General features: G+C 67.2%; 84 protein-coding genes, 1 other RNA gene and 2 riboswitches. Of the genes, 21 read left to right on the plus strand and 64 right to left on the minus strand.

Going from position 1 to position 88,403, the window contains the following annotated elements; all coding sequences use genetic code 11:
- The 7 genes from ABB25_RS13320 to ABB25_RS13350 form a co-directional block, all read right to left on the minus strand.
- On the minus strand, nt 1-803 hold an 803-nt coding region (locus ABB25_RS13320; protein WP_425477334.1), incomplete at its 3' end, for a TPM domain-containing protein.
- A gap of 5 nt (nt 804-808) precedes the next feature.
- The gene (locus ABB25_RS13325; RefSeq protein WP_057667606.1) at nt 809-1,417 is read right to left on the minus strand and encodes a LemA family protein; all 609 of its coding nucleotides are present in this window, start codon (nt 1,415-1,417) and stop codon (nt 809-811) included.
- A gap of 133 nt (nt 1,418-1,550) precedes the next feature.
- Entirely contained in the window at nt 1,551-1,931 is a 381-nt protein-coding gene (locus ABB25_RS13330; protein ID WP_057667732.1) for a diacylglycerol kinase, read from the minus strand.
- A 63-nt stretch (nt 1,932-1,994) separates the two neighbouring features.
- On the minus strand, nt 1,995-3,302 hold the full coding sequence (locus ABB25_RS13335) for a sensor histidine kinase (protein ID WP_057667734.1): 1,308 nt from the start codon (nt 3,300-3,302) through the stop codon (nt 1,995-1,997).
- 138 nt (nt 3,303-3,440) lie between these two features.
- Entirely contained in the window at nt 3,441-4,154 is a 714-nt protein-coding gene (locus tag ABB25_RS13340) for a response regulator transcription factor (protein ID WP_057667608.1), read from the minus strand.
- 325 nt (nt 4,155-4,479) lie between these two features.
- On the minus strand, nt 4,480-4,683 hold the full coding sequence (locus ABB25_RS13345; protein ID WP_083488354.1) for a hemin uptake protein HemP: 204 nt from the start codon (nt 4,681-4,683) through the stop codon (nt 4,480-4,482).
- Between the two features lie 67 nt (nt 4,684-4,750).
- The gene (locus ABB25_RS13350) at nt 4,751-5,719 is read right to left on the minus strand and encodes an aldo/keto reductase (protein WP_057667611.1); all 969 of its coding nucleotides are present in this window, start codon (nt 5,717-5,719) and stop codon (nt 4,751-4,753) included.
- A 182-nt stretch (nt 5,720-5,901) separates the two neighbouring features.
- Here ABB25_RS13350 and ABB25_RS13355 point away from each other — a divergent pair, with 182 nt between their 5' ends.
- Together ABB25_RS13355 and ABB25_RS13360 are read left to right on the plus strand one after the other, a co-directional pair.
- Nucleotides 5,902-7,200 (plus strand): NupC/NupG family nucleoside CNT transporter, encoded by a 1,299-nt coding sequence (locus ABB25_RS13355; protein ID WP_057667613.1) that lies wholly within the window; start codon nt 5,902-5,904, stop codon nt 7,198-7,200.
- Between the two features lie 21 nt (nt 7,201-7,221).
- Nucleotides 7,222-8,181 carry a ribokinase gene (locus ABB25_RS13360; RefSeq protein WP_057667615.1) on the plus strand — a complete coding sequence of 320 codons (960 nt, stop codon included), beginning with the start codon at nt 7,222-7,224 and terminating at the stop codon, nt 8,179-8,181.
- An 89-nt stretch (nt 8,182-8,270) separates the two neighbouring features.
- Here ABB25_RS13360 and ABB25_RS14790 read toward each other — a convergent pair whose 3' ends face one another.
- Nucleotides 8,271-8,432, minus strand: a complete 162-nt coding sequence (locus tag ABB25_RS14790; RefSeq protein ID WP_160319445.1) for a hypothetical protein — start codon at nt 8,430-8,432, stop codon at nt 8,271-8,273.
- 239 nt (nt 8,433-8,671) lie between these two features.
- Here ABB25_RS14790 and dusB point away from each other — a divergent pair, with 239 nt between their 5' ends.
- Together dusB and ABB25_RS13375 are read left to right on the plus strand one after the other, a co-directional pair.
- Nucleotides 8,672-9,661 carry a tRNA dihydrouridine synthase DusB gene (gene dusB, locus ABB25_RS13370; RefSeq protein ID WP_057667619.1) on the plus strand — a complete coding sequence of 330 codons (990 nt, stop codon included), beginning with the start codon at nt 8,672-8,674 and terminating at the stop codon, nt 9,659-9,661.
- 184 nt (nt 9,662-9,845) lie between these two features.
- On the plus strand, nt 9,846-10,667 hold the full coding sequence (locus ABB25_RS13375) for a class I SAM-dependent methyltransferase (protein WP_057667620.1): 822 nt from the start codon (nt 9,846-9,848) through the stop codon (nt 10,665-10,667).
- Here ABB25_RS13375 and ABB25_RS13380 read toward each other — a convergent pair.
- Nucleotides 10,661-11,701, minus strand: coding sequence for a metal-dependent hydrolase (locus tag ABB25_RS13380; RefSeq protein ID WP_057667622.1), 1,041 nt, complete (start codon nt 11,699-11,701; stop codon nt 10,661-10,663). The genes ABB25_RS13375 and ABB25_RS13380 overlap by 7 nt on opposite strands.
- Nucleotides 11,702-11,853: 152 nt before the next feature.
- Here ABB25_RS13380 and metK point away from each other — a divergent pair, with 152 nt between their 5' ends.
- The gene (metK, locus tag ABB25_RS13385; protein WP_057667624.1) at nt 11,854-13,089 is read left to right on the plus strand and encodes a methionine adenosyltransferase; all 1,236 of its coding nucleotides are present in this window, start codon (nt 11,854-11,856) and stop codon (nt 13,087-13,089) included.
- Nucleotides 13,090-13,220: 131 nt separating this feature from the next.
- On the plus strand, nt 13,221-13,712 hold the full coding sequence (locus tag ABB25_RS13390) for an acyl-CoA thioesterase (protein WP_057667626.1): 492 nt from the start codon (nt 13,221-13,223) through the stop codon (nt 13,710-13,712).
- Between the two features lie 15 nt (nt 13,713-13,727).
- Here the strand turns inward: ABB25_RS13390 and ppc are convergent, their stop codons facing one another.
- Together ppc and ABB25_RS13400 are read right to left on the minus strand one after the other, a co-directional pair.
- Nucleotides 13,728-16,433, minus strand: a complete 2,706-nt coding sequence (ppc, locus tag ABB25_RS13395) for a phosphoenolpyruvate carboxylase (protein WP_057667737.1) — start codon at nt 16,431-16,433, stop codon at nt 13,728-13,730.
- A 136-nt stretch (nt 16,434-16,569) separates the two neighbouring features.
- Nucleotides 16,570-19,056: an alpha/beta hydrolase family protein gene (locus tag ABB25_RS13400; protein ID WP_152981232.1), complete on the minus strand. Its 2,487-nt coding sequence runs from the start codon at nt 19,054-19,056 to the stop codon at nt 16,570-16,572.
- 116 nt (nt 19,057-19,172) lie between these two features.
- Nucleotides 19,173-19,254, plus strand: a riboswitch (S-adenosyl-L-homocysteine riboswitch).
- A gap of 33 nt (nt 19,255-19,287) precedes the next feature.
- Between ABB25_RS13400 and ahcY the strand changes: the two genes are divergently transcribed.
- From ahcY to ABB25_RS14665, 3 genes are all read left to right on the plus strand, one after another.
- The gene (gene ahcY / locus ABB25_RS13405) at nt 19,288-20,730 is read left to right on the plus strand and encodes an adenosylhomocysteinase (protein ID WP_057667629.1); all 1,443 of its coding nucleotides are present in this window, start codon (nt 19,288-19,290) and stop codon (nt 20,728-20,730) included.
- Nucleotides 20,731-21,171: 441 nt separating this feature from the next.
- On the plus strand, nt 21,172-21,789 hold the full coding sequence (locus ABB25_RS14660; RefSeq protein ID WP_152981233.1) for a hypothetical protein: 618 nt from the start codon (nt 21,172-21,174) through the stop codon (nt 21,787-21,789).
- Nucleotides 21,790-21,803: 14 nt separating this feature from the next.
- Nucleotides 21,804-22,904 (plus strand): XVIPCD domain-containing protein, encoded by a 1,101-nt coding sequence (locus ABB25_RS14665; RefSeq protein ID WP_152981234.1) that lies wholly within the window; start codon nt 21,804-21,806, stop codon nt 22,902-22,904.
- Nucleotides 22,905-22,978: 74 nt separating this feature from the next.
- Here the strand turns inward: ABB25_RS14665 and ABB25_RS13415 are convergent, their stop codons facing one another.
- The gene (locus ABB25_RS13415) at nt 22,979-23,176 is read right to left on the minus strand and encodes a heavy-metal-associated domain-containing protein (protein WP_057667632.1); all 198 of its coding nucleotides are present in this window, start codon (nt 23,174-23,176) and stop codon (nt 22,979-22,981) included.
- A 99-nt stretch (nt 23,177-23,275) separates the two neighbouring features.
- Between ABB25_RS13415 and ABB25_RS13420 the strand changes: the two genes are divergently transcribed.
- Together ABB25_RS13420 and ybaK are read left to right on the plus strand one after the other, a co-directional pair.
- A complete protein-coding gene (locus ABB25_RS13420; protein ID WP_057667633.1) occupies nt 23,276-25,750 on the plus strand; it encodes a heavy metal translocating P-type ATPase in 2,475 nt (824 codons plus the stop codon).
- Nucleotides 25,747-26,220: a Cys-tRNA(Pro) deacylase gene (gene ybaK / locus ABB25_RS13425; RefSeq protein WP_057667635.1), complete on the plus strand. Its 474-nt coding sequence runs from the start codon at nt 25,747-25,749 to the stop codon at nt 26,218-26,220. Before ABB25_RS13420 ends, ybaK begins: the two co-directional genes overlap by 4 nt.
- A gap of 7 nt (nt 26,221-26,227) precedes the next feature.
- Here ybaK and ABB25_RS13430 read toward each other — a convergent pair whose 3' ends face one another.
- The 7 genes from ABB25_RS13430 to ABB25_RS13460 all read right to left on the minus strand — a co-directional run bounded on the left by ABB25_RS13430 (nt 26,228) and on the right by ABB25_RS13460 (nt 31,616).
- Nucleotides 26,228-26,782: a DUF3228 family protein gene (locus ABB25_RS13430; protein WP_057667638.1), complete on the minus strand. Its 555-nt coding sequence runs from the start codon at nt 26,780-26,782 to the stop codon at nt 26,228-26,230.
- A 44-nt stretch (nt 26,783-26,826) separates the two neighbouring features.
- On the minus strand, nt 26,827-27,582 hold the full coding sequence (locus ABB25_RS13435; RefSeq protein ID WP_057667640.1) for a LytR/AlgR family response regulator transcription factor: 756 nt from the start codon (nt 27,580-27,582) through the stop codon (nt 26,827-26,829).
- Complete coding sequence (locus ABB25_RS13440; protein ID WP_057667642.1) at nt 27,579-28,622, minus strand: sensor histidine kinase; 1,044 nt, start codon at nt 28,620-28,622, stop codon at nt 27,579-27,581. Before ABB25_RS13440 ends, ABB25_RS13435 begins: the two co-directional genes overlap by 4 nt.
- Before the next feature lie 18 nt (nt 28,623-28,640).
- The gene (locus tag ABB25_RS13445; protein ID WP_057667644.1) at nt 28,641-29,537 is read right to left on the minus strand and encodes an alpha/beta fold hydrolase; all 897 of its coding nucleotides are present in this window, start codon (nt 29,535-29,537) and stop codon (nt 28,641-28,643) included.
- 120 nt (nt 29,538-29,657) lie between these two features.
- The gene (locus ABB25_RS13450; protein WP_152981235.1) at nt 29,658-30,572 is read right to left on the minus strand and encodes an alpha/beta fold hydrolase; all 915 of its coding nucleotides are present in this window, start codon (nt 30,570-30,572) and stop codon (nt 29,658-29,660) included.
- Nucleotides 30,573-30,687: 115 nt separating this feature from the next.
- Complete coding sequence (locus ABB25_RS13455; protein WP_152981236.1) at nt 30,688-31,167, minus strand: hypothetical protein; 480 nt, start codon at nt 31,165-31,167, stop codon at nt 30,688-30,690.
- A gap of 50 nt (nt 31,168-31,217) precedes the next feature.
- On the minus strand, nt 31,218-31,616 hold the full coding sequence (locus ABB25_RS13460) for a hypothetical protein (protein WP_057667648.1): 399 nt from the start codon (nt 31,614-31,616) through the stop codon (nt 31,218-31,220).
- Between the two features lie 270 nt (nt 31,617-31,886).
- Between ABB25_RS13460 and metF the strand changes: the two genes are divergently transcribed.
- Both metF and ABB25_RS13470 read left to right on the plus strand, forming a co-directional pair.
- Nucleotides 31,887-32,723: a methylenetetrahydrofolate reductase [NAD(P)H] gene (gene metF, locus ABB25_RS13465; RefSeq protein WP_057667650.1), complete on the plus strand. Its 837-nt coding sequence runs from the start codon at nt 31,887-31,889 to the stop codon at nt 32,721-32,723.
- Between the two features lie 38 nt (nt 32,724-32,761).
- Nucleotides 32,762-33,403: a DUF4124 domain-containing protein gene (locus ABB25_RS13470; protein ID WP_057667652.1), complete on the plus strand. Its 642-nt coding sequence runs from the start codon at nt 32,762-32,764 to the stop codon at nt 33,401-33,403.
- A 21-nt stretch (nt 33,404-33,424) separates the two neighbouring features.
- Here the strand turns inward: ABB25_RS13470 and ABB25_RS13475 are convergent, their stop codons facing one another.
- The 3 genes from ABB25_RS13475 to ABB25_RS13485 all read right to left on the minus strand — a co-directional run bounded on the left by ABB25_RS13475 (nt 33,425) and on the right by ABB25_RS13485 (nt 38,294).
- On the minus strand, nt 33,425-34,387 hold the full coding sequence (locus ABB25_RS13475) for a Nudix family hydrolase (protein WP_057667653.1): 963 nt from the start codon (nt 34,385-34,387) through the stop codon (nt 33,425-33,427).
- Nucleotides 34,388-34,480: 93 nt separating this feature from the next.
- The gene (gene secA / locus ABB25_RS13480; RefSeq protein ID WP_057667654.1) at nt 34,481-37,204 is read right to left on the minus strand and encodes a preprotein translocase subunit SecA; all 2,724 of its coding nucleotides are present in this window, start codon (nt 37,202-37,204) and stop codon (nt 34,481-34,483) included.
- Nucleotides 37,205-37,349: 145 nt separating this feature from the next.
- Nucleotides 37,350-38,294 (minus strand): M23 family metallopeptidase, encoded by a 945-nt coding sequence (locus ABB25_RS13485; RefSeq protein ID WP_057667655.1) that lies wholly within the window; start codon nt 38,292-38,294, stop codon nt 37,350-37,352.
- Between the two features lie 12 nt (nt 38,295-38,306).
- On the opposite strand from ABB25_RS13485, the gene ABB25_RS13490 reads away from it, so the two are divergent.
- On the plus strand, nt 38,307-38,756 hold the full coding sequence (locus tag ABB25_RS13490) for a DciA family protein (protein ID WP_057667656.1): 450 nt from the start codon (nt 38,307-38,309) through the stop codon (nt 38,754-38,756).
- Nucleotides 38,757-38,946: 190 nt separating this feature from the next.
- Here ABB25_RS13490 and lpxC read toward each other — a convergent pair whose 3' ends face one another.
- The 14 genes from lpxC to mraZ all read right to left on the minus strand — a co-directional run bounded on the left by lpxC (nt 38,947) and on the right by mraZ (nt 54,871).
- On the minus strand, nt 38,947-39,861 hold the full coding sequence (gene lpxC, locus ABB25_RS13495; protein ID WP_057667658.1) for a UDP-3-O-acyl-N-acetylglucosamine deacetylase: 915 nt from the start codon (nt 39,859-39,861) through the stop codon (nt 38,947-38,949).
- Nucleotides 39,862-40,057: 196 nt separating this feature from the next.
- Nucleotides 40,058-41,278, minus strand: a complete 1,221-nt coding sequence (gene ftsZ / locus ABB25_RS13500; RefSeq protein ID WP_057667660.1) for a cell division protein FtsZ — start codon at nt 41,276-41,278, stop codon at nt 40,058-40,060.
- A 178-nt stretch (nt 41,279-41,456) separates the two neighbouring features.
- Nucleotides 41,457-42,689 (minus strand): cell division protein FtsA, encoded by a 1,233-nt coding sequence (gene ftsA, locus ABB25_RS13505; RefSeq protein WP_057667662.1) that lies wholly within the window; start codon nt 42,687-42,689, stop codon nt 41,457-41,459.
- Nucleotides 42,686-43,411, minus strand: coding sequence for a cell division protein FtsQ/DivIB (locus ABB25_RS13510; protein ID WP_057667743.1), 726 nt, complete (start codon nt 43,409-43,411; stop codon nt 42,686-42,688). Before ABB25_RS13510 ends, ftsA begins: the two co-directional genes overlap by 4 nt.
- Before the next feature lie 85 nt (nt 43,412-43,496).
- Nucleotides 43,497-44,933, minus strand: coding sequence for a UDP-N-acetylmuramate--L-alanine ligase (gene murC, locus ABB25_RS13515; protein ID WP_057667664.1), 1,437 nt, complete (start codon nt 44,931-44,933; stop codon nt 43,497-43,499).
- Nucleotides 44,930-46,072, minus strand: a complete 1,143-nt coding sequence (gene murG, locus ABB25_RS13520; RefSeq protein WP_057667665.1) for an undecaprenyldiphospho-muramoylpentapeptide beta-N-acetylglucosaminyltransferase — start codon at nt 46,070-46,072, stop codon at nt 44,930-44,932. The genes murC and murG overlap by 4 nt, the downstream gene beginning before the upstream one ends.
- Nucleotides 46,069-47,397, minus strand: a complete 1,329-nt coding sequence (ftsW, locus tag ABB25_RS13525) for a putative lipid II flippase FtsW (RefSeq protein WP_057667666.1) — start codon at nt 47,395-47,397, stop codon at nt 46,069-46,071. Before ftsW ends, murG begins: the two co-directional genes overlap by 4 nt.
- Entirely contained in the window at nt 47,397-48,479 is a 1,083-nt protein-coding gene (gene mraY, locus ABB25_RS13530) for a phospho-N-acetylmuramoyl-pentapeptide-transferase (protein WP_057667667.1), read from the minus strand. Before mraY ends, ftsW begins: the two co-directional genes overlap by 1 nt.
- Nucleotides 48,469-49,863, minus strand: coding sequence for a UDP-N-acetylmuramoyl-tripeptide--D-alanyl-D-alanine ligase (locus ABB25_RS13535; RefSeq protein ID WP_057667668.1), 1,395 nt, complete (start codon nt 49,861-49,863; stop codon nt 48,469-48,471). Before ABB25_RS13535 ends, mraY begins: the two co-directional genes overlap by 11 nt.
- Nucleotides 49,860-51,353 (minus strand): UDP-N-acetylmuramoyl-L-alanyl-D-glutamate--2,6-diaminopimelate ligase, encoded by a 1,494-nt coding sequence (locus ABB25_RS13540; protein ID WP_057667671.1) that lies wholly within the window; start codon nt 51,351-51,353, stop codon nt 49,860-49,862. The genes ABB25_RS13535 and ABB25_RS13540 overlap by 4 nt, the downstream gene beginning before the upstream one ends.
- Nucleotides 51,350-53,188 (minus strand): peptidoglycan D,D-transpeptidase FtsI family protein, encoded by a 1,839-nt coding sequence (locus ABB25_RS13545; RefSeq protein ID WP_057667673.1) that lies wholly within the window; start codon nt 53,186-53,188, stop codon nt 51,350-51,352. Before ABB25_RS13545 ends, ABB25_RS13540 begins: the two co-directional genes overlap by 4 nt.
- The gene (ftsL, locus tag ABB25_RS13550) at nt 53,185-53,448 is read right to left on the minus strand and encodes a cell division protein FtsL (protein ID WP_057667674.1); all 264 of its coding nucleotides are present in this window, start codon (nt 53,446-53,448) and stop codon (nt 53,185-53,187) included. Before ftsL ends, ABB25_RS13545 begins: the two co-directional genes overlap by 4 nt.
- On the minus strand, nt 53,448-54,410 hold the full coding sequence (rsmH, locus tag ABB25_RS13555) for a 16S rRNA (cytosine(1402)-N(4))-methyltransferase RsmH (protein WP_057667676.1): 963 nt from the start codon (nt 54,408-54,410) through the stop codon (nt 53,448-53,450). Before rsmH ends, ftsL begins: the two co-directional genes overlap by 1 nt.
- Nucleotides 54,411-54,424: 14 nt before the next feature.
- On the minus strand, nt 54,425-54,871 hold the full coding sequence (gene mraZ / locus ABB25_RS13560; RefSeq protein WP_057667678.1) for a division/cell wall cluster transcriptional repressor MraZ: 447 nt from the start codon (nt 54,869-54,871) through the stop codon (nt 54,425-54,427).
- 326 nt (nt 54,872-55,197) lie between these two features.
- On the opposite strand from mraZ, the gene ABB25_RS13565 reads away from it, so the two are divergent.
- On the plus strand, nt 55,198-55,986 hold the full coding sequence (locus ABB25_RS13565) for an NRDE family protein (RefSeq protein ID WP_057667680.1): 789 nt from the start codon (nt 55,198-55,200) through the stop codon (nt 55,984-55,986).
- Nucleotides 55,987-56,026: 40 nt separating this feature from the next.
- Here the strand turns inward: ABB25_RS13565 and rnpB are convergent.
- From rnpB to rsmI, 4 genes are all read right to left on the minus strand, one after another.
- Nucleotides 56,027-56,377: RNase P RNA component class A (gene rnpB / locus ABB25_RS13735), an RNA gene on the minus strand.
- 49 nt (nt 56,378-56,426) lie between these two features.
- Nucleotides 56,427-57,158: a PDZ domain-containing protein gene (locus ABB25_RS13570; RefSeq protein ID WP_152981237.1), complete on the minus strand. Its 732-nt coding sequence runs from the start codon at nt 57,156-57,158 to the stop codon at nt 56,427-56,429.
- Nucleotides 57,159-57,232: 74 nt separating this feature from the next.
- The gene (locus tag ABB25_RS13575) at nt 57,233-57,970 is read right to left on the minus strand and encodes a hypothetical protein (RefSeq protein WP_057667684.1); all 738 of its coding nucleotides are present in this window, start codon (nt 57,968-57,970) and stop codon (nt 57,233-57,235) included.
- The gene (gene rsmI / locus ABB25_RS13580) at nt 57,948-58,778 is read right to left on the minus strand and encodes a 16S rRNA (cytidine(1402)-2'-O)-methyltransferase (RefSeq protein WP_057667686.1); all 831 of its coding nucleotides are present in this window, start codon (nt 58,776-58,778) and stop codon (nt 57,948-57,950) included. The genes ABB25_RS13575 and rsmI overlap by 23 nt, the downstream gene beginning before the upstream one ends.
- 90 nt (nt 58,779-58,868) lie before the next feature.
- Here rsmI and ABB25_RS13585 point away from each other — a divergent pair, with 90 nt between their 5' ends.
- Genes ABB25_RS13585 through ABB25_RS13595 form a run of 3 tightly spaced genes read left to right on the plus strand, consistent with a single transcriptional unit; the run spans nt 58,869 to nt 62,329 of the window.
- Nucleotides 58,869-60,584, plus strand: coding sequence for a penicillin-binding protein activator (locus ABB25_RS13585; RefSeq protein ID WP_057667688.1), 1,716 nt, complete (start codon nt 58,869-58,871; stop codon nt 60,582-60,584).
- Nucleotides 60,574-60,942: a YraN family protein gene (locus ABB25_RS13590; RefSeq protein ID WP_057667690.1), complete on the plus strand. Its 369-nt coding sequence runs from the start codon at nt 60,574-60,576 to the stop codon at nt 60,940-60,942. The genes ABB25_RS13585 and ABB25_RS13590 overlap by 11 nt, the downstream gene beginning before the upstream one ends.
- 7 nt (nt 60,943-60,949) lie before the next feature.
- Nucleotides 60,950-62,329 carry an FAD-binding oxidoreductase gene (locus tag ABB25_RS13595; protein ID WP_057667744.1) on the plus strand — a complete coding sequence of 460 codons (1,380 nt, stop codon included), beginning with the start codon at nt 60,950-60,952 and terminating at the stop codon, nt 62,327-62,329.
- A gap of 33 nt (nt 62,330-62,362) precedes the next feature.
- Here the strand turns inward: ABB25_RS13595 and thiL are convergent, their stop codons facing one another.
- From thiL to ABB25_RS13620, 5 genes are all read right to left on the minus strand, one after another.
- Nucleotides 62,363-63,343: a thiamine-phosphate kinase gene (gene thiL, locus ABB25_RS13600; RefSeq protein WP_057667746.1), complete on the minus strand. Its 981-nt coding sequence runs from the start codon at nt 63,341-63,343 to the stop codon at nt 62,363-62,365.
- A 109-nt stretch (nt 63,344-63,452) separates the two neighbouring features.
- Entirely contained in the window at nt 63,453-63,935 is a 483-nt protein-coding gene (nusB, locus tag ABB25_RS13605; protein WP_057667692.1) for a transcription antitermination factor NusB, read from the minus strand.
- Nucleotides 63,935-64,399, minus strand: a complete 465-nt coding sequence (ribH, locus tag ABB25_RS13610; RefSeq protein WP_057667693.1) for a 6,7-dimethyl-8-ribityllumazine synthase — start codon at nt 64,397-64,399, stop codon at nt 63,935-63,937. The genes nusB and ribH overlap by 1 nt, the downstream gene beginning before the upstream one ends.
- Nucleotides 64,400-64,457: 58 nt before the next feature.
- Complete coding sequence (gene ribB / locus ABB25_RS13615) at nt 64,458-65,561, minus strand: 3,4-dihydroxy-2-butanone-4-phosphate synthase (protein ID WP_057667694.1); 1,104 nt, start codon at nt 65,559-65,561, stop codon at nt 64,458-64,460.
- A complete protein-coding gene (locus ABB25_RS13620; RefSeq protein ID WP_057667700.1) occupies nt 65,558-66,160 on the minus strand; it encodes a riboflavin synthase in 603 nt (200 codons plus the stop codon). The genes ribB and ABB25_RS13620 overlap by 4 nt, the downstream gene beginning before the upstream one ends.
- Before the next feature lie 75 nt (nt 66,161-66,235).
- Nucleotides 66,236-66,399: riboswitch (FMN riboswitch) on the minus strand.
- 158 nt (nt 66,400-66,557) lie between these two features.
- On the opposite strand from ABB25_RS13620, the gene ABB25_RS13625 reads away from it, so the two are divergent.
- Nucleotides 66,558-67,199: an outer membrane beta-barrel protein gene (locus ABB25_RS13625; RefSeq protein WP_057667748.1), complete on the plus strand. Its 642-nt coding sequence runs from the start codon at nt 66,558-66,560 to the stop codon at nt 67,197-67,199.
- A gap of 67 nt (nt 67,200-67,266) precedes the next feature.
- Here ABB25_RS13625 and ribD read toward each other — a convergent pair whose 3' ends face one another.
- The 5 genes from ribD to ABB25_RS13650 form a co-directional block, all read right to left on the minus strand.
- Entirely contained in the window at nt 67,267-68,379 is a 1,113-nt protein-coding gene (gene ribD / locus ABB25_RS13630; protein WP_057667702.1) for a bifunctional diaminohydroxyphosphoribosylaminopyrimidine deaminase/5-amino-6-(5-phosphoribosylamino)uracil reductase RibD, read from the minus strand.
- Nucleotides 68,376-68,852, minus strand: coding sequence for a transcriptional regulator NrdR (nrdR, locus tag ABB25_RS13635; protein WP_057667704.1), 477 nt, complete (start codon nt 68,850-68,852; stop codon nt 68,376-68,378). The genes ribD and nrdR overlap by 4 nt, the downstream gene beginning before the upstream one ends.
- Nucleotides 68,853-68,895: 43 nt before the next feature.
- Nucleotides 68,896-69,321 carry a hypothetical protein gene (locus tag ABB25_RS13640; protein WP_057667706.1) on the minus strand — a complete coding sequence of 142 codons (426 nt, stop codon included), beginning with the start codon at nt 69,319-69,321 and terminating at the stop codon, nt 68,896-68,898.
- Between the two features lie 3 nt (nt 69,322-69,324).
- A complete protein-coding gene (gene glyA, locus ABB25_RS13645; protein ID WP_057667708.1) occupies nt 69,325-70,593 on the minus strand; it encodes a serine hydroxymethyltransferase in 1,269 nt (422 codons plus the stop codon).
- 138 nt (nt 70,594-70,731) lie between these two features.
- A complete protein-coding gene (locus tag ABB25_RS13650) occupies nt 70,732-71,142 on the minus strand; it encodes an RcnB family protein (RefSeq protein ID WP_057667710.1) in 411 nt (136 codons plus the stop codon).
- A gap of 227 nt (nt 71,143-71,369) precedes the next feature.
- On the opposite strand from ABB25_RS13650, the gene ettA reads away from it, so the two are divergent.
- Together ettA and ABB25_RS13660 are read left to right on the plus strand one after the other, a co-directional pair.
- A complete protein-coding gene (gene ettA, locus ABB25_RS13655; RefSeq protein WP_057667712.1) occupies nt 71,370-73,034 on the plus strand; it encodes an energy-dependent translational throttle protein EttA in 1,665 nt (554 codons plus the stop codon).
- Nucleotides 73,035-73,192: 158 nt separating this feature from the next.
- Nucleotides 73,193-74,509 (plus strand): NCS2 family permease, encoded by a 1,317-nt coding sequence (locus tag ABB25_RS13660; RefSeq protein ID WP_057667714.1) that lies wholly within the window; start codon nt 73,193-73,195, stop codon nt 74,507-74,509.
- A gap of 102 nt (nt 74,510-74,611) precedes the next feature.
- On the opposite strand, the gene pncB is transcribed toward ABB25_RS13660, so the two are convergent.
- From pncB to ABB25_RS13730, 14 genes are all read right to left on the minus strand, one after another.
- Nucleotides 74,612-75,796, minus strand: a complete 1,185-nt coding sequence (gene pncB, locus ABB25_RS13665) for a nicotinate phosphoribosyltransferase (RefSeq protein ID WP_057667716.1) — start codon at nt 75,794-75,796, stop codon at nt 74,612-74,614.
- Nucleotides 75,797-75,842: 46 nt separating this feature from the next.
- Complete coding sequence (locus ABB25_RS13670; RefSeq protein ID WP_152981239.1) at nt 75,843-76,679, minus strand: glycosyltransferase family 2 protein; 837 nt, start codon at nt 76,677-76,679, stop codon at nt 75,843-75,845.
- 70 nt (nt 76,680-76,749) lie between these two features.
- Nucleotides 76,750-78,969, minus strand: coding sequence for a type II secretion system secretin GspD (gene gspD, locus ABB25_RS13675; protein WP_057667717.1), 2,220 nt, complete (start codon nt 78,967-78,969; stop codon nt 76,750-76,752).
- Nucleotides 78,966-79,715 (minus strand): hypothetical protein, encoded by a 750-nt coding sequence (locus ABB25_RS13680; RefSeq protein ID WP_083488356.1) that lies wholly within the window; start codon nt 79,713-79,715, stop codon nt 78,966-78,968. Before ABB25_RS13680 ends, gspD begins: the two co-directional genes overlap by 4 nt.
- Nucleotides 79,705-80,322: a type II secretion system protein GspM gene (gene gspM, locus ABB25_RS13685; protein ID WP_057667719.1), complete on the minus strand. Its 618-nt coding sequence runs from the start codon at nt 80,320-80,322 to the stop codon at nt 79,705-79,707. Before gspM ends, ABB25_RS13680 begins: the two co-directional genes overlap by 11 nt.
- The gene (locus tag ABB25_RS13690) at nt 80,312-81,433 is read right to left on the minus strand and encodes a PilN domain-containing protein (protein ID WP_057667720.1); all 1,122 of its coding nucleotides are present in this window, start codon (nt 81,431-81,433) and stop codon (nt 80,312-80,314) included. The genes gspM and ABB25_RS13690 overlap by 11 nt, the downstream gene beginning before the upstream one ends.
- The gene (locus ABB25_RS13695) at nt 81,430-82,284 is read right to left on the minus strand and encodes a type II secretion system minor pseudopilin (protein ID WP_057667723.1); all 855 of its coding nucleotides are present in this window, start codon (nt 82,282-82,284) and stop codon (nt 81,430-81,432) included. Before ABB25_RS13695 ends, ABB25_RS13690 begins: the two co-directional genes overlap by 4 nt.
- Complete coding sequence (locus ABB25_RS13700) at nt 82,281-82,925, minus strand: prepilin-type N-terminal cleavage/methylation domain-containing protein (protein ID WP_083488360.1); 645 nt, start codon at nt 82,923-82,925, stop codon at nt 82,281-82,283. Before ABB25_RS13700 ends, ABB25_RS13695 begins: the two co-directional genes overlap by 4 nt.
- Complete coding sequence (gene xpsI, locus ABB25_RS13705) at nt 82,925-83,323, minus strand: type II secretion system protein XpsI (RefSeq protein WP_057667725.1); 399 nt, start codon at nt 83,321-83,323, stop codon at nt 82,925-82,927. Before xpsI ends, ABB25_RS13700 begins: the two co-directional genes overlap by 1 nt.
- Complete coding sequence (xpsH, locus tag ABB25_RS13710) at nt 83,320-83,808, minus strand: type II secretion system protein XpsH (protein WP_057667726.1); 489 nt, start codon at nt 83,806-83,808, stop codon at nt 83,320-83,322. Before xpsH ends, xpsI begins: the two co-directional genes overlap by 4 nt.
- Nucleotides 83,808-84,251, minus strand: a complete 444-nt coding sequence (gene gspG / locus ABB25_RS13715; RefSeq protein ID WP_057667727.1) for a type II secretion system major pseudopilin GspG — start codon at nt 84,249-84,251, stop codon at nt 83,808-83,810. The genes xpsH and gspG overlap by 1 nt, the downstream gene beginning before the upstream one ends.
- 49 nt (nt 84,252-84,300) lie before the next feature.
- Nucleotides 84,301-85,521, minus strand: a complete 1,221-nt coding sequence (xpsF, locus tag ABB25_RS13720; protein WP_057667728.1) for a type II secretion system protein XpsF — start codon at nt 85,519-85,521, stop codon at nt 84,301-84,303.
- Nucleotides 85,521-87,248 carry a type II secretion system ATPase GspE gene (gene gspE / locus ABB25_RS13725; RefSeq protein WP_057667729.1) on the minus strand — a complete coding sequence of 576 codons (1,728 nt, stop codon included), beginning with the start codon at nt 87,246-87,248 and terminating at the stop codon, nt 85,521-85,523. The genes xpsF and gspE overlap by 1 nt, the downstream gene beginning before the upstream one ends.
- 232 nt (nt 87,249-87,480) lie before the next feature.
- On the minus strand, nt 87,481-88,403 hold a 923-nt coding region (locus tag ABB25_RS13730), incomplete at its 5' end, for a S8 family serine peptidase (protein WP_152981240.1).

Below are 88,403 nucleotides of genomic sequence, written 5' to 3' on the forward strand. Positions count from 1 at the left end.
CCCCAGCTGCCCCCGCCACGGCCCCAGCCGGAATGACCCGCGAACAGGGCCGGAGTGGCCCCCAGCAGGCCCAGCACCGCGGCCGTGAGCGCCGCGGCCAGTGCTGCCCCGAGGCTGCCGACCAGCAGCATCCCGGCCAGCCCGCCGCCGACTGCCGCGATGGCCGAACGCAGCAGACGGGGCACGCGTGAGAATATTCCGGCCAGCACGCTGCCGGCCATTACCCCCAGAAACAGGCCCAGCATCCAGCTGCCGCCGACATCGTCAGAAGATTGCCGGTGACTGCTGACCGGCGGCGGCAGCGGCTCGCCATCGATCAGCCCAATCAGCGCGTTGCTGGCCGCCGCAATCCCGGCGCTGTAATCGCCGGCACGAAACTGCGGCACCAGATATTCCTGGATGATGCGGTTGGCAATGGCATCCGGGATCGCCCCCTCCAGGCCATAGCCCGGTTCTATCCGCACCCGCCGGTCGTTGATCGCCACCAGCAGCAGCACGCCATCATCCACGCCCTCGCGCCCCAGCCGCCATTGGTCAAACACCCGGCGCGCATACTGCTCGATGGTTTCCCCACCGGTGGTCGGCACAATCAGCACCTGCAGCTGGCTGCCCTTGCGCTGTTGCAGCGCCAAGGCCTTGTCGACCAGCGCCTGGCGGTCCGCCGCAGCCAGCGTGGCAGTGGTGTCGACCACCGGTGAATCCAATGCCGGCACCGCCACCGTCTGCGCCTGCACCGAGGGCAGCAACAGGCAGAACATGCACACGATGGTCATCACCCCGGCAAGCAGGCGCGAGGCAGGCATGGCGCTTACGCTCCCGGCGGCGTGCTGGCCGGGGCCGGAAACTGCACGCGCGGGGCGGTCGAAATCGTGCTGACATTTTCCACCGTGAAATTCGGCTTGGCCCGGTAACCAAACAGCTTGGCTGTGATCAGCTGCGGAAACGAACGGATGGTGGTGTTGTAGTCCTGCACCAGCTGGATGTAACGGCCACGTGCGGTGGTGATCCGGTTTTCGGTGCCTTCCAGCTGTGCCTGCAGGTCACGGAAGGCCTGGTCGGATTTCAGGTTCGGATAGTTCTCGGCCACCACCAGCAGGCGCGACAACGCGCTGCCCAGTTCTCCCTGGGCCTGCTGGAACTGCTGCAGCGAGGCCTGGTCATCGGCATTGACCTGGATCTGCCCCACCCGTGCACGCGCATTGGTGACATCGGTCAGCACCTGCCGTTCGTGGCTGGCATAGCCCTGTACGGTATTGACCAGGTTGGGGATCAGGTCGGCCCGCCGTTGGTACTGGTTGATCACCTCGGACCAGCCGGCGTTGACCGCCTCTTCTTTTTGCTGGATCGCGTTGTAGCCACAGCCACTGAGCAGGACGGCCAGAGAAAGCGACAAAAGCAGACGGAACACGCTGTGCATGGGATTCTCCCGGAGCCGAGGCGGGCAAATCATCACATGCCGGAAGTAAAGCCTCCGCATACAGCCCGCTCCCGGGCCGGCGGTTGCCGCGCAGCCACGTGCGGCCAGCCAGGGCGGTGCCCACGCCGCGCTTTCAGAACAGGCGCGGGCCCAGGATCAAACCCCAGCAGGCCAGGACATTGAGCATCAACAACAGCACCGCTGCCGACCCCATGTCTTTGGCGCGGCCGGCCAGCTCGTGGTACTCATTGCCATAGCGGGCAATCACCGCCTCGATCGCCGAATTGGCCAGTTCCATCGCCAGCACCAGCAGCAGAGAACCCAGCAACAGTGCCCGCTCCACCCCGCTCTGGCCCAGCCACAGCGCGACCGGCCCCAGCACCAGCAGCAGGCAGACCTCCAGCCGGAAGGAGGATTCATACCGCCACGCGGCACGCAGCCCCTGCCAGGACCAGCCGGCCGCCTTGAGGATGCGTGCCGGTCCCCGCGGCAGGTTGCCGACCCCGTCACTCATGGCCTTGCCCCACAATCACCACAGCCCGCATTGATCCATCCGCCCCGGAAACGATGGCTGATCTTACGTCACTGCCGCCGGCTGTGGCTCGGCCGCAAAACTCAGGGTCGCGCAGGTGCCCTGGCCGGGCTGGCTCTCCAGGCGGATGCTCCAGCCGAAACGGTCACACAGGCGGCGGACGATCGACAGTCCCAGCCCTGCGCCGGTGGCCATGGCATGGTTGACCCGGTAGAACGGCTCGAAGGCCAGGCGCAGGTCATCGCTGTTCATGCCGATGCCGGTATCGGTCACCACCAGCCTGTTGTTTTCCAGGCGCAGGAAGATATCGCCCTGGTCGGTGTATTTGCAGGCATTTTCCAGCAGGTGGCGCACGACCACCCGCAGCGCACCGGCCGAGGTTTCCAGCCGGGGAACCTGCTGCACCTCCAGATGCAGGCGGATCGGGCGCTGCTGGAGCTTTTCCTCGGCCTTGGCGACCTCATCGGCAACCAGCTGGGCCACATCCACCTGCTGCAGCGGCACGCCGATTTCACTTTCGCGCGCAAGCAGCAACTGCGATTCGATGACCTCTTCCATGTCGGCGACGGCGCGGGCGATACGCTGCAGGCTGCGCTGCTGGCGCGGACTGATATCCGGATCGCCAAGCGCCACATCCGTGGCCACCCGGATCACGGTCAACGGCGTGCGCAGCTCATGGCTGGCATCGCGGGTGAACTCGTGCTCGCGCTGGATGTGTGCGCGCATGCGCCGCGCCATCTCATGCAGGACCTGCGCCAGCTGGCGGGTTTCACCCTTGAAGCGCGGGCCCAGATCCGCCGGGTCCAGGTCATCGGCCGAGGTCAGGCGCGGATCCCAGTTGGCAACCCGCCGGGCCAGTTCATTGATCGGAATGATCAGATCCCGCGAGGCCCGATAGGCATACCAGGACGCCAGATAGATCGCCAACAGGGTCAGCAGCAGCGGCACGCTGGCCACCCACCAGATCAGCTGCTGCGCATGTTGCCGGTTGTACAGCAGGTACAACCGTCCACCGGGGCCATCATCGACCCACACCAGCCAGCCATCACGTTCCAGGTCATGGAAACCCGGGGCCAGTCCATTCAGTGGCAACAAGCCCGTGGAACCGGCCTGGCCTATCCGCTCAGCCGCCACGCGCAGCCCGCGGATGCGACGGGTATCCGGTGGTGGCGTGGCCGGGTTTTCGCGGTAGCGCTGCCAGTAGTAAGCCGCATCCTCGCGCAGCAACTCACGGAACAGTCCGTGCTTGGCCAGAACTCCTACCAGCCAGCCACCGGTAACAATTGCCAGTGTGACCAGCGCTACCTGCACGATGAAGACAATGCGTAATTTTCGCGGCAGGCCGTAGGACATCATCAACACCATAGTTGGGCGCGTAGTATCGTCAGTGACGATGTGAGCCATCCGTGTATGGCGCGCCGGAGCTATGCGCCAGGCAAAAACAATGGCCGCCGGGCTGCCCAGCGGCCATCCAGGAATGACCGCCCGGCCTCAACTCATCGGCTGGGCGATATCGGCGATGCGATAGCCAGCGCTTTGCACGGTGTGCAGCAGGGGGCGGTCAAACGGCTTGTCGATGATCTTGCGCAGGTTGTACAGATGGCTGCGCAGGGTGTCCGAATCGGGCAGGCCGTTGCCCCAGATTTCGCGCTCGATCTCCTGGCGGCTGACCACCCGCGGTGATTCACGCATCAGGATGGTCAAAAGCCGCAGGCCGATCGGAGACAGCTGCAGCTCCGAGCCGGCACGGGTGGCACGCATGCTGACCGGGTCCAGCACCAGGTCGGCCACCTTCAACACTTCGGCGCCGACCTGACGACGCTCGCGCCGGATCAGCGCGCGCAACCGGGCCTCCAGCTCCTGGATCGCAAACGGCTTGGTGAGGTAGTCATCGGCACCGAACCCCAGACCGGTGAGCTTGTCATCCAGGGTGTCGCGTGCGGTCAGCATCACCACCGGGGTGGACTTGCGTGCTTCATTGCGCAGACGGCGGCAGACTTCGATGCCATCCAGACGCGGCAGCATCAGGTCCAGCACAATCACGTCGTAGCTGTTCTCGGCGGCCAGGCGATAGCCGTCAAGACCATCGCACGCATAGTCAACCTCGAAGCCCCGGCTTTCCAGATATTCCCCGATCATTTCGGAAATATTGCGGTTATCTTCAATCACCAGCACCAGTCCAGATGTTTCCTTGCTCTGTCGCATAAGCACCTCCAGTCTTCAGCTTTGTGAAACATGCCGGAACAGCGGTATAGATGACGTGAAGAAATGACGTCCTCGCTGGGCGGTACCCAAGCCCACCGGAGTCCCCGGTCAGCGTGCCTGCAAGACTCTGCACCGACGCACCGCGGCGGCCGGTTGACAGGCCCGCTGCAACGAGCGGGCTGACTGCGGCCACCAAGCGACGGCTCCCCCCGCTGCGGCAGGGCGCCACAGGCACCCTGCCAGCGGTGTCCACGCAGCGCCGCACGGACAGGCACACCCAAAGCCCCGTTCGCTGGCAGCATGCAGGCAGGGCCTGCAGCGTGGACTACTTGGTCAGGATCAACTTGCCGTTGCTGGTATGGCGCAGGCGGTACACCGCCTCACCGTGCTGGATCAGCACCTCGCGCTGCCCGTTGAGCAGGGCCTCACTGGACAGCATTGATTCGGCCGGCAACGCCCGCAGCGGGCGCGGCACGGGCAGGCGGAGGACGGGACGCTGCGCGGCAGGTGTGGCAATCAGTGCAGTCATGGCGACAGAAGTCTGATGGAGTCGGCAATAATGATAATGATTCTCATCTGCAGATCAAGACTTCCTGTCACCCGCGCGGGAAGATCGCCTCCACTGCTGTCCAGGCCGATGCGTCCAGCCGCTCGGCAACCTCCAGCGCGGCCAGGTTCTGTTCCAGCTGGGCCACCCGACTGGCCCCCAGGATCACGCTGGACACATGCCGGTTGCGCAGGCACCAGGCGATGGCCAACTGCGCCGGTACGACCGCCAGTTCTTCGGCCAGGGCCGTGAACGCGCGGACCCTGTGCAGACGGCCCGGATCTTCCAGCTGTGCCTGCTGCAGCCACCCCAGCTCGGGCTGGTCCAGGCGCGAACCGGCGGGAACGCCATCGTTGTACTTGCCCGTCAGCAGGCCGCTGGCCAGTGGTGACCAGGTGGTGGTGCCCAGCCCCTGCGCGCACAGCGGCGCCAGTTCCTGCTCGACACGGTCACGTTCGAGCAGGCTGTACTGGGGCTGCTCCATGGCCGGACGCTGCCAGCCACGCGCATCGGCAATGGCGATGGCTTCGCTGATCTGCGCGGCCGACCACTGCGAGGTGCCCCAATACAGCACCTTGCCCTGCTCGATCAACAGGTTCATCGCATGCACGGTCTCGGCAATCGGGGTCTGCGGATCGGGACGATGGCAGAAGTACAGGTCCAGGTAGTCCACCCGCAGCCGGCGCAGTGCGCCATGGCAGGCATCGAGTACATGCTTGCGCGACAGCCCGCGCTGGGTCGGCAAGGGCTCGCTGGCCGAACCGAAAAAGACCTTGCTGGAAACGCAGAAACCATCCCGTGGCAGGCGCAGGTCAGCGATCACATCGCCCATCACCGCTTCGGCCTCGCCGCGCGCATAGCCTTCGGCGTTGTCAAAGAAATTGATCCCGTTGTCCCAGGCGCAGGCAATCAGGTTGCGCGCCTCGCCGCGCCCGACCTGCGCGCCAAAGGTGACCCAGGCACCAAAGGACAGGGCTGACAACTGCAGGCCGGTAGAGCCGAGGCGGCGGTAGTGCATGGAGGTCTCCGTAAACAAAGGCAACAGCGCGATCTGCGCACAGGCAAGTGTAGCTGCCCGCAGCCCGGGCCTTGCCGATCTAGGCGGCGTGGTCGCCACAGGCTCCGTCGGTCGTCTATTTCTTGCCCGTAATGCCCGGCTGCTCTAGGCTTTCGCCTTTTGTGACGTCCTGGGGACATCTCATGGTCGAAGGATTGGGAAGAATCGGCTTCGGCCTTTTCGGGCTGGCAGTGCTGATTACCATTGCCTGGCTGTTTTCAAACAACAAGCGGGCCGTGGATTGGCGCCTGATCGCCACCGGCATCCTGCTGCAGATTGGCTTTGCCGCGCTGGTCATCCTGGTGCCGGGTGGGCGTGATGTATTCGACTGGCTGGGCCAGGGCTTCGTCAAGCTGCTGAGCTTCGTCAACGAAGGTTCGTCGTTCATCTTCGGTGGGCTGATGAACGTGGAGAACTACGGCTTCATCTTCGCCTTCCAGGTACTGCCGACGATCATCTTCTTCTCGGCGTTGATGGGGGTGATGTACCACCTGGGCATCATGCAGGCCATCGTCAAGGCCATGGCCTGGGCGATCACCAAGGTGATGCGGGTATCCGGTGCCGAGACCACCAGCGTCTGCGCCAGCGTGTTCATTGGCCAGACCGAGGCCCCGCTGACCGTGCGGCCGTACATCAGCAAGATGACCCAGTCCGAGCTGATCACGATGATGATCGGTGGCATGGCGCACATCGCCGGCGGCGTACTGGCGGCCTACATCGGCCTGCTCGGTGCCGGTGACCCGCTGCAGGAAGCCTTCTACGCCAAACACCTGCTGGCCGCCTCGATCATGGCCGCCCCGGCCACCCTGGTGATTGCCAAGCTGCTGGTGCCGGAAACCGGTACCCCGCTGACCCGGGGCACGGTGAAGATGGAGATCGAAAAGACCGCCTCCAACGTCATCGATGCCGCCGCCGGTGGCGCCGCCGATGGCCTGAAGCTGGCGCTGAACATCGCCGCGATGCTGCTGGCCTTCATCGCCCTGATCGCGCTGATCAATGCCCCGCTGACCTGGATCGGTGAAGTCACCGGCCTGGCCGCCCTGCTCGGCAAGCCGACCAACCTGGCCACCATCTTCGGCTACATCCTGGCTCCGCTGGCCTGGGTCATCGGCACCCCGTGGGCCGATGCCACCACGGTCGGTTCGCTGATCGGCCAGAAGGTGGTCATCAACGAGTTCGTGGCCTACCTGCAGCTGTCGGAAATCATCAAGGGCAACGTCGATGGCGTGGTGCTCAGTGACGAGGCCCGCCTGATTGCTACCTACGCGCTGTGCGGCTTTGCCAACTTCAGCTCGATCGCCATCCAGATCGGTGGCATCGGCGGCCTGGCCCCGGACCGCCGTTCGGACCTGGCCAAATTCGGCCTGCGTGCGGTTCTGGGCGGTACCATCGCCACGTTGATGACCGCCACCATCGCTGGCGTGCTGACGCACTTTGGCTGATCCACTTCTGAGTAACGATCCATGACCGCAGTTGTTGTTGCCGGTTCTTTCAATGTCGACCACGTCTGGCGCTGCGACACCCTGCCCGCGCCAGGGGCAACCATCGCCGGCCGGTACAGCACCGGCCCCGGTGGCAAGGGTTTCAACCAGGCCATTGCCGCCGGCCGTGCCGGTGCGGCGACCACCTTCGTCTGCGCCCTTGGCGATGACGCCGGTGGCGCACTGGCGCGCCAGCTGGCCAGCGATGACGGCCTGGCCCTGCTGGCCGAAGCCAGCAGCGAGCCCACCGGCACCGCAGGCATCTATGTCGATGCCCGCGGCCGCAACTCGATCGTGATCGGCGCCGGGGCCAATGCCTCGCTGAGCAAGGCCTTCATCGCCGCCCAGCCGGAAGTGATCAGCCGGGCCAGGGTACTGCTGGCCCAGCTCGAATCGCCGGTGGAGACGATCGAATCGGCACTGGAGCTTGCCCGCCAGCACGCGGTCACCACGGTGCTCAACCCCGCGCCGGCCAATGCGCCCTCCACCATCAGCCTGCTCAAGCTGGCCGATGTGCTCACTCCCAACGAGACCGAGTTTGCCGCCCTGCTCAGCCGCCATGTCGGCGAACGCATCGAGGCCGACGATGTAGCCGCACTGGATGGGGCCAGCCTGCACGAGCTGTGCCGCAAGCTGTCGGCCAACACCGTGGTGGTGACCCTGGGTGCGGTCGGGGTGTTCGTCTCGCATGCTCCGGAGCGCCTGCGTGGCGACAGCACGGCCTACTACCGGGTGGCGGCCGAAACCGTGCAGACGGTGGACACCACCGGCGCCGGCGATGCCTTCAACGGCGCGCTGGTGGCCTCGCTGGCCACGGTGGCCGATGTGCCGTTCGCCCAGCATGTGCGTTTTGCCAACCGCTATGCCGCCCGCTCCACCGAGAACGAAGGTGCTGCACTGGCGATGCCGCGCTTCACCCCGGCCGATAGCGACGCCAGGTGAGATGACCTGATGCAGAGAAAAGGCCGGCGCAAGCCGGCCTTTTCATTGGCGGCGCCCAGCGGCAGCACCGCGCAGGCGGTGGTGCAGGATCACCCCAGCCCCGCCAGCATCGACAGACCGCCCAGCAGGACCACGGCATACGCGGCCAGCACGACCAGGCAGGCCCACAGCGGCCGCCGGCCTGCCTGCTGGACGGCAACCACGGCCGCCAGCAGGGCCACTGCGGCCCCGGCTACAACGCACCTGTTCACCAGCAGCACGGGCTGCCCACTGCCAACCGAAGGCAACAGCCCGGCGGCCACCAGGCCGCAGCCCGGTCAAACCGTAGGAAACCCCCTTCAATCCCATTGCACGCTTCCGATGATCGGACCCGGCGATCAACGCACACCTGTCGCTGCGATGGGCCGCTGTCATACCGCCCTGCAGTCAGCTGAACCGCCGACGGCAGGCAAGGCTCGCCCGATCCCGGTCCGGCTGCGACAATACGCCGATGCAGATCGGCCCCTACACCATCGCCCCGAATGTCGTGCTCGCGCCGATGGCCGGGGTCACCGACAAGCCGTTCCGCCAGCTGTGCAAGCAGCTCGGCGCCGGCCTGGCGGCCTCGGAAATGACCATCTCCGACCCGCGCTTCTGGACCACCCGCAAGTCGATCCAGCGCATGGACCATGCCGGCGAGCCGGCACCGATCAGCGTGCAGATCGCCGGCACCGAACCGGCCCAGCTGGCCGAGGCCGCGCGCTACAACGTGGCCAACGGCGCGCAGATCATCGACATCAACATGGGCTGCCCGGCCAAGAAGGTGTGCAATGCCTGGGCCGGCTCGGCGCTGATGCGCGACGAGGCGCTGGTGGCGCGGATCCTGGAGGCCGTGGTCGGCGCGGTCGATGTGCCGGTGACGCTGAAGATCCGCACCGGCTGGTGTGCCGAGGTACGCAACGCGCCCGCGATCGCGCATATTGCCGAACAGTCCGGCATTGCCGCGCTGGCCATCCACGGCCGTACCCGCAACCAGCACTACACCGGCCAGGCCGAGTACGACACCATCGCGCAGATCAAGGCGCAGCTGGGCATCCCGGTGATCGCCAACGGCGATGTCGACTCCCCGGTCAAGGCGGCCTTCGTGCTCAAGCACACCGGCGCCGATGCGGTGATGGTCGGCCGCGCCGCCCAGGGCCGGCCATGGATCTTCCGCGAAATCTCCCATTACCTGGCCACCGGCCAGGAACTGCCACCGCCGACACTGACCGAGGTGCGCGACATCCTGATGGGCCACCTGGCTCATCTGCACGCTTTCTACGGCGAGCCACAGGGCGTGCGCATCGCGCGCAAGCACCTGGGCTGGTATGCCAAGGACCGGCCGGAGAACGCGGCCTTCCGCGCGGTGGTCAACCGCGCCGAAACGCCGGAAGAACAGCTGCGCCTGACTGCCGATTACTTCGATGCGCTGATCGCCGGCGAGCGGCTGCCGGCCGCCTGACGCCGGCTCATCGCCAGCAGCGATAAGCACAGCACGGATCGGCATACCCGCGCCTGTGCCCGGCCAGGCCTTGTGCCAACGGGATCGGCACGCCAGGCGCAACGCTGCATCCTGTTGCCATGCCACCGCGCTGACACCGTCCTGCCGACACTGGCGCTCATCCAATGATCGCCGCAGTGCTGCCATGACCGACAACGACTTTCCCTATCTGCACGGGTTTTCCGATACCGAGCAGGCACGGCTGCGCAAGCAGGCACGGCTGTTCGAGCCCACCCTGTTTGCCGATATCGACTTCACCGCCAGCCGCCATGTGCTGGAAGTCGGCTGTGGCGTCGCCGCACAGAGCGAGATCCTGCTGCGCCGTTTCCCGGAGCTGCGCATCACCGGGGTGGATCTGAATACCCGCCAGCTGGAAACCGCGCGCGCCCACATGGCCACCCTGCCGTGGCTGGAACAGCGCTGGGAAGCCCTGCAGGCCGATGCCGGCAACCTGCCGTTCGAGGCGCGCAGTTTTGACGGGGCGTTCCTGAGCTGGATCCTCGAGCACGTGCCCTCCCCGGCCCAGGTGCTGGCCGAGGTGCGCCGGGTGCTCACCCCCGGCTCGCCGGTCTACATCAACGAAGTGATGAATGCCTCCTTCCTGGTAGACCCGTATTCACCCAACCTGTGGCGCTACTGGATGGCCTTCAATGATTTCCAGATCGACAGCGGCGGCGACCCGTTTGTCGGCGCCAAGCTCGGCAACCTGCTGCTGGCCGGCGGCTACCGGGATGTCACCACCCAGGTCAAGACCCTGCACCTGGACAACCGCGACCCGGCGCGGCGCAAGGCGGTGTTCGCGCTGTGGGAAGAGCTGCTGCTGTCGGCGGCCGACCAGCTGATCGCCGCCGGCAAGGTCGATGCGGCCACGGTGGACGGCATGCGTGGCGAGTTCGCCCGCGTCCAGTCCAATCCGGATGCGGTGTTCTTCTATTCCTTCGTCCAGGCGCGTGCGGTGGTCTACTGAGCCGCGACCGGGGCCTGCCAGATCCGCCGCCACATCGCCGCCAGCCGGGCACCGGCCTCGGCGCGGCGCTCGGGGCGGGCAAACTCGGCACGGATCTGCTCCGGCGCGATCGCCTGCCACTGGCCATCGACCAGCTCGGCGACGGCAAAGTTGAAGCTGTAATCCGGCTCCATGCCCATGCGCAGGTCGCTGAGCACCAGCCGGTTGCCCTGGACCCGGGCGCGCATGAAACCGCCATTGAACCAGGCCAGCCGCTGCACCGCCGGCAGCTGCGCATTGGCCTGCAGGGCCTGGTGATCGGAAGGATGGAAATCGAAGTGGATCGGCCCGGCATCGGCCACCAGCGAACGCTCGCCGATCCAGTAGCCGTGCTCACCGACGGCCACCACCCGCCACAGCAGCGTGGTGAACGGCTGCGCGGCGGCCAGCACCGCCTGCGGCTGGCCCCCGGCGGCGGCCAGGTCGGCGCGTGCCTGGCGCTCGACGGCCTGCTGGGCCACGGCGGCCCAGCCCAAGTAGGCGGTACTGAGCAGCAGCCCGGCCTGCAGCGCGCGCCCGGCCAGCGGCCGCTCGCGTGCCCACCAGGCCAGCCCACAGCCGATCAGCAGCGGCAGGGTATACAGCGGGTCAATGATGAACACCCCGCCCCAGACCGCCGGTGTCACCGGCAGCGGCCACCAGAGCTGGGTGCCATAGACGGTCATCGCATCCAGCAGTGGGTGGGTGACCAGGGCCAGCACGATCGCCCACCACCAGCGGCCCGGCGCCTGCGCCACCCGGCCATGGCCAAAGCGCTTGAACAGCCACCACAGCAGGCTGCCCAGCACCGGCAGCACGAACAACGAATGGCTCAGCCCCCGGTGGGCAGTCATCAGGGTGACCGGATCATCGGTCAGTGCCAGCAGCACCAGGCTGTCCAGATCGGGCAGCGTGCCCAGCGCCGCGCCAGCCAGCAATGCCGCGCGGCGCTGCCCGCGTGGCGCAATCGCGGCGGCAACCGCGCCGCCAAGAACAATCTGCGAAATCGAATCCATCACGCGATGCTAGCAGGCCAGAGCACCATCCTGTGCCTGCCTGCACGCTGGCTTAATCTGCGCCAACGTCACCACACACACGATGCACAAGCGGCCACAGCCGTGTATCATGCGCGCCCATCTCTCCATCCGAATCAAGGGATATTGCCCTAATGTCCAGCTACCTGTTCACTTCCGAATCGGTGTCCGAAGGCCATCCGGACAAGATTGCCGACCAGATCTCCGACGCGGTGCTGGACGCGATCCTGACCCAGGACAAGCGCGCCCGCGTGGCCTGCGAAACCCTGGTCAAGACCGGTGCGGCGATCGTTGCCGGCGAGGTCACCACCTCGGCGTGGGTCGACATCGAGGAACTGACCCGCAAGGTCATCAACGACATCGGCTACAACAATTCCAATGTCGGCTTCGACGGCCACACCTGCGCCATCATCAACATGCTCGGCAAGCAGTCGCCGGACATCGCCGCCGGCGTGGACGGCACCGACAAGAAGGCCAAGAAGCCGGAAGAACAGGGCGCGGGCGACCAGGGCCTGATGTTCGGCTATGCCTGCAACGAGGCACCGGAATTCATGCCGGCCCCGATCTACTACAGCCACCGTCTGGTCGAGCAGCAGGCCAAGGTGCGCAAGAAGAAGAACTCGCCGCTGCCGTGGCTGCGCCCGGACGCCAAGAGCCAGGTGACCCTGCGCTACGGCCAGGACGGCAAGATCGAAGGCCTGGACGCGGTGGTGCTGTCGACCCAGCACGACCCGGGCATCAAGCAGAAGGATCTGATCGAGGCCGTGCGCGAGCACATCCTCAAGCCGGTCCTGCCCAAGGCATGGCTGGACGCGCTGCCCAAGAACAAGGTGCACATCAACCCGACCGGCATCTTCGTCATCGGTGGCCCGGTGGGCGACTGCGGCCTGACCGGCCGCAAGATCATCGTCGACACCTACGGCGGCATGGCCCGTCACGGTGGTGGCGCGTTCTCGGGCAAGGATCCGTCCAAGGTTGACCGTTCGGCCGCCTACGCTGCCCGCTACGTGGCCAAGAACGTGGTCGCCGCCGGCCTGGCCGACAAGTGCGAAGTGCAGGTCTCCTATGCCATCGGCGTGGCCGAGCCGACCTCGATCTCGGTCACCACCTTCGGCACCGGCAAGATCGCCGACGCGCAGATCGAAAAACTGATCCGCGCCCACTTCGACCTGCGCCCGTACGGCATCATCCAGATGCTGGACCTGATCCACCCGATGTACCAGCAGACCGCTGCCTACGGCCACTTCGGCCGCAAGCCGAAGGAATTCAGCTACGTCGATGGCGAAGGCAACAGCCAGACCGCCACTGCCTTCTCCTGGGAGAAGACCGACCGCGCCGATGCCCTGCGCAAGGCCGCCAAGCTGAAGTAATCAGCCACGGCCTGCAGCACCGACAAAGCCCCGCCACTGTGCGGGGCTTTGTCGTTGTCGGCAGCAGCGGCGGCGGGCAAAGGCGCGGGGGAAGGTGTAGCCTGAGTGGCCCCATTGCCTTGACCCATTGCATGAATACCCTGCAGTCGCACCAGTTGAGCATGACCGTGCTGATGACCCCGGACATGGCCAATTTCTCCGGCAAGGTCCATGGCGGAGCGATCCTGCGCCTGCTCGACCAGGTGGCCTATGCCTGCGCCAGCCGCTATGCCGGCCATTACGTGGTGACGCTGTCAGTGGACCAAGTGACGTTTCGCCAACCGATCGCGGTGGGTGAACTGGTGACCTTCCTGGCCTCGGTCAACTACACCGGCAGCACCTCGATGGAGGTCGGCATCAAGGTGGTGGCCGAGGACATCATCGGCCAGAGCGTGCGCCACGCCAACAGCTGCTTTTTCACCATGGTGGCGGTGGACGAGCACGGCAAGCCGACCGCGGTGCCGCCGCTGCAGCCGTCCAACTGCGATGAAAAGCGCCGCCATGCCGCCGCACAGATCCGCCGCCAGCTGCGCCAGGAAATGGAGCAGCGCCAGCACGAACTGCTCGCCGCCAACCCCGGCTGAGCCGGCCCGGACACCTCAGCCGGTGTTCTGCAGCCCCTGGGCCACGCCGTTGACGCAGGCCTTCAGTGCACGCAGCAGCGGGTCCTCATCCTGGCTGCCGGCCTCGCGCCAACGCCGCAGCAGGTCGGCCTGGAGCACGCTCATCGGGTCGATGTAGGGGTTGCGCAGGCGGATCGACAACGCCAGCCGCGGGTCCTGCGCCAGCAGGCTGGGCTGGCCGCTCAACCGGCCCAGCCAGTGCACGGTCAGCGCATGCTCACCGCGCACCATCGGGAAGAACACCCCGTGCAGCGGCCCGGACAGGGCCGAGAAACTCTCGGCAATGGTGATGTCACCCTTGCTCAGCACCATCGCCACGTCATCGAGCAACGTCTTGAAGAACGGCCATTGCTGGGCCATCTCGCGCAGCGTTGCTTCATGCCCGGCAGTGACCGCCGCCTGCAGGCCACTGCCGACGCCGTACCAGCCGGGAATCCCGGCACGTGCCTGGCTCCAGGCAAATACCCAGGGAATCGCCCGCAGGTTGGACAGCCCGGCATCGCTGCCCAGCCGCCGCGACGGCCGTGAGCCCAGGGTCATGCGCTCGATCACATCCACCGGCGTGGCCTTGCGGAACCAGTGCATGAACTGGCTGTGCCCGACCAGGCCACGGTAGGCCTTGCTGCTCTCGGCCGCCAGCAGCTCCATCACCGGCTTCCACTGTTCCTCGCGCGGGTCCAGCGGACGCGGGCGCAGGCTGGCCCGCAGCACTGCACCGGTGGTCTGTTCCAGCGAGCGCAGCGCCAGCGCGCGGATGCCGTACTTGCGGTGGATCACCTCGCCCTGTTCGGTGACCCGCAGGTGGCCGTCGATGCTGCCGCGCGGTGCCGCCTGTACCGCATGGGTGGTCTTGCCACCGCCACGGCTGATCGAGCCGCCACGGCCATGGAAGAAGCCCAGCGCGACCCCGGCCTGGCGGGCCACGTCCATCATCTCCACCTGTGCCCGCTGCAGCCCCCAGCGCGAGGCGACGATGCCACCGTCCTTGCCGCTGTCCGAATAGCCCAGCATCACCGTCTGCCGGTTGCCGCGCGCGGCCAGGTGCCGCTGGTAGACCGGATCGGCAAACAGATCGCGCAGGGTCGCAGTGGCGTGGGCCAGGTCATCGATGGTTTCAAACAGCGGCACCACATCCAGTGGCACCTGCCCCTGCGCATCGACCAGGCCACCGCGCCGGGCCAGCGCCAGTACCGCCAGCAGGTCGGCGCGGTCATGGGCCATGGAGATGATGTAGTTGCCCAGCGCACCACTGCCATGCTGGGCGCGTGCGCTGGCCAGCGCGGCAAATACCGCATCCAGCCGCTGCCCGGCCTCGCCGCTGGCCGCCGGCAGCGCTTGCCCACCGGCGGCGAAGGGCGCCAGCAACTGCGCACGCTGTTGCGGCCGGGCCGTTTCCAGCCCTGCCACCACCTCGGCCAGTGCCTGCTCATGCACGCGCGATTCCTGGCGCACGTCCAGCCGCGCCAGGTGGAAACCAAAGGTTCGTACCCGCCATTGCAGGCGCCGCAGCGCGAATGCACCGGCATGCTCGCCGCGGTTGGCCAGCAGGCTGTCGAGCATGCACTGGATGTCCTGCTCCAGCTCGTGCGGCCCGGCATAGGCATCGTCAGTGCCTGCCAGGGTCTGGCGCAGGCGCTCGCCCATGTAGTCCAGCAGCTGGCGATACGGCATGTCGGCATGCCGCGGGCTGGACACCACCTGCGGCAGGCGCTGGCGGTAGTGGGCCAGCCGTTGCTGCAGCGCCACGGCCACGCCGACGCGGCCACTGGACTGGGTCAGCACGCTGGTCAGCTGCTCCAGCTCGGCGCTGTACAGTTTGAGCAGGACATCGCGCTGGGCCTGGAAGGTGGCCTGGATGGTGCCGGCATCGACATTCGGGTTGCCGTCCATGTCGCCACCGACCCAGGTGCCAAAACGCAGCAGCGCCGGCAGCGGCAGGCACTGCCCGTAGGTCTGCACGATCGCCTCGTCCAGGGTTTCGTACAGCACCGGCACCACCCGGTACAGCACCCGGGTCAGGTAATAACCCACATGTTCGCGTTCGCCCTCCACCGTGGGCCGTACCGGCGCGCTGTCGCTGGTCTGCCAGCTGGAGGTCAGTGCCATCTGGAAACGCGAGCGGTCGGCCGCCCGCTCGCCCGGGGTGCGCCCGCCATCCAGGCCATTGAGCAGTGCGCCGACCATGATCTGTTCCTTGTCCAGCAGCACCCGCCGCACCGATTCGGTGGGATGGGCGGTGAACACCGGTTCGATGTCGATGCGTGGCAGCCAGCGGGCCAGTTCGTCCAGGCCAACGCCCTGCTCCTTCAGCCGCGCCAGCGCATCGTGCAGGCCATCGGGCTGCGGCCGGGCACTGCCGGCGCGCTGGTAATCGCGACGGCGGCGGATGCGGTGTACCCGCTCGGCGATGTTGACCACCTGGAAATAGGTGGCAAACGCGCGCACCAGGCTTTCGGCATGCTCCGGGGCCAGGCCGGCCAGCGGCTCCGCCAGCTGTACCAGCGGCTGGCCGCTTTCGCGCCGTTCGATGGCGTGGGTGCGCACCTGCTCCACTTCATCCAGGAAACCGGCACTGACCTGCTCGGCCAGCATCTGCCCGACCAGGGTGCCGAGGTTGCGCACGTCATCGCGCAGCGGCAGGTCGGCGGTGGCAAAACGGATGTGGCTGCGTTGCTCGTTCATCATCAGCACTGCACGGGAGGGCCTGCCCCAAGCCTAACCGATGGCCATGTCGATATTGCGCAGCGCAACACAAAAGTATCAGGGCGCCTGCCTGCGCAGGCGCCCTGACCGACCCATCGGCATGTGCCGTGCCGGCTTAACGCTTGGCGGCCGGCACCTTGCCCACGTGCTGCTCCAGCCAGCTTTCGGTCTCGGCCAGCATGTGCAGGATCGACTCGCGCGCGCGGTAGGCGTGCGATTCGTTGGGCAGCATCACCAGCCGTGCGTTGCCGCCCAGGCCCTTGACCGCGGCGAACATGCGTTCGCTCTGGATCGGGAAGGTGCCGGAGTTGTTGTCCTGCTCGCCATGGATGAACAGGATCGGATCCTTGATCCGGTCGGCGTAATTGAACGGGGACATCTTCTGGTAGGTGTCGGTGGCCTGCCAGTAGTTGCGTTCCTCGGCCTGGAAGCCAAACGGGGTCAGGCTGCGGTTGTAGGCGCCACTGCGGGCAATGCCGGCGGCAAACAGGCGGGTATGCGCCAGCAGGTTGGCGGTCATGAACGCGCCGTAGGAATGGCCACCGACGGCGATCTTTCCGCGCTGGCCCACCCCGCGGCGCTCGATTTCGGCCACCGCGGCCTCGGCCGAGGCCACCAGCTGCTCGATGTAGGTGTCGTTGGGCTCGGCATCGCCCTCGCCGATGATCGGCATCGACGGGTTGTTGAGCACCACCCAGCCGCGGGCCAGCATCGCCTGCGGGCCCCAGTAGCTGGGCGCATTGAAGCGGTCCGGCGAGCCGGTGACCTGGCTGGCGGTTGCGGCCGACTTGAACTCACCCGGGTAGGCCCACAGCAGCACCGGGCGCGGGCCGTCCTTTTTCGCATCGTAGCCCGGCGGCAGCAGCAGCTCGGCGGTCAGCTGCACGCCGTCGGCGCGCGCGTAACGGATCTGCTCCTTGCGCACCCCGGCCAGGGCCGGCACCGGGTGGGCGATGTCGGTGAGCTGGCGCTCGCTGCCGGCAGCCTGGTCGATCACGAACAGGTTGGCCGGCTGGTCGGGCGATTCACGGCTGACCAGCAGCCGCTGCCCTTGGCCATCGAGCACCGCCAGCGGCTGGCTGTACTGCCCCGGCGTGGACTGGAAGACACGGGTCGCGCTGGCGCTGGCCAGGTCGAAACGGTCCACGAACGGGCGGTCACCGGCCTCCGAAGCACCGGCACCGGCCAGGAAGATCGCCTGGCCATCATCGCTGAACTGCAGCAGCCGCTGGCCGTTGTCGGCCGTGCGCAGCAGCGGCATGCCGGGGTCGTTGTAGCGGTCCTGCGAGGAGCGGTCGCTGAGCAGCTTCGGCGCAAGCTGCGGGTTGTCCGGGGCAATCTGCCAGCGCCTGGCCCAGCGGGTCTTGAACCAGCGCTCGTTGAGCAGTGCCACCTGGCCATTGCCCCAGGCGATGCCGGCATAACGGCTGCCCAGCTGGGCCAGGGTGGCCGGCGCGGCATCGAACGGGGCGGCCAGGGTCAGCACCGCATCGCGCACCGGCGCCTCGCGGTTCGGGTCACCGCCATCCTGGGCCTCGGCCCAGACCAGGGTGGCCGGGGCATCGGCACGCCAGCTGACCATCCGCGGCCCGGTGGGTACCGCATCGTTGCCGGTCGGCAGGCCTTCGACCAGCGGCAGGCTGGCCAGGCGGTGGACAAAGCGGCCGCTGCGGTCCAGCACCTCGATCACGCGCGGGAAGGCGCTCACCGGCACCACGTACGAATACGGACGCTGCACCTTCTGGGTCAGCAGGTAGTTGCCGTCCGGCGACAGGCTCAGCCCCAGGTAGATACCCGGCTGGCCGACCGGCTGCACCTTGCCTCCGAGGCTGACGATCGCCGGCTGCACCTGGGTGTAGTAGTCAAACTGCGCCGCATCGGCCGGGCTGCCGAGCAGGTCCTGGTAGGTGCGGATCGCACGCACCTGGCCATCGCCCTCGGTACTCTGGATCGCCGGCCCGCTCGGGATCGGATCGGCCGGTGGCGCGGTGCGCGCACCGACAGGCTGCAGCCGCACCAGCAACCCGCTGCTGTCCGGCAACCAGGCATAGCCATCGCCGAGCACGGTGTTGAGCCCGCCGAGCAGGCGGTGGGCCTGGGCCCGCTCGACATCCACCAGCCACAGTTCATTGGCGCCGGCCGTGCTGTCGATGTGGTTGAAGGCGACATAGCGCTGGTCCGGCGACCAGCCCAGCGAGGCCACCGCCAGGTTGGCCGGCAGCCCGGTGATGGCGCGCTCGCTGCCATCGGCAATCGACTTCAGTGACAGGCTGTTGCCGAAACTGAAACGGCTGTCGGAGAAGGTGCGCGGATGGATGCGCAGACCCGCCAGCTTCAGCTCCGGCTGGGCCACCACCGCAATTGAAGGCAAGGAAGGGCTGCCCATCTGCACGGCCAGGTCGCCCTTGGGCGACAGGCTCAGGCTGGGCGCACGCGGTGCATCGACAATGGCCTGCAGCGCGGCGCTGGGCAGCTGGTACCCGCTGCTGGCCTGGGTACTCAACGGCTGTGCTTGCGCCAGCACCAGCGGCGGCACCGACAGCAGCAGGGCCGAGGCCAGCAGGGCAAGAACGGGCAGGCGACGCAGACGTTGACGGGGCATGGGCAAGGCTCACAACGGGAAAGATAGCCCCGACCTTAACAAGCCCCTGCCCGCCGCTCACCTGCCAATGGTTGGGCCAGACGCCAGCGCCGGCACCATGGCTATAATTGCCCGGCCATTTCGAGGGGCGCTGCGACCGTGGGATCGACCACCGGCCAGGCTCGAATGGTCTCCATGTACCAACGGCGCCCGGCAAACGCGAAGCCATTCGCACTGACCGGAGCTGTATCCATGACTGACCGCACCTTCTCCCAGGAAGGCGACTACAAGGTTGCCGACATTTCGCTGGCCGACTGGGGCCGCAAGGAAATCGACATCGCCGAGCACGAGATGCCGGGCCTGATGTCCATCCGCCGCAAGCACGCCACCACCAAGCCGCTGGCCGGTGTGCGCGTGACCGGCTCGCTGCACATGACCATCCAGACCGCTGTCCTGATCGAGACCCTGAAGGACATCGGTGCCGACGTGCGCTGGGCCTCGTGCAACATCTTCTCCACCCAGGACCAGGCTGCTGCGGCGATCGCCGCCACCGGCACCCCGGTATTCGCCTGGAAGGGCGAAACCCTGGAAGAGTACTGGGATTGCACCCTGGACGCGCTGACCTTCACCCTGGCCGACGGCACCCTGACCGGCCCGCAGCTGGTGGTGGACGACGGTGGCGACGTCACCCTGCTCATCCACAAGGGCTACGAGCTGGAACAGGGCGATGACAGCTGGGTCAACTCGCCCTCGGGTTCGCACGAGGAGTCGGTGATCAAGGCCCTGCTCAAGCGTGTTGCCATCGAGCGTCCGGGTTACTGGACCCGCGTGGTTGCCGACTGGAAGGGCGTTTCCGAAGAGACCACCACCGGCGTGCACCGCCTGTACCAGATTGCCGAAGCCGGCAAGCTGCTGGTCCCGGCGATCAACGTCAACGACTCGGTCACCAAGAGCAAGTTCGACAACCTGTACGGCTGCCGCGAGTCGCTGGCCGATGGCCTGAAACGTGCGCTGGACGTGATGCTGGCCGGCAAGGTGGCCGTGGTCTGCGGCTACGGCGACGTGGGCAAGGGTTCGGCCGCTTCGCTGCGCGCCTACGGCGCCCGCGTCATCGTCACCGAGATCGACCCGATCTGCGCCCTGCAGGCGGCGATGGAAGGCTATGAAGTGAACACGGTCGAATCGACCCTGGGCACCGCCGACATCTATGTCACCACCACCGGCAACAAGGACATCATCCGGGTCGAACACCTGAGCGCGATGAAGGACCAGGCCATCGTCTGCAACATCGGCCACTTCGACAACGAGATCCAGGTCGATGCGATGAAGGCACTGCCGGGCCTGGTGCACACCAACATCAAGCCGCAGGTGGACAAGTACACCTTCGCCAACGGCAACAGCATCTTCCTGCTGGCCGAAGGCCGTCTGGTCAACCTCGGCTGCGCCACCGGCCACCCGAGCTTTGTGATGTCCAACTCGTTTGCCAACCAGACCCTGGCGCAGATCGACCTGTGGGCCAACAAGGACGTCTACGAAAAGACCGTCTACCGCCTGCCCAAGCAGCTGGACGAGGAAGTGGCGCGCCTGCACCTGGAAAAGATCGGCGTGGTGCTGACCAAGCTGACCAACGAACAGGCCGATTACCTCGGCGTGCCGGTGGAAGGCCCGTACAAGCCGGACCACTACCGCTACTGATCGGCCTCGCGCCGTTCACCGCGATGTAATGCACAAAGGGCGCCGCAAGGCGCCCTTTGTGTTTTTGCGCGCGCATTTCCAGCTGGCGGTCACAAACGCCACGGCTTTCGTCTGCCTATACTCGGCCTTATCGCCACAGGACGTGGCCTGGCCCGCCCGGCGACACCGGCATCGCTGGCCCCGCGGCAACCCGCGCATACCGGTGTGGGGAGCAGGGCCGTATCCGGTGCAGCCATCAATGCTAAGGAAAGCAATCCACATGCAACAAGACCGCCAAGCAAACTCCGCTGCAGACATCCGCGGCCCGCAGCCATCGCCGCCCATGTCCACGTTGCATGGCCAATCCCGTGGCAAGCCATCATCGATAGCCGCGTACCTTCAGCTCACAGCACGGCGCCGATTGAGCGCCCCGGCACTCGCCATCATTTCAGGAGCCCGGCAATGAATGCCCTCACTCGTCACCTCGCCGCTTTCGGGCTGGTACTGGCACTGCCCCTGCTGGCCGGCTGCCAACCCAAACCGAAAGCCAAACCCGAAGTATTGCTATCCAAACCGATCCGGCTGGATATACCCGATCAGGAAGTAGTACTCGAATTTGAGGCATCGCCAGAAAATATCGAAAACTACCAGAGCTACATCATCGCCCTGGAAATCGACAACTCGATTAAAAAACCATACCCATTCCCACCAGAATTCACTCCACCCGCCCTCTTCGTCAAGGCAGAGAAGCGCATAAACGGAAAATGGCAGATCATCGACGTGCCAGACCCATACATGGCCCGGTCCCGGCTACCTGAAACCCAAAATCCATTTTATGCAAAACTCCCCACCTGGCACACCCAGGAAGATTTCACAAACTACCCATCACCCCACACATGGAACTCAGCGAAAATACGCAGCACCCTGGGGCGCTTCAGCGATAGTGAGTGGATTGACGATGGACGATATCGACTCAGTGGCCACTACAGGCTGACGATTAAAACAAAAGAATCAAAACCCAATCTCGAAGGAATGCCTGCAGAGATAATAATAAGACAAGCATATTTCGGCGGTAAATAATACAAGGAAGTCCAATGACAGGCGATAAGTACACACTATCAATCCATATTGCCGCACCAGGAACACCATTATTCGAAGACGGGCAACCAAAAATAAACCCCAAAACAAACAATCAAGAAACATCCTTGCCCGGACACATGTTCTACAGCCTGCAGAAAAACAATGAAGATCCAAGCAGTTTCGGATTCGCGCCCAAAACACCCGGAAACCTTTGGGGACAAGGGGAACCAAAGACTGAAGACATCAAGACCTACCTCAACCCTGCCTATACAAGGACACTGGAGATAACTGCTGAGCAATACGAAAAACTGCACAAATTCGGCAGCAACCCCGAAGCATTCGGCTTTGATCTTTATTATCGCGACGTACGCAACAACTGCGTTGACTTCACTTGGGCGGGGTTAAACCACGCAGGCCTGCAACGCACCGCCAGCTTTGATTTAACTGCTCCCTTGGGTTACACCTTGCCCGGAATTTTGTTACGGCAGGCGACAGACAACTATCGATCTGAATGGCGTGTCGATGACAAGGAGGCATTTCGCCCCATGCGCAATATCGAGGCGGTGGACAGCATTGCGCCGCCCTTTCCCGACAGCCCGTTGAATAAAACTGAAAGCAACCCTGTTCCCGAGCAGGACTGGAAGCAGAAGTTGCTCACCGAAGCAGATGGCCCCGCCCGTGACGCGCGTGACCCACAACACCGCGATCATGGTCTGGATCAAAACATCCGCACGGCGGTGGCCCGCACTGAAGCCGAACACGGCCGGCCATGGGACAGCCACAGCGAGGCATTGTGCGGGCTGCTGCTGGTCGCCGCCTGCAAGGCGGGCTTCACTGAAAAAGACAGCCTGTCAGTACAACTGAGCCAGGCAACCAGCACGCAGGCCGCAGGCGAACTGGCATTTCTAGAGCGCAGCGGCAGCCACACTTCCCCGGACCCTTACGCCAACCGCGTCAGTGTGCCCACCGCTGCTGTGGCCCATGCCGACATCGACACCCTGTATGAGCTTGCCGATCAGCAGCGCGAACAGGCACTTGCCAGCGCGCAGGAACAGCAGGCCCAGCAGGTCCAGCAGGTCCAGGCACAGGCCGCATCGGGCCCATCGCTGGGCTGAGCCAGCGGTACTCGCGTTGCCCAGCCAAACAACAAGGCGCCGTGAGGCGCCTTGTTGTTTGGCTGGGGGTCGGCTCATCCCTTCAGCGTGGCCGGGAAACCCGCCTCGTCCAGGGCGGCGATGAGCTGTTCGGCACTGGCCGTGGTCTGCACCGTGGCGGTGCGCCCTTCCAGCTCGGTCTGGACCTGGGCATTGGCATCCAGGGCGGTGATCACCGCGGTCACGCTGCGCACGCAGCCGCCGCAGTGCATGTCAGGAATGTGCAGGTGCATGGAAAACTCCGTCGTAAGCAGGCCGTCCGCGTGCCGGCCAATCGTCGGCGCGGGCGCGGTATGGTGTGCCATTGTCCTCCATCGCTGTAGTCCCCTGCCATGGCGCCGCCTGCTGACACCGACCGTACCGTCACCCTGCCGATCGAGGGCATGACCTGTGCCTCCTGCGTGGCCCGCCTGGAGCGGGTGCTGGGCAAGGTCGAGGGCGTGCACCAGGCCACGGTGAACCTGGCCACGGCACAGGCCAGCATCCACACCGATGGCAGCGCCAGCGTTGCCCGCCTGGTCGACGCGGTCGAAAAGGCCGGCTTCCACGTGCCGGCCAGCACGGTGGAACTGACGGTGGAAGGGATGACCTGCGCTTCCTGCGTGGCCCGCGCCGAGCGGGTGCTGGGCAAGCAGCCCGGTGTACTGGAGGCCAGCGTGAACCTGGCCACCGGGCGGGCGCAGGTGCGTGGCCATGGCCTGCAAGCGCAGCCCCTGGCCGCCGCACTGGGCCGGGCCGGCTTCCCGAGCCGCCCGCTGGCCGAAGGCGGGCACGAACATGCCCGGCGCGAACAGCAGCAGGCCGACGAGCAGCACGCACTGGGCCGCGACCTGCTGCTTGCCGCCGTGCTGACCCTGCCGGTGTTCGTGCTGGAAATGGGCGGCCACCTGTTCCCGCCGCTGCACCACTGGCTGCACGCGGCCATCGGCCAGCAAGCGCTGTGGTGGCTGCAGGCGCTGCTGACCACCGCCGTGCTGGCCGGGCCGGGCCGGCGCTTCTACCACCACGGCATACCGGCCCTGTTGCGTGGCGGGCCGGACATGAACTCACTGGTGGCCATGGGCACCCTGGCGGCCTGGGGCTATTCGCTGGTCGCCCTGCTCGCTCCGGCGGCGTTGCCGGCCGGCAGCGTCCATGTGTACTTCGAATCGGCGGCGGTGATCGTGACCCTGGTGCTGGCCGGGCGCTGGCTGGAGGCACGCGCACGTGGGCAGAGTTCGGCTGCCATTGCCCGCTTGGTCAAGCTGCAGCCCGAACAGGCGCGGGTACGCCGCGCCGATGGCAGTGAACACACCGTGGCGGTGGCCGCGCTGCAAGCGGCCGACATCCTGCTGCTGCGCCCGGGCGAGCGCATCGCCGCCGATGGCGTGGTCGTGGAAGGGCACAGCGCGGTGGACGAATCCATGCTCAGCGGCGAGCCGCTGCCGGTGGACAAGCGGCCCGGCGATGCGGTCAGTGCCGGCACCATCAACACCACCGGCGCGCTGGCAGTGCAGGTGCAGGCGGTGGCCGGCGACACCACCCTGGCGCGGATCATCACCCTGGTTGAACAGGCCCAGGGCGGCAAGCTGCCGATCCAGGCCAAGGTGGACCAGGTCACCCGCTGGTTCGTGCCGGCGGTGATGCTGCTGGCGCTGCTAGCCTTCGCCGGCTGGTGGCTGATCGGCAGCCGGCTGGACCTGGCCGTGGTCAATGCGATTGCGGTGCTGATCATTGCCTGCCCCTGCGCCATGGGCCTGGCCACGCCGGTCTCGATCCTGGTGGCCACCGGCCGTGGGGCCGAGCTGGGCATCCTGCTGCGCCGTGGCCAGGCCCTGCAGCAACTGGCCGGGATTCGGGTGGTAGCCGCCGACAAGACCGGCACCTTGACCGAAGGCAAGGCGGTGCTGACCGACTTCCACCCGCGCCCGGGCTTTGACCCGGAGTATGTGGCCGCAGCGGTGGCCGCTGCCGAAAGCCCTTCCGAGCACCCCAGCGCGCAGGCCATCGTGGCCGCAGCCCGTGCCCAGGGCCTGCGCCTGCCGCCGGCCAGCGAATTTTCCGCCCTGCCCGGCCGTGGCATCAGCGCGCTTGTGGATGGCAGCCAGGTATTGGTCGGCTCGGCCGAGCACCTGGCTGACGCTGGCATCGACACCCAGCCGCTGGCCGCAGTGGCCAGGCACCTGGCCGAGCAAGGCCGCAGCCCGCTGTATGCGGCCATCGACGGTGAGCTGGCGGCCATTCTGGCGGTAGCCGACAGCATCAAACCGAGTACCCCCGGCGCACTGGCTGCCCTGCACGGGCTGGGCCTGCCGGTGGCGATGGTGTCCGGCGACAACCGCATCACCGCCGAGGCCATCGCCGGTGAACTGGGCATTGATGAAGTCCACGCCCAGGTGCTGCCGGCGCAGAAGGTCGACGTGGTCAAGGCGCTGCAGGCTCGCCACGGGCCGGTGGCCTTCGTCGGTGACGGCATCAACGATGCCCCGGCCCTGGCCACGGCCGAGGTCGGCATTGCGGTGGGCACCGGTACCGACATCGCGATCGAGGCCGGCGATGTGGTGCTGGTGGGCGGCAACCTGCAGGGGGTGGCCAGTGCCATTGCCCTGGGCCGGGCGACCCTGCGCAACATTCACCAGAACCTGTTCTGGGCCTTCGCCTACAACGCGGCGCTGATTCCGGTGGCCGCCGGCATCCTGGTGCCGTTCGGCGGGCCGGCGCTGTCTCCGGTGCTGGCTGCCGCCGCAATGGCGCTGTCCTCGGTGTTCGTGGTGAGCAACGCGCTGCGCCTGCGCCGTTTCCAGCCACCGCGCGGGGTGGCCGCATGACCCCGGCGATCAACCTGCTGCGCAAGGCCGGCATCGCCCACCGGGTGCTCAGCTACCCGCACGAACCCGGCACGGCCTCCTACGGGCTGGAAGCGGCGGACAAGCTGGGCCTGGACGCAACGACCGTATTCAAGACCCTGCTGGCGGCCAGCGAGAAGAACGAGCTGCTGGTGGCCATCGTGCCGGTGGCCGGGCAGCTGGATCTCAAGGCACTGGCGCTGGCTGCCGGCTGCAGGAAGTGCGAGATGGCCGACAAGGACGCCGCCCAGCGCGCCACCGGCTACCTGGTCGGCGGGATCAGCCCGCTGGCGCAGAAAAAACGCCTGCGCAGCTTCATCGACAGCAGCGCGCAGGCCTTGCCGGCCATCCATGTCAGCGCCGGCCGGCGCGGGCTGGAGGTCTCGCTGGCCGGCAGCGACCTGGCGGGCTTGATCAACGCCAGCTGGGCGCCAATCGGCAAGCCGGCCTGAGCCGGCCTCAACGCCAGTTGGCGTTGTGCTCCCAGAAATCCACCGCACGCGCATAGGCATCACGGTCGATCGCCACGCCGGATCCCCCTTCCTCCACCCCGAGCGCGTTGCGCATCATCGTGATCGGCGCCATCGGCACTTCCTCGGGTTCGGCCGTATAGATGCAGCCGACCACGCCCCAGTCGGCGGCGATCGGCGAGCCCTCGGCGGCCAGCTGCTGTGCGCTGTACAGGATCACCACCAGGTAGTTGGCCACCGGCGGCTGCACCCCTTCAAACCAGCGCACCAGCACCGGCAGCTCGGCCTTGTTGCGCGCCTCGTAGGCACTGCGCAACAGGTGGCGGTTGTCCTCGGTGATCGGCACGGTCAGGCAGCGGGTGCTGGTCCAGTTTTCGTAGACGTACAGCTTGCAGAACGGGGCATAGCCATCGAGCACCCGGTACGGCGCATGGGTGTTGAGGTGGGCAATGAACTGCTCGGCCGTCACGTCCTGGATCGTGTTCGGGCGCGGGGTACGCGGGAACAGGCGGGGACGGGCAAACTCGGTCATTACAATCGACATCAGGGCATTCCAGTACGGCAGGGCCGCATAGCCTAGCGCACGCCCTACAGGGCCAGGCGCTCGCGCAGCTCGCGGGCCTGGCGGCGCGAGACCTCCACCGTGCTGCCATCATCCAGGGCCAGGCTGTAGCCATCGGCAAGGCTGGTGGTCACCGTGCGGATGCGGCGCAGGTTGACCAGGGTGTTGCGGTTGGCACGGAAAAACAGCTGTTCGGGCAGGCGCGCTTCCAGCGCACTCAGGCTGCGCATCAGCAGGGCATGGTTGCCATCGAACCAGACCCGGGCGTAATTGCCATCGACAACGATGCGGCTGATCTGCTCCACCGCGACAAACCAGCAGCGCTCGCCCTCGCGCAGGAACACCCGCTCGCCCGGCTGCAGCCGCTCCTGCCGCCTGTCGCCATCACCATCGCCATTGGCCGGCAGCGCCGCCGGTACGCTGTCCAACCGCTGGCGGGCGCGTTCGATCGCCTGCGCCAGGCGGTCGGCGGCCACCGGCTTGAGCAGGTAATCCAGCGCATTGGCGGCAAAGGCCTGCACCGCGTAGTGATCGTAGGCGGTGGTGAACACCACGGCCGGCGCGGCAGCAAGATCCTCCAGCACCTCAAAGCCACTGCCCGACGGCAGCTGGATATCCAGCAGCACCAGGTCCGGATGCAGGCGCGCGATCGCCGCACGCGCCTGCGGCACATCCTCGGCCTCCCCGACACATTCCACCTGCGCCAGCGGTGCCAGCAGCCGCCTGAGCTCGGCACGTGCCAGGCGCGCATCATCGACAATCAACACCCGCAACTCGCTCATTGCACCACCTCCAGCCGGGCCACCACCTGTTCCTGCTGCTGCGACAGCACCAGCGCACCTGCCTTGTGCAGGTAGGCCAGGCCGACACCATGGCCCAGGCCGCCAGCAGGGTCTTTTACCGATCGCTGCAGCTGGCCGGGATTGCGCACCTCCAGCTGCAAAATACCGCCGGCACCACGTTGCGCGCGGATGCTCAACACGCCACCACCGGCAGTCTGCGCAATGCCGTGGCGCACTGCATTTTCCACCAGCAGCTGCAGCGACATCGCCGGCAGCAGCAGCGGCAGTGCAGCCTCATCCATCTGCCAATCCACCTGCAGTCGCTGCTCGTAGTGCACCGCCTCCACCGCCAGGTAATCGCGCACCAGCGCCAGCTCATCGGCCAGGCTGACCTGCTCGCCGCGGGTATGCTCCAGTGCGTGGCGCAGGGTATTGGACAAGCGGCCGACCATGTCACGGGCACGTTCGGGGTCTTCGGCGATCAGCCCCCGCAGGTTGTTCAGCGCGTTGAACACGAAGTGCGGGTTGAGCCGGGCACGCAGCACCTGGTTGGCGTGGCGCTCGCGCTCGGCCTCGGCGCGCAGCTGCGCCATCGCGCTGTGCCGGGCCTGCTGCAGGGCCGTGATTCCCGCCCAGGCCAGTACCCACATCCCGAGGATGATGCCGGTGTTGACCAGATAGACCCATTGCATCGCCGCACCGGACGGGGCCACCGGCAGGACGACCCAGCCCAGCGCGACCAGGGCGCGCAACAGCAGATGCAGTACCAGCTGGGCCAGGCAGGCACCGGCGACCACCAGCACGAGCAGCCGCAGCGCTACCCGCCACAGGGTGCCCTTAAGCCAATCCCGGCGCCGCACCAGGTGGCGGATGCCGGCGCTGATGAAGTACAGCAACAACGGCAGCCCCACGCAGATCACCAACAGCAGCAGGACCGGCTGTCGCGCCGGGAAGGCGATCATGGCCAGGCTCAGGTTCAGCACGGCATACAACGCCCACGGCAGGGTATTGAGCCACCAGAAACGGGTATCGGCCGACATCGATGCGCTGCTTTTCGCTCAGGGATGAGCGCTGATCAGACCACGAATCTGCTGTTCAACCCACTGCGGCGAATCCCACATCAAAAAATGCAGCCCTTGCGGCGCCATCGCCAGCTCCACCCCGGGCAGCAGTGCGTATTGATCGGCGAAGATCTGCCGGGTGGAGGCTTCGGTTGCGCCAAAGGCCTGGTAGCCCTCCCAGGCACCGAGCACCCGCACCGGGGTCCTGATCCTGCCCAGTTCCGGGCGCAGGTCATCGGTCATCAACTCATACAGCGCCTGGGCCGTGGTGGCACGGTCGCTCTGCTGGCCCCACTGCTTGAGCAGTTCCAGGCGCTGCGTGTCCTTGGTCATCCCCATCAACCCGGCCTGCGCCTGCTGCTGGTAGCTGGCCGCATCCAGTGCCAGCATCTGCGCGCGCATGGCCGTGGCCATCGGCGTGGTGGTGGCTGGCGTGGCGGCCGGATTGCCGCCGGCCGGGAAGAACGGCAGTGAATCGACAATCAGCAGCGGGCCGACCAGGTCGGGCTGATCCAGTGCCAGGCGCAGCCCCAGGTTGCCGCCCAGGCTGTGCCCGGCAATCAGCGGCTGCGGCGCCATTTTCTCGCGGATGTAGGCCTGCAGCTGCTGCCCGACCGGCCCGACAAAAGCCTCGACCGGTCCGGCCAGCGGCGCGCTGCCGGCAAAGCCGGGCAGCTGTACCAGATGGCATTGCAGCGGGATGTCCTGCAGGGCAAGACAGGTATCACGCCAGCTGTCCATGCCACTGTTCAAGCCGGGAATCATCAGGACCTGACGCCCCTGGCCGATGACTTCCACCTGCAGGTCCTGGAAGCGGCTGCTGGCAGCCTGCGCCGGCAGCCCCGTCGCCAGCATCAACAAACCCACCATGACCTGCCTGATCGATACGCCCATCTCACAGCTCCACTGGTTGAAGCCTGCAGCATCGCTGCTGGTGCCAGCCGATGGTTGAAAAAATGAGCAGTGGCCGCCCGGGTGGTACCAGCGGCGGCAGCCGCGGACCAGTGGCCGGCTTCAGCGTGACACTGCGCCGGCCGACAGCAGCGCGCGCAGCAGTTCGGCACTGGCATCGGGGGCGTCCTGCATGTAGCAGTGGTCACCGGCCACAGGGTGCACACGCACGCGGGCATTGCGTCGGGCCCACTGGCTGCTGGCCTTGCGCGCAAACGGGTAGCTCTGCTCGCCCATCAGCACATCCACCGGCACCGCCACCTTGTCCAGCAACGGCCACAGGCCTTGCGGCAGGCTGCCGAAGATATCGGCCTCGATCTGCGGCGGGCACTTGAGCTGGCAACGGCCATCGACAGCGTGGTCCAGCGCATGGTCGACATAGGCGGCTAGCGCCGGTGCGCTCCAGCCACGGAAAATGCCGCGCTGGTGCAGGTAGTCGCGCGCGTGCTGGCGGCTGGACCACTGCTGCCGGCGTGCCCGTGCCCGCAGCGCCAGCTTGTTGCGTGCGTACAGGCCGGTACGCTCACCCAGCCATCCCAATGCACGCATCAACGGCGGCATGATCACCGGATCCAGCAGCAGGCCGCGGTTGAACACCCCGGGGGTGCTGCCGAGCATCATCGCGCTGATCACCGCCCCCAGGCTGTGGCCGGCAGCAATCGTCTCCACCGGTCCATAGTGCGTGGCATGCGCCTGCCACGCCGCCAGCGCCAGCTCCGCACTGCGGTTCCAGCCGACAAACGGCGCCTGCCCGTCGCTGTCACCATGGCCATGCAGGTCACTGATGAACAGATCAACCTGCGGCAACAGCTGTTCCAGTACAGGCCAATAGGTCAGCCCGCACATCCCGGTACCGTGGATGAAATGCAGTACCGGCTTGCCACTGGCCGGGCTGCGCCAGCCGCGCAGGGCAAACCCTTCCGGCGTCTGCCAGGACCAGGGCAGCAAATCAATCGAATCTACAGTGTCGTCACTCATCATCCGGACCGGTGAAACCAACACACCACTTTACAGGTGCGCTGGCTGCCAGCTGACCCGGATCACATCAGTACTGCCATTGCCAGACACTGTAGCCCCAAGCGCAGGCAATGGATCACTGTGCCAGCGTGATGGTTGCTCCATCGCCACGGCCTTCCAACATGATGCGGTCTCCCACTTTCATATCCTTGATCTGTGCTGCCAGCTGGGTGATGGACATCACCCGGCCCGAATCCAGACGCACCTTGACCATGTAACGCGTGGTCTCGCCCTCCCCCACCACGCGCGCACCCACCTCGCTGCCAACGTTCCCCCCGCTCAGGACAACGGCCTGACCAGCCAGACGCCCGCCCGAGGTGTTGCCGGCATCGCTCATGATCACCGCCTTGCCAGCGAGCATCCCACCCAGCTCGCCCAGCTTGCGCCCCCACTTGCGCCCGGTCTCGGTGAGCTTGGACTCATCCTCGCCACGGTTCTCGATGGGCTGGATGTCCTCGATCACCCCGGGGCGTGCCGCCTGGGCGACAGCCTGCGAGGGCACCACCAGCAACAGGCACAGCAGCACCAGCCAGAAACCACCCGTACGCATCTTCATGTTCTTCATCGTCCTGCTCCCTGGGTCAATGACCACTTGTGTTGGTGCGTTCAATCCTTCGGTCGACGTACGTCGCTGCGACAGGCATTACCGTGCATTTCCCAGCGGCGGATGATGCCTTCCAGGTCAGCAATGAAAGTAATGGTGCAGCGGTGGGTCGCATCGTGATGCCTCTCGTGCACCTGAACCGGGCTGTCGTAAATGGGGGCACCGTAGGAGATGCCGACAACATTGCCACCGGTGGTCCAGGTCTCGGTCCATGCCGGGTTGATGGTTGCCCAGCTGTAACGGGTTTCACCGGCCTGGTCATCCTCGGTGATCTCCACCCGGCCGCCATCCACACGCAGCTGCAGCAACAGGTCACTGGCATCGCGGCCTATCCATTCATCGGCCTTGCCCTGTGCCCGGCGGTCGGCCTGCGCACTGGCATCGAACGCCAACAGGCACATACCTGCCACTGCCGCTGCCAACACTGCCGTGAATGACCTCAAATGCTTGGCGCGGTGATGTCGTTGTTCCATTGAATGCCTCCTGCATACCCGTTATGGAAACCCGCAGAGGATGGTCGCTGGCAACGGTGACAACTGCAACCGGTGAAAAATGACGTCCATCACACTAAGCATCTCTTCGTCATGGCGGTGTTCATCCTCAAAATTAAACACAAGCATCGCGATAAAGCGATATAGTCAGAACATCTTTTCGATGTGCTGACTGCCGCGATGACTGCCCTGAGTTTCGAGTTCTACCCGCCCAAGACCGATGACCAGCGTGCGCAGCTGGAACGTGCCGTGCGCAAGCTCAAGGCGTTCGCGCCGACCCATGTCTCATGCACCTTCGGGGCCGGCGGTTCAACCCTGAGCTATACCTCCGAAACCGTCCGCCATCTGCGCCAGGGCCATGGCCTGGAAGCCGCGCCGCATCTGTCCTGCGTCGGTGGCACGCGTGAGGAAATCCGCGAGCTGCTCAAGCTCTACCGCGCCCTGGGCTGCACCCGCATTGTCACCCTGCGCGGCGACCTGCCCTCGGGCATGGGCCATGCCGGTGACCTGCGCCATGCCATCGACCTGGTGGAATTCATCCGCGCCGAGCACGGCGACCATTTCCGCATCGAGGTGGCCGCCTATCCGGAAACCCATCCGCAGGCCGAGTGCGCGCTGAGCGACCTGCGCCACTTCCGCGACAAGGTTGCCGCCGGCGCCGATGCGGCGATCACCCAGTATTTCTACAACGCCGATGCCTATTTCCGCTTCGTCGATGATGTGCGCGCACTGGGCGTGGAGGTGCCGATCATTCCCGGGATCATGCCGATCAGCAACTTCAGCCAGCTGCGGCGGTTTTCCGAACAGTGCGGCGCCGAGATCCCGCGCTGGATTGTCCGTCGCATGGTGGCCTATGGCGATGATGCCGAATCCATCCGCGCCTTCGGCGCCGAGGTGGTGGCAGGACTGTGCCAGCGGCTGCTCGATGCCGGGGTGCCGGGCCTGCATTTCTACACCTTGAACCTGGCCAAGCCCAGCTCGGCGGTACTCAGCCAGCTGAACCTCGCACGCGGCTGAGGCTGTCCACGCAGCAGGCTCCCGGCTAGGCTGTGTCGATGCGCCACTGCTTGTCCACCGCCCGTTCCCTGTTGTTGTGCCCGTTGCTGGGCCTGGCCTGGCTGCCGGCGCCGGTGCAGGCACAGTCGATCCAGCGCTGCGTTACTGCCGACGGGGTTACGGTGTTCACCGACAAGCCCTGCGAGCTGGCCCAGGCGCGGCCGCGGCTGGCCGCACCGGCGCAGGCGCCGACAGCGCTGTCCAGCGCCCGTGCCGGCCTGGTCGCCCAGACCGGGCGGCAGTGCCCGCAGCGGCTCAGCGAACTGGTCGATGAGATCCAGCTGGCGATCCAGGCCGGCGACGTCAACCGGCTGTCCGCGCTGTACTGGTGGGCCGGGCAGGACAATGACCGCGCCTCGCGCCTGCTCGAGCGGCTGGAGGCGATGGCCGCCCGGCCGCTGGTCGACATCGCCCCGGTCTATCCGGAACCGGCCACGGCCAGCGAAGCGGCCACGCCGCAGTGGCGGGAAGCCGGAAGCGATGGCGGCAATGAAGCCGCCGCGCCGGTAGTGGTAACCGCGCCCCGGCCACCGCGGCCGTATGCGCTGCGCATCGAGCAGGTGCTCACCAACCGCGCCACGCCGGCCCGCAGCATCCTCTACCTGCGTCACCAGTACGGCTGCTTCTGGATCAACTTCTGAGCCCAGCTTCCGAACGCGGCCTCAGCCGCGGATCACCCGGCCCGGCCACAGGCCGGCAATGGCGGCAATGCCCTGTGCACCGTGATCACGGGCGGTAGCCAGGTCATCCATGTCCAGCCCGCCCAGCGCATAGATCGGCAGCGCACAGTGCGCACGCAGCGCGGCAAACCCCTCCCATCCCAGTACCGCGGCACCGGGATGGCTGGCCGTCGGGCGCACCGGGCCCAGCACGACAAAATCACAGCCCAGTGCCTGCGCGGCCTGCAGCTGCTCCCGGTCATGGCAGGACGCGGCCACGGCAGCAACCAGCGGCGGCCGCTGCGCCAGGCCAAGCAGCTGTTCGCTGCCCAGGTGGACGCCGACGCCCAGCTCGGCCGCCAGCGCCACATCACGGTTGATCAACAGCTGCGCCCGGTGTTTGAACTGCTCCACGGCCAGGCGCAGCACTGCTTCGCGGCGGGGATCGCTGCCCGGCAGGCGCAGCTGGACCCGCTGCACGCCGCTGGCAATGGCGCGTTCCAGCGCCGCCAGCCAGGCCTGGACATCATCGCCCAGTGCCGGGGTGATCAGGTAACGGTCCGGCTGGGCCAGTGCGGCCACCACCGGCAGGTCTGCCGGCGGCATCGAATACCGGTGCAGTTTTTCCGGCGCCACCCAGGTGATCGCCTGGCCTTCATGCCCGCGCGGACGGCCCTCCAGCGCGGTGATGTGCCGCACCTCCAGCACCAGATGCTTGTCCGGGTAACGCTGCGGCACCTGGATGATGCGGGAGCCGACCTGCGCCACCACCCCGAGCTCTTCGTGCAGTTCGCGGATCAGCGCCTGTTCCGAGCTCTCGCCCGGCTCACGCTTGCCGCCGGGGAATTCCCACAAGCCGACCAGGTCGCGGTTGCCTTCCCGGCGGTTGAGCAGATAGCGGCCACGGGCATCGGTAATCACGCCGGCCACCACATGGATGTGGCGCAAGTCAGGTTGATCAGGCATGCACCCAGCTTGCCGCAGCCGATGATGCGGCGCAATAACAGCGGCCACAAAAAACCCCGCCATGCGGCGGGGTCTTGTCGTGGTCCGAGGTGGTCAGCTCAGCTGGCCATGGCAGTGCTTGAACTTCTTGCCACTGCCGCAGGGGCAGGGATCATTGCGCCCCACCTTCGGATCCTGGCCGGCGGCCAGCGCGGCCTGCGCCACTTCGGCCGCTTCCTCATCGGCACCCAGGCCACCGCTGTCAGCGTGCTGGAACTGCGACATCTGCAGCCGCGCCTCGGCCTGCTGGCGCTCCAGCGCCTCCAGTGCGGCGACCTCCTCCTCGCTGCGGATGCGCACGCGGCTGACCATGGTGATGACATCGGTCTTGACCCGCTCCAGCATCTGGCTGAACAGCTCGAAGGCTTCCTTCTTGTACTCCTGCTTGGGCTGCTTCTGCGCATAGCCACGCAGGTAGATGCCCTGGCGCAGGTAATCCATCCGCGCCAGGTGCTCCTTCCAGGCCTGGTCGACCACGGTGAGCATGATGTGCTTTTCCAGCGCGCGCATGGTCTCGGCACCCACAGCCGCTTCCTTGGCGTCCATGTGCTCGGCCACGACCTTCTGCACCGCCTCGGCGATGCCTTCGGCATCGATCTCGCTGCTGCCGGCCACCAGTGCGGCCACGTCCATCTGCACGCCCAGCTCGGCATCCAGGGCGGCAGTCAGCCCGGCCAGGTCCCACTGCTCATCCACCGATTCGGGCGGCACGAAACGCTCGACCAGGCCATACACCACGTCCGAACGGATGCCGTCCAGGGTGTCCTTGATCGATTCGGCTTCCAGCAGCTCGTCGCGCTGGCCGTAGATCACCTTGCGCTGGTCGTTGTTGACATCGTCAAAATCGAGCAGGTTCTTGCGGATGTCGAAGTTGTGCGACTCGACCTTGCGCTGGGCCTTTTCGATCTGCTTGGTCACCATCGCGCTTTCGATGACCTCGTCTTCCTTCATGCCCATCATCCGCATCGCCTTCTGCACCCAGTCAGAGGCGAAGATGCGCATCAGGTTGTCTTCCAGCGACAGGTAGAAACGGGACGAGCCCGGGTCACCCTGGCGGCCGGAACGGCCACGCAGCTGGTTGTCGATACGCCGGCTCTCGTGACGCTCGGTACCGATGATGTGCAGGCCACCGGCGGCCTTGACCGCCTCGTGGCGCTCACGCCAGGCGGCCTTGACCGCGGCCTTCTGCTCCTCGCTGGCGTCCTCGCCCAGCGCCTGCAGCTCGGCTTCCAGCGAACCGCCAAGCACGATGTCGGTACCACGGCCGGCCATGTTGGTGGCGATGGTCACCGCAGCCGGCATGCCGGCATTGGCCACGATCTGCGCTTCGCGCTCGTGCTGCTTGGCGTTGAGGACCTCGTGCTTGACCCCGGCCTGGGTCAGGTGCTGGGACAGCATCTCGGAAACTTCGATCGAGGTGGTACCCACCAGCACCGGCTGGCCGCGCGCGGCGCAGTCCTTGATGTCTTCCAGCACCGCGTTGAACTTGCCCTTGCGGTTGAGGAACACCTGGTCGGGGTGGTCCTTGCGCTGGGTCGGGCGGTTGGTCGGAATCACCGTCACTTCCAGGCCGTAGATGCTCTGGAACTCATAGGCTTCGGTATCGGCGGTGCCGGTCATGCCGGCCAGCTTGCCGTACATGCGGAACAGGTTCTGGAAGGTCACCGAGGCCAGGGTCTGGTTCTCGCGCTGCACCGGCACCCCTTCCTTGGCCTCCACCGCCTGGTGCAGGCCGTCGGACCAGCGCCGCCCGGCCAGGGTACGCCCGGTGAACTCGTCGACGATGATCACCTCGCCATCGCGGACGATGTAGTCGACATCGCGCTGGTAGATCGCATGGGCGCGCAGCGCGGCATTGAGGTGGTGGACCACGCTCAGGTTGCTTGCTGCGTACAGGCCGCCTTCGCTGTCATCGGCAATGATCCCGGCCTCGCGCAGCAGCTGCTCGGCATGCTCCATGCCGGCTTCGGACAGATAGACCTGCTTGCCCTTCTCGTCGACCCAGAAATCGCCTTCGCCTTCCTCGGTTTCCTGGCGCACCAGGTTGGGCACGATGCGGTTGACGCGGATGTACAGCTCCGGCGACTCGTCGGCCGGGCCGGAGATGATCAGCGGGGTGCGTGCCTCGTCGATCAGGATCGAGTCGACTTCGTCGACGATGGCGTAATGCAGCCCCTTCTGGTGACGGTCGCGCAGGGCCAGCGCCATGTTGTCGCGCAGGTAGTCAAACCCGAATTCGTTGTTGGTGCCGTAGGTGATGTCGGCGCCATAGGCGGCCGCCTTGTCGGCATGGGCCATGCCCGGATAGACCACGCCCACGCTCAGGCCCAGCCAGTTGTACAGCTTGCCCATCTGCGCCGCGTCACGCCGGGCCAGGTAGTCATTGACGGTGACCACATGCACGCCCTTGCCTTCCAGCGCATTGAGGTAGACCGGCAGCGTGGCCACCAGGGTCTTGCCCTCACCGGTGCGCATTTCGGCGATCTTGCCCATGTGCAGCACCATGCCGCCAATCAGCTGCACGTCGTAATGGCGCATGCCCATCACCCGGCGGCTGGCCTCGCGACAGACCGCGAAGGCTTCCGGCAGCAGCTTGTCCAGTGACTCGCCAGCGGCAATCCGCTCGCGGAACTGCGGCGTCCTGGCCTGGAGCTCGGCATCGGAAAGCTTTTCCAGCTCCGGCTCCAGAGCATTGATCTTGACGACGATACGGTTGAGCTGGCGCAACAGGCGGTCGTTACGGCTGCCAAAAACGCGGGTGAGCAGACTGTTGATCATTGAAGGAACCGGTTGGAAAAAGGTGCCAGGCGGTGATGGCCTGCAGACAAACCAACACCATAAACGAAACAGGGCGCAGTGCGCCCTGTTGCTGGCAAGGACCCATTGTAACTGGGGCCGGGCCAGAGATTTTCAAGCCGTCGGGTCAGCCGCGGCGCACCGGGGTATTGCCGCCGGTACCGAGGAACTTGCGCGGATTGACCGCCACCCCGTTTTCCCAGACCTCGAAGTGGACATGCGCACCGGTGGAACGGCCGGTGGAACCGGCCTTGGCGATCTCCTGCCCGGCCCGGACCAGGTCGCCCTGGCGCACGCTCAGGCGCGAGTTGTGGGCGTAACGGGTGAGATAGCCATTGCCGTGGTCGACATCGACCACATTGCCGTAGGCACCGTTGACACCGGAGAACTTGACCACACCGTCAGCCACCGACAGCACCGGGTCACCGACCCGGGCGCTGAAATCCAGGCCCTTGTGGTTGCCTCGGCCACGACCGAACGGGTCATTGCGCGAGCCGAAACCGGAGGTGACGTAGCTGTTGTGGATCGGCAGGCGGGTCGGCAGCGCATCGCGCTGCAGCTGCTGGTCGAACAGCAGCGATTCGAGCACGCCCAGCTGCCTGCCGGCCTGTTCGAAGCTGGCGCTGAGGCTGTGCAGGTCGGCATTGACCTCGTCCATGCGCACATCCTGCAGCGGACCGCTGTCTTCACCACCACCCACGCCCGGGGTTTCCTGGAAATCGAACTCGCCATCGGCCAGCTCGCCCATCTGGGTCAGGCGCTCACCCAGGGCGTTGAGCCGGGTGGCCTGGGCCTGCAGTTCGGCCATCCGTGCCGCCAGGGCATTGACCTCGGCCTGCGACTGGGCACGGACCTGCGCCAGTTCCTGCTCCTGCTCGGCCAGGCGCGCCTGCAGCAGCGCATCGCCGGCAACGCCGGTAGCGGCACCGGCCCCCACACCCACCAGGGCACCCAGTGCCAGGGTCGCCCCCAGCACCATGGCCGGGCGGTCTTCGAACAGCGCCAGCACCCGCGTTAATACGCCACTGTGCTTACCTGCCCGGGTTTTGATTACGATCTTTGGTGACGTCATTGAGTACTTCTTATGTCTGAGCCGAAATCCGATCCCCGCCCCGCGACAGCGCCTGTTCGGGCACTGGATGCGGTGATGTCCAGCAGGTCAGGCAACCCGTTGCGCCGTGCCCTCTGGCTTGACGAACTGGATCGCACCCTGCGTGGCCACCTGCCCCCAACGCTGGCCGGCCAATGCCGGCTCGCCAATGTGGACGGCGAACACCTCGTTTTTCTCGTCCAATCCCCGCTATGGCATGCCCGTCTGCGGCTTGCCGAAAATACGCTGATCGACGCGGCCCGCTCCATCGGGCTGAAGGTCACCAGGGTGACCATCAAGACAGCCAGTGCACCGCTGCGCCCCCAGACGCCCGCGCCGCACAATGGTCCAGCTGCCGTAAGCCCCACCACGCGTAACGGCCTGCGTGATGCGCTGGCTGCCCTTGACGATGTCCTGAACCCCACATCGTCGAAGGACCGCTGAAGGAATCCGGTCGCAGCTGGATCCCAGCCGATGATGTGAAGACAATGTCCACACCATCGGGGCCGCTCGCATCCTAGCGGCCAGCCTTGGCTCAAATGTTATGCAAACGTTATTTTTCCGTGCGATTCAGGTCACGATCCCGGTGATATTCACAGAACCGTGACGCCTGTTCGCCCCTGGCCGTGGTGGCTCAGGCGTAGGCGGGAGCGCCGTAGGCCACGACCGGGGCCTGCGCACCGGCCTGCTGGAAACTGGCCCATTCCCAGGCACTGGCATCGGCCAGCAAGGCCCTGGCGAGCTTGTTGTTGAGCGCATGGCCGGACTTGTAACCCTCATATGCCCCGAGGATCTGGCCACCGGACAGGTACAGGTCGCCGATGGCGTCCAGGATCTTGTGGCGGACGAATTCATCGGCAAAACGCAGCCCATCCTCGTTGAGGACACGGAATTCATCCAGCACGATCGCATTGTCCATCGAGCCGCCCAGGCCGAGGTTGCGCTCGCGCATGTATTCAAGGTCGCGCATGAAGCCGAAGGTGCGCGCGCGCGCGATTTCCTTGATGTAGGCCGCGGTGGAGAATTCCAGCTCCACGCGTGACTGCTTGGCCGGAATGGCCGGGTGGTCGAAGGCGATGGTGAAACCGAGCTTGAAGCCGTCATACGGCGTGAAGCGGGCGACCTTGTCGCCTTCGGTGACTTCCACGGTCTTGAGCACGCGGATGAAGCGCTTGGCCGCGTTCTGCTCGCTGATCCCGGCCGACTGCAGCAGGAACACGAACGGACCCGATGAGCCATCCATGATCGGCAGCTCGGCCGAGGACAGTTCAATGATGCAGTTGTCCACACCCAAGCCGGCCAGGGCCGACATCAGGTGCTCGACGGTCTGGATCTTGGCGTTGTCGCAGGTCAGACCGGTGCACAGGGTGACTTCGGTGACCAGCTCGGCACGCGCCGGCACTTCCACTACCGGTTCCAGGTCAACGCGACGGAACACGATGCCGGTATCCACCGGGGCCGGGCGCAGGGTCATGTAGACCTTGTCACCACTGTGCAGGCCCACACCGGTGGCGCGGATCGTGTTGCTCAAAGTGCGTTGGGGAATCATCGGCAGGTCGCAGAATTACGTAAGGACAGGTAGCAACGGCCAGGCCATTGCAGCCGCGAAGAATACCATGCACCCCTCCCCCACCCTGGCTGAACAGGAAACGGCGACTGGCCACCACCACGCCGGTCCTGGCGTGATGGTGGCTGGTCTGGACATGGCACATCGTAACGGGGGGACAAGCCCGCCCGGGCAGTCTTCAGTCTGCCTGACGGCGCAGGAACGCCGGGATGTCCAGGTAGTCCGGCGGCAGGTCGGCAGCCCCGTTGCCGGCGCCCGATGCGCCCGAGCCGCTATCGGTGCTGGCACGACGCAGGCCGGTGGCCAGCGAATTGATGTTGCTGCGTGCGCTGTTGGCATCGGCATCGATGTCGCCGAATTCGGCCGCACCGGTGGTGGCGTTGCGCACCAGCTTGATCTGGCTGCGCTCGCTGCCACGCGGGGCAACCTTGGCGGCAACACTGTTCAGGCCGGTGGCGACCACGGTGACGCGCACTTCGTCCTGCATGTCCGGATCGAGCACGGTACCCAGCACCACGGTGGCATCTTCGGAGGCGAAGCTGTCGATGGTGCGGCCGATCTCGTCGAACTCGCTCATGGTGAAGTCCGGGCCGGCGGTGATGTTGACCAGGATGCCGTTGGCACCGGCCAGGTTGACATCGTCCAGCAGCGGGTTCTGGATCGCGGCCTCGGCAGCGGCCTGGGCACGGTCATCACCGCGCGCGGTGCCGGTACCCATCATCGCCAGGCCCATCTCGCTCATCACCGTGCGCACGTCGGCAAAGTCGACGTTGATCAGGCCCGGACGCACGATCAGGTCGGCAATGCCCTGCACCGCGCCCTGCAGCACGTCGTTGGCGGCGCGGAAGGCCTGGATCATGGTCGCGTTGCGGCCCAGCACGGTGATCAGCTTTTCATTCGGGATGGTGATCAGCGAATCGACGTGCTGGCTCAGCTCCTCGATGCCCTTCAGCGCCACCTGCATGCGGCGGCGGCCTTCGAACGGGAAAGGCTTGGTGACCACGGCCACGGTCAGGATGCCCATTTCCTTGGCCAGCTGTGCCACCACCGGGGCGGCACCGGTACCGGTACCACCGCCCATGCCGGCGGTGATGAACACCATGTCCGCACCCTGCAGCGCGTCCATGATGCGCTCGCGGTCTTCCAGCGCGGCCTGGCGGCCGACTTCCGGATTGGCGCCGGCGCCCAGGCCCTTGGTCACGTTCTCACCCAGCTTGAGCTGGGTCTTGGCACCGCACTTGGTGATCGCCTGCGAGTCGGTGTTGGCGATGATGAACTCCACGCCCTCCACGCTGCCGTTGACCATGTGCGCCACGGCGTTGCCGCCGCCGCCGCCCACGCCAACCACCTTGATCACCGCATTGGGTGCCATTTTTTCGATCAGTTCGAAATGCGCCATGTCTTTGTCCTCAGGGTAAAACCGTGGTCGGTGTCCATCGTGGGCAGGCTTCCTGCCTGCCGTCGATGGCCGTGCCGCGGCCGTTTTCAGTTGTAGTCGCTCATCCCGGCGGGATGGGCGTGCACTGCATCGGTACTGCCGGGTACTGCGTTCATCGCCTTGCCTGCCGCTGGCCTGATCAGAAATTTTCCAACCAGGATTTCAATTTTTTCAACACCGATCCTGCGCGTCCGGACGGCAGTGACGGCCGCCGCGGATGTTCCAGCTGGCTGCCCATCAGCAGCAGCCCGACCGCAGTGGAATACACCGGGTTGCCGACCACTTCGCCCAGCCCGGAAACATGCTGCGGAATGCCGATGCGCACCGGCATCTGCAGCATTTCCTCGGCCAGTTCGACCACGCCTTCCATCTTGGAAGCGCCACCGGTAAGCACCACCCCGGCGCGCACCAGCTCCTCGAAACCGGAGCGGCGCAGTTCGGCCTGGACCATCTCGAAGATTTCCTCGTAGCGCCCCTGCACCGCCTGTGCCAGCGAGTGGCGCGGCATCCGCCGCGGCGGACGGTCACCGACGCTGGGCACCTGGATGCTTTCCTCGGCGGTGGCCAGCTGGGCCAGCGCACAGGCGTAACGCACCTTGATCTGCTCGGCCTCCGGGGTCGGCGTGCGCAGCATGTGTGCGATGTCATTGGTGACATGGTCGCCGGCAATCGGCAGCGAGGCCGAATGGCACAGCGCGCCCTGCACATAGACCGAGATGTCGGTGGTGCCGGCGCCCATGTCCACCAGCACCACGCCCAGCTCGCGCTCGTCGGCGGTCAACACCGCCACCGAGGAAGCCAGCGATGACAGCACCAGGTCATCGACCTGCAGGCCGCAGCGCTGCACGCACTTGGTGATGTTCTGTGCCGCCGACTGGGCGCAGGTGACCAGGTGCGCATGCACCTCCAGGCGCACGCCGGTCATCCCGACCGGGTTGCGGATGCCTTCCTGCGAATCATCCAGCACGTACTCGCGCGGGATCGCATGCAGGATGCGCTGGTCGGCCGGAATGGCCACCGCCTTGGCCGCATCCAGCACCCGGTCCAGGTCGGCCCAGGTGACCTCGCCTTCGCGGATCGGCTGCAGCCCCTGCGAGTTGCGGCACTGCACATGGTTGCCGGAGATCGAGGCATACACCGAACGGATCTCGCAGCCGGCCATCAGGTCGGCTTCTTCGACCGCGCGCTTGATCGATTCCACCGTGGATTCGATATCCACCACCACGCCGCGCTTGAGCCCGCGTGACTCGTGCGAACCAATCCCAATCACTTCAATCGGATTGCCCGGCGAATACTCACCGACCAAGGCCACCACCTTGGAGGTGCCGATATCCAGGCCGACAATCAGCGATTTGTCACCCTTGCGATTCATGTCCTGTCCTGCTTTGCGGAGGCTTTGGCCTCACCCCAGCTCAGGGTGAAACCATTGGTGTAACGGAGGTCGGCGCGCACGATCGGCGCCTTCTGCGCGGCTACCAGCTGCGGCAGCACGCGGGCAAAACGTTGCAGCCGGCTGCGCGCATCGTGACGGCCCAGCACCACGTCGATGTCCCCGGCCAGGCGCAGCTCCCAGCTGCCGCGGGCATCCATGCGCAGCCGTTGCAGCGGCTGGCCGCTGCGTGCAAACAGCTCACTGGCGAAGGCATGCAGCTCCAGCACCTGTTCGGTCTGCGCATCCGGGCCGCCCAGGTCCGGCAGTGCACTGACATCGAGCCCTTCGGGAATGGCAATCAACTTGCCCTGCACCGAGAGCAGGCGGTCATCGCCCCAGCGCGCCAGCGGCTGATGCTCGACCAGGGTCACTTCCAGCACGTCCGGCCAGAGTTTGTGCACCTTGGCCGATTCCACCCACGGCAGGGCTTCCAGGGCGTCCTGTGCCCCCTGCAGGTCGACAGCGAAGTAACCGGTCTGCGCATACGGCAGCACGATGGACTGCACCTGTTCGGCGCTGACCTGGGCCATCGGCGCATGCACCCGCAGCCGCGCCAGCGGCCAGCGGTCAGCCCCGACCCAGCCGCCCAGCACCGCCACCACCGGCAATGCCACCACCGCCAGCGCCAGCACCCACAGCAACAGCCGCAGCAACACATTCATCGGCACACCTCCGCCACGTGCACGCACGCCTTGCCACCGGCATGGGCCGGTGTGCGCTGACGACGGTGCGGGGACGGGAGGGTGTTCACGCAGTACCGGCCTCGATGAAGCCATCGCTGATGATCTGCTGGGCCATGCCGCCGATATCACCGGCGCCCATCAGCAACAGCAGGTCGCCGTCGTGCAGCACATCGGGCAATACCGAGAGCAGGTCGGCGGCCTGCCCGACCACCACCGGCTCGCTGCGGCCACGGGCGCGGATGGCGCGGGCCAGCGATTTGGCATCGGCGCCGGGAATCGGCGCCTCACCGGCCGGATACACCTCGCACAGCACCAGCGCATCGACATCGGAGAGCACCGCGGCGAAGGCATCGAACTGGTCGCGGGTACGGCTGTAGCGGTGCGGCTGGAAGGCCACCACCAGCCGCTTGTCCGGCCAGCCACCACGGGCGGCGGCAAACACCGCCGCCAGCTCGCGCGGATGGTGACCGTAGTCATCGACCACGCGCACGGTGGCACCACGTCCAGTGGTCACCTCGCCCAGGTCATTGAAGCGGCGGCCCACGCCCTGGAACTTCTCCAGTGCGCTGGCAATGTGCTGCGGGTCCACGCCCAGCTGCCAACCCACGGCAGCGGCGGCCAGCGCATTGAGCACGTTGTGGCGTCCCGGCAGGGCCAGGGTCACCGCGGTGCGGCTGCCTTCGGGCAGGCACAGGGTGAAGTGCATGCGGCCGCCATCCTGGACGATGTCCTCGGCGCGTACGTCGGCCTGGTCAACGGTGCCATAGCTCATCACATGGCGCGGGGTCTGCGCGGCCAGCGCCGCCACTTCCGGGTCATCCAGGCAGAGCACGGCCAGGCCGTAGAACGGCAGGCGCTGCAGGAATTCGGCAAACGCGGCCTGTACCCGCGAAAAATCGTTGCCATAGTTTTCCAGGTGGTCGGCATCGATATTGGTGATGATCGCCACCAGCGGATTCAGGCGCAGGAAGCTGCCATCGCTCTCGTCGGCCTCGGCCACCAGCCACTGGCCCGAACCCAGCTTGGCATTGGCACCGGCCGCCAGCAGCTGGCCACCGATGACGAAGGTCGGGTCCAGCCCGCCTTCGGACAGCACCGCGGCGGTCAGCGAGGTGGTGGTGGTCTTGCCATGGGTGCCGGCCACCGCGATGCCGCGGCGGAAACGCATCAGTTCGGCCAGCATCGCCGCACGCGGCATGATCGGAATGCGCTGGCTGCGCGCCTCCATCAGCTCGGGGTTGTCGGCGCGGATCGCGCTGGACACCACCACGCAGTCGGTGCCCAGCACATTGGCGGCCGAATGCCCGCGCATGATCCGTGCGCCCAGCCGCGCCAGGCGGCGGGTGGCGGCGTTGTCGGCATTGTCCGAACCGGAAACCTCATAGCCCAGGGTCAGCATCACCTCGGCGATACCGCTCATGCCGGTGCCGCCAATGCCGACGAAGTGCACGCGCGGGAAGGCGCGGACCAGGTCCTGGGTATCGTGCAGGCGACGGCTCATGCCTGTACCTGCTTGCCGGAAGCGTTGTTGCCGTTGCCGGTTGTCATCGTGGATTCCTCTAAAATGATGTCTGCGATCCGCGCTGCCGCATCGACACGGGCCAGGCCACGTGCCGCCTGTGCCATCGCCATGCGGCGCGCCGGATCGTCATGCAATTGCTGCAGCGTCTGCTGCAGGGCGGCCGCCAATCCAGCGTCCTGTTTGAGCAGCACCGCCGCGCCGTGTTCGACCAGGTACTGCGCATTGCGGGTCTGGTGGTCATCCACCGCGGCGGCGAACGGCACCAGCACCGCCGGCACCCCGACCGCGCACAGCTCGGCCAGGGTCGAGGCCCCCGCCCGGCACACCACCAGGTCCGCCCAGGCAAATGCCTGAGCCATATCGGCAATGAACGGGCTGACTTCAGCGGCCACATCGGCCTGCTGATACGCCGCCTGCGCTTCGGCAAACAGCTTCTCGCCACTTTGATGGCGGATCTGGAACTGCGCCTGGCCGGCCAGCGCGGCCACCGCCGCCGGCACGGCCTGGTTGAGCACGCGTGCGCCCTGGCTGCCACCCACCACCAGCACCCGCAGCGGGCCGCCACGGCCAGCCAGGCGTTGTTCGGGAGCGGCAATGGCGGCAATTTCAGCCCGCACCGGGTTGCCGACCAGCTCTTCGCCACCGGCAAAACTGCCCGGAAAACCGACCAGCAGGCGGCGGCAGAAACGCGCCAGGATGCGGTTGGTCATGCCCGGGGCACGGTTCTGCTCATGCACGATCAACGGCACCCCGAGCAGACGCCCGGCCAGGCCGCCGGGGCCGGAGGCAAAGCCGCCAAAGGCGACCACCGCGCGCGGGTTGCGTGCACGCAGGGCAAAACCGGCCGCGCGCACCGCCCGCATGATCCGGAACGGTGCACCCAGCAGGGCCAGCTTGCCCTTGCCGCGGATACCGGCAATGGGCAGGGTATCGATGGCGATGCCCTGCGGTGGCACCAGCCGGGTTTCCATCGCCCCGGCCGCGCCCAGCCAGGTCACCGGCACGCCACGCGCACGCAGCTCCCTGGCCACCGCCAGGCCCGGGAAGATATGGCCACCGGTACCGCCGGCCATGATCACCACCGGACGGGCATCGGCCTGGCTGATCGGCGCGCTCATCGCAGTTCTCCAAAGCTGGGTTCAACCCGTGATTGCAGCCGGCTGGTGCCGCGGACGGCATTGCCGCCCTGCATCCGTGCGGCCACCGCGGTCGCACTCAACGGTGCCGGCGTGATCGCCGGCTCGTACTCGTCTGCGGGCACGGCCGGTGCATCGTCCAGCCCGCCGGCCACCCGCCAGGATTGCCGGCGCACGGCCCGCTGGTATTCCCAGGACACCCGCAGCAGCAGGCCCACCGCCACGCAGGTCATCATCACGCTGGAACCACCGGAGGAAATCAGCGGCAGGGTCAGGCCCTTGGTCGGCAACATGCCCAGGTTGACCCCGATCGAAATGAACGCCTGCATCGCCAGCCACAGCGCCACGCCGTAGGCGACATAGCCGGAGAAGTGGCGGCGCTGGTCCACGCACTGCATGCCCAGCCACAGCGCGCGGCCGATCAGCAGCGCCAGCAGCGCGATCACCACGCACACGCCGAGGAAGCCGGTTTCCTCGGCCAGCACCGAGAAGATGAAATCGGTATGTGCCTCGGGCAGGTAGTTGAGCTTCTGGATCGAAGCCCCCAGCCCCACCCCGGTCCACTCGCCGCGGCCGATGGCCATCAGCGCATTGGTCAGCTGGTAACCCGAACCGAGCTGGTCGGCCCACGGGTCCATGAACGAGGTCACCCGGCGCATGCGGTACGGCTCCAGGATCACCAGCGCGGCCAACGGCGGCAGCAGCAGCAGGATCGGCAGCAGCATGCGCTTGATCTGCGCCCCGCCCAGCACCAGCATGCCGGCGGTAATGCCCAGCAGCAGCATCGAGGAACCAAAGTCCGGTTGCATCAACAGGATGGCGACCAGGGCAATCACCACCCCCACCGGCTTGATCATCGCCAGCCAGGTGGCATTGACCTCATCGGCAAAGCGCACCAGGTAGCTGCCCAGCCAGACGATGTAGAGCACCTTCACCGCCTCCACCATCTGGAAGCTGCCCAGCCCGGGCAGGCGCACCCAGCGCCGCGCACCGTTAACGCTGTGGCCCAGACCGGGCACCATGACCAGCAACAACAGTACAAAGCAGCCGATCAGCAGCCACTTGTTGAATTCCTCGACCTTGCGCAACTCGACCTTCATCGCCGCAATGGCCATGCCGACGCCCAGGACCAGGTGCACCAGGTGGCGCTTGAGGTAATAGGTCGGGTCACCGGCCAGGGCCACCGAGGCACTGGCCACCATGATCACGCCGATGGCCGCCAGTGCCAGCGCAGCACCGAGCAGCCAGCGGTCATACGTGCCGCCGATGGCCTCCATCCGGGTTGCCTGGGACGACAGTTCGCTCATCAGCGCACCTTCAGCGTGGCCAGGCCGATCAGCACCAGCACCACCGAGATGATCCAGAAGCGCACGATCACCCGCGGCTCCGGCCAGCCCTTCAGCTCGAAGTGGTGGTGGATCGGTGCCATCCGGAACACGCGCTTGCCGGTCAGCTTGAAGCTGGCCACCTGGATCATCACCGACAGCGTCTCGATCACGAAGATGCCGCCCATCACCACCAGCACCAGCTCCTGGCGCACGATCACCGCCATCGTGCCGAGCACCGCGCCCAGCGCCAGCGCACCGACATCGCCCATGAACACCATTGCCGGGTAAGTGTTGAACCACAGAAAGCCCAGCCCTGCACCGGCAATGGCCGCGCTGATGATCACCAGCTCACCGGAACCGGGAATGGAGGGAATCTGCAGGTAGCGGGCAAACTCGGCATGGCCGGAGGCATAGGCAAACACGCCCAGCGCGCAGGCCACCATCACCGTGGGCATGATCGCCAGCCCGTCCAGGCCGTCGGTCAGGTTGACCGCATTGGAGAAGCCGACGATCCAGAAATAGGCAATGGCGATGAAGCTCAGCCCGGCCAGCGGCAGCGCGATGGACTTGAACATCGGGATGTAGAAGGTCAGCGCGGCCGGCACATCGGCGGTCAGATACAGAAACACCGCCGCGGCCAGGCCGAAGATGGACTGCAGCAGGTACTTGTAGCGGGACTTCAGGCCGTTGGGGTCACGCTTGGCGATCTTGATCCAGTCGTCGTACCAGCCGATCGCGCCAAAGCACAGCATCACCACCAGCACCACCCAGACATAGCGGTTGCGCAGGTCGCCCCAGAGCAGGGTCGAGATGGTGATCGCCAGCAGGATCAGGCCCCCGCCCATGGTCGGGGTGCCAGCCTTGGAAAAGTGGCTCTTCGGGCCATCGGTACGGATCGGCTGGCCCTTGAGCTGGGCCAGGCGGGCGATCGCCCACGGCCCCAGCCACAGGCTCAACCCCAGCGCGGTCAGCGCCGCCAGGATGCCGCGCAAGGTGATGTAGTTGAACAACCGGAACAGCTCATCGAGCTGCTGCAGCCAACGGGCCAACTCAAGCAACATGATTATTTCCCTCGTCGCGCGCCAGCAGCGCGCTCACAATCTTGTCCATGGCACTGCCACGCGAGCCCTTGACCAGGCAGCGCGCAGCAGCGGGAAGTTCGGCGGCCAGCGCCGCGGCCAGTTCGGCATGGCTGGCGAAGTGCCGCCCGCCCTCGCCAAAGGCAGTAGAGGCAGCATCGGCCAGTTCGCCCAGGGTCCACAGCCGGGCCAGGCCGGCGCTGCGCGCCTGCTCGCCGGCGGCGGCATGCAGTGCGCGCGCCTGCGGGCCGAGCTCGCGCATGTCGCCCAGCACCAGCCAGCCGGGCTGGCCACTGGCGGCCAGGCTGGCAATGGCTGCGGCCAGCGAACCGGGGTTGGCGTTGTAGCTGTCATCGACCAGCACCGCACCGTTGGCCAGGGTGTGCGCCACCTGGCGCCCGGCCACCGGCCGGGCCTGGCCCAGGCCTTCGGCGACCTGGGCCAGCGGCACCCCGGCGGCCAGCGCCAGGCTGGCCGCGGCCAGTGCATTGGCCACGTTGTGGCGGCCCGGCAGGGCCAGCTGCACCTGCGCCTGCCCGGCCGGGGTGACCAGCACGAAGTGGCTGCCGGCGGCATCGGTCTGGATGGCGCGTGCAGTGACCTCGGCCGGCAGGTCCAGGCCAAAACGCAGCACCCTGCAGCGGGCCGGGATGCCGACACAGTGCTGTTCAAACCACGGGGCAAATGCCTCGTCGGCATTGATCACCGCCACCCCGTCGGCCGGCAGCGCACGGTAGATCGCGCCCTTGGTGTCGGCCACGCCGAGCAGGCTGCCCATCCGCTCCAGGTGGGCGGCGGCGATGTTGTTGACCAGCGCATAGCGCGGCGGCGCGATCACGGTCAGGTATTCAATGTCACCGGGCTTGCCGGCGCCCATCTCGTAGATGGCCCAGTCCGCGTCCTCTGGCGCGTCGATCACTGCCAGCGGCAGGCCGATCTCGTTGTTGCGGTTGCCCGGCGTCGCGTAGACCTGCCTGCCCTGCACCTGCGCGGCATGGCCCAGGATTGCGCTGAGCAGGGTCTTGACCGAGGTCTTGCCGTTGGAGCCGGTGATGGCGAACACTTCGGTGCGGCGGTCGGCCTGGATGGCCGCGGCAATCCGCGCCAGGGCCTGCTCGCTGTTGTCCACCAGCAGCTGCGGCAGCTCGATCGGCAGCAGCCGCTCGACCAGCAGCGCGGCGGCACCGGCCGCCTGCGCGGCAGCGGCAAATTCATGCCCGTCAAAGCGCTCGCCACGCAGGGCCAGGTACAGGCTACCCGGCACGATCGCACGGCTGTCATTGGACAGGCCATCGATGGCCACGTCCTCCCCGTGCAGGCTGCCACCGGCCCAGTGGGCAAGCATCGACAGCGGCGTACGCCTCATGGCCGCTCTCCGTGGTGGGTGGAAAAATGCAGGTCCAGGCACTGCTGTGCGACCTGGCTGTCATCAAAGGGATGCTTGACCCCGTTGATTTCCTGATACGGCTCGTGGCCCTTGCCGGCGATCAACACCACATCGCCGGCGCTGGCCGTGGCAATCGCGCTGTCGATGGCCAGCGCGCGGTCGCGCTGCACGGCCACCGTTTCCGGGCGGGCAAAGCCAGCCAGGATGTCGGCCACGATGGCATCGCCGTCCTCGCTGCGCGGGTTGTCATCGGTGACGATGACCCGGTCGGCATGTGCCTCGGCGATGGCGGCCATCTGCGGGCGCTTGCCGGCATCGCGGTCACCGCCACAGCCGAACACGCAGGCCAGCAGGCCGTCGACGTGGTCTTCCAGGCTGCTCAGTGCCTGCAGCAGGGCATCGGGGGTATGGGCGTAATCGACCACCACGGTCGGCTGACCGGCCTGGCCACCGAGCTTGTTCATGCGCCCGCTGATCGGTCGCAGCTGGCCGAGCAGGCTGGCGATGACGGCCAGTGGCTGGCCCTGGGCCAGCAGCACCCCAGCCACGGCGAGCAGGTTGTCGACGTTGAAACGGCCCAGCAGCGGCGAGTCCACCGCGGCCTGCTGGCCATCGGCACGCAGCTGGAAATGCAGCCCGGCACTGTCCATGACGATGTCGGCAGCCTGCAGGCGCGCGCTGGCGGCGCCACGCGAGGACACCCCGACCACGGCCACTGCCGGGTCGAGCAGCGCCAGCAGCGTCGGTGCGTAGGCATCGTCCAGGTTGATCACCGCCGCCTTCAGGCCGGGGCGCTGGAACAGCCGCGCCTTGGCCGCACCGTAGGCGTCCATGCTGCCGTGGTAGTCCAGGTGGTCACGGGTGAGGTTGGTGAACACCGCAATGTCGTAATGCACCGCATCCACCCGGCCCTGGTCCAGCGCATGCGAGCTGACTTCCATCGCGGTGGCGCTGGCGCCGGCATCGCGCAGCTGCGCCAGCACCTGGTGCATCTGCAACACCAGCGGCGTGGTGAACCCGGTCGGCACCACCTGGCCGTACAGGCCAACACCCAGGGTGCCGATCGAACCGGAAGTGATGCCCAGCCGCTGCCAGGCCTGGCCCAGCAACTGCACGGTGGAGGTCTTGCCGTTGGTGCCGGTGACCCCGACCATCGTCATGCTGCGCGAGGGCTGGCCGTGGAACTGGTCAGCCAGCGCGCCCATGCGCGCGCGCAGGCCAGGCACGGCAATCGCATCGGCCGGCACCGCGATGCCTTCCGGCGCGGGGTGGTCATACAGGATGGCCACCGCGCCGTTGGCACGGGCCTGCTGGACAAAATTCAGCCCGTGCGCGCCGAAACCTGCCACGCAGACAAAGGCATCCCCGGGGCGCACGTCGCGGCTGTCCAGTACCAGGCCAGACACGGCAATATCGCCAACGTCGGCGATATCGGGCAGCAGCCGGGCCAGCGCCAGTGTGCGGCTCATGGGATCGCCCCTTCGGGCAAGGCCTGCGGCAGCACCGCATCCAGCTCGGCCCCGGCATCGGGCACCAGGGCCGGATCCGGCGCCGCCGGCAGCACGCTGGCGCTATGGCCGAGCTTGCCGTCGGCCTGGGCGGCCAGCCAGGCATCGATATTGTCGGGGGGAACATCCATCAGCCGCAGCGCGCCTTCCATCACATGGTGGAATACCGGCGCGGCCACCAGGCCGCCGTAATACGAGCTGCCCTGGGGATCATTGATGACAATCACAGTCGCGAATCGAGGGTTGGATGCCGGCACCAGGCCGGCAAACAGGGAATTGTAACGGCCGCGCACATAGCCGCCCGGACCGGCTTTACGTGCCGTTCCGGTTTTACCGGCCACGTGGTAGCCGAGGATGCCGGCCTGCTTGGCACCGCCGTTGGTAACCACGGTCTGCATCATCTGCACCACCTGGTTGGCAACCTCACGGTCCACCACCTGGCGCACGTTGCGTTCGGCAGCGCTCTGGCCACGGATGAAGGTTGGCGACACCAGCTGGCCACCATTGCCCAGCGTGGCAAAGGCCTGCGCCATCTGCAGCGGGGTCACGTTAAGGCCATAGCCGTAGGACATGGTGGTCTTGGTGCTGCCATACCAGTTCGGGGTGCCCGGCACCGGCACCACCCCGGCCGACTCGCCCGGAAAACCACTGCCCGGCAGCTGGCCATAGCCGAACTGGCGCACGCTGTCATAGAAAACCCGGTCCGGCATCTGGGCGGCGATCTTGGCCGAACCGATGTTGGACGAACGGGTGATCACCCCGGTGGTGGTCAGCACACCGTTGTTGCGCGGCACGTCACGGATGGTGTAACGCCCCACCGCCATGTAGCCGGGGTTGGTATCAAAGACCGTCTCGGGCGTGACCACACCGGCCTGCAGCGCCGCGGCCACGGTCAACGGCTTCATCGTCGAGCCGGGTTCGACCAGATCGGTGACGGCGCGGTTGCGCCGGGCATCCGGGCTGGCACTGCCCACCGCGTTGGGGTTGTAGGTGGGCAGGTTGGCCATCGCCAGCACCTCGCCGGTGGCCACGTCCATCACCACCACCGAGCCACCGGCGGCCTTGTTCTGGGTCACCGCATTGCGCAGCTCGCGCATGGCCAGGAACTGGATGCGGCGGTCGATGCTCAGGGTCAGGTCACGCCCCGGTTCAGCCGCACGCACCAGGTCGATGCTCTCGACAATCGCGCCCTTGCGGTCGCGGATGACCTTCTTGGCACCGGGCTTGCCGCTGAGCCATTCATCAAAGGCCAGCTCCAGACCTTCCTGGCCCTGGTCATCGATATTGGTAAAGCCCAGCACATGCGCCAGCGCCTCGCCCTGCGGGTAATACCGCCGGAACTCGCGCTGGGAGAACACGCCGGGGATCTTCAGGTCCAGCACGCGCTGCGCCTGGTCCGGGTTGATCCGGCGGCGCACGTACATGAACTCCTTGTCCGCCTTCTGCGCCAGGCGCTGGGTCAGCTCCTCGTGAGAAAGCGCCAGGGCCTGGGCCAGTTCGCCGATCCGCTCCGGATGCAGCAGCAGCTCTTTCGGGTTGACCCAGATCGAGGCCACCGGGGTGGACACGGCCACCGGCTCGCCGTTGCGGTCGGTGATCATCCCGCGCGAGGTCGGAATCGGCACCTCACGCAGGAAACGCGCCTCGCCCTGGCGCTGGTAGAAGGCGTTGTTGACCAGCTGGACATAGGCCGCGCGGGCCACCAGGCTGACCGCACACAGGCCCAGAACCGAACCAACCAGCAGCAGTCGCCCGCGCTGGTTGAAGACCCGTCCCTTGTGCTTGCGTCCGCTCATTGGCGCACCACCACGATGTCGGCCGCCTCGGGAAATTTCATCCCGAGCCGGGTGCGAGCCAAGTGGTCCACGCGCCCGGCCTGGGTCAACGTGGCCTGTTCCAGCTGCAGGCGGCCAAACTCGATGTTCAGCTCATCGCGCTGCTGCTCCAGCCGCGACAACTCGACAAACAACTGGCGATGCTGGTGCCGCTTGTGCACCACGGCCACCGCCGAAGCGATGGTGGCAACCAGCAGGATCACCAGCAGCAGGCGGGCCATCAGCGTACCCCCACCTTTTGTGCCACGCGCAGCACGGCGCTGCGCGAACGCGGATTGGCAGCCAACTCGGCCTCGTCGGCCTTGATCGCACCGCCAATCAATTCCAGGGTCGGCACGAAACCGGACTCCACCGGCATCCGGCGGTTGCCCGGCGGTGCCTTGGCCAGCTTGTTGAAGTACTGCTTGACGATGCGGTCTTCCAGCGAATGGAAGCTGATCACCGCCAGCCGGCCACCGGGCTTGAGCCGGGCCACGGCTGCTTCCAGCCCGGCTTCCAGATCGGCCAGCTCGCGGTTGATGTGGATGCGGATGGCCTGGAAGCTGCGCGTGGCCGGGTTGGACTTGTCCTTGCCGCGCGGCACCACCTGGTTGATCAGCTCGGCCAGCTGCGCGGTGCGGGTCAGCGGGGTCTTCTCGCGCTGGGCCACGATCGCACGGGCGATCTTGCGGCTGGCACGCTCCTCACCGTAGTGCCACAGCACGTCGGCAATTTCAGCATCGCTGGCGGTGGCCAGCCACTGCGCGGCACTGACGCCGGACTCCGGGTCCATGCGCATGTCCAGCGGGCCATCCTTGCCGAAGGAGAAGCCGCGCTCGGCCACGTCCAGCTGCGGCGAGGACACCCCCAGGTCGAACAGCACGCCATCCAGCCCGCCGGCCGTTTCCGGCCAGGCCAGCAGGTCGGCGAAGGAGCCGCGGAAGATCGCCACGCGCGGGTCGGGAGCGAAATCGCGCTCGGCAACCGCAATCGCCTCCGGATCCTTGTCCATGACCAACAGCCGACCCTGCGGCCCGAGCAGGCGCAGCACGCCCCCGGCATGCCCGCCACGCCCGAACGTGCCGTCCAGGTAAGTTCCATTTTCGATCACCCTCAGGCCGTCAAGGACCTGGGCGTAGAGCACCGGCAGATGTTGTGCCGGCGGCTGCGCCGAAGGGTGACCGGTGTGCGGTTGCTCACGCATCCCGGCCCCCTGGCTCACAGTCTCAGGTCGAGCAGGTCATCGCCCAGATCGCTGTCATCCAGCGTCTGTGCGATCAGCGCGCGATGCGCCTGCTCGCTCCACAGTTCAAATTTGTCGCCCATTCCCATCAGCACCGCTTTCTTTTCGATGCCCACCGCACTGCGGTGGCTGGGGGGCAGCGTGATACGACCATTGCCGTCCAGCTCCAGGTGCGCCGCCGAACCCACCAGCTTCTGCTGCAGGGTGCGTACGGTCTTGCTCATGTTCGGGCGGGCCAGCAGATCGTCACGCACCTTCTCCCACGCTGCGGGCCGGTACAGCCACAGGCAACCGTGCTCGAACGGGTTGTAGGTCAGCACCAGGCGGTTGCCACAGGCTGACGACACCAGGTCGCGCTGCGCGGTCGGAACCGTCATGCGCCCCTTGTCGTCAACAGTGATGGCCGTCTCACCCTGGAACACGATCGCTGTACCCACCCATGTTTTTTTCAGTGAATTATTGAACCACGAAAACCCACAAAAAACCCGAAATTCCCGCTTGAGCCCACCTTAGCAGCGCCGCCCCCCTTGTCAACAACTTTTCCCAGGGAAAATCACTTTCCCGATCAATGATTTGCAACAATCTTTAGAGACTTGTTCAAAGCTTATCCACAAGTCGCTGTTTCGCCTGAGCTTTCTAAATTTCACAGGTGTTCAGCACCATGCAGACGGGGTGAAGGAAGCCGCCGCAGCCAACGCCCGCCCAGCCAGCGCTGGCCGGCTACTGCGCAAACCGCCACACTTTGCCGATGTGTGTTCTTGCATTGGCCTGGCAGGCCCATCCGCGCTGGCGGCTGTTGCTGATCGGCAACCGCGATGAGTTCCATGACCGCCCCACGGCCGCCTCGGCGCCGTGGGCCGACGCGCCGTTGCTGGGCGGGCGCGACCTGCGCGCCGGCGGCAGCTGGCTGGCCACCGATGGCCGCGGGCGGCTGGCCGTACTGACCAATGTCCGCGACCCGCAGGCACGCCAGGACGGCCCGTCGCGCGGCGCGCTGGTGGCCGCCTACCTGCAGGCCGGGGCCAGCGCGGACGAGCATGCCGCTGCGCTGGCCAGCCAGGCCCACCAGTACCCACCCTTCAACCTGCTGCTGGCCGATGCCGGCGATTGCCGCTATCTGGGCAACCACCCGCCGCAGCGGCAGGCACTGGCCAGCGGCATCCACGCACTGTCCAACGCCCGGCTCAACAGCCGCTGGCCCAAGAGCGAGCACCTGCGCCTTGCCCTGCAGCAGTGGCTGCAGCAGGGACAGGACAGCCTGGACACGCTGTGGCAGGCGCTGGCCGATGAGCGACAGCCCGACGATGCACAGCTGCCTGACACCGGCGTGGGCATGCCGCGTGAGCGCAGCCTGGCCCCGGTATTCCTCCGCGGACGCGACTACGGCACCCGTGCCAGCACCATCGTGGGCATCGACCAGAGCGGTGCCGGCTTCCTGATCGAACGCCGGTTTGCCGCCGATGGCGTGCCCGCCGGTCAGGACCACTGGCTCTTCGATGGCCAGGGCCAGTTTGTCGCCACCAGCGTCGCAGGATGAAAAAACGCCCTGTCGTGACGACAGGGCGCTGTGGGTCAGGAGGCGGAGCCGGCCGATAAGCCGGGTTCTGTCGTGGACAGTCATTCCTCTAGGCGGCACGTCACCGTGCCGCTCAAGCAACCTACCCGGATCCAGCGCGGGCCACGCCAATGGATCCCTATTTGGTCTTGCTCCAGGTGGGGTTTGCCGTGCCGGTCTGTTGCCAGACTCGCGGTGCGCTCTTACCGCACCATTTCACCCTTGCCGGCTCCTCGAAAGGAACGTAGGCGGTATCTTTCTGTTGCACTTTCCGTCGGCTTGCGCCGCCCAGGCGTTACCTGGCACCTTGCCCTGTGGAGCCCGGACTTTCCTCGGCACCCGCAAGGGGTGACGCGACTGTCTGGCCGACTCCGCCAGCGCGCATTGTCGCATGTCGCATGCCAGCGTGCCTGTCCGCTGCCTCAATCCGCCGCTTGTGACAACTGCGCCCATGTCACCGGAACCATCATGGCTTCATGTTGCTGCGTGCCAGCGGATGAATGCCGCTTCCAGATCACCCTCAATGCCTTGCCCGGTATGGCCCTGGCCAGCTGGACATGAAAACCGCTGATACTGGCCACACGGACACCATCAATGGACAACAACTGATCCAACGGCTTGAGCCCAGCCTGCTGTGCCGGCCCTTGCGGATGCAGGCTGTCCACCTGGGGCACCCCGAAGGGCATGAAGACAATGCCCAGCACCAACCGCCGAGGGTTGTCCATCCAGGCATCATCCAGACGCTGCAGTGCCACCTCTTCCAGCAATTCCGCCAGTACATGGGCATCACTGCGATCAAGCGTCGACCACAACGCCATCTCGTACTCACAATGAGCCACCGATAATGGCACGGTGGTTTCCGGATCCAGCCCCGGCAGCGATTGGCTACGGCGATCAGGCTCAAGCAACTGCTGAACGGCGCGCTCCCACGCGGCGGCCTGCTGCGGATGGCGTTGCAGACACGACACATGGACCCATGCCGCACGGTGAGCGAACCTGGTCAGTGGATCGGCATCGGCGAATTTGGCCGACAGATCGACAACAGGCTCTTCGGCTGACCGTGCCAGCGACAAGGGCGACAGGGTCAGGCCCAGCATCAATGACAGCTGGATACCGCGTGCCAGCAACGGGCCGATCAGATTCCGCATCGACATATCAACTTCCTTGTGAGCCAGATCGCGTGTGATCACACACAGTCTGCACAAACGCGGCAGCCACTACCGTGCACTCAGTCGCGCTGCCGGCAGCGCACGCCATCACGCTGGATCTTCCAGACCCGCGCCGGGTGCACGATAGCCACCTGCTGCCAGTCGACAAAGGCACCATCAGCCAGCAACTGGGCATACAGCTGATCAAGCACTCCCTGCCAGCGCTGCTGCTCGGCGTCATCGCCCGGGCCGGCACACGGCAATGCCGGCAGTGGCCAGTTGTCATGCAGCAGCAGCACATTCCGCGGTTGGCGGGCAAAGCCTTCGCGGCCGATCACATCGCGCTTCTTGGCCACCGCCCAGCGCATCACCGCCAGCCACAGTGCGACAGGGTCCTCGCCATTGAATCCGGGACGCCCGCCCTTGGCCGCAAGCAGGCGCTGCAGCAGCGGGTTGGACCAGTCCCAGTCATGCTCACCGGGCGCCAGCACCGGCCGCAGCCAGCCGGAATTGATGTCGCGCAGCTGCGTCTGCAGGCGCTTGAGCTCTTCGGGCACCACTTCCATGCACTCCACCCCGACCGCCAGGCCCGGGGCGGAGAGCAGGAAATCCGGGCGCTCGCTGCTGTGCACGCGCAACGGGTAGCGCAGCTGGTCGGCAAAGGCGGTCAGCCACACCGCGATCAGCCAGCGCTCGCGTGACTTCTTGTCCAGCAGCGCCGCCTGCCCGGCAGGCAGGCCTTCCAGCCCGAGCTGGGCCTGCAACGCGGTGGGAGTATCGGCGCGCCAGCTCAGCTCAGTGGTGATCGGCTTGCCCATACAACGCCTTGCGCGGCGCACCGCTCAGTTCAGCGGCCAGCTTGGCCGCGGTGGAGGGCGGCAGGTGTTCGTTGAGCCGGGCGTACAGGCGGCGGCCTTCGGCAATCTGCGCCGCCTCGTCATCACCAGCCCCCTGCACCATCACCACGAATTCGCCGCGGCGCTGGTTCGGATCGGCCTGGATCTGGGCCAGCAGGCTGGCCAGGTCGCCATCGAGCACGGTCTCGAACAGTTTGGTCAGCTCGCGCGCCAGCACGGCCGGGCGGTCACCGCCGAAGATGGCCAGCATGTCGGCCAGCGACTCCTCGATCCGGTGCGAGGACTCATAGAACACCAGCGTCGCAGTGGCACTGGCCAGGCGCGACAGACGCTCACGACGGGCGCTGGCCTTGGCCGGCAGGAAGCCTTCAAAGGCGAAGCGGTCACTCGGCAGCCCGGCCACACTGAGCGCAGCGATGGCGGCGCAGGCGCCGGGAATCGGGCTGACCTTTACTCCGGCCGCACGCGCCGCACGCACCAGCTTGAAGCCCGGGTCCGAGACCAGCGGGGTGCCGGCATCGGAGACCAGCGCCAGTGACTCGCCGGCCAGCAGCCGGGCCACGACCTTGTCGGCGATCGCCTCCTCGTTGTGGTCATGCAGGGCGATCAACGGCTTGTCGATGCCGTAGTGGGCCAGCAGCGGGCGGGTGTGGCGGGTGTCTTCGGCACACACCGCAGCAACCTCGCGCAGCGTCTGCAGTGCGCGGGCAGAGATATCGGCAAGGTTGCCGATCGGGGTGGCGATCACATACAGCGTAGCGGTGGACATCTTCTTGGGACGGCTTTGTCATGGTCAGGGTTAGAATCCTACCGCTTCCTTGCACCCACCCTGGCGCGCATGCGCACAATGGACCCTGAGATGAAAAACGCCTCCTTGCGCTTGTCCGCCCTGTCGCTCAGCCTGGCCCTGCTGACCAGCTGCGCCACCACCACGGTGACCCCGACCGCCAGCCCGGCACATCAGGCGGCGCTGGCGCAGCTTGAGGGTGGGCAACCGCGCGAGGCCGCACTGGCGCTGGAAACCCAGGCCGGCAGCCTGCGTGGCGCTGCACGCAGCCAGGCCCTGGCCGATGCGGCCTGGGGCTGGCACCTGGCCGGTGATGGCGCCCGCGCACAATCCCTGCTCGGCCAGCTCAACAGCCGTCACCTGAGTGGCGCCAGCAGCCAGCGTTACCAGCTGCTGCAGGCCATCCAGGCAGTGGCTGCCAACCAGCCGGCACAGGCACTGACCCTGCTCGGCAGCACCGCCGCCGTGCATGCCCCGCTGCAGGCGTCCTGGCTGCTGACCACCGCGGCCGCACACCAGGCGCAAGGCGACCTGTTCGCCGCAGCGGCGGCATTGAGCCGTGCGTTGCCGGTGCTGGACGGGGCGCAACGCACCCAGGCGCAGGCAGATCTCCAGCGCCTGCTGGCACGGGTGGATGACACCAGCCTGCGCGAGCGCAGCGCGGCGCTGGCCGTTGGCGATCCCTTCTACAACCAGGCCGGGCGTGCCTTGATCGCCCGCGGCCTGACCCTGCCACGGCCATTGCAGCTGGATCCGGCCAGCCTGCCGGACTTCAGCAAGCGCGCCGCCGCCGAGCGCGACGGTTACCGTCCGCCGGGGCGGATTGCGGTACTGCTGCCATTGAGCGGCCAGCTCGCCACCGCTGCCGGCCCGGTACGTGACGGCCTGCTCGCCGGTTATTACGCCGAACACCGGCAGCGTCCGGAGCTGCAGTTCATCGACACCGCCGGTACCGCTGCCGGCGCACTGGCCGCGTATGACCGGGCGGTGGCCGCCGGCGCCGATTATGTGATCGGCCCGCTCGGCCGCGACGAGGTCGATGCGCTGTTCGCACGCAGCCCGCTGCCCGTCCCCGTGCAGGCCCTGAACCACGGCAGGACGCTGCCGCCCCAGGGCCACCTGGCCTTCTCGCTGGCCCCGGAAGATGACGGGGTGATGGCCGCCGAGTTCCTGCTCGCCCGCGAGCGCAGCAAGGCGCTGGTGATCCACAGCAATGATGACAACGGCCGCCGTGCCGCCGCCGCGTTCAACACCCAATTCAGCCAACGTGGCGGGCAGGTGCTGGCCAGCGTGGCGGTCAGCGACACCCCGGCCGACATCAGCAGCCAGCTGCAGCTGCCGGCCGAGGCGGTGTTCCTGGCCGTGCGCGGCCCGCAGGCAAGGGCACTGGCGCCACAGCTGGCGCTGGCCGGGCTGGCCGGCGCAACCCGGGTCGGCAGCTCGCAGCTGACCCTGGGCACCGGCAAGCCGGAAGAAGACCAGGTGCTCGATGGCATCGCCTTCCCGGACGAGCGCTGGAGCAGCCAGCGCGTGGACGGGCTGCCGGCGGCCAACGAACTGGCCGGCCGCCTGCCGACCGCACGCGGCGCCGCGGCACGCCTGTTCGCCTTCGGCCACGATGCCTGGAAGATCAGCGCCTACCTGCCGCGCCTGGCCACCAGTACCGACCAAGGGCTGCCGGCGGCGACCGGCCTGCTTTATCTGGATGGCAGCGGCCAGGTGCTGCGCCGCCCGGTCTGGTCTACTTTCAGCGGCGGGCATGCCCAGCCGATCGTGGATGGCCGCTGAGCACCTGCAACGCGGGGCCGCTGCCGAGACGGCAGCACTGGCCCTGCTGCAGCGCGCCGGGCTGCAGCTGCTGGCGCGCAACGCCCGCAGCCGCTTCGGCGAGCTGGACCTGGTGATGCGTGACGGCGATACGCTGGTGTTTGTCGAGGTCCGCCAGCGCAGCGGCGCCGGCTTTGGCGGTGCGCTGGCCTCGCTTGACGCCCGCAAGTGCCGCCAGGTGATCCGCGCCGCCCGGGGCTGGCTGGCCGCGCACCCGGCCTGGGCGCAGGCAACCTGCCGTTTTGACGTGGTGCTGGCCCAGGCCGGAGCGGCGCCCCTGCACTGGCTGCGTGATGCCTTCCGCGCCGATGACTACTGACATGCGCATGAGCGAACTCCCTGCCGATTTTGTCCAGCAGCTGCACACTCTCCTCGGCGCTGACCTGCACCGCGACAGCGCCAGCCTGCAGGCGCAGGCCGGTGACAACTCCTGGCGTGAGCAACGGCCGGCACTGGTGGCCTGCCCGCGCAACCTGGAGCAGGTGCAGGCGGTCGTGCGTCTGTGCCATGCCTGGCGCGTGCCGCTGGTGGCGCGCGGTGCCGGTACCGGCACCACCGGTGCGGCCGTGCCCACCCCGGGTAGCGTGGCATTGGTAATGACCCGGATGGACCGGATCCTGGCAATCAACCCGGCCGACCGCTGCGCGGTGGTGCAGCCCGGCGTGCTCAACGGCAGCCTGCAGCAGGCGCTGCGCCCGCACGGGCTGTTCTGGGCACCGGATCCGTCCAGCTTCGAAAGCTGCAGCATCGGCGGCAACCTGGCCACCAATGCCGGCGGGCCGCGTGCGGTCAGGTATGGCACCAGCCGCGACAACGTACTCGGGCTGAAGGCGGTCGATGGCCGTGGTGAGCTGATCGTCTGCGGCGGACCATGGACCAAGGACGCCACCGGCTATGACCTGACCCACCTGCTGGTCGGCAGCGAGGGCACGCTGGCGGTGATCGTCGAGGCCACCCTGAAACTGCACCCGTTGCCCGCCGCCCGCGCCGGGCTGCGCGCTTTCTACCGCGATGCCGAAGCGGCCGCGGCAGCGGTGGCGCGGATCATGGCCCAGCCGGTGGTGCCGACGGTATGCGAGTTCCTGGATGCGCGCAGCCTGCAGCTGCTGCGCGGCAATGGCGCCACGGTGCCCGAGGCCGGCGCGATGCTGCTGCTGGACGTGGAAGGCGATGAAGACAGCCTGCCGACCCTGCTCGGCACAGTGGGCAGCGCCTGCGAGGGCGAGGGCCTGCTGGAGATGGACGTGGCCACCGACGGCGTGGCCCGCGAACGGCTGTGGGCGGCCCGGCGCGCGCTGTCCCCGGCGCTGAAGACGATTGCCCCGGGCAAGATCAACGAGGACGTGGTGGTACCGGTGTCGCAGATGCCGGCACTGGTGGCCGGGGTGCAGGCGCTGTCGGCGCGCTTCGCGCTGCCTATCGTCACCTTCGGCCACGCCGGCAACGGCAACCTGCACGTCAACATCCTCTACCACCCCGACGATGCCGGGCAGAACACCCGCGCCCAGGCCGCCCTGCCGGAAGTGTTCGCGCTGGTGCTGGCGCTGGGCGGCACGCTCTCCGGCGAGCATGGCATCGGCCTGGCCAAGCGCGATTTCATGCCGGCGGCGTTCAACCCGGCAACCCTGGCGCTGATGCGGGCGATCAAGCACGCCTTCGACCCGGCCGGCATCCTCAACCCGGGCAAGCTGCTGCCACCGGGCTGAGCACATCCCACCCGGGACAGCCACGCCACCGCACTACGCGCTGGCGAAGTGGTCGTAGCCGCGCCGCGGCGGCAGCCACGGCCGGCCAGCCGGATCCTGCCAGTGCACGCCCTGCCCGGCCTGCAGCCGGCCGATGCAGTGCACCGCAACCCCGGCGCTGGCGGCAGCGGCCAGCACCCGGTCATGGGCGGCGGCCGGGGCGCTGAAGCACAGTTCGTAGTCATCGCCACCGCCGGTCTGCAGCGGCCAGGCCTGCTCGCCGGCGGCGAAGCGGGCCAGCGCCGGCGACACCGGCAGCGCGGCCAGTTGCAGCTGCGCGGCCAGGCCGCTGCGCTGGCAGACATGGCCCAAGTCGGCGCCCAGGCCATCGGAGACATCGATCGCCGCGCTGGCGATGCCACGCAGGGCCAGGCCGAGTGCGTTGCGCGGGCTGGGCCGCAGCAGGCGCTGGCGCAGGGTTTCCAGCAATGGATCGGCCTGCTCCGCGGCCACATCCAGCCGGCCCTGCTGCCACAGCGCCAGCGCCAGCGCGGCCTCGCCCGGCACCCCGCTGACCCAGACCTGGTCACCGGCGCATGCACCGTCACGGCGCAGCGCCTGCGTGGCCGGCACCCAGCCCATCGCGGTGACCGACAGCGACAACGGCCCGCGCGTGGTATCGCCACCGACCAGGGTGATCCCGGCGGCATCGGCCAGCGCAAACAGGCCATCGGCAAAGGCCTCCAGCCAGACCGGGTCACTGTCCGGCAACGACAAGGCCAACGTGCACCAGGCCGGACGCGCGCCCATCGCGGCCAGGTCGGACAGGTTCACCGCCAGGGTTTTCCAGCCGATGTCAAACGCTGGCGTCTCCAGCGGAAAATGCACGCCGGCATTGAGCGTATCGGCAGTCACCGCCAGCACCTGCCCTGCCGGTGGCGCCAGCAGTGCGCAGTCATCGCCGATGCCAAGCATGATGTCGGCACGCGCGGCGGTACGCGCGGCAATGCGTTCGATCAGCGAAAACTCATCCAGGCGCATCGTTGCTCATCCTCGGCCGAAAGCTGGCGCCAAAACCACAACGCCGGCACCGATCACCCGGCCCCGGCGTTGAAAACCCGACATCCGACGCTGCCAGCGGCACTCAGCGCGTGGATTCGGCCTTGCGCCATTCCAGCGCGGCATGGTCCAGCACACCGTTGACATAGGTGTGGCCATGCTCGGAACCAAAGCGTTTGGCCGTTTCAATCGCTTCGTTGATCACCACCCGGTACGGCACATCGATGCGGTAACGCAGCTCGTAGGCAGCCACCCGCAGCACCGCACGTTCGATCGCATCGACCGCTTCCATGTCGCCGCGGTCCACGAACGGGGCCAGCGCCGCATCCAGTTCCTTGCGGTGGTCCAGCACGCCATGCACCAGCGCCTCGAAATAGGCCAGGTCGGCCACTTCGTGCGCCTGCTCATGGGCAAACTGGGCCAGCAGGGTCTGTGCATTGCCGCCGGAAATCTGCCAGGCGTAGATCGCCTGCAGCGCGCGCCGGCGCGCACGCGAGCGCAGCACCGGATCGACGCCATCGCGCCGCACCGGCTTGCCGGCAGGCTTGCCGCTCTTGGGGGTATTCATTACAGCTTCTCCAGCAGATTGACCATTTCCAGCGCCGCCAGGGCGCACTCTTCCCCCTTGTTGCCATGGCTGCCACCGGCACGGGCCTCGGCATCCTCGTAGCGCTCCACCGCCAGCACGCCATTGGCCACCGGCAGGCGGTGATCCAGCTGGGTACGCATCAGTGCTTCGGCGCAACGGTCGGCCACGTGCTCGTAATGCCGGGTATCACCACGGACCACGCAACCCAGCGCGATCACCGCGGCATGCCGGCCGGCCTTGGCCACCTGCTCGGCGGCCAGCGCCACTTCCCAGGCTCCGGGAACACGGACCACATCCACCGCGCCGGCATCCACGCCATTGGCGGCAAGACACTCACGCGCGCCGGTGACCAGCACATCGGTAATACGGGCATTCCAACGCGCAGCGATGATCGCAAAGCGGGCATTGGCGGGGGCGCGAAGATCGCCTTCGTAATGGCTCATGGGCTTTGGGGGCTTGAAGGGTGGGAAAGTTTAACCCGGTCTGGCTGAGTACCGGCCGTCATGGCGCCGGCAACGCCACGGTTTCAACAATTTCCAGGCCGTAGCCGGCCAGCCCGACCTGCCGCCGCGGGGTGCCGAGCACGCGCAGTTTGCCCAGGCCGAGGTCGGCCAGGATCTGTGCACCGGCACCGTTGCGCCGCCACTGGCCCACATCCTTGCTGTTGCCGGCCGGCACCGGCTCGGCGCGCAGCCGCGCCAGCAGGCTGGCCGAATCGCGCGGTGCGCTCAGCACCACCATCACGCCCTGCCCGGCCGCATCGATCGCGCGCAAGGCATCGGTGGCGGCCACGCCGAAATCGTCACGGCGCCAGTGCAGCAGGTCGGCCAGCGGGTTTTCCACCTGGACCCGGACCAGGGTCGGGGTGGCCTTGTCCGGGATGCCACGGACCAGCGCAAAGTGCAGGTCATGGGCGATGCGGTCGCGGTAGGTGATCAACTGGAACGGGCCGAACTCGGTCTGGATCGCGCGCTCGTCAACCCGCTCCACGGTGTGTTCATTGGCCAGGCGCCAGGCGATCAGGTCGGCAATCGAACCCATCTTCAGGCCGTGCTCGCGCGCGAACACTTCCAGTTCCGGGCGACGGGCCATGGTGCCATCGGCATTGAGGATTTCCACCAGCACGCCGGCCGGCTCCAGCCCGGCCAGCCGCGGCAGGTCGCTGGCCGCTTCGGTGTGGCCGGCACGGGTCAGCACGCCGCCGGGCTGGGCGGTGAGCGGGAAGATGTGGCCCGGCTGGGTCAGATCATTGGGCCGGGCATCCGGGCGCACCGCGGTGCGGATGGTATGCGCGCGGTCGTAGGCCGAGATCCCGGTGGTCACGCCTTCGGCGGCCTCGATGCTCACGGTGAAATTGGTATGGAACTGCGCGGTGTTGTTGCTCACCATCGGCGCCAGGCCGAGCTGGGCAGTGCGCTCGCGGGTCACCGACAGGCAGACCAGGCCGCGGGCATGGGTGACCATGAAGTTGATGTCGGCCGGCTTGACCAGCTCGGCGGCCATGATCAGGTCACCTTCGTTCTCGCGGTCCTCGTCATCGACGATGACCACCATGCGGCCCAGGCGGATTTCTTCCAGCAGTTCGGGAATCGGGGCGAAGTTCATGCGTTGTCTCCAGCACCGAGCAGGCGCTCGGCATAACGGGCGATCAGGTCGATTTCCAGGTTCACCGCAGCACCGACACCGGTGTGGGCAAACGCGGTATGGGCCACGGTGTGCGGGATCAGTGCCACTTCGAAACCGGCATCATCCACCGCGTTGACGGTCAGGCTGACGCCATCGACGCAGATCGAGCCCTTTTTGGCGATGTACCGCAGCAGCGCGGCCGGGGCGGCAAAGCGCCAGCGCAGCGCGCGCGCGTCCTGGTCGATGGAGACCACACTGCCGACGCCATCGACATGGCCGCTGACGATATGGCCGCCGAAACGATCCGTCGGGCGCATCGCCCGCTCCAGGTTGACGTGCGCCCCTTCGGCCAGCTGACCCAGGGTGGTCAGGCCCAGGGTCTCGGTGGAGGCATCGGCCTGGAAACTGTCCTGGTCAAAGGCAATCACGGTCAGGCAGACGCCATTGACCGCAATGCTCTCGCCCAGCTGCACGGCGTCAAACGGCAGCGTACCGACCTGGACATGGAAGCGGACGTCGCCGCCGAGTGATTCGCGTCGGGCAATGCGGCCGACGCCTTCGATGATTCCTGTAAACAAAACGTTCTCCGCAGTGATTGAGCGAAAAACGCCGCAAGGCAAACAGGCACGCGCACAGCCCATCGGCTGCGCGCAGGCCGTCTTCTTTCATCCGGACTGTAACCGTCGGCTCCGGCATTGGACCGGATCTGCTGACCTTCAACACTTCTGCCCGGGGGACAGCTGCATCAAAGCGCTCGCGGGCTCGGGCTTTCACCCCTACCGCCGGTGGGGAATTGCACCCCGCCCTGAAGACGTTTGTTGGTTGCCGGTTTCCCGGCTGGGCAAGTATAGCAGCGGCCAGCCAGATTCACTTTTGTGACCGTTTGCACAATAATGCCGGCCGCAGACATGACGCCTGCACACCTCCGGCCCATTCGGCGCCGGCTGAAATGGACATTCCCTGATGGAGATCCCCATGCGCAAGACCCTGATTCTGGCTGCCCTGCTGGCCGCCACCCCGTTGGCTGCCCACGCCACCGAGAACCTGAGCTATACCTACGCCGAAGCCGGCTTCACCCGTGCCGAGGCCGATATGGATTTCCTCGGCACGCTGAAGGGCAACGGCGGCTACGTCCGCGGCGCATATGCCTTCACCCCGTCCACCCATGTGTTCGGCAGCTACAGCAACCTGTCCGAGAGTGACGGTGCAGGCCAGATCCGCGCCAAGTACACCCTGCAACAGGCCGAGCTGGGCCTGGGCTGGCACATGAACATGAGCGAGCGTGTGGACTTCACCGCCGACATCGCCTATGTCCGCGTCAAGGACACCCTGAAGGTATCGGGCATCCCGGTGGAAAGCGGCTTTGCCGACTTCAACGGCAAGTGGGAAGACAGCATCAATGCCGGCCGTGCCACCCTGGGCCTGCGTGGCACCCCGTCGGCCCGCACCGAGGCCTGGGTCCGCGCCGGTGCGATGGACGGCAGCAAGATGGACAGCGAGTTCGTCGGCACCCTCGGTGGCCAGGTCAAGTTCAACCCGACCTGGGGCTTGGTGGGCGAGGTCCAGTGGATCGGCGATGTGACCCAGTACTCGGCCGGCGTGCGCGCCAGCTTCTAAGCGGCCAGCATCCGCACTGCGCTGTACACGAAACGGGCCCTGCGGGGCCCGTTTTCATTGCCCGCCTTCAGCTGCGCGGACGCAGCCGCAGGCGCAGGTCCTGGCCGACCATCAACGCCTCGCACAGCTGCAGCCGGCGTTGCTGCGCCATGGCCTCAATGGCCAACCCGGCCAGCAACGGACGGGCGGCATCACCGAGCAGGGTCGGCGCCTGATACAGCAGCAGTTCGTCATACAGATCGGCGGCGACCAGTGCGCCGCACAGCTGCGCACCGGCTTCCACATGCACTTCATTGATGCCGCGCGCGGCCAGCGCGGCGAGCACTGCGGCCAGCTCCAGCCGGCCATCGGCGGCCACCGCCACCGGCGCAAACTGCGCACTGCCCCAGTCCCCTGCCGGCACTGCGGCCTGTGGCGCATGCAGGTACAGCGTCGGGGTGCAACCGCTGCGGACATTGGCCCGCGCCAGGCTGCGCAGGCCGGCATCGAGCACCACACGCAGACCGGTGGCCACCTCGATGCCCGGTTCCAGGCGCACATCCAGCCGCGGATCATCGGCCAGCACGGTGCCGGCACCGGTCAGCACCGCACCGGCGCGCGCGCGCCAGTGCTGCACATCGGCGCGCGCCTGCGGGCCGGTGATCCACTGCGAGGCACCATCGGCCAGCGCGGTGCGCCCGTCCAGGCTGGCCGCCAGCTTGATCCGCACGAACGGCCGGCCCTGCTCGATCCGGGTAAAGAAACCGATGTTCAACTCGCGCGCGGCCGCGGCCATCAGGCCGACCTCGACCACGATCCCGGCCTGGCGCAGCAGCTCGAAGCCGCCACCGGCGACCTGGTCGAACGGATCGCCGACCGCACACACCACCCGCGCCACCCCGGCCTGGATCAGGGCCAGCGCGCACGGCGGCGTGCGCCCGTAATGGGCGCAGGGTTCCAGGGTGACGTAGGCGGTCGCGCCGCGGGCACGCTCACCGGCCATGCGCAGCGCATGCACCTCGGCATGCGGGCCGCCGGCACGGATATGGAAGCCCTCGCCGACCACGGCCGGGCCATGGGCAATCACACAGCCCACCACCGGATTGGGCCGGGCACTGAAGCGGGCCCGCTCGGCCAGCTGCAGCGCACGCGCCATGTGCCCATGGTCAACGGCCGAAAACGCCAGCCCCGCATCACTCATGGCTTGTCGCCAGCATCCGGGGCGTCGCTTTCCAGCGTGGCAATGGCCTCGCGGAAATCGGCCACGTCCTGGAAGGAGCGGTAGACCGAGGCAAAACGGACATAGCCGACATGGTCGAGCTTGCGCAGCTCAGCCATCACGAATTCACCGATCTTGATCGACGGAATCTCGCGCTCGCCACCCATCCGGATCTGGTGGATCACCGCGCGCACCGCCGCCTCGACTTGCTCTTCGGCCACCGGGCGCTTCTGCAGCGCGCGGTCAAAACTGGTGCGCAGCTTGCGCGCATCAAACGCCTCGCGGCCGCCATCGCTCTTGATCACCGCCGGCAGCTTCAGCTCGACCGTTTCCAGCGTGGAAAAACGCTCGCCACAGGCCTCGCAGACCCGGCGGCGACGGATGGTGGCGCCATCTTCGGAAACACGCGAATCGATCACACGGGTATCGGGGTGCTGGCAGAAAAGACAGTGCATGCGTGAGAACTCCAACCGGTGCCCCGGTGATGATGCGCGCGGATCAGCGTGTCCGGCAACGCAGATAAAGCAGATACAGCGAACACAGCTGTGCCGACAGTACGCCATACACAATGAGGTTGGCCTTGCCAGCGCGCAGCGTAGAAACGACTTCGCTGAAAAAGAAATACAACGAAAACACGATGGCCAGTTGCAACAGCCACCACCAGGCCCGCGCCGCCTCGCGCAAACCTGCACTGCCATTGCGCCAGAAGGCCACGGTCAAGCGGTACCAGGCCAACCAGCCTGACAACACCATCACCACCATCGCCAGGAACCACAGCGACAGCCATGAGGGAAATTCAGCCGCCATCGGCAGGACACCGAAGACAGCCGTCACCGCAATGATTGGCAGGCTCAGCAGCGCGGCAACCACCGACAGCCCCTTGTAGAGGCTGCCGGCCCAGTCAAACGACCGGTTGGCGGTCATCAATCAGCCGTAGACCGGGTACTTGCGGCACTGGGCAGAGACGGCCTCGCGCACGCGGGCGATGACGGCTTCATCGGCCGGGGCGTCGAGGATGTCGGCAATCCAGTTGGCCAGTTCGATGCAGTCCGCTTCGACATAGCCGCGGGTGGTGATGGCCGGGGTACCCAGGCGCAGGCCGGAGGTCACAAACGGCGAACGCGGGTCGTTGGGCACCGAGTTCTTGTTGACGGTGATGTGGGCCTGTCCCAGCGCCGCTTCCGCGTCCTTGCCGGACACGTCCTTGCCGATCATGTCCACCAGCATCAGGTGGTTCTGGGTACCGCCGGAGACGATCTTGTAGCCACGGGCGATCAGGGTGTTGGCCATCGCCTGGGCGTTCTTGACCACCTGCTGCTGGTAGGCCTTGAAACCTGGCTCCAGTGCTTCCTTGAAGGCCACGGCCTTGGCCGCGATCACGTGCATCAGCGGGCCACCCTGGATGCCTGGGAACACCACCGACTGCAGCTTCTTGGCGATCTCCTCGAACTGCTCGCCGGCGCCAGCCTGGCTGCCAATGATGATGCCGCCACGCGGGCCACGCAGGGTCTTGTGGGTGGTCGAGGTGACCACATGTGCGTGCGGCACCGGGGTCGGATAGACACCGGCGGCGACCAGGCCGGCGACATGGGCCATGTCCACGAACAGGTAGGCACCGACCTTGTCGGCGATGGCGCGGAAGCGCGCCCAGTCAATGACCTGCGAATAGGCCGAGAAGCCGGCAATGACCATCTTCGGCTTGTGCTCGATGGCCAGCCGCTCGACTTCGTCGTAGTCGATCAGGCCGGCCTCGTTCACGCCGTACTGGATCGCGTTGAAGATCTTGCCCGAGACGTTGACCTTGGCACCGTGGGTCAGGTGGCCGCCATGGGCCAGGCTCATGCCCAGGATGGTGTCGCCGGGCTGCAGCAGGGCGAAGTACACCGCCTGGTTGGCCTGCGAACCGGAGTGCGGCTGCACGTTGGCATAGTCGGCAGCGAACAGCTGCTTCAGGCGCTCGATCGCCAGCTGCTCGGCCACATCCACATACTCGCAGCCACCGTAGTAGCGCTTGGCCGGGTAACCCTCGGCATATTTGTTGGTCAGCTGGCTGCCCTGGGCCTCCATCACGGCCGGGCTGGTGTAGTTCTCGCTGGCAATCAGCTCGACATGGTCTTCCTGACGCTGGCATTCGGCGGCAATGGCCTTGGCCAGTTCGGGGTCGTAGGCGGCAATGGTGACTTCACGCGAGTACATCGGCTGCTCCGGGCGGGTGAGGAGGTGATGGCGGACATTGTAGCCTGCCCACCTGCCCGGCTCCCCGCCCGAAGGTCACCTGGCGCCACCAATGAAAAGGGCGCCCGCAGGCGCCCTGATGCCAGGCCTGGCTGCCACTCAATGGTGCAGCAGCAGGTCGGCGATGATCCCGGTGGCCACCGCCACCAGCAGGTAGTTGCCGCGGTCATCGCGCACCCAGTGGTGGCCACGGGGCGGGCGGCGCAGGTCGTAGCGGTGGTAATCGTTGACCACGTAGACCGGGCCGCGGTAGCCGCGGCGGTAGTCATGGCCGCGGGCCCAGCCGTGCGGCGGACGGCGGTCATGCCGGCGGGCATCGCGGTAACCCTCACGGTAACCGGCCGAATAGTGACGGCGGTCATCGCGACGGTCATGGCCGCGGCCGCGGTCATCCCAGCCATGATGGCCACGTCGGTCGTCGCGGTCACCGGCGGCCTGCGCATCCGGCGCAGCCATGCCCAGCGCAAGCACCGCGCCGAGGGTTGCTATGGCAAGAGAAGTCATCTTCATGATCAGGCCCTGTCAGATGGGTGGGTGGTGACGTTATTGCCCAAAACAACTGAACCGGGGAAGTGCCCGGATCGCCCGCCGCCGATTTCATTCACCTGACGGCAAGCCTGGGGCCACCCCCGGCCCGGAGCCGCCGGCCCGGAACGGCTATAATCGGCTGCTTAATTTTCTGCGCTGCGCCTGCCCGATCCCCGGGCCGGGCGGCGGCGTGCGCTTACGGAGACGTCATGTCCTCGCAATACATCTACACCATGAACCGCGTGTCCAAGGTGGTTCCGCCCAAGCGGCAGATCATCAAGGACATCTCGCTGAGCTTCTTCCCGGGCGCCAAGATCGGCCTGCTGGGCCTGAACGGCGCCGGCAAGTCCACCGTCCTGAAGATCATGGCCGGCGTGGACACCGACTTCGAAGGCGAGGCCCGTCCGCAGCCGGGCATCAAGGTCGGCTACCTGGAACAGGAACCGCGTCTGGATCCGAACCAGACCGTGCGTGAGGCCGTCGAGGAAGGCGTCGGCGAAGTACTGCAGGCCCAGGCCGCGCTGGACAAGATCTACGACGCCTACGCCGAGGAAGGCGCCGATTTCGACGCGCTGGCCAAGGAACAGGAGCGGCTGGAGGCGATCCTCGCCGCCGGCGACGCCCATACCCTGGAAAACCAGCTGGACGTGGCCGCCGACGCGCTGCGCCTGCCGCCGTGGGATGCGGTGATCGGCAACCTGTCCGGTGGTGAAAAGCGCCGCGTTGCGCTGTGCCGCCTGCTGCTGCAGAAGCCCGACATGCTGCTGCTCGACGAACCGACCAACCACCTGGACGCCGAATCGGTGGAGTGGCTGGAGCAGTTCCTGGCCCGCTACACCGGCACCGTGGTGGCGGTCACCCATGACCGCTACTTCCTGGACAACGCCGCCGAGTGGATCCTGGAACTGGACCGTGGCCGCGGCATTCCGTGGAAGGGCAACTACACCGAATGGCTGATGCAGAAGGACGAGCGCCTGAAGCAGGAAGACAACCAGGAAAAGGCCCGCCAGAAGGCGATCCAGAAGGAACTGGAGTGGTCGCGCCAGAACGCCAAGGGCGGCCGCACCAAGGGCAAGGCCCGTCTGGCCCGCCTGGAAGAGCTGCAGAGCGTTGACTACCAGAAGCGCAACGAGACCAACGAGATCTTCATCCCGCCGGGCGAGCGCCTGGGCAACTCGGTGATCGAGTTCAAGAACGTCTCCAAGAAGTTCGGCGACCGCCTGCTGATCGACAACCTGTCGATGATCGTGCCGCCGGGTGCGATCGTGGGCATCATCGGTCCCAACGGCGCCGGCAAGTCGACCCTGTTCAAGATGATCACCGGCCAGGAAAAGCCGGATTCGGGCGAGATCATCGTCGGCCCGAGCGTGAAGCTGTCCTACGTGGACCAGAGCCGCGACAAGCTGGAGGGCAACCACAACGTCTTCCAGGAAATCGCCGGTGGCCTGGACATCCTCAACATCAACGGCATCGAGATCCAGTCGCGCGCCTACATCGGCCGCTTCAACTTCAAGGGCCAGGACCAGCAGAAGATGGTCGGCTCGCTCTCCGGTGGTGAGCGTGGCCGCCTGCACATGGCCAAGACCCTGCTGCAGGGTGGCAACGTGCTGCTGCTGGACGAACCGTCCAACGACCTGGACATCGAAACCCTGCGTGCACTGGAAGATGCGCTGCTGGAATTCCCGGGCAACACCTTCGTGATCTCCCACGATCGCTGGTTCCTGGACCGCATCGCCACCCACATCATCGCCTTCGAGGGCGACTCGCACGTGGAGTTCTTCCAGGGCAACTACCGCGAGTACGAAGAGGACAAGAAGCGTCGCCTCGGCGACGATGCCGGTCCGAAGCGTCTGCGCTTCAAGGCCCTGAAGTAAGTCCGGCGCCGGAACCCTCCGGCATCGGCACCGCAAAACGGCCGCTGCATGCGGCCGTTTTCCGTTCCCCGCCCCACCTGCACCGGGCCGCCACCTGCACCAGGCCTTGCCGGCAACGGCGCCATCCTCACCACTCACCCGCTGCAGACCCCAGACCCATGTCGCTGCCCGAACGCCTGTTCCAGCTCACCGCCCACGGCACCACGGTACGCACCGAGCTGCTGGCCGGGCTGACCACCTTCCTGACGATGTCCTACATCGTGTTCGTCAACCCGGCCATTCTCGGCACCACCGGCATGGACCCCGGCGCGGTGTTCGTGGCCACCTGTCTGGCCGCCGCGCTGGGCAGTGCGGTGATGGCGCTGATGGCCAATTTCCCGGTCGGGATGGCGCCGGGGATGGGCCTGAATGCGTTCTTCGCCTTCACCGTGGTCGGCGCCAATGGCCTGCCGTGGCAGCAGGCACTGGCCGCGGTACTGATCTCGGGCATCGTGTTCCTGCTGCTGTCGGTGACCGGCGCGCGGCAATGGCTGGTGACCGGCATTCCGGCCTCGCTGCGCAGCGCGATCGTGGCCGGCATCGGCCTGTTCCTGGCGATCATCGCGCTGCAGAAGTCCGGCGTGGTCATCGCCGATGCCGACACCCTGGTGCGGCTGGGGCCGATGGACAGCGCGCCGCCGCTGCTGGCGATGGGCGGTTTCCTGCTGATCGCCATCCTGGAAGCGCGCCGGGTGCGCGGAGCGATCCTGATCGGGATCCTGAGCGTCACCGCCATCGCCTGGGCGCTGGGCCTGGTGCAGTGGCAGGGGCTGATGTCCCTGCCGCCGTCACTGGCGCCGACCTTCCTGCAGCTGGACCTGCCCGGCCTGCTGCACTGGGAACAAGGCGCGGCCTGGTCGGTACTGCTGCAGGTGGTGCTGGTGTTCGTGCTGGTGGAGGTGTTCGATGCCACCGGCACGCTGTATGGGGTGGCCAGCCGTGCCGGACTGCTGAAACTGCCCGATGCCGACAGACGGTTCGGCCGTGCGCTGCTGGCCGACAGCAGTGCGATCACCGTCGGCTCGCTGCTGGGCACCAGCTCGACCACCGCCTTTGCCGAGAGTGCTTCCGGGGTCGAGGCCGGTGGCCGCACCGGGCTGACCGCACTGGTGATCGCCGCGCTGTTCCTGGCCGCACTGCTGTTCTCGCCACTGGCGGCGATGGTGCCGCCGTATGCCACCGCGCCGGCCCTGCTGTATGTGGCCGGGCTGATGCTGCGCGAGCTGGTGGAGATCGAGTGGCACGAGCTGACCGAAGCGGTGCCAGCCGCGCTGTGCGCACTGGCGATGCCCTTCACCTACTCCATCGCCAACGGCCTGGCCTTCGGCTTCATCGCCTATGCCGTGCTCAAGGCCGGCACCGGCAAGTGGCGCCAGGTGCACCTGGCGGTGTGGATCGTGGCGGCGCTGTTTGCGCTGCGCTACGCGCTGGAATGAGGCCGCCGGCGCCACATCATGCAGACGCCGCCCCGAGGGGCGGCGCTGTTGCTGTTGCTGTTGCTGTTGCTGCTGACACCGCCCCCCCACCGGGCACAGGGTTCAGGCAGCCGGCTCCGGCGGCAGGTTGAACACCTGGCGCAGGTAGGCCAGGTAGCCAGGGTCATCGCACATGCTCTTGCCCGGCGAGTCGGACAGCTTGGCCACCGGCTGACCGTTGCAGCGGATCATCTTGATCACGATGTTCAGCGGCGTCGGGCCGAGGTCATTGGTCAGGTGGGTACCGACCCCGAAGGCGACCTGGCAACGGCCACGGAAGTAGTCGTACAGCTTCATCACCTTGGCGATGTTCAGCCCGTCACTGAATACCAGCACCTTGCTCAGCGGATCGGTCTTGTTGGCCTTGAGGTGTTCGATGATGCGGTCGCCCCATACAAACGGATCGCCCGAGTCATGCCGGATGCCGTCGAACAGCTTGCAGAAGTACATGTCGAAATCGCGCAGGAAAGCTTCCAGCCCGACCACGTCCGACAGCGCGATGCCGAGGTCACCGCGGTACTCGCGCGCCCAGCTCTCCAGCGCCACCGATTGCGAATCGATCAGCCGCGGGCCCAGCGCCTGGAAGGCCTGCAGCCATTCGTGGGCCATCGTGCCGTGCGGGGTCATGCCGTAGATACGGGCGAAATGCACATTGGAGGTGCCGACAAACTGGCTGCCCAGCTGCTGCCGGATCAACGGCAGCATGTGCCCGTGCCAGGCACGCGAGTAGCGCCGGCGGCTGCCGTAATCGGCAATCCGGCAGTTCTCGAACCCGGGGGCATCGCGCAGCAGCGCGGTCTTGGCTGCCAGCCGGCGCTCTCCTTCGGCGAAATCGGCCTGGCTGGTGTTGCGGAACCAGACCTCGTTGATGATCGCCAGCAGCGGCACCTCGAACAGGATGGTGTGCAGCCAGGGGCCGGTGATGTCCAGCGCGATTTCGCCCGGCACCGTCGCCGAGGGGCGCAGGTCGATGTACTTGCGGTCCAGCCGGAACAGGCCGAGGAAATCGATGAAATCCTTTTTCATGTAGCGCAGGCTGGCCAGGTAATCCAGCTCCTCTGCGCTGAAGCGCAGGCGGCACAGGTGGTCGATCTCGGCGTTGATCTGGTCGATGAACTGAGCCAGGTCAATGCCCGGGGTGCGGCACTTGAAACGGTACTGGACGATGGCGCCGGGGTACTGGTGCAGTACCGCCTGCATCATCGTGAACTTGTACAGGTCGGTATCGAGCAGGGACTGGATGATCATGCCGGCATTATGCCTGCCGCATTCATCGCCGGGTGTGAGCCTGCGCTCAGCGCCGCAGCAGCAGGCGCGGCAGCAGCAACAACGCGTGCGCCCAGATTGCCGCCCACACCGCCAGGCGTACCGGCAGACTGCGTGCTGGGGCCTCGAAACGCTGGAAATAGCGCCACAACCCGCGGTGTTTGTGCCACTCCACAAACAGCGGCCGCGAGCGGCTGGACACCCCGCGCACGTGCAGCACCTGCAGGTCATTGGCGATGGCCACGGTGGCCCCGGCCTGACGCGCGCGCCGGCACAGGTCCAGGTCCTCGGCATGCAGGCGGTAGCCGGCATCCCAGCCCCCCAGGCGCTCGAACAGGCTGCGCGGCATCACCAGCAGCGCGCCGGACAGCGCCGGCACCTGCTGCAGGCGCTGGCGCGGATCGGCTGCGATCGCCAGCTGCATGCCGCGGCGCGGGTGGCGCAGCATCGCGGCAAAATCCGGGTCGCGCCGGCGCACTGCCGGGTCCGGCACGCCGTGCACATCGACCTGCTCGACCCCGAGGATGCATTCCCCCAGCGCTTGCCCGCGCTCCACCAGTGCGGCCAGCGTACCCGGCTCGACCAGCAGGTCCGGGTTGATGAAGGCCAGCCAGCTGGCGCTGCTGTCGGCCACACCCTGGTTGTTGGCGGCGGCAAAGCCGGGGTTGTCGGTGTTGGCGAGGCAGCGCAGCCGTGGATCGGCATCGGCATGGCGGCGGGCAATGGCCACGCTGTCATCGACCGAGCCGTTGTCGATCACCCGGATCTGGCTGATCCCGGCGGCCTGGCGCAGCCGCTGCAGGCAGTCCTCCAGGGTCGAGGCGCTGTTGTAGGTGACGACGACGGCACAGATCGTGGCAGGCAAAACGTACTCCCGGGCGCGCAGGCGCCAGGCAACCGGACGGGGCCGGCATTATCACCCGGCCCGCGGCCGCTTACTGCCGGTTGCCCGGGCGGATCGGCTCCAACGCGCGGAAACGGTTGCCGTACTCGTCGGTGAGCCGGCGCGCTTCTTCGGGGTTGCGCACGATGGTCGGGGTCAGCAGCACGATCACCTCGCTGCGGCGGTTGCCCTGGCGCTTGGTGCCGAACAGCCCACCGATGATCGGCAGCCGGCTCAGCCCCGGCACCCCGGTACTGCCCTGGGTGGTGCGGTCCTCGATCAGGCCGGCCAGCATCACCGTGTCACCGGCGCTGACGGCCGCCTCGGTCTTCATCCGTCGGGTATTGACGCGCACATTGCCGTTGGCATCGGGCTGGCCTTCCGGCGAGCTGACCTCCTGCACGATGTCCAGGAACACCATGCCGTCGCGGGTCACCCGCGGGCGCACGTTGAGGATGGTGCCGGTGTTGAGGTACTGCACCTGGCTGAACTGGTTGTCGCTGATGCCCGATACCGACACCGAATACACCGGGATCTTGCTGCCGACATTGAGCGTGGCCACCGCGTTGTTGCGCACGAAGATCGACGGGGTCTGCAGCAGGCGCACGTCGGTGACCTCGTCCAGCGCGGTGATCACCGCCGCCGCGTTCTTGCCCAGGAAGGTCCAGCCCAGGCCGGCGCCGCCGGCCACGCCACTGAGGTCGCCCCAGATCCGCCGGCCCAGCGCCGACGGCAGGCCGGCACCGCCGACGTTGGTGGCGGCGTTGACCGCGTTCTCGAAATACCAGTTCACCCCGTAGCTGAGGTCGCCTTCCAGCGCGACCTCGGCCACCTGGGCCTCGATGTGCACCTGCAGCGGCATCACGTCCAGCTTGTCGATGACCTCGCGGATCGAGGCCCAGGCCTGCGGCGTGGTGCGCACCAGCAGGGTGTTGGTTTCCTCCACCGCCGAAACGCCGACCCGGTCGCCCTCCACTTCCAGGCTGACCGCGCCGTTGCCGCTGCTGCGCTGGGGCAGGCTCAGGCTGCCACCGGCCAGCCCGCCCTCCTGGCCCTGCTCCTGGCCCAGACCGGCGTCCTTGCCACCGAGCCCACCGCTGCCGGCATCGCGGCCACCGTCCACGCCCATGCCGCCTTCCAGCTGCAGCGCACTGGCCCCCGGGGCCAGCGAGGCCGCGTCCGCGCCACGTCCCGGCGCGGCGCCGCTGCCGCCACCAAACACCTCGGCCAGACGCTCGGCCAGTTCACGCGCCTTGATGTACTTGAGCTCGTAGGAATACAGCCGCGGTGCGCCACCGGCGCTGTCGATGCGCTCCAGCCACTGCTGGATCTGGTCCAGGTAGCGCGCCTGCGGAGTGATCACCAGCACCGCGTTGGCGTTTTCCAGCGGCAGGAAACGGAACATGCCGGCACTGGGGGTGCCGCTGTCGGCACCAAAGATCTTTTCCAGGTCATTGGCCACGCGGTCGGCGCGCCCGGTCTGGATCGGGAATACCCCCACGCTCATGCCAGCCAGCCAGTCGACATCGAAGATTTCCACCGTGCGCAGGTAGTTCTCCAGCTCGGCGCGGGTACCGCCGAGGGAAATCACGTTGCGGCCGTCATCGACATTGACGATCGCATTCGGGCGCGCGTACGGCTCGAGCACCTTCTTCATTTCGGTGGCCGAGATGTACTTCAGCGGCACCACCCGCACCTCGAAGCCACGCGCACTGGCGGGCGAGGCGGTGCTGGGCGCCACCGTGCCGGCCAGCGCCTGCTCGGCCGGCACCACGTTGTAGCGGCCGCCGCTGTAGACCATCCGCGCATTGTTCCAGCCCAGCACCATCTCCAGCAGGTTCAGGGCCTGGCTGGGAGAAACCGGGCGCGGCGTGGCCAGGCTGACCGTGCCGCTCACCCCGGGGGCAATGACGTAGTTCTGCCCGAGCATGTCGCCGAGGATGGCCTTGACCACCGCATGTACCGACTCGCCTTCGAAGTTGAAGGTGGCACTGCCGGTGGAGGCACCGGCCAATGACGGTGCCGGCCGGGCGGCCACGTGTTCGTTGATCATGCTGCCGCTGCCATGGCGCAGCACCGCCCGGCTGGCGGCCATTTCGCTGGCCGGTTCATCCGGCGCCAGTGCCTGGGTCTGCGCGGCCGGCCCGGTGGCCTGCACCGGCAATTGCACGGTGCGGGCAATCTGCGGTGCCGGCAGCGTGGTGCAGGCGGTGGCGGCCAGGGTCGCCGTCAAGGAAGCGGAAAGCAGTTTCAAGCGCATGAGGTTGCTCATCGGTTCTGGCCCTGGGTGGAGCCGTTGTTGTTCTGCTGCATCTGTTCGCGGCGGGCCTGGATGCGGGCACGGATCGCCTGCATCTGCGCCGCACTGGGCTGGGCGGCGGCTTCGGCCGCCGGCGTGGCGGCGGCGGGCGTGGTGGCGGGCGTGGCGCTGGCCGTGTTGACCGCTGCTGGCATGCCCGCGGCCGGCGACGCGCCCGGCCCGGTGGACGGCCCCGGGCGTGCGGGCGCCACGGCAGCGGCGTCAGTGGCGGCATCGGCACTGCCGGCATGCACTGCCAGCGGCAGCACCTGGCTTCCCGACGGCCCGAGCACGGTGGCCTGGCGCTCGGACAGCTCCAGCAGCTGCCAGCCCTGGACCGCCGGGCCGCCGAGCTGCAGGCGCAGGGACAGACCGCCTTCACCGGACAGGGTGGCCATGCGCAGCTGTGGCGTGATCAGCACACCGCTCAGGCGCAGGCTGGCGGCCTGCTGGCCGGGATCACCGCCGATGTAATACGGCTGCGGCCGCCGGTTTTCATTGAACAGGGGGCGGCTGACCACCTGCGGGTAGTGCGACAGCTCGCCCAGCCGCTCACTGGCCAACACCGGCAGCGTGGGCAAGGGTTGGGGTTCGACCACCGCATCGGCGGCGGGCAGCCGGCTGCCCAGGCCCAGCCACGCGGCAATGGCCACGGCCAGCGCCCACAGCGCAAACACCCCACTGACTACCGTGCCCATAGCGGGCGACTCACGGCGCATGCTCACCTCCCGCGACGGTTGCCGGTACCGGGTCCAGGTACCCGGCCAGTTCGAAAGACACATCCAGGCCGCTGCCGGTCTCACCGGGCAGGGCCTGGTAACGCTGGGCCAGGATCACCAGGTTGTCGATGAACAGACGCGGATGCCCGGACTCCAGCGCATGCAGCACGCTGAGCATTTCCGGGGTGCCGCAGCGCAGCCGCGCCTGTACCGAGACCCGCGCAAACGGGCCGCCATCGGCCGGCGCCGGCAACGGCGCCCGGCTGGAAATCACACAGCTGCGGTTGCCCGGGCTGGCCTGGCTGACGGCCTGCTCCAGCCGCTGCACCAGCGCCGCGGCGGCCTGCTCGGCGCTGCCCTGCTGCAGGAAACCGGGCCGCCCGCCCAGTTGCTGTTGTGCCTGGGCCAGCGCGGCGGCCACCGCCGGTGCCTGCGCCAGCTCGGCCTGTACCCGCGCCTGGCGCTGCCGGGTCTGCTCCAGCTCGCCGGCCATCGTGCGCAGCGGCTGCACCCACAGCGGATGCAGCAGCAGGCCATAGATCGCGCCCAGTACCAGCAGCAGCAAGGCCAGCGCCAGCCAGCGCTGGCGACGGTTTTCAGCGTCCATCGTTGCCTCCTGCCGGGCCGGTACCCACGCTGGCCCCGAGGCTGGCCCCCAGGGTGAAGCGGTCGCGCCGCTGGCCGGGCTCGGCCTGCAGCACCCCGCTCAATGCCGGGCGGCTCCACAACGGGCTGCCTTCCAGCGCGTCGACCAGGGACGCGGCCTGGTCGCTCATGCCGATCAACTGCAGCTGCTCGCCTTCGATGGACAGTTTTTCCAGCACCGTGCCATCGGGCAGCCGTGCCGACAGTTCTTCCCACACCTCCACCGTGGTCGGGCGGGCACTGCGCTGGGCATCGAAGAAGCGCGCACCGTCCACCAGCGCCTGCAGCTGCTGGCGCTGGCTGGCCACCTCGCGCGCCTGCCGCGCCTGCTGCTGTACCTGCTGCTGCAGTCCGGCCAGGGCCTGCTGGCGGTTGTCCAGGATTCGTTCGCCGCCCAGCCACAACAGCACGCCGCCGGCCAGCAGCAGCACCAGTGACGGTACGTAGTTGCCGCGGCGCGGCCGGCTGCGCAGCGCCGGCGGCAGCAGGTTGACCCCGAGTACGCGCTGTCCGTCGATGGCGACATCGATGCCGCTCAGACTGCTGGCCAGCGGACCGGCATCGGCGCGCACCTGCTCCACCACATTCAGCGGCAGCACCACCAGCTCGACATCAAGCTGCCCGCCGGGCTGGCCATCGGATTGGGCCAGGACATGCACATCGTGGCTGACCTGGTCGGCGGCAAACGGCGTCTGTCGGTCAATTTCGAAGCCGACCACGGCATGCAGCTGCGGCCTGGCGGCAGCCGGCAGCCGCAACGGCCGCCGCAGCACCTGGCCAGATGGCAGCAGCCAGTACCGTGGCAGCAGGCGTGCCGCCGGGGCCAACACCCGCTCCAGCCCGGCTTCGGGCAGCGGCCACGGCAGGCTGGCCAGCGCCTGGAGCTGGCCATCGGTGGCCGACCACAGCTGCAACTGCCCGCCCTCGCGCTGCAGCAGCAGCCGCCGCGGCGGTGCGACCAGGCGCGCACGCCAGCGCGCCGGCAACCAGGCCAGCAGGCCATCACGCCACCACGTCAGGAATTCCCCCGGGCCAGGCAAACGCAACCCCGGCCGATTCACCGCTGACTTCATTGTGTCCCCATTCCCTGCTGCCAGTGCAGCACTGTGTAGGCCGCGGCGGCAGTGTCGCTGCCACCCAGACGGACAACCGCATCGACCACGACGCTGCGATCGTCCGCCAACTGCACCCGGCTCTGGATACTAAAGGTGTCGCCGGCGCTGGCAAGCGCGTTGCCGCTTGCCAGCAACGCCTGGCGCTTGCTGTGTTGCAGGACCGGATCAATCCCCATCGCGCGCAGCACCACATCACTGGCCAGCATCGGCTCGGGCTGGCTGCGCTGGGTCCACAGCGTCAGGTGCGGACGCATGGCCTGGAACAACGGTGCCGGCATGGCCAGCACCCGACGCAGTTCCTCCAGGCTGGCAAAAGCATCATTGGACGGCCCGTAAGGCAAGCCGGCGGCGGCATAGTCGGCCTTCTCCGCGCCCAGCGGCTGGGGCAGCTCATCACTGTCACGCCAGTCGACAATCGCCGCGGCCAGCCGTTGTGCCTGTTGCGGCTCGGCGCCGAGCTGCTGCATCAGCGCGGCCAGCAGGCCGGCATCGGCCTGGTTGATGTCCACCTTGGCGCTCTCCGACAGCAGGCTCAGCTGCAGCTGGGCACCGCCGAACTGCCAGGGATAGCTGCGGCCATCGCTGATCCACGCCGGCTGCCCGGGCTGGGCTGGTTGGGCCTGGCGGTACAGGGCATATTCCAGCCCGGCCTGCGCCAGCTGGCTGCCGCGCAGCGCATCCACCCCGACATGGGTCTGCAGCTGCTCCACCCGTGCGGTAAGGGCGAAGGCGCCAATCACGCTGGCCATCAGCACGATCAGCCACAGCACCAGCACCAGCGCCGCGCCGCGCATCGCCGGCCGGCTCATGGGTCCGCTCCCGGGCGCTGCTGCGGGATGGCGACAATCATTTCCGGCCAGGCAGGACCGCTGGCCGGCTGCACGCTGATGGCCACGAACTGCGGCGGGCGCATCTGCTCGTCCCAGCGCCATTGCGCCTGCCACTCCCCCAGCCGGCCCCGCTGTGGGTCCCAGCCGCGGTAACGCAGGCTGACGCTGCGCAGCGGGGCGGTAATCACCTCGGCCGGACGCGGCGGTTGTTCTTCCAGCAGCTGGCCGGCGCTGACCAGCACCAGCCGCAGGCGCAGCTGCACCCCCTCCCCTGCCGGTGCCGGGTCCACCCGCAGCTCGTGCAGGTACGGACCACCGCGGCCGAAATAACCCGGGACATCGGCAACGAAGCGCAGGCGTTTTTCATCGCCATCAAAACGGACCGCCGGGATACCGTCATCGCCCCCTTCAAAGCCGATCGGCAGGGCCGACTGCAGCCGCGCGCGCAGTACATCCAGCACCCCACGCATCTGCTCGTTGGCCGCCACCATCGCCTCGCCGCGGGCACTGACCGCCTGCACGCTGCGCACGCTGGCAAAGGCCAGCACCAGGCCGGCGGCGAGCAGCGCCGTGGCCACCAGCACTTCCAGCAAGGTAAAGCCGCACTGCCGGCGCGCCATCATCCTTCGCCCCCGGCCGTGGCCAGACGCAGGCTCTGCAGCTCCAGCTGCTCGCCCGCACGCTCGCCCCAGCGCACCTGCAGCTGGATATGCAGCAAGGTGTTGCTGCCTGGCGCAGGCTGCCCCTGGGCTTCCTGCCAGGGCTGCACCTGCAGCTGCCAGCGGTAGCGGCCCTGCTCCCACTGCCCCTGCTGGGTGCCCACCCGCAGCGGCGGCTCCGTGCCCAGGGTCGCCAGCAGGCTCTGCGCATGCAGGCGCGCGCGCCCGGCATCCTCGCCCAGCCGCACCTGCCGCGAGGCGGTGGACAGGGCCGCCAGCAGCACGGTCAACGCCGCGGCCAGCAGCGCGAACGCCACCAGCACCTCGAGCAGGCTGTAGCCGGCCATCCGTGGTTTCATCGCCGCTCCCCGGCAATCGCCTTGCCGGCGACCTGCCCGGTGATCCAGGCCACATCCAGCTGCCAGCCGGCGCGCTGGCCGATCAGCTCGATCCGGCCGCCGCTGGCACCGCCATCGGGGTAGAACGCGATCGCGCCGATACCGGCGCTGGGCTGCAGCTGCGCCGCACCGGTGAAGCGCACGCGCAGGCGCCCGGGCAGCTGCCCCTGGCGGCCATTGGCCGCCTGCCACTGCCCGGTGGCCGGGTTGATCTGGAACTGCTGCATCTGCCCGTGCACGATTGCCTGGGTGCGGGTGTAACGCAGCTGCGCATTGAGCTCACGCACGGCCGAACGCAGCTGCTGGCCCTCGCGGCCGCCGCCCATGGCCATCACTGCCAGCGATGCGCTGACCGCCACCAGGGCAATCACCAGCAGCATTTCCAGCAGGGTCATGCCGGCAGCGGCGCGTGGCCGCCGCCGGTGGCGCAGGGCAGCGTGTGTCATCACTCAAAATGGATGTCGGCGTCGTAACTGCTGCCGCCTTCGCGGCCATCCTTGCCCAGGCTGATCAGGTCAAACGGCTGGCCCTGGCCGGGGGCGCGGTACAGCAGCGCATTGCCCCACGGGTCGTTGAGTTCGGCCACCTTGGCATACGGGCCCAGCCACCCGCTGGCACCGGAGGGCGCACTGACCAGGTCTTCCAGCCGGCCGGGCAGGCGCCCGGTATCGAGCTGGTAGTTCTCAATCTTGCCGGCCATCGTGGCGATCTGCGATTTGGCCAGGTTGGCCTTGCCGCGGTCGGCGCCACCGAGCACGCGGCTGCCGACCAGGGTCAGCACCGCGCCGATCAGCACGATCACGATGATGATTTCCAGCAGGCTCATGCCGGCCTGACGGCGGGCACTGCCCGGGGCGGGGGTGGAACGGTTGAACTGCCTGCTTGCCATCGTTGGATTCTTCCTGGTTGCGTGTTGCGGAAAACATAAGGTCACGGCGTCAGCCGATGGCGCCGGTGAGGTCATACAGCGGCACCAGCACCGCGACGATGACCAGGCCGACGATCGAAGCCAGCACCAGGGTGATGGCCGGCACCATCGCCGCCAGCAGGCGGTCAATGGCGCGGCTGGTCTGTGCCTCGAAAGTATCGGCGGCGCGCAGCAGCATCGCATCGAGCGCGCCGGATTCCTCACCGACCTGGACCATCTGCACCGCCAGCCGCGGCAGATGCCCGTTGCGGGCCAGCGAGGAGGACAGGCTGTGGCCATCGCGCACCCGCGCGGTGGCTTCGGCGACATCGGCGGCCAGCACCCGGTTGCCGAGCACATTGCCGGCAATGCCCAGCGCCGACAACAGCGGCACGCCGTTGCCGAGCAGGGTGCCCAGGGTGCGCGCCAGCCGGGCCACCTCCAGCTGCGCCAGCAGCGGCCCGAGCAGCCGGCGGCGCAGCAGCCAGCCATCCACGCCCAGCATGAAGGCGGCATCGTGGCGCTTGCGCCCGGCCCACAGCACCAGCAGGCACGGCAGCACCACCAGCACGATCCACCAGTCGGCCACCGCGGCCCCCAGTGCCAGCACCGCGGCGGTGAACCACGGCAGCTGCACATCCAGGCTGTCGTACATCTGCGCAAACTGCGGCACCACGTAACCGAGCAGGAACAGCAGCGCCGCGCCGACCACCAGCAGCAGGATCACCGGGTAGACCAGTGCATTGATCACCCGCGTGCGCAACTGCTGCGCGCGCTCCAGATAATCGGCCAGCCGCTCCAGCGTGCCGGCCAGGGTGCCGCCGGCCTCACCGGCACGCACCATGTTCAGGTACAGCCGCGAGAACATCCCGTGCTGGCGCTCCATCGCCACCGACAGCGGCGCCCCGCCACGCACCACCTCGCGGATCTGGCTGAGCGCCTGCTGCGCGCTGGCGCCTTCGGGCAGCTCGACCAGGATGCCCAGTGCACGGTCCAGCGGCTGGCCGGCCGCCAGCAGGGTGGCCAGCTGGCGGGTGAACAACAACTGCGCATCGGCACCGAAGGCCGGCTTGCGCAGCCACTGCTGCCAGCCGGCGCTGGCACTGCCCAGTGCATCGAGCGGGCGCGCCTCCACCGGCAGCTGGCCCTGGGCCTGCAGGCGCGCGACCACCTCGGCCTGGTCGGCGGCCTCCATCACCCCATCCACGCGCTGCCCGTTGGCATCGAGCGCGGTGAAACGGAACTGCGGCATCAGCCCTCCTCCGTGACGCGCAGCACTTCTTCAATCGTGGTCTGCCCGCGCAGCGCCTTGCGCAGGCCGTCCTCGAACATGGTGCGCATGCCCGAGGCGCGGGCCACCTGCTCCAGCTCGCCCATGCCGGCGCGGCGCATGATCGCCGCGCGCAGCGCATCGTTCATCACCAGCAACTCGACAATCGTGGTGCGCCCGCTGTAGCCGGTCGCATTGGCCGCCGAGGGCTGCGCCTTCCACAGGAAGATCTCGCCCTCCGGCTGCAACGCGCGCAGGTCAAAACGGGCAATCTGCTCGGGGCTGGCCGGGTAGCGCACGGCCGTGGCCGGGTCCAGCCGGCGCACCAGGCGCTGGGCCAGGATGCCGTTGATGGTGGAGGTGAGCAGGTAGTCCTCCACCCCCATGTCCAGCAGGCGGGTGATGCCGCCGGCGGCGTTGTTGGTGTGCAGGGTGGACAGCACCAGGTGGCCGGTCAGCGCCGACTGGATGGCGATGCGCGCGGTTTCCACATCGCGCATTTCGCCGATCATGATGATGTCCGGGTCCTGGCGCACGATCGCGCGCAGGGCGTTGGCAAAGTCCAGCCCGATCTGCGGCTTGGCCTGGATCTGGTTGATGCCCTCGATCTGGTATTCCACCGGGTCTTCGACGGTGATGATCTTGACATCGGTGGTATTGAGCTGGCTCAGCGCGGTGTACAGCGTGGTGGTCTTGCCCGAGCCGGTCGGCCCGGTGACCAGCACAATGCCGTGCGGCTGCGCCAGCACCTGCTCGAACTGCGGCAGGAAGTCGCCCTCGAAGCCAAGCCGGCTGTAATCAAACACCACCGATTGCCGGTCCAGCAGGCGCATCACCACGCTTTCACCATGCGCGGTGGGCACCGTGCTCACGCGCAGGTCCAGCTCCTTGCCCTGTACCCGCAACATGATCCGCCCGTCCTGCGGCAGGCGGCGCTCGGCGATGTTGAGCCTGGCCATGATCTTGATCCGGCTGATCACCGCGGCGGTGAGGTTGGCCGGCGGGCTTTCGCCATCGACCAGCACGCCGTCGACGCGGTAACGCACCTTCAGCCGGGTTTCGAACGGCTCGATATGGATGTCCGAGGCCTGCAGCTCGACCGCCCGCTGGATGACCAGGTTGACCAGGCGGATCACCGGCGCTTCGGAGGCCAGGTCACGCAGGTGCTCGATGTCATCGACATTGCCTTCGCTGCCTTCGGCGCCGTCGGCGATCTGCCCCATCTCGCTGCGGCCCTGGCCGTAGCGGCGCTCGATCAGCTCGTCGATCTCGCTGCGCAGGCCGACCTGCACGCGTACCGGCAGGCCGCTGGCCAGGGCAATGGCCTGGGCCGGGTACGGGTCATGCGCATCGGCCAGCCAGAGCTGGACCACGCCGTTTTCCACCGCCAGCGGACAGGCATGGAACTGCTTGAGAAAACGCAGCGGCAGGTCAGGCAGTTCGGCCAGCAGGGCCGGGCTGTCATCGGCCACCTGGCGTGCATCGAGCAGCGGCAGCCCAAGCGCGCTTGCCGTAGTGGAGGCCTGGTCGCGTTCGGATACCAGGCCCAGCCGCACCAGCAGGGCCAGCAGGCTGCCGCCCTGCTCGGCATGCAGCTGGCGGGCACGCTGCAGGTCGGCCTCCTTCAGGCGCCCGGCCGCGGCCAACGCCGCAATGACCTGCTGCTCGATGGCAGGTACGCCACTTTCATCGACTGCTACCGCGTTCACTTTCCGGCCTCCGCAAACATTGCACGACTCTACCAGTGTTGTCTGACCATTCACTGCCGGTGCACGGTGGCAGCGGCGGACGGGTTCTGCGGGCTGTGCCAGCGGTCACATCCAGCCCGGCGCAGTGGCCGCCGAGGCCACCTTGCTCGATGGCACGGACGCCGGGGTCCCGATGCAACGAGGGAGGGCAATGCCCTCCCCCGTTGCTCAACACCGGTACGACGCCGGTGGATTACTGGCGCGCAACCACGCTCAGGCCAGCGTAGGTACCGCTGAGCTTGATGTAGTAGGTACCAGCGACCGGCGCGGTGAAGCGCACGGTTTCACTGTTGCCGCCACGGGTGGACTTGGCATCGAAATCCGTGGTGGTCGGCTCGGCACCGCGCTTGACGTGCAGCGAGACATCGCCGCTGCCACCGTAGGTCATGATGGTCAGGGTCTTGCCGGCCACCGCCTCGAAGCTGTACAGCTTCTCGCCACCGGAGACGCCGGTCACGGCAACCTTGTTGGTCAGCGGGGTGGCAGTGGTGTCGCCGGGCTCACCCGGATCGGTGCCACCACCCAGCACGGCCTGCAGTGCTGCCACCGGGTCCACGATACCGGCACCGATCGGGGTGCCGCTCGGGATGCTGACCGGGAACGCACGTGCGCTGTCCTTGAGCAGCTGCTCCATCGCCGCCGGGGTCAGCGGATCCTGGTCATTGGCGACCAGCGCCGACTGGACCAGGGCGACCACGCCGGCCACGTGCGGTGCGGCCATCGAGGTACCGGCCATGCCGCCGTAGGACAGCGCCCCGTCAGTCGGGCCGGTGTCACTGAGGGACATTGCCTGCCAGACATAGCCGTTCGGGTTGCCATCGACACCACCACCACCACCCGGGCCGGCAATATCCACCAGGGCGCCGTAATTGGAGTAGCTGGCACGCGCACCGGTGATGCCGTTGGCGCCGACATTGATCACGTTGGCGCAGCTGGCCGGGCTGAAGTTGGCCGCATTGGCGTTGCTGTTGCCGGCGGCCACCACCACGGTGGTGCCACGCGAGACCGCGCCATTGATCGCCAGCTGGGTCGCGCCGCTGGTGGAACAAGCGCCGCCGCCACCCAGGCTCATGTTGATCACCTGGGCCGGGTTCGGGTTGGCCGGCATGCCGGCCA

Source organism: Stenotrophomonas koreensis, assembly GCF_001431525.1.
GTDB classification, from domain to species: Bacteria; Pseudomonadota; Gammaproteobacteria; order Xanthomonadales; family Xanthomonadaceae; genus Stenotrophomonas; species Stenotrophomonas koreensis.

Coding starts and splice junctions, on each gene's coding strand:
- ABB25_RS13325 (WP_057667606.1), bottom strand. CDS start 1,417: ATGCACAGCGTGTTCCGTCTGCTTTTGTCGCTTTCTCTGGCCGTCCTG.
- ABB25_RS13330 (WP_057667732.1), bottom strand. CDS start 1,931: ATGAGTGACGGGGTCGGCAACCTGCCGCGGGGACCGGCACGCATCCTC.
- ABB25_RS13335 (WP_057667734.1), bottom strand. CDS start 3,302: ATGTCCTACGGCCTGCCGCGAAAATTACGCATTGTCTTCATCGTGCAG.
- ABB25_RS13340 (WP_057667608.1), bottom strand. CDS start 4,154: ATGCGACAGAGCAAGGAAACATCTGGACTGGTGCTGGTGATTGAAGAT.
- ABB25_RS13345 (WP_083488354.1), bottom strand. CDS start 4,683: ATGACTGCACTGATTGCCACACCTGCCGCGCAGCGTCCCGTCCTCCGC.
- ABB25_RS13350 (WP_057667611.1), bottom strand. CDS start 5,719: ATGCACTACCGCCGCCTCGGCTCTACCGGCCTGCAGTTGTCAGCCCTG.
- ABB25_RS13355 (WP_057667613.1), top strand. CDS start 5,902: ATGGTCGAAGGATTGGGAAGAATCGGCTTCGGCCTTTTCGGGCTGGCA.
- ABB25_RS13360 (WP_057667615.1), top strand. CDS start 7,222: ATGACCGCAGTTGTTGTTGCCGGTTCTTTCAATGTCGACCACGTCTGG.
- dusB (WP_057667619.1), top strand. CDS start 8,672: ATGCAGATCGGCCCCTACACCATCGCCCCGAATGTCGTGCTCGCGCCG.
- ABB25_RS13375 (WP_057667620.1), top strand. CDS start 9,846: ATGACCGACAACGACTTTCCCTATCTGCACGGGTTTTCCGATACCGAG.
- ABB25_RS13380 (WP_057667622.1), bottom strand. CDS start 11,701: ATGGATTCGATTTCGCAGATTGTTCTTGGCGGCGCGGTTGCCGCCGCG.
- metK (WP_057667624.1), top strand. CDS start 11,854: ATGTCCAGCTACCTGTTCACTTCCGAATCGGTGTCCGAAGGCCATCCG.
- ABB25_RS13390 (WP_057667626.1), top strand. CDS start 13,221: ATGAATACCCTGCAGTCGCACCAGTTGAGCATGACCGTGCTGATGACC.
- ppc (WP_057667737.1), bottom strand. CDS start 16,433: ATGAACGAGCAACGCAGCCACATCCGTTTTGCCACCGCCGACCTGCCG.
- ABB25_RS13400 (WP_152981232.1), bottom strand. CDS start 19,056: ATGCCCCGTCAACGTCTGCGTCGCCTGCCCGTTCTTGCCCTGCTGGCC.
- ahcY (WP_057667629.1), top strand. CDS start 19,288: ATGACTGACCGCACCTTCTCCCAGGAAGGCGACTACAAGGTTGCCGAC.
- ABB25_RS14660 (WP_152981233.1), top strand. CDS start 21,172: ATGAATGCCCTCACTCGTCACCTCGCCGCTTTCGGGCTGGTACTGGCA.
- ABB25_RS14665 (WP_152981234.1), top strand. CDS start 21,804: ATGACAGGCGATAAGTACACACTATCAATCCATATTGCCGCACCAGGA.
- ABB25_RS13415 (WP_057667632.1), bottom strand. CDS start 23,176: ATGCACCTGCACATTCCTGACATGCACTGCGGCGGCTGCGTGCGCAGC.
- ABB25_RS13420 (WP_057667633.1), top strand. CDS start 23,276: ATGGCGCCGCCTGCTGACACCGACCGTACCGTCACCCTGCCGATCGAG.
- ybaK (WP_057667635.1), top strand. CDS start 25,747: ATGACCCCGGCGATCAACCTGCTGCGCAAGGCCGGCATCGCCCACCGG.
- ABB25_RS13430 (WP_057667638.1), bottom strand. CDS start 26,782: ATGTCGATTGTAATGACCGAGTTTGCCCGTCCCCGCCTGTTCCCGCGT.
- ABB25_RS13435 (WP_057667640.1), bottom strand. CDS start 27,582: ATGAGCGAGTTGCGGGTGTTGATTGTCGATGATGCGCGCCTGGCACGT.
- ABB25_RS13440 (WP_057667642.1), bottom strand. CDS start 28,622: ATGTCGGCCGATACCCGTTTCTGGTGGCTCAATACCCTGCCGTGGGCG.
- ABB25_RS13445 (WP_057667644.1), bottom strand. CDS start 29,537: ATGGGCGTATCGATCAGGCAGGTCATGGTGGGTTTGTTGATGCTGGCG.
- ABB25_RS13450 (WP_152981235.1), bottom strand. CDS start 30,572: ATGAGTGACGACACTGTAGATTCGATTGATTTGCTGCCCTGGTCCTGG.
- ABB25_RS13455 (WP_152981236.1), bottom strand. CDS start 31,167: ATGAAGATGCGTACGGGTGGTTTCTGGCTGGTGCTGCTGTGCCTGTTG.
- ABB25_RS13460 (WP_057667648.1), bottom strand. CDS start 31,616: ATGTGCCTGTTGGCGTTCGATGCCAGTGCGCAGGCCGACCGCCGGGCA.
- metF (WP_057667650.1), top strand. CDS start 31,887: ATGACTGCCCTGAGTTTCGAGTTCTACCCGCCCAAGACCGATGACCAG.
- ABB25_RS13470 (WP_057667652.1), top strand. CDS start 32,762: ATGCGCCACTGCTTGTCCACCGCCCGTTCCCTGTTGTTGTGCCCGTTG.
- ABB25_RS13475 (WP_057667653.1), bottom strand. CDS start 34,387: ATGCCTGATCAACCTGACTTGCGCCACATCCATGTGGTGGCCGGCGTG.
- secA (WP_057667654.1), bottom strand. CDS start 37,204: ATGATCAACAGTCTGCTCACCCGCGTTTTTGGCAGCCGTAACGACCGC.
- ABB25_RS13485 (WP_057667655.1), bottom strand. CDS start 38,294: ATGACGTCACCAAAGATCGTAATCAAAACCCGGGCAGGTAAGCACAGT.
- ABB25_RS13490 (WP_057667656.1), top strand. CDS start 38,307: ATGTCTGAGCCGAAATCCGATCCCCGCCCCGCGACAGCGCCTGTTCGG.
- lpxC (WP_057667658.1), bottom strand. CDS start 39,861: ATGATTCCCCAACGCACTTTGAGCAACACGATCCGCGCCACCGGTGTG.
- ftsZ (WP_057667660.1), bottom strand. CDS start 41,278: ATGGCGCATTTCGAACTGATCGAAAAAATGGCACCCAATGCGGTGATC.
- ftsA (WP_057667662.1), bottom strand. CDS start 42,689: ATGAATCGCAAGGGTGACAAATCGCTGATTGTCGGCCTGGATATCGGC.
- ABB25_RS13510 (WP_057667743.1), bottom strand. CDS start 43,411: ATGAATGTGTTGCTGCGGCTGTTGCTGTGGGTGCTGGCGCTGGCGGTG.
- murC (WP_057667664.1), bottom strand. CDS start 44,933: ATGAGCCGTCGCCTGCACGATACCCAGGACCTGGTCCGCGCCTTCCCG.
- murG (WP_057667665.1), bottom strand. CDS start 46,072: ATGAGCGCGCCGATCAGCCAGGCCGATGCCCGTCCGGTGGTGATCATG.
- ftsW (WP_057667666.1), bottom strand. CDS start 47,397: ATGAGCGAACTGTCGTCCCAGGCAACCCGGATGGAGGCCATCGGCGGC.
- mraY (WP_057667667.1), bottom strand. CDS start 48,479: ATGTTGCTTGAGTTGGCCCGTTGGCTGCAGCAGCTCGATGAGCTGTTC.
- ABB25_RS13535 (WP_057667668.1), bottom strand. CDS start 49,863: ATGAGGCGTACGCCGCTGTCGATGCTTGCCCACTGGGCCGGTGGCAGC.
- ABB25_RS13540 (WP_057667671.1), bottom strand. CDS start 51,353: ATGAGCCGCACACTGGCGCTGGCCCGGCTGCTGCCCGATATCGCCGAC.
- ABB25_RS13545 (WP_057667673.1), bottom strand. CDS start 53,188: ATGAGCGGACGCAAGCACAAGGGACGGGTCTTCAACCAGCGCGGGCGA.
- ftsL (WP_057667674.1), bottom strand. CDS start 53,448: ATGGCCCGCCTGCTGCTGGTGATCCTGCTGGTTGCCACCATCGCTTCG.
- rsmH (WP_057667676.1), bottom strand. CDS start 54,410: ATGCGTGAGCAACCGCACACCGGTCACCCTTCGGCGCAGCCGCCGGCA.
- ABB25_RS13565 (WP_057667680.1), top strand. CDS start 55,198: ATGTGTGTTCTTGCATTGGCCTGGCAGGCCCATCCGCGCTGGCGGCTG.
- ABB25_RS13570 (WP_152981237.1), bottom strand. CDS start 57,158: ATGTCGATGCGGAATCTGATCGGCCCGTTGCTGGCACGCGGTATCCAG.
- ABB25_RS13575 (WP_057667684.1), bottom strand. CDS start 57,970: ATGGGCAAGCCGATCACCACTGAGCTGAGCTGGCGCGCCGATACTCCC.
- rsmI (WP_057667686.1), bottom strand. CDS start 58,778: ATGTCCACCGCTACGCTGTATGTGATCGCCACCCCGATCGGCAACCTT.
- ABB25_RS13585 (WP_057667688.1), top strand. CDS start 58,869: ATGAAAAACGCCTCCTTGCGCTTGTCCGCCCTGTCGCTCAGCCTGGCC.
- ABB25_RS13590 (WP_057667690.1), top strand. CDS start 60,574: ATGGCCGCTGAGCACCTGCAACGCGGGGCCGCTGCCGAGACGGCAGCA.
- ABB25_RS13595 (WP_057667744.1), top strand. CDS start 60,950: ATGAGCGAACTCCCTGCCGATTTTGTCCAGCAGCTGCACACTCTCCTC.
- nusB (WP_057667692.1), bottom strand. CDS start 63,935: ATGAATACCCCCAAGAGCGGCAAGCCTGCCGGCAAGCCGGTGCGGCGC.
- ribH (WP_057667693.1), bottom strand. CDS start 64,399: ATGAGCCATTACGAAGGCGATCTTCGCGCCCCCGCCAATGCCCGCTTT.
- ribB (WP_057667694.1), bottom strand. CDS start 65,561: ATGAACTTCGCCCCGATTCCCGAACTGCTGGAAGAAATCCGCCTGGGC.
- ABB25_RS13625 (WP_057667748.1), top strand. CDS start 66,558: ATGCGCAAGACCCTGATTCTGGCTGCCCTGCTGGCCGCCACCCCGTTG.
- ribD (WP_057667702.1), bottom strand. CDS start 68,379: ATGAGTGATGCGGGGCTGGCGTTTTCGGCCGTTGACCATGGGCACATG.
- nrdR (WP_057667704.1), bottom strand. CDS start 68,852: ATGCACTGTCTTTTCTGCCAGCACCCCGATACCCGTGTGATCGATTCG.
- ABB25_RS13640 (WP_057667706.1), bottom strand. CDS start 69,321: ATGACCGCCAACCGGTCGTTTGACTGGGCCGGCAGCCTCTACAAGGGG.
- glyA (WP_057667708.1), bottom strand. CDS start 70,593: ATGTACTCGCGTGAAGTCACCATTGCCGCCTACGACCCCGAACTGGCC.
- ABB25_RS13650 (WP_057667710.1), bottom strand. CDS start 71,142: ATGAAGATGACTTCTCTTGCCATAGCAACCCTCGGCGCGGTGCTTGCG.
- ettA (WP_057667712.1), top strand. CDS start 71,370: ATGTCCTCGCAATACATCTACACCATGAACCGCGTGTCCAAGGTGGTT.
- ABB25_RS13660 (WP_057667714.1), top strand. CDS start 73,193: ATGTCGCTGCCCGAACGCCTGTTCCAGCTCACCGCCCACGGCACCACG.
- pncB (WP_057667716.1), bottom strand. CDS start 75,796: ATGATCATCCAGTCCCTGCTCGATACCGACCTGTACAAGTTCACGATG.
- gspD (WP_057667717.1), bottom strand. CDS start 78,969: ATGAGCAACCTCATGCGCTTGAAACTGCTTTCCGCTTCCTTGACGGCG.
- ABB25_RS13680 (WP_083488356.1), bottom strand. CDS start 79,715: ATGCGCCGTGAGTCGCCCGCTATGGGCACGGTAGTCAGTGGGGTGTTT.
- gspM (WP_057667719.1), bottom strand. CDS start 80,322: ATGGACGCTGAAAACCGTCGCCAGCGCTGGCTGGCGCTGGCCTTGCTG.
- ABB25_RS13690 (WP_057667720.1), bottom strand. CDS start 81,433: ATGAAGTCAGCGGTGAATCGGCCGGGGTTGCGTTTGCCTGGCCCGGGG.
- ABB25_RS13695 (WP_057667723.1), bottom strand. CDS start 82,284: ATGAGCCGGCCGGCGATGCGCGGCGCGGCGCTGGTGCTGGTGCTGTGG.
- ABB25_RS13700 (WP_083488360.1), bottom strand. CDS start 82,925: ATGGCGCGCCGGCAGTGCGGCTTTACCTTGCTGGAAGTGCTGGTGGCC.
- xpsI (WP_057667725.1), bottom strand. CDS start 83,323: ATGAAACCACGGATGGCCGGCTACAGCCTGCTCGAGGTGCTGGTGGCG.
- xpsH (WP_057667726.1), bottom strand. CDS start 83,808: ATGACACACGCTGCCCTGCGCCACCGGCGGCGGCCACGCGCCGCTGCC.
- gspG (WP_057667727.1), bottom strand. CDS start 84,251: ATGGCAAGCAGGCAGTTCAACCGTTCCACCCCCGCCCCGGGCAGTGCC.
- xpsF (WP_057667728.1), bottom strand. CDS start 85,521: ATGCCGCAGTTCCGTTTCACCGCGCTCGATGCCAACGGGCAGCGCGTG.